Origin of the sequence: Microbulbifer sp. MKSA007 (genome assembly GCA_032615215.1) — a bacterium.
Classification (GTDB): Bacteria; Pseudomonadota; Gammaproteobacteria; order Pseudomonadales; family Cellvibrionaceae; genus Microbulbifer.
Window position 1 is genome coordinate 2,038,604 of sequence record CP128433.1, and the last position, 115,343, is coordinate 2,153,946.

General features: G+C 46.9%; 106 protein-coding genes (2 of these 106 running past the window's edge). 47 read left to right on the forward strand and 59 right to left on the reverse strand.

What is annotated here, in order from left to right:
* Positions 1-124: the 3' end of an MAPEG family protein gene (locus tag QT397_11940; GenBank protein ID WNZ58004.1), read on the forward strand. 272 nt of this gene lie to the left of the window's left edge; the window shows 124 of its 396 coding nt (coding positions 273-396); the start codon falls outside the window, past its left edge; the stop codon is at positions 122-124.
* An 84-nt stretch (positions 125-208) separates the two neighbouring features.
* Here the strand turns inward: QT397_11940 and QT397_11945 are convergent, their stop codons facing one another.
* The 3 genes from QT397_11945 to QT397_11955 all read right to left on the reverse strand — a co-directional run bounded on the left by QT397_11945 (position 209) and on the right by QT397_11955 (position 2,035).
* The gene (locus QT397_11945; protein ID WNZ58005.1) at positions 209-508 is read right to left on the reverse strand and encodes a YebG family protein; all 300 of its coding nucleotides are present in this window, start codon (positions 506-508) and stop codon (positions 209-211) included.
* A gap of 301 nt (positions 509-809) precedes the next feature.
* Positions 810-1,427, reverse strand: a complete 618-nt coding sequence (locus QT397_11950) for a LysE family translocator (protein ID WNZ58006.1) — start codon at positions 1,425-1,427, stop codon at positions 810-812.
* Positions 1,427-2,035: a DUF924 family protein gene (locus QT397_11955; GenBank protein WNZ58007.1), complete on the reverse strand. Its 609-nt coding sequence runs from the start codon at positions 2,033-2,035 to the stop codon at positions 1,427-1,429. Before QT397_11955 ends, QT397_11950 begins: the two co-directional genes overlap by 1 nt.
* A gap of 170 nt (positions 2,036-2,205) precedes the next feature.
* Between QT397_11955 and QT397_11960 the strand changes: the two genes are divergently transcribed.
* From QT397_11960 to QT397_11975, 4 genes are read left to right on the forward strand one after another with little or no spacing between them, the layout of a single operon-like run.
* Positions 2,206-2,496 (forward strand): hypothetical protein, encoded by a 291-nt coding sequence (locus QT397_11960; protein ID WNZ58008.1) that lies wholly within the window; start codon positions 2,206-2,208, stop codon positions 2,494-2,496.
* A 59-nt stretch (positions 2,497-2,555) separates the two neighbouring features.
* The gene (locus QT397_11965; GenBank protein WNZ58009.1) at positions 2,556-3,350 is read left to right on the forward strand and encodes a DUF6249 domain-containing protein; all 795 of its coding nucleotides are present in this window, start codon (positions 2,556-2,558) and stop codon (positions 3,348-3,350) included.
* An 11-nt stretch (positions 3,351-3,361) separates the two neighbouring features.
* A complete protein-coding gene (locus QT397_11970) occupies positions 3,362-3,916 on the forward strand; it encodes a sigma-70 family RNA polymerase sigma factor (GenBank protein ID WNZ58010.1) in 555 nt (184 codons plus the stop codon).
* Positions 3,909-4,283: a hypothetical protein gene (locus QT397_11975; protein WNZ58011.1), complete on the forward strand. Its 375-nt coding sequence runs from the start codon at positions 3,909-3,911 to the stop codon at positions 4,281-4,283. Before QT397_11970 ends, QT397_11975 begins: the two co-directional genes overlap by 8 nt.
* A 139-nt stretch (positions 4,284-4,422) precedes the next feature.
* On the opposite strand, the gene QT397_11980 is transcribed toward QT397_11975, so the two are convergent.
* From QT397_11980 to QT397_12080, 21 genes are all read right to left on the reverse strand, one after another.
* Positions 4,423-5,478: an alpha/beta hydrolase-fold protein gene (locus QT397_11980; GenBank protein WNZ58012.1), complete on the reverse strand. Its 1,056-nt coding sequence runs from the start codon at positions 5,476-5,478 to the stop codon at positions 4,423-4,425.
* Positions 5,479-5,816: 338 nt separating this feature from the next.
* A complete protein-coding gene (locus QT397_11985; GenBank protein WNZ58013.1) occupies positions 5,817-6,701 on the reverse strand; it encodes an alpha/beta hydrolase in 885 nt (294 codons plus the stop codon).
* A gap of 205 nt (positions 6,702-6,906) precedes the next feature.
* Complete coding sequence (locus QT397_11990; protein WNZ58014.1) at positions 6,907-8,334, reverse strand: hypothetical protein; 1,428 nt, start codon at positions 8,332-8,334, stop codon at positions 6,907-6,909.
* Positions 8,335-8,514: 180 nt separating this feature from the next.
* Entirely contained in the window at positions 8,515-9,114 is a 600-nt protein-coding gene (locus tag QT397_11995) for a glutathione S-transferase N-terminal domain-containing protein (GenBank protein ID WNZ58015.1), read from the reverse strand.
* Between the two features lie 359 nt (positions 9,115-9,473).
* Positions 9,474-9,749, reverse strand: a complete 276-nt coding sequence (locus QT397_12000; protein WNZ58016.1) for a hypothetical protein — start codon at positions 9,747-9,749, stop codon at positions 9,474-9,476.
* Between the two features lie 542 nt (positions 9,750-10,291).
* Entirely contained in the window at positions 10,292-11,443 is a 1,152-nt protein-coding gene (locus QT397_12005; protein WNZ58017.1) for a serine hydrolase domain-containing protein, read from the reverse strand.
* 563 nt (positions 11,444-12,006) lie between these two features.
* A complete protein-coding gene (locus tag QT397_12010; GenBank protein WNZ58018.1) occupies positions 12,007-12,732 on the reverse strand; it encodes a hypothetical protein in 726 nt (241 codons plus the stop codon).
* A gap of 812 nt (positions 12,733-13,544) precedes the next feature.
* Positions 13,545-14,618 (reverse strand): hypothetical protein, encoded by a 1,074-nt coding sequence (locus QT397_12015; protein ID WNZ58019.1) that lies wholly within the window; start codon positions 14,616-14,618, stop codon positions 13,545-13,547.
* The gene (locus tag QT397_12020) at positions 14,615-15,316 is read right to left on the reverse strand and encodes an OmpA family protein (GenBank protein ID WNZ58020.1); all 702 of its coding nucleotides are present in this window, start codon (positions 15,314-15,316) and stop codon (positions 14,615-14,617) included. Before QT397_12020 ends, QT397_12015 begins: the two co-directional genes overlap by 4 nt.
* A complete protein-coding gene (locus QT397_12025; protein ID WNZ58021.1) occupies positions 15,309-16,619 on the reverse strand; it encodes a MotA/TolQ/ExbB proton channel family protein in 1,311 nt (436 codons plus the stop codon). Before QT397_12025 ends, QT397_12020 begins: the two co-directional genes overlap by 8 nt.
* Positions 16,619-17,104: a hypothetical protein gene (locus QT397_12030; protein WNZ58022.1), complete on the reverse strand. Its 486-nt coding sequence runs from the start codon at positions 17,102-17,104 to the stop codon at positions 16,619-16,621. The genes QT397_12025 and QT397_12030 overlap by 1 nt, the downstream gene beginning before the upstream one ends.
* Positions 17,105-17,187: 83 nt before the next feature.
* Positions 17,188-17,850, reverse strand: coding sequence for a class I SAM-dependent methyltransferase (locus QT397_12035; protein ID WNZ58023.1), 663 nt, complete (start codon positions 17,848-17,850; stop codon positions 17,188-17,190).
* A gap of 70 nt (positions 17,851-17,920) precedes the next feature.
* Entirely contained in the window at positions 17,921-18,535 is a 615-nt protein-coding gene (locus tag QT397_12040; GenBank protein ID WNZ58024.1) for a polymer-forming cytoskeletal protein, read from the reverse strand.
* Positions 18,536-19,598: 1,063 nt separating this feature from the next.
* Positions 19,599-20,207 carry a helix-turn-helix transcriptional regulator gene (locus tag QT397_12045; GenBank protein WNZ58025.1) on the reverse strand — a complete coding sequence of 203 codons (609 nt, stop codon included), beginning with the start codon at positions 20,205-20,207 and terminating at the stop codon, positions 19,599-19,601.
* 481 nt (positions 20,208-20,688) lie between these two features.
* Complete coding sequence (locus QT397_12050; GenBank protein ID WNZ58026.1) at positions 20,689-21,474, reverse strand: PhzF family phenazine biosynthesis protein; 786 nt, start codon at positions 21,472-21,474, stop codon at positions 20,689-20,691.
* A gap of 186 nt (positions 21,475-21,660) precedes the next feature.
* Entirely contained in the window at positions 21,661-22,278 is a 618-nt protein-coding gene (locus QT397_12055) for a hypothetical protein (GenBank protein WNZ58027.1), read from the reverse strand.
* A gap of 644 nt (positions 22,279-22,922) precedes the next feature.
* On the reverse strand, positions 22,923-23,339 hold the full coding sequence (locus QT397_12060; GenBank protein ID WNZ58028.1) for a YbaN family protein: 417 nt from the start codon (positions 23,337-23,339) through the stop codon (positions 22,923-22,925).
* A gap of 239 nt (positions 23,340-23,578) precedes the next feature.
* Positions 23,579-24,415 carry an energy transducer TonB gene (locus QT397_12065; GenBank protein ID WNZ58029.1) on the reverse strand — a complete coding sequence of 279 codons (837 nt, stop codon included), beginning with the start codon at positions 24,413-24,415 and terminating at the stop codon, positions 23,579-23,581.
* Positions 24,412-24,846 (reverse strand): biopolymer transporter ExbD, encoded by a 435-nt coding sequence (locus tag QT397_12070; GenBank protein ID WNZ58030.1) that lies wholly within the window; start codon positions 24,844-24,846, stop codon positions 24,412-24,414. The genes QT397_12065 and QT397_12070 overlap by 4 nt, the downstream gene beginning before the upstream one ends.
* Positions 24,846-25,799 carry a tonB-system energizer ExbB gene (exbB, locus tag QT397_12075; protein WNZ58031.1) on the reverse strand — a complete coding sequence of 318 codons (954 nt, stop codon included), beginning with the start codon at positions 25,797-25,799 and terminating at the stop codon, positions 24,846-24,848. Before exbB ends, QT397_12070 begins: the two co-directional genes overlap by 1 nt.
* 31 nt (positions 25,800-25,830) lie before the next feature.
* Entirely contained in the window at positions 25,831-26,463 is a 633-nt protein-coding gene (locus QT397_12080) for a biliverdin-producing heme oxygenase (GenBank protein ID WNZ58032.1), read from the reverse strand.
* 227 nt (positions 26,464-26,690) lie between these two features.
* Between QT397_12080 and QT397_12085 the strand changes: the two genes are divergently transcribed.
* From QT397_12085 to QT397_12100, 4 genes are all read left to right on the forward strand, one after another.
* Positions 26,691-27,206, forward strand: coding sequence for a sigma-70 family RNA polymerase sigma factor (locus tag QT397_12085; GenBank protein ID WNZ58033.1), 516 nt, complete (start codon positions 26,691-26,693; stop codon positions 27,204-27,206).
* 29 nt (positions 27,207-27,235) lie between these two features.
* On the forward strand, positions 27,236-28,222 hold the full coding sequence (locus QT397_12090; GenBank protein ID WNZ58034.1) for a DUF4880 domain-containing protein: 987 nt from the start codon (positions 27,236-27,238) through the stop codon (positions 28,220-28,222).
* Positions 28,223-28,438: 216 nt separating this feature from the next.
* A complete protein-coding gene (locus QT397_12095; GenBank protein WNZ58035.1) occupies positions 28,439-31,156 on the forward strand; it encodes a TonB-dependent receptor in 2,718 nt (905 codons plus the stop codon).
* An 18-nt stretch (positions 31,157-31,174) separates the two neighbouring features.
* Entirely contained in the window at positions 31,175-33,601 is a 2,427-nt protein-coding gene (locus tag QT397_12100; protein WNZ58036.1) for a hypothetical protein, read from the forward strand.
* 114 nt (positions 33,602-33,715) lie between these two features.
* On the opposite strand, the gene QT397_12105 is transcribed toward QT397_12100, so the two are convergent.
* The 4 genes from QT397_12105 to QT397_12120 all read right to left on the reverse strand — a co-directional run bounded on the left by QT397_12105 (position 33,716) and on the right by QT397_12120 (position 37,577).
* On the reverse strand, positions 33,716-35,197 hold the full coding sequence (locus QT397_12105) for a ricin-type beta-trefoil lectin domain protein (GenBank protein ID WNZ58037.1): 1,482 nt from the start codon (positions 35,195-35,197) through the stop codon (positions 33,716-33,718).
* Positions 35,198-35,492: 295 nt separating this feature from the next.
* The gene (locus QT397_12110) at positions 35,493-35,774 is read right to left on the reverse strand and encodes a 2TM domain-containing protein (GenBank protein ID WNZ58038.1); all 282 of its coding nucleotides are present in this window, start codon (positions 35,772-35,774) and stop codon (positions 35,493-35,495) included.
* A 165-nt stretch (positions 35,775-35,939) separates the two neighbouring features.
* The gene (gene maiA / locus QT397_12115; GenBank protein WNZ58039.1) at positions 35,940-36,569 is read right to left on the reverse strand and encodes a maleylacetoacetate isomerase; all 630 of its coding nucleotides are present in this window, start codon (positions 36,567-36,569) and stop codon (positions 35,940-35,942) included.
* An 81-nt stretch (positions 36,570-36,650) separates the two neighbouring features.
* Complete coding sequence (locus tag QT397_12120) at positions 36,651-37,577, reverse strand: homogentisate 1,2-dioxygenase (protein ID WNZ58040.1); 927 nt, start codon at positions 37,575-37,577, stop codon at positions 36,651-36,653.
* 476 nt (positions 37,578-38,053) lie between these two features.
* On the opposite strand from QT397_12120, the gene QT397_12125 reads away from it, so the two are divergent.
* The 8 genes from QT397_12125 to QT397_12160 all read left to right on the forward strand — a co-directional run bounded on the left by QT397_12125 (position 38,054) and on the right by QT397_12160 (position 44,603).
* Positions 38,054-38,554 (forward strand): MarR family transcriptional regulator, encoded by a 501-nt coding sequence (locus QT397_12125; GenBank protein WNZ58041.1) that lies wholly within the window; start codon positions 38,054-38,056, stop codon positions 38,552-38,554.
* Between the two features lie 26 nt (positions 38,555-38,580).
* Positions 38,581-39,771 (forward strand): amino acid aminotransferase, encoded by a 1,191-nt coding sequence (locus QT397_12130; protein ID WNZ58042.1) that lies wholly within the window; start codon positions 38,581-38,583, stop codon positions 39,769-39,771.
* 69 nt (positions 39,772-39,840) lie between these two features.
* Positions 39,841-41,232, forward strand: a complete 1,392-nt coding sequence (locus tag QT397_12135; GenBank protein WNZ58043.1) for a 3-deoxy-7-phosphoheptulonate synthase class II — start codon at positions 39,841-39,843, stop codon at positions 41,230-41,232.
* Between the two features lie 221 nt (positions 41,233-41,453).
* Entirely contained in the window at positions 41,454-42,062 is a 609-nt protein-coding gene (locus tag QT397_12140; protein WNZ58044.1) for a hypothetical protein, read from the forward strand.
* An 86-nt stretch (positions 42,063-42,148) separates the two neighbouring features.
* Entirely contained in the window at positions 42,149-42,373 is a 225-nt protein-coding gene (locus QT397_12145; GenBank protein ID WNZ58045.1) for a hypothetical protein, read from the forward strand.
* A 39-nt stretch (positions 42,374-42,412) separates the two neighbouring features.
* Entirely contained in the window at positions 42,413-42,655 is a 243-nt protein-coding gene (locus tag QT397_12150; GenBank protein ID WNZ58046.1) for a hypothetical protein, read from the forward strand.
* Between the two features lie 329 nt (positions 42,656-42,984).
* Complete coding sequence (locus QT397_12155) at positions 42,985-43,692, forward strand: hypothetical protein (protein ID WNZ58047.1); 708 nt, start codon at positions 42,985-42,987, stop codon at positions 43,690-43,692.
* A 95-nt stretch (positions 43,693-43,787) separates the two neighbouring features.
* Positions 43,788-44,603: a DUF817 domain-containing protein gene (locus QT397_12160; protein ID WNZ58048.1), complete on the forward strand. Its 816-nt coding sequence runs from the start codon at positions 43,788-43,790 to the stop codon at positions 44,601-44,603.
* Positions 44,604-44,631: 28 nt separating this feature from the next.
* On the opposite strand, the gene QT397_12165 is transcribed toward QT397_12160, so the two are convergent.
* On the reverse strand, positions 44,632-45,702 hold the full coding sequence (locus tag QT397_12165; protein ID WNZ58049.1) for an alkene reductase: 1,071 nt from the start codon (positions 45,700-45,702) through the stop codon (positions 44,632-44,634).
* A gap of 95 nt (positions 45,703-45,797) precedes the next feature.
* Between QT397_12165 and QT397_12170 the strand changes: the two genes are divergently transcribed.
* The 4 genes from QT397_12170 (at position 45,798) to QT397_12185 (ending at position 47,681) form a co-directional block, all read left to right on the forward strand.
* Complete coding sequence (locus QT397_12170; protein WNZ58050.1) at positions 45,798-46,235, forward strand: LysR family transcriptional regulator; 438 nt, start codon at positions 45,798-45,800, stop codon at positions 46,233-46,235.
* Complete coding sequence (locus QT397_12175) at positions 46,121-46,768, forward strand: substrate binding domain-containing protein (protein ID WNZ58051.1); 648 nt, start codon at positions 46,121-46,123, stop codon at positions 46,766-46,768. The genes QT397_12170 and QT397_12175 overlap by 115 nt, the downstream gene beginning before the upstream one ends.
* Positions 46,769-46,915: 147 nt before the next feature.
* A complete protein-coding gene (locus tag QT397_12180; protein WNZ58052.1) occupies positions 46,916-47,266 on the forward strand; it encodes a VOC family protein in 351 nt (116 codons plus the stop codon).
* Entirely contained in the window at positions 47,253-47,681 is a 429-nt protein-coding gene (locus tag QT397_12185; GenBank protein WNZ58053.1) for a RidA family protein, read from the forward strand. The genes QT397_12180 and QT397_12185 overlap by 14 nt, the downstream gene beginning before the upstream one ends.
* A 108-nt stretch (positions 47,682-47,789) precedes the next feature.
* On the opposite strand, the gene QT397_12190 is transcribed toward QT397_12185, so the two are convergent.
* Positions 47,790-48,746 (reverse strand): right-handed parallel beta-helix repeat-containing protein, encoded by a 957-nt coding sequence (locus tag QT397_12190; protein WNZ58054.1) that lies wholly within the window; start codon positions 48,744-48,746, stop codon positions 47,790-47,792.
* Between the two features lie 646 nt (positions 48,747-49,392).
* Complete coding sequence (locus tag QT397_12195) at positions 49,393-50,343, reverse strand: right-handed parallel beta-helix repeat-containing protein (GenBank protein WNZ58055.1); 951 nt, start codon at positions 50,341-50,343, stop codon at positions 49,393-49,395.
* An 892-nt stretch (positions 50,344-51,235) separates the two neighbouring features.
* On the opposite strand from QT397_12195, the gene QT397_12200 reads away from it, so the two are divergent.
* From QT397_12200 to QT397_12210, 3 genes are all read left to right on the forward strand, one after another.
* Positions 51,236-53,452 carry a M3 family metallopeptidase gene (locus QT397_12200; protein ID WNZ58056.1) on the forward strand — a complete coding sequence of 739 codons (2,217 nt, stop codon included), beginning with the start codon at positions 51,236-51,238 and terminating at the stop codon, positions 53,450-53,452.
* Between the two features lie 509 nt (positions 53,453-53,961).
* Complete coding sequence (locus QT397_12205) at positions 53,962-56,364, forward strand: TonB-dependent receptor (protein ID WNZ58057.1); 2,403 nt, start codon at positions 53,962-53,964, stop codon at positions 56,362-56,364.
* A gap of 107 nt (positions 56,365-56,471) precedes the next feature.
* The gene (locus QT397_12210) at positions 56,472-58,481 is read left to right on the forward strand and encodes a sulfotransferase (GenBank protein WNZ58537.1); all 2,010 of its coding nucleotides are present in this window, start codon (positions 56,472-56,474) and stop codon (positions 58,479-58,481) included.
* 509 nt (positions 58,482-58,990) lie between these two features.
* On the opposite strand, the gene QT397_12215 is transcribed toward QT397_12210, so the two are convergent.
* The 3 genes from QT397_12215 to QT397_12225 all read right to left on the reverse strand — a co-directional run bounded on the left by QT397_12215 (position 58,991) and on the right by QT397_12225 (position 62,549).
* Positions 58,991-59,464: a GNAT family N-acetyltransferase gene (locus QT397_12215; GenBank protein ID WNZ58058.1), complete on the reverse strand. Its 474-nt coding sequence runs from the start codon at positions 59,462-59,464 to the stop codon at positions 58,991-58,993.
* Positions 59,465-59,662: 198 nt separating this feature from the next.
* Entirely contained in the window at positions 59,663-61,315 is a 1,653-nt protein-coding gene (locus tag QT397_12220) for an amidohydrolase (protein WNZ58059.1), read from the reverse strand.
* Between the two features lie 67 nt (positions 61,316-61,382).
* Complete coding sequence (locus QT397_12225) at positions 61,383-62,549, reverse strand: PQQ-dependent sugar dehydrogenase (protein ID WNZ58060.1); 1,167 nt, start codon at positions 62,547-62,549, stop codon at positions 61,383-61,385.
* 122 nt (positions 62,550-62,671) lie between these two features.
* On the opposite strand from QT397_12225, the gene QT397_12230 reads away from it, so the two are divergent.
* Positions 62,672-62,878, forward strand: a complete 207-nt coding sequence (locus QT397_12230) for a DUF2905 domain-containing protein (protein ID WNZ58061.1) — start codon at positions 62,672-62,674, stop codon at positions 62,876-62,878.
* Positions 62,879-62,922: 44 nt separating this feature from the next.
* Here QT397_12230 and QT397_12235 read toward each other — a convergent pair whose 3' ends face one another.
* Both QT397_12235 and QT397_12240 read right to left on the reverse strand, forming a co-directional pair.
* Positions 62,923-64,029, reverse strand: a complete 1,107-nt coding sequence (locus QT397_12235) for an L-dopachrome tautomerase-related protein (GenBank protein ID WNZ58062.1) — start codon at positions 64,027-64,029, stop codon at positions 62,923-62,925.
* A 27-nt stretch (positions 64,030-64,056) separates the two neighbouring features.
* A complete protein-coding gene (locus tag QT397_12240) occupies positions 64,057-64,791 on the reverse strand; it encodes a glycine betaine ABC transporter substrate-binding protein (GenBank protein ID WNZ58063.1) in 735 nt (244 codons plus the stop codon).
* 123 nt (positions 64,792-64,914) lie between these two features.
* Between QT397_12240 and QT397_12245 the strand changes: the two genes are divergently transcribed.
* Complete coding sequence (locus tag QT397_12245; GenBank protein ID WNZ58064.1) at positions 64,915-65,826, forward strand: LysR family transcriptional regulator; 912 nt, start codon at positions 64,915-64,917, stop codon at positions 65,824-65,826.
* A 152-nt stretch (positions 65,827-65,978) separates the two neighbouring features.
* A complete protein-coding gene (locus tag QT397_12250; GenBank protein WNZ58065.1) occupies positions 65,979-66,566 on the forward strand; it encodes an SRPBCC family protein in 588 nt (195 codons plus the stop codon).
* A 96-nt stretch (positions 66,567-66,662) separates the two neighbouring features.
* Here QT397_12250 and QT397_12255 read toward each other — a convergent pair whose 3' ends face one another.
* Positions 66,663-68,834: a TonB-dependent hemoglobin/transferrin/lactoferrin family receptor gene (locus QT397_12255; GenBank protein ID WNZ58066.1), complete on the reverse strand. Its 2,172-nt coding sequence runs from the start codon at positions 68,832-68,834 to the stop codon at positions 66,663-66,665.
* A gap of 229 nt (positions 68,835-69,063) precedes the next feature.
* Between QT397_12255 and QT397_12260 the strand changes: the two genes are divergently transcribed.
* The 6 genes from QT397_12260 to QT397_12285 all read left to right on the forward strand — a co-directional run bounded on the left by QT397_12260 (position 69,064) and on the right by QT397_12285 (position 77,414).
* Positions 69,064-69,594, forward strand: a complete 531-nt coding sequence (locus tag QT397_12260; GenBank protein ID WNZ58067.1) for a MotA/TolQ/ExbB proton channel family protein — start codon at positions 69,064-69,066, stop codon at positions 69,592-69,594.
* A complete protein-coding gene (locus QT397_12265) occupies positions 69,594-69,956 on the forward strand; it encodes a DUF2149 domain-containing protein (GenBank protein ID WNZ58068.1) in 363 nt (120 codons plus the stop codon). The genes QT397_12260 and QT397_12265 overlap by 1 nt, the downstream gene beginning before the upstream one ends.
* Positions 69,949-73,890: a cobaltochelatase subunit CobN gene (gene cobN / locus QT397_12270; GenBank protein ID WNZ58069.1), complete on the forward strand. Its 3,942-nt coding sequence runs from the start codon at positions 69,949-69,951 to the stop codon at positions 73,888-73,890. Before QT397_12265 ends, cobN begins: the two co-directional genes overlap by 8 nt.
* 283 nt (positions 73,891-74,173) lie before the next feature.
* Positions 74,174-75,121 (forward strand): hypothetical protein, encoded by a 948-nt coding sequence (locus QT397_12275; GenBank protein WNZ58070.1) that lies wholly within the window; start codon positions 74,174-74,176, stop codon positions 75,119-75,121.
* 612 nt (positions 75,122-75,733) lie between these two features.
* Entirely contained in the window at positions 75,734-76,411 is a 678-nt protein-coding gene (locus QT397_12280) for a hypothetical protein (protein ID WNZ58071.1), read from the forward strand.
* A 232-nt stretch (positions 76,412-76,643) separates the two neighbouring features.
* Positions 76,644-77,414, forward strand: coding sequence for a zinc-dependent metalloprotease family protein (locus QT397_12285; GenBank protein ID WNZ58072.1), 771 nt, complete (start codon positions 76,644-76,646; stop codon positions 77,412-77,414).
* A 101-nt stretch (positions 77,415-77,515) separates the two neighbouring features.
* Here the strand turns inward: QT397_12285 and QT397_12290 are convergent, their stop codons facing one another.
* From QT397_12290 to QT397_12300, 3 genes are all read right to left on the reverse strand, one after another.
* A complete protein-coding gene (locus QT397_12290; protein ID WNZ58073.1) occupies positions 77,516-77,872 on the reverse strand; it encodes a DUF4870 domain-containing protein in 357 nt (118 codons plus the stop codon).
* Between the two features lie 46 nt (positions 77,873-77,918).
* On the reverse strand, positions 77,919-78,665 hold the full coding sequence (locus tag QT397_12295; protein ID WNZ58074.1) for a metallophosphoesterase family protein: 747 nt from the start codon (positions 78,663-78,665) through the stop codon (positions 77,919-77,921).
* Positions 78,666-78,752: 87 nt separating this feature from the next.
* Positions 78,753-79,385 carry a LysE family translocator gene (locus QT397_12300; GenBank protein WNZ58075.1) on the reverse strand — a complete coding sequence of 211 codons (633 nt, stop codon included), beginning with the start codon at positions 79,383-79,385 and terminating at the stop codon, positions 78,753-78,755.
* Between the two features lie 126 nt (positions 79,386-79,511).
* Here QT397_12300 and QT397_12305 point away from each other — a divergent pair, with 126 nt between their 5' ends.
* Positions 79,512-80,588, forward strand: coding sequence for an FAD-dependent monooxygenase (locus QT397_12305; GenBank protein WNZ58076.1), 1,077 nt, complete (start codon positions 79,512-79,514; stop codon positions 80,586-80,588).
* 8 nt (positions 80,589-80,596) lie between these two features.
* On the opposite strand, the gene QT397_12310 is transcribed toward QT397_12305, so the two are convergent.
* The 8 genes from QT397_12310 to QT397_12345 form a co-directional block, all read right to left on the reverse strand.
* Positions 80,597-81,424 (reverse strand): phytanoyl-CoA dioxygenase family protein, encoded by an 828-nt coding sequence (locus QT397_12310; protein WNZ58077.1) that lies wholly within the window; start codon positions 81,422-81,424, stop codon positions 80,597-80,599.
* A gap of 50 nt (positions 81,425-81,474) precedes the next feature.
* A complete protein-coding gene (locus QT397_12315) occupies positions 81,475-81,813 on the reverse strand; it encodes a hypothetical protein (protein WNZ58078.1) in 339 nt (112 codons plus the stop codon).
* Positions 81,814-82,082: 269 nt separating this feature from the next.
* On the reverse strand, positions 82,083-82,343 hold the full coding sequence (locus tag QT397_12320; GenBank protein WNZ58079.1) for a hypothetical protein: 261 nt from the start codon (positions 82,341-82,343) through the stop codon (positions 82,083-82,085).
* A gap of 178 nt (positions 82,344-82,521) precedes the next feature.
* A complete protein-coding gene (locus QT397_12325; protein ID WNZ58080.1) occupies positions 82,522-83,955 on the reverse strand; it encodes a glutathione synthase in 1,434 nt (477 codons plus the stop codon).
* Between the two features lie 286 nt (positions 83,956-84,241).
* Positions 84,242-84,583, reverse strand: coding sequence for a helix-turn-helix transcriptional regulator (locus QT397_12330; protein WNZ58538.1), 342 nt, complete (start codon positions 84,581-84,583; stop codon positions 84,242-84,244).
* Between the two features lie 270 nt (positions 84,584-84,853).
* The gene (locus QT397_12335; protein ID WNZ58539.1) at positions 84,854-85,303 is read right to left on the reverse strand and encodes a phytanoyl-CoA dioxygenase family protein; all 450 of its coding nucleotides are present in this window, start codon (positions 85,301-85,303) and stop codon (positions 84,854-84,856) included.
* A 670-nt stretch (positions 85,304-85,973) separates the two neighbouring features.
* Positions 85,974-87,227 (reverse strand): phytanoyl-CoA dioxygenase family protein, encoded by a 1,254-nt coding sequence (locus QT397_12340; protein ID WNZ58081.1) that lies wholly within the window; start codon positions 87,225-87,227, stop codon positions 85,974-85,976.
* A gap of 352 nt (positions 87,228-87,579) precedes the next feature.
* Positions 87,580-87,936 (reverse strand): hypothetical protein, encoded by a 357-nt coding sequence (locus QT397_12345; GenBank protein WNZ58082.1) that lies wholly within the window; start codon positions 87,934-87,936, stop codon positions 87,580-87,582.
* Between the two features lie 386 nt (positions 87,937-88,322).
* Here QT397_12345 and QT397_12350 point away from each other — a divergent pair, with 386 nt between their 5' ends.
* The 5 genes from QT397_12350 (at position 88,323) to QT397_12370 (ending at position 96,020) form a co-directional block, all read left to right on the forward strand.
* Entirely contained in the window at positions 88,323-90,605 is a 2,283-nt protein-coding gene (locus QT397_12350; GenBank protein ID WNZ58083.1) for a TonB-dependent receptor plug domain-containing protein, read from the forward strand.
* Positions 90,606-91,073: 468 nt separating this feature from the next.
* Entirely contained in the window at positions 91,074-91,685 is a 612-nt protein-coding gene (locus tag QT397_12355; protein WNZ58084.1) for a CHAP domain-containing protein, read from the forward strand.
* 505 nt (positions 91,686-92,190) lie between these two features.
* Positions 92,191-93,114 carry a haloalkane dehalogenase gene (locus QT397_12360; GenBank protein ID WNZ58085.1) on the forward strand — a complete coding sequence of 308 codons (924 nt, stop codon included), beginning with the start codon at positions 92,191-92,193 and terminating at the stop codon, positions 93,112-93,114.
* 707 nt (positions 93,115-93,821) lie between these two features.
* Entirely contained in the window at positions 93,822-94,970 is a 1,149-nt protein-coding gene (locus QT397_12365) for an alpha/beta hydrolase-fold protein (GenBank protein ID WNZ58086.1), read from the forward strand.
* A gap of 126 nt (positions 94,971-95,096) precedes the next feature.
* Positions 95,097-96,020, forward strand: coding sequence for a DMT family transporter (locus QT397_12370; protein WNZ58087.1), 924 nt, complete (start codon positions 95,097-95,099; stop codon positions 96,018-96,020).
* A gap of 130 nt (positions 96,021-96,150) precedes the next feature.
* Here QT397_12370 and QT397_12375 read toward each other — a convergent pair whose 3' ends face one another.
* Positions 96,151-97,074: an alpha/beta hydrolase gene (locus QT397_12375; protein ID WNZ58088.1), complete on the reverse strand. Its 924-nt coding sequence runs from the start codon at positions 97,072-97,074 to the stop codon at positions 96,151-96,153.
* A 182-nt stretch (positions 97,075-97,256) separates the two neighbouring features.
* Between QT397_12375 and QT397_12380 the strand changes: the two genes are divergently transcribed.
* From QT397_12380 to QT397_12400, 5 genes are all read left to right on the forward strand, one after another.
* A complete protein-coding gene (locus tag QT397_12380) occupies positions 97,257-97,607 on the forward strand; it encodes a helix-turn-helix domain-containing protein (GenBank protein WNZ58089.1) in 351 nt (116 codons plus the stop codon).
* Between the two features lie 271 nt (positions 97,608-97,878).
* A complete protein-coding gene (locus QT397_12385; protein WNZ58090.1) occupies positions 97,879-98,448 on the forward strand; it encodes a class I SAM-dependent methyltransferase in 570 nt (189 codons plus the stop codon).
* 518 nt (positions 98,449-98,966) lie between these two features.
* Complete coding sequence (locus tag QT397_12390) at positions 98,967-99,773, forward strand: right-handed parallel beta-helix repeat-containing protein (GenBank protein WNZ58091.1); 807 nt, start codon at positions 98,967-98,969, stop codon at positions 99,771-99,773.
* A 168-nt stretch (positions 99,774-99,941) separates the two neighbouring features.
* Positions 99,942-100,397 carry a cupin domain-containing protein gene (locus QT397_12395; protein WNZ58092.1) on the forward strand — a complete coding sequence of 152 codons (456 nt, stop codon included), beginning with the start codon at positions 99,942-99,944 and terminating at the stop codon, positions 100,395-100,397.
* 513 nt (positions 100,398-100,910) lie between these two features.
* Positions 100,911-101,633: a right-handed parallel beta-helix repeat-containing protein gene (locus QT397_12400; protein WNZ58093.1), complete on the forward strand. Its 723-nt coding sequence runs from the start codon at positions 100,911-100,913 to the stop codon at positions 101,631-101,633.
* Between the two features lie 358 nt (positions 101,634-101,991).
* On the opposite strand, the gene pgmB is transcribed toward QT397_12400, so the two are convergent.
* From pgmB to QT397_12415, 3 genes are all read right to left on the reverse strand, one after another.
* Complete coding sequence (pgmB, locus tag QT397_12405) at positions 101,992-102,705, reverse strand: beta-phosphoglucomutase (GenBank protein ID WNZ58094.1); 714 nt, start codon at positions 102,703-102,705, stop codon at positions 101,992-101,994.
* Positions 102,705-105,122, reverse strand: coding sequence for a glycosyl hydrolase family 65 protein (locus tag QT397_12410; protein WNZ58095.1), 2,418 nt, complete (start codon positions 105,120-105,122; stop codon positions 102,705-102,707). The genes pgmB and QT397_12410 overlap by 1 nt, the downstream gene beginning before the upstream one ends.
* Before the next feature lie 108 nt (positions 105,123-105,230).
* Positions 105,231-105,383 carry a hypothetical protein gene (locus tag QT397_12415; GenBank protein ID WNZ58096.1) on the reverse strand — a complete coding sequence of 51 codons (153 nt, stop codon included), beginning with the start codon at positions 105,381-105,383 and terminating at the stop codon, positions 105,231-105,233.
* Between the two features lie 101 nt (positions 105,384-105,484).
* Between QT397_12415 and QT397_12420 the strand changes: the two genes are divergently transcribed.
* The 3 genes from QT397_12420 to QT397_12430 all read left to right on the forward strand — a co-directional run bounded on the left by QT397_12420 (position 105,485) and on the right by QT397_12430 (position 109,403).
* Positions 105,485-106,744 carry an MFS transporter gene (locus QT397_12420; protein WNZ58097.1) on the forward strand — a complete coding sequence of 420 codons (1,260 nt, stop codon included), beginning with the start codon at positions 105,485-105,487 and terminating at the stop codon, positions 106,742-106,744.
* Between the two features lie 71 nt (positions 106,745-106,815).
* A complete protein-coding gene (locus tag QT397_12425; protein WNZ58098.1) occupies positions 106,816-107,895 on the forward strand; it encodes a LacI family DNA-binding transcriptional regulator in 1,080 nt (359 codons plus the stop codon).
* Positions 107,896-108,005: 110 nt separating this feature from the next.
* Positions 108,006-109,403: an MFS transporter gene (locus QT397_12430; protein ID WNZ58099.1), complete on the forward strand. Its 1,398-nt coding sequence runs from the start codon at positions 108,006-108,008 to the stop codon at positions 109,401-109,403.
* A 1-nt stretch (position 109,404) separates the two neighbouring features.
* On the opposite strand, the gene QT397_12435 is transcribed toward QT397_12430, so the two are convergent.
* From QT397_12435 to QT397_12465, 7 genes are all read right to left on the reverse strand, one after another.
* A complete protein-coding gene (locus QT397_12435) occupies positions 109,405-110,061 on the reverse strand; it encodes a hypothetical protein (protein ID WNZ58100.1) in 657 nt (218 codons plus the stop codon).
* Between the two features lie 194 nt (positions 110,062-110,255).
* On the reverse strand, positions 110,256-111,017 hold the full coding sequence (locus tag QT397_12440) for an amidohydrolase family protein (GenBank protein ID WNZ58101.1): 762 nt from the start codon (positions 111,015-111,017) through the stop codon (positions 110,256-110,258).
* Positions 111,018-111,038: 21 nt separating this feature from the next.
* Complete coding sequence (locus QT397_12445) at positions 111,039-111,989, reverse strand: alpha/beta hydrolase (GenBank protein ID WNZ58102.1); 951 nt, start codon at positions 111,987-111,989, stop codon at positions 111,039-111,041.
* Between the two features lie 98 nt (positions 111,990-112,087).
* Positions 112,088-112,810, reverse strand: coding sequence for an arsenical resistance protein ArsH (gene arsH / locus QT397_12450; GenBank protein ID WNZ58103.1), 723 nt, complete (start codon positions 112,808-112,810; stop codon positions 112,088-112,090).
* 254 nt (positions 112,811-113,064) lie between these two features.
* Positions 113,065-113,565 (reverse strand): ATP-binding protein, encoded by a 501-nt coding sequence (locus QT397_12455; GenBank protein WNZ58104.1) that lies wholly within the window; start codon positions 113,563-113,565, stop codon positions 113,065-113,067.
* 338 nt (positions 113,566-113,903) lie between these two features.
* Positions 113,904-114,398 (reverse strand): hypothetical protein, encoded by a 495-nt coding sequence (locus QT397_12460; protein WNZ58105.1) that lies wholly within the window; start codon positions 114,396-114,398, stop codon positions 113,904-113,906.
* Positions 114,399-114,709: 311 nt separating this feature from the next.
* Positions 114,710-115,343, reverse strand: partial view of a hypothetical protein gene (locus QT397_12465; protein WNZ58106.1) — the 3' portion only. 50 nt of this gene lie beyond the right edge of the window; only the last 634 of its 684 coding nucleotides appear in the window; its start codon lies beyond the right edge, outside the window; the stop codon is at positions 114,710-114,712.

Below are 115,343 nucleotides of genomic sequence, written 5' to 3' on the forward strand. Positions count from 1 at the left end.
CTATGGACTGACCAAGGGCAAAGGCGGGCTGCACTTTGGGCGCTTCTGGGGAACTTTAATCAGCTGGGTCGTTATCGTTGTGTTAGCGGTCATTAACATTGTTAATGCCGTAATTAATCTTTGAAGTTTATTGGTGAGGCTCAGTATGAGCCCCACGCAAAAAAGCCCGGTAGAACCGGGCAGAGTACAGGGATGAATCTATAAGCGTTTACTGATTGGCGGCGAGCGGAGTTACGCGATCATCTTCGCTCTCCTGCACCATGCTTTCGTCTTCTTCGAGTAGTACTTCAGGCTTCCCTTTACAGGCTTTAGCCAGGGCATCGCGGCGTTTGGCCAACAGCAGGCCGATCTCTTCGCCCACTTGCTCATCAATGCTGTCGATGTGGCGCTCAATCAGCGACGTGATATTAGCTGCGAGCTCCAGCATCTTATCGTGTTCTTCAGCGTCTTTTTTGTTGTCGAACATTGCTCCGTCTCTATCGCATTTCCAAACAGCTACTACGGCCATCGTGTGCCTCCCAATCGTCTATTAGACTGTCCACTTAGTTTGTATGTCGCTACCCTAACTGTATAAATATTCAGTGTCAACGATGCGGTGAAGAAAGGGCCCTATGCGGTCAAAAGACCAGCAGGTGCGATGATTGGTCCGCCATTAAGCGTGAACACTGTCATAATGTGCCTACAGCCAGACGCATTCCCCCCGGGGCGACTGGCTGTCTTCACATCATTTAACAGGCCCGCTTGCGGGCCTGTTTTTTATTTGGGTGAGGTGAAACTGAGGTAGTGAAGGTTTCTGCAGGCCTGTGGCTTTAGATGCTAAGGATCAGCCGGGCAGCCAGTCCTATCAGTAAGATCCCGAAAACCTGTTGGATGCGATGGCCAATATGCTTGCTGACCAGCTGGCGTTTACGGCTGGCGTGAACCGCCAGGGCAACGATGCAGTACCAAATTGCATCCACTCCTGAAACCAGCGCCGCCATGCCCAGCTTGGTGCTCAGGGCTTGCTGTTCTGACACAAACTGGCTGAATAGGGCGGTGAAAAATACGGCGATCTTGGGGTTGAAGAAGGCAACACCAAAACCTTGAGCGATAGAGCGCTTCAGGCTCTGGTGTGGAGCTTGTACGGTTGCAGTACTGGTACCCGGTGCGGGCGCACTGAGGGCTTTCCAGCCCAGGTAGACCAGCATTGCTGCACCGGCCCACTGCAGGATGTTAAATAGAAGAGGAGAGCTAGTAATCAGCACCGCCAGGCCAAATGCGGTAAGAATTGCGTATATAGCGACCCCGGCTCCGTGAGCAATAGCACTGGCCAGGCCTTGCTGTAGGCCTGAGGAGGCGCTGCGTAAGACGATAAGAAGACTCGGTCCCGGAGACATAGCGCCGAGGGCACAGATCCCCGCGAGAGATAACCAACTGAGTAAATCCATTATTTAAAGCCGCCCCCTTGAGCCAGCCATTCTTTTTCTGCTTGAGTGGAAGTGCGACCCAAAGCCGCATTGCGGTGAGGGAAGCGCCCAAATCGCTCGATGACCTCTTGATGGGCAAGGGCGTATCGATAATGAGTGTCGAGATAGGGCGAGGCAATTTTGTCTTCTGCGAAGGTTTGCTGCAACTGTCGAAAGTAGTCTACCGAGTGTTGCTGGGTCACGAGGTCTTCGCTGTGCTCTAGCGGCATGCCCAGGAATACCTGCTGGTAGAGCCCAAGATTCGGGGCCTCTCCGCGCTGAATCAGTGACATCGTAATTGCCAAAGCCTGGGAGTCTGCAGCGAATGCCTGGCGGGTGCCCCGGTAAATGTTTCTGGATAATTGGTCACAAACCAGTAGCAAGGCGAGTTCGCCTTTCAAAGTTTGCTGCCAACGGTCCAGCTCTCCACGCTGCGCTGACTCGGCAATAGCTCCAAATCTTGCCTTGATGTCGGCGTCCACTTCTGGAGTAGCGGCAAACCATAAACCCTGCTTCTCCGCTGCAATAGAGTTGCCACGAATATCAGTGCTGCCAAACCAAAAAACCAGGACATCATTAGGGGTTGTCATATCGAAGTTCTCATTCCGTATTGTGTTCCGAGTTTATCCGATCGTTCCAGCCCAGTGATGACCATTAGAAGGTGGTTCCAAGTGTTGGCGTAAAAAAAATTATACAGCTGCATCCAACTGGGCTACCCGAATCGTCATAGTGGCGTACAAGGGAAAATCGGGAGATCACAATGTTTACTGCGAGATCAACTAAAAAGGTACAATTTTGCGTCGCGCTATCTCTGGTAGTTGCGGCTCTGCAAGTGGGTCAGGTTAATGCCTCCGAGCTGACGCTTTCCCAGGATGGGATTCACCGAGAGCTCACCCAGAAAATTGATCAGCAAATACTTAAAAAGCTTGGTGAGTGCACTGATAAGAGTGAGGAAGTTAACCGGCTACCTCCAGTGCGTATTGCTGAGGAAAAAGAGCCCCGAGGAGGAATGGCTTACCCCTACTCCAAGGCTCGAATGATGGTGATGTAGGTCACCCCCCCCAATGACGGTTCACACCACTGATAACGAAAATGATTAGAGAGTAAGTAATGAGAGCGAGAAACAAACAATCATTCCAGGCAGTCATCTGCTGTTGGGTGGCCATTGCGGCATCCAGCATAAGCATGGGCAGCTGGGCCCAGGAGGAGGACTCATTTGTCCCTGAGCCCCCGCCGCCGCCAGGTGTGGAGGCCTCCGAATCTGAAACCCGCGTCCGTATATTGCGTGAAGATGGTGTTCTCACGATCAAATCCGAAGGCGAGAATGGTGAGAAAAGTGAAGTTCGGGTTGACTTGGGGCAGGACTTTGGCGGCCCCCTAAGCCAGGAAATTATCGAACGGCTGAAAAGCAAGGGCATTCTGGATGTAGACGGAAAGGTTACCGAAGATACCCTGAATAGCGTACCGGACAATGTCAGAATCAGGTTATCGGAAAGTCGTGACTACCGGGGTAGGCACTGGGATCACCATGACTCACACCACTCTGGAAGTGACGACTCATCTGTAATCCCAATAGTAGCGCTGCTCTGTGTATTTGGCATGCCAGTGTTTATTGTCTGGTTGGTAACGCGCAGCAGCTATCGCAAGAAACAACTGGTTATGAGTAATATCAACCAGATGGTTGCTGATGGTCGGGATGTGCCCCCGGAGCTAATTGATCTTTTGGATGAGAGAGAGCCAAATAGCTCCAGTGATCGCGGTATCACTCTGATTGCAATAGGCGCTGCAGTATTCCTCTCCCTCTCAGCTCTTGCAGGTATTGGAGTAGGCAGTCTTGGCTTGATCCCTCTGTTTATCGGTGTGGCTCGCTATGTGAACTGGAAGCTTGATAACAAGCAGGTGTAGGAAAGGCGAGTATGGACCTCAATGACGAGGAATTAATCAGGCGGGCCGTCAAAGACGGGGACCAGCGGGCATACGCCCAGCTGGTTCGTCGCTATCAATCTCAGCTGCGATACTCGCTCCGACAGCTGTGTGATGGTGACCAGGGTCTGGCAGACGATATGGCGCAGGAGGCCTTTATTAAGGCCTATAAGGCGTTGCCGGCGTTCAGGGGGGATGCCCGCTTCAGCACTTGGCTGTACCGTATCGCCTATAATCTTGTCATGAGCCACAAGCGTAAGAATATGCCCGATGTGGATCAAGAGGCAGTGGATAGGGCTCAGGCCGATGAGACTATTGAAGAATCTCGGCAGTTAGGGATGGCTAGGGACCTCACTGCCGCGATGGATACCCTGAGTGGCCCGCAGCGGCAAGCAATCCATCTGTGTATGCACAGGGGCTTTTCTCACGAGGAGGCGGCAAGTATTATGAAATTGCCGCTTGGTACGGTAAAATCCCATGTCAACCGTGCTCGGGCCAAGCTGCGTAGCTTGCTACAGCCCTGGCGTGAGGAGGTGGTAAATGGTTAACTTTGAACAGCGCAACACGAAAGGTAACGCCTTGAGTGAAATGGCTTTAGAGGGCAACGACCGGGAGTTTGACGCCTGGCTAAGTGAACAGCTCCAGTTCAATGAGCCCCATTTGGATAACGATGGTTTTTGTGACCGCGTGATGGCCGCGCTCCCTGCGCAGCCTAATCGCTCAAAGCGTCGTTCCAGTTATTCTCAGTACATCGCGGTAGCAGCTGCCTTAGGGATCATTGCCTGGCAGTTCCCTTTCAGTGAGGTAGTTGCCGAGATGGCCAAGCAATCCATTAGCTTGTATAGCTTGGTAGGTGTTGGACTTTTATCTTCTTTAGCGGTAATGACCGCTGGCATTTTCGCCGCACGCCGCTAACGAGAGCCTGCCTTTATAGAAGCCCGCGCCTAAATCATGATAGGGCGGGCAGCTTCCTTTTTTACTTTGCAAGCTTTCCTTAAAGTTTTAGTGGGCTCGCTTCACATTAAGATTGTGTCTGGCCTTCGAGTAGATTTTGTCAGCCTTTGCAGCGAGCGTGCTCTTCAGCCTGGTTGCACATCTCTTTCAATATGGTTTTCCCCGCCTCTTCATAGCCATTGTTCAGCAGGTAGTCTGCTGTTTCGACTGTGGCATCGGCCCCGCCCGAAATTTCTTTAATGGTGTATGCGATATGGAGTTTTAATTCGCTAGCTGCGTTTTCAGAGTCGGAAATGGCATGGTGGGCCATCAAGCGCTGCAGGGTATTGGTGGGAATAACTACTTTGAAGCCAAATTTATCGGATAAATTACGGTAGTGATTAGTCAGTCCATCAAACCCACTTACTTTAAGTTCGTAAGTAGGTTCCCACCCTGTAAAGGTGTGTTGAAGGGAAAATTGCATAGAGTGATGTTTAGTCGTTCTGTGGGATTGCTCTGGGAATTTCTGGAAGGTAAAGGTTGCGCCCGGTACATTTGCGAGAGCTTGGCTCAATTCGTCAAATGGGACTTGCATATGATCCCCCTCGTTAGCGATGGTCACGGTCAGCGGGGAAAGCTCTTTGAGTTGTTTAGGTGCTAAATTGGAAACTCGCCCGGTTATATATTTATCCTCTAATGACGGGCTAAAAGCAAAGTACTGTGAAAATGGTGCTTTGTCGTTTAGCCAGTAGTCCAGTACGAAGCGGCCAGAGTTGGAGTGCCCAGACAAAATACTAAAATCTGCGGCTCGATAGTTTTTATTGACATAGGACACAACTTCGTTCGCTAGGAACTGAGAAAATGCTGTCGATTTACCTTGATCCGGGCGCAACTCCTTGCCCATTCCCTCTACACCAATCACGATAAAATTGGGCACTTGGCCTTCAAGTAAATCGACAGTAGACAAAGTAGAAAGCATGTCCCACTGAGCATGTAATACGTAGAGCACAGGATATTCTTTGTCATTATCCTTATATTGTTCGGGAAGTTTCACCAAGATGGTTCGGTTTTCACCAAGAAAATCTGATTTGATTTCCGTCTTTTGTGCGAGAATAAAATCTGAAGCATTTGCTATCAGCGAACAAACACTTATCAAGGCTAAAAATAGAACTCTCATTTTCCACTCTCCATGTAGGTATTATTTTAGGGTGTAGCACTAAAGTTCGGGTTAAATTAACCAGCTAAAACTGGCTGAAGAAAGCTGATTTTGCTTAATTATCAGGTATTTTCAGTAGAGGGTACTCGTGTCGACGTGCGCCGATGTTTGTGTCGGAAGAAGTTAACAATTTATTGTTATATGACTTAAATCTATTTATTGACCCTTTAGATGTCAAGTGCCTTGACTAGGAGATATGCCTTGTTGAGCGGGGGTAAGTCGAAGAAGTAGGGCCTGCAGACTTAAAGCTTAGGACAGGCTGAAGTCGGTCTGCCCTAAGTTTAACAAAATAGTAAAAGCTACTTAGTTTCTATATTCTCCAGAAATTGATCGACCACTGCATTGAATTCATCGGGTCTCTCCCAAAACATCATATGCTTTCCCATATAAGCGGTAGTGGCGGAAGGGGTATTAGCTTTGATCCATTTTTCAGCCACTTCCTTAACTTCATTTCGCACCACATATAGCATAGGGATCTTCCCTTCAAGGCCGATAAGGTCTTTGCTGTAGTCGAGGTAAAAACCAGTAGCGTTGGTAATTGCGGCGACGCTGCTAGAGGTTTGATTGGCGATATTAGATATCCAGGCAATATTTTCTGTAGTGGGATTCTCAAGCATCCATTTGGCGAACTCTGCAATCACATTTTCGCGGTCCTCAATAACCCCCTCAGTGAATGAGCGCGAGTATCCGTCTGAATCATCATTCAGATACCAGACCCACTCGTCCCGGCTGGCCCCAGAAATATCCGGGCCAGTGTCGATCATAATCATGGCTTTTATCTTGTCAGTGCCGAACTGGTTGAGATAGGCCAGTTGCTCGGTCACTCCGTAGGACCAACCCGCGAGAATCACGCTATTAAGCCCCAGCTTGTCAATCAGTGCAGCTAAGTCTCGAGCGTGTTGCTGATAAGTATGGCCCTCAACAGGCTTGGATGACATGCCCTGGCCGCGGGGATCATAAGCTAGTGCGCGATACTTGGTGGAGTCCTTGAAATGGGCAAGTTGATGCTCGAAAACCTTTGTAGACATCATCCAGCCGGGAATAAAGATGATTGTCGTATCGCCGTTACCCGCTTGTTCGTAGTGGATAGTGAGAGAGTTGTCGATCTTGATTCTCTCTGCTGCCACATAAGTAGAAAAAATAGACAGGATGCTAAATAAAATTACCAGATGAAGAGTCTTCATGACGCAAATTAACCCAATAAAATTTCTATAACGTTATCAGAGGAAGTTCGTAGGCGAAGTGGCTTCGGCTACCAATATTCGCTTAGGTCCACATTGTACCGTGGAATTACTGCTATTAGTTGCTGCTGCAATATTGCCGACCATATAAATTGCACAAACGTCCGTTTTATAGGATTGATTGCTTAAAGCCAAAGTAGGTGGGAGCTTAGGGTAGTTGGTTATGATTTTTCCCATTTGGATTGGTATAAAAATCTATATTGGGTGTGACTGCTCGGTATTTATCCAGAATTATCATAATGAAGAATAAAGGAATAAGTGACAGTACAGAGAAGTGTAGTGCAATGAATTTGGTCTCCTCTTGTATGGGCGCGCTGGAAAATATAATTATTTCGATAATAAGTAAGAAAATAAATAAAAAACACTTATTGAAATCTGACACTGAGTCAAATATTTTGGGACCCAATATCCAATGCTTCCAGGATTTGTGCGCAATAGCATCTAGTAAGTAATAGAGACCGCAGGTAAAGCTAACCAATGTCGTAAGCAGTAGTTCAAATACCCAGGCGGGAGGTTTGCCTGGAGCCGGAGGCCAAGCATTCGTAACTCCAAATTCTGTAAAAGAGAGAATGGCAAAGAGACCGGTCGTCAGCAGTACAACTGGAAATCGAAATACTAAAATCACCATACAAATTGCAGCAAAGGTCTCGAATATTCTCTGGATTGGCATAAAGATCTCGGCGTGGTCCGCTACCCAGGACAAGGCTCCCCGATACCAATACGGTGTATTCCCGTATTCGACATAGGAGTTAATGAGACCTCGGTACCCTTCTACAGTAAACCAATTTAATAGCCCATCCTCAAAAACCTGAAAGACTAACATTACCCCGATGGTGAGGGTAAATAGATCAATCCAGCGCCCTACTATCGGAGTTGAATCCTGCTTGGGGGGAGTATTTCGATACTTGTCTAAATACTTTGAAGCTATTGATAAAACGGCAATGGTAATACTGGATAGGGCGCTTACAGTGAATACGTAATCGCCACCATTGCGTGACATAGCAAAGACCCCAAATAAGAGAGCTGATGCTACAACAATCGAACAACTCCAGGTTAATAGGCTTACTCTCGGTGCTATCACCGCGCCTAAAAGCCGAGAACGAAAATTGTATTGAGATTCTTTATGGAGCTTGTAAATGCTAACTGCCAAGATTAAGGCAAATAGCGCAGGTGACAAAAACTCGAAGTACCAGCTGTTTTCTCCCATGTAAGTCAATCCCCACAGCAAGATAAAACCAAAAAACATGAGTGTCGCGCCCAAAACAATAAAAACACGCAATATCAAGAGGGTTCCAGCAAGCAATAGTGCCAGGTGGAGTGTATAGGTTACAAAAACTGAGTAGGGGATAAGGTAGCTGACCAGTGATTTGACAAGTGAAGGTGTGCCCTTAGTCTGTACAAGCTGATGTAACAAGCTTGCGAAGACATCCGGTGCCATTTGCCCATTAAAAAAGCGCGTGATAACTAACTGAATACAGGCTGCGCCTAAGAAGAGGCTGATAATGGCTAGCCAAGTAGTTTGAGATGTGGCGCTTCTTGCTTGCTCAGTACTCAAGTGCAGGCTGGATATAGGCATGTATCTTATCCGAGGCCCTTTAAGATTGATTTCCTTATTGGTGATTATGGCAAATTAGGTAAATAACTTACAAATTTTCGCCGTGTTGATGCTGTTGTAACTACAAGGCTGGCTACAGCCAACCTTGTAATCGATGAGTTGATAAGAAAGTTCCAAAGCGACATTTGGCGACAGCTTTAATTATGGGTTTCTCCACTCTGCAGCCAGGTCAATTGCTTGCTGTAAGATTGGCCATTCCAACAGACTTTGCTGGTATTTGGTAGCTTTCTCGCTTAATGAGATATTATAAACATATAGTCTATAAGCGAGTATTGCGTAAAATGCGTCTACAGCCCCAGCAGAGCCGAACATGAAGGGCAGTTTTGCTTTCGAGAAAATATCTTCAATCCTTTTTAACTCAGCCTGAATTCCAGGGTTCATATCCGGGGAGGAGTTGCTTTTATCTAGAGTGAAAGGGCAGTTGCTTCTTAAGGCGATGAAACCGGAGTGAAGTTCAGCACATAGGCTTCTTGATTGTGCTCGCTCAATATTTGATGAAGGGTACAAGATGCCTTTGGAGAGCTCATTAAAATACTCAGCGATTGCCAGTGAATCATGAATATAAGTATCTTCAAGCAACAACACAGGTACAAGTCCAGCTTGGGAATATTTAAGTACTTCGTTTTTGTAGTTAGGGCTGGAGAGGTCTATGGCTTTGATCTCAATGTCAAGGCCTGCGATTTGGGCGCATATCCAGACTCTTAAGGACCAGGTGGAATCAGTGCCTGTGATTAATTTCAAAATATGTACTCCTTTTTGGTGTTGCTGTAGAAAGTGGCAGGGTATTCAAGAGTATCTGAGAAGCTATATGTTGCCTCCCCTCGAGATATTTAGAAAAGAGTATACAGAATCTAGTGTTTAAACATTATGCTGAGACTTTCATGCTGACTGAAAATTTAAGGGGGAATTTAGAGGTAGCATTAGTTAGTCAGATAGCTTCTTCAGTAGTTCAATAATGTTAGGTTTTTCATCTGTTTTTCTCATAAAATACCGGGGGTATACCTTGTTTAAGTCTGGACCTCTCAGCAGAAAAACAAACTCTTCGCCTAATGATGACCCTTGGATATTACCGAGTTGATAGTGCCACATTTCCCAAAGTTCTACGTAAAATTCCGGGGGACATGATCAAGGTTGCTTTTAATTACACCATTTGGCATTAATTTAACATGGAGCCTAATCTTATTCCCTGATAAAGGACTGGTTCTCCCATCTGGATTAAAGGTGATTTCTCCGCTTGAGGTGATCATATCTACCTTTTGAACCAGAACATGTAAAACGTGATCGGTGCTTTCTAGAAGCTGTTCCAGTGTTGCAGGCTCTATAGATGTTCCATTTGCACAGCTAGAAAATAGTAGAAAGAAAATCAGTTTTTTCATGAGTATTATCTATTTTTGTAGGTTATACCAGGCAAAACATTGATTGCCTAGGGTAGAGATTATTAATAGCTGTTTTCGTCAGTAATGATAGTATTTCTGTCTGATTTCGATGGTTTTTCTATTCTAGTCAGAATATGGAGAGTCAATTCACAGGCCGCTACTTACTTGTGCCTTATTACTCAGCGGTAGTTCAATAATGGCCAATCACACCATTGCTTACAAGGAGATATCTCTATATGTTGGTGTTAAATCCTTTTTAAATCGAATTTCGATGTTTGCTAAATTTTAGCTGGCCCACTAGTTGTTAATAGGGTCTTACTATGTGTCCGTATGGGTTGATAATTATTCTGGCTTATTCTATTTAAGGATCTGAGGTGTAGTTTTTTAAAATTAATTTTCAGAAATGTTTATTTTAACATATTTAAAGGTGGGCGATTTTCTTTAATGCGGCTGCTATTTTCCACAAAATGTGGGCGTCTATAGGAGGAGAGAGTGAGAAACTGCTGCGGACCTGAACAATCAAGCCCGCTTGCTCCAGTGAATCACTCAAATGGTTTCAAACGTTTTGTAAGGTGCTTGCGAATATCTTTCATCGACTTTTCTGCAGTCTTGTGCCCCGCATTTATCGCAATTAGAAAGATTATGTCACGCTTGGGCATGATACGCACATCAGTAAACCAATATCCATTACTGCCAGTATGTGCAAGAAGCGATAACTCAGAGTCGTACACTGCGCCCCACCCGAGAGCGTAATTGCCTGTCACCGGTGAATGTAACTTGCGATAGGTTTCAGTCTTTAGCAATTTACCGCGACCATGTACGCCATTGAGCTGATCTTCTACAAAAAGATTCCAATCCTGGAGTGATATATTGATAGTTCCTGCGGGACCCATTACTTGTGGATTATCACTATTTTTGTCGGCAGGGTCTAGCGGGATGAGCTTGCCCAGCCAGGATTTTTTGTGGCCACGAGGTTGATTTAATGTGGTCGAAGAGCCGGGAGCTGCAAAACCTGCATTCTTGATACCAAGTGGAGCAAAGATCTGCTCCTTTATGAGATCTTCCCAAGTCTTGTCTGTTCGAGCTTCGGCGATAGCCCCAGCAATGATAAAGCCGAGATTGGAATATTCAGCTGAGCCAGCCTCGGAGCTGGGAGGTATAGTGAGGTAATGGCGTGCGACTGCCATGCGTTGCGCTCGAATACTGTGTTCCGGCTCGATTACTTTCATTAATGTAGGAAGCTCATACCAGCTGGATAAAGGGGGTAGGCCGGCAGTATGACTGAGCAATTGTGTGATCGTAATATTACGGTAAGCGGGGTCTATATCTTTTGCAAAAGAGGGAAATGAGTCAGCTAGTGTATCCTCAAATTGTAATATGCCCTGCTCGACTAAGCGCGCTACCATTGTTGCTGTAATCGCTTTGGTGTTAGAACCTATGTGCCAGCGGTCATTGATAGTTACTATTTCATTATGGCTCTGTGCGCGAACTCCGTCTACCGCCATAGCAGCGATTTCGCCATCGATTTGAACTAGTACACCGATTGCTGGAAGGTTGTTGCTATCTCGGGCATTAGTAAGTATTTGTTCGAGAAACTCTTGTAACGAATCTTCGGCATGTGCGATAAAGGGTGACGTTAGAAGCGTGACTGCCAGGAGAATCCTTGGTAAAGTTTTATTATATCCTATATGCATTTTAATAAGCCCGAATGAATTTTAAAGGCAAGTGCTGGATCTGTGTTTATACAGATATTTTATGTCGATTGGTATACTCTGAGGCTTCGATGCAATGAAGGGTTTTGGTACATTGTTGCCAAATGATTGTTTTAAATATTGTTCGTAATTATTTTCAGGTAAGTGCTAGAGAAGGGTGTTTTTTGAGGTCTTTCTGCTCGAAGAATTATAGGTTATAACAGCTACCTGATAATCGTATTGATCTGAACATCCTTTGTTTAATTTCAAGTCGACTTTGATATCCCTTAGTAATGATCTTTCCTTACTTTAGGGTGTTGACTGGAATATATGCTAACAGTATTTTTTCGATAATCTTTCTTTTGGAAGTTGATTCTTTAATGTATGCGACCTAGGAAGATTATACTTATAATCTATTAGAAATGGTGTCATTGTGAGAGAAGCCCGTCAGCAATTCGTGTAGGTGGTGATTGCTGACGGAAAATGAAAATTTGGATTATGGCTGAGTTTATCATCTGGGATCAGATGCATGTTAAAAATTACAAAAGCAAGAGCTTTTGGGATTTCTAGATAGCAAGATTTCGAGCTCGAAAAATTCTGTCGCGAGGAACAAACTGAATGTGTAGGTCTCGAGAAACATTCGGTGCACTGATATGGGAATAATCTCCGGTAGCTGTAAATTTATACATTTGTAAGTTCCGTCCGGCAATATACCTTCCCAACCCCCAGTAACCCTGATAGTTAATGGCTTGATCATCGGGGATTTGGTTTGAAAGAGTGCTTATAGTACGAGCAACACGTCGGTCTCCAATCATGTTTCTTCCCATTCTTAACCCTGTGACATGCGCAGAACCTATAGGGATTATTCCTCCTGGACGTCCGCCTATATTAAAGTGGTGAATAATTCTTCTTGCTATTCCCTTTTGACGTTTTTCTGAAGATTTCCACTCTCCATTTCCTCTCCATGAATCCACACAGGCTATATCCCAACTTTTCCGAGAAGCTATATTGATTAGTAGCGCTGATGTTTCAGTGTCAGTTACGCCACCCGCGAAATAGTCTTTTATCCTATTGGGGTAAGCGGAGAGAGTTCCTGCAGCTTTTATTTCATGCGGTGCTTCGACGAACAATGAGTGAGGCTGATCGCTATTATCAGCTATCGCTTCAGCTGCAAAGGAGAAACCGTGAGGTACATCATTATGCGGCTCTTGGACAATCACTAGCCCTCCGGCTTGCAATGTGGCGCGAACACGAGCCTTTGCGTCTTGCAGGGTTATATTGTTTACTGGCATTTTATATCTCCATCTTACTATAGGACGACTGGTTTAGCGTCGAATGTGCTCGGTGTATTTCTCGTCGAGTAGAACCTTTTTATTTGGCTTGGACACAACTGCAAAAGCAGGAGTTATCATATTTCAGTTTTTGTAATGCATGTATTGCTAATCAAGTTACTCTTCATGAAAGTTGGGTTCAAGAAATAAATGCAACACCTTTCCAAATTTTGTCTTAGTTTGTGAGTTATTTCTTTCGGGGTGTTTATTGCTCTGGGGTTTGTATCCTTTGTGAGGTAGGTTCCCTTTTAATATCCTGTAGTGTGGTTTTTATTAATATTGGCAATTTTAGAGATGGTCGTATCGAGTATGATTTCTAGGGTAGATTTTTTGGTCTTTTAAATCGGTTCTTCTGTGATAGATATTTTTGGCTAATTGTGTTTTTTCTGGTTTTCTATTGGTTCTTTTTTATAGGGATAGCTTTTGTGGAAAAAGTAATCTATAGTAGAAAATCTTCTACATGTGTAAAGAATGAAGGGGCAGTGTGACCAGATTACCTAATACTGCATCCCCTTACGGCACTCCGAGCTAAAAAGTTTAATTTTTTTTGTGACTTATTTGTAACCACACTTTTGGTCAAAAGTCTTGAGATTCTTGGAATGGTTTTGTTGGATCCATAAATTGAGGAGGTGCTAATTCTCGGTGGGGTAGAAGAGAATAGATTTTAATCTGGGTTGATCTAGTGATGTAGAGAGTTACAAGATGAAATAGAGTTGCCAGTTTGGCCGATAAGTAACAAAAATAAGCTGCCCGGAGGCAGCACATTAATATATCTAGTTGCAAAGTCCTAATTCCCGCTCAATCTGAGCCTTTCTCCAAACTGAGTAACTGGCTGGTATCTTTGCCTCTTTGGTGCCATCGGCAAGGATGGCGCGGCCGAGGTTTGGCCAGCATAGTACGGCCAATACCCTGGGCGCGATTACTTGGAAGACTTTGGGTGGCCCCATTAGGGATTTGAGTCTCTGTATTAATGGTAGCCAGGATGCGGGGACTACCTGTTCTGCGATCATCCATGAGGCCTGAGGATCACTACCCAGTTGCTTTGCCAGGGATTCGTAGCGCAATGTAGCGGCTCTTAGTGAGGCTTGGGGTGGTGCGAGTATAACGGCACGGGCCCTTCTCTCTGCACAGAGTAGGCAAATCTCTTTGGGGAGACCGCTACTTTCTGCAAGCTCTTGGTTGAGTGCCCATCCACCGGCTTTGATATCGCATTGGCAGATAGAGCAGTTATATTTCGGGTTTTCAGGGGTGAATACAGAACTAACTTTTTGGGGGCGTTCGCCATTTTTCCAGATGAGAGAGTGTCTTTTAAAAATATTGCTGGCAAAGTATCGGGTATAGGTCAGCCAGTCGATATTGGTTACATTGCCGAAACGGTCTTTGTGTACAACATCGGGAATATTGTGGCTGTAAAGGTGACGTAAGCAGTGAGGGCATGGCTTTAGTTGATCCTGGGGAAATGCCTTTCGCGCTTCGCTATAGTCACTGCTTATCCAAACCGGACCCTTATAGTTATTCACTATTGGGCACTTGGGGTAAATATGAACTTGACCAAAAGAGTCCGGGTTTTGTTCCAGGCCAAATAAAAAAACCGGTATACCCCGGTAGCGCCAAGCCACAGGTACGCTGTCCAGATCGCTTGAATCGAGTTGCATTCCAGTACGGATGGCTTTGGCTAAGCTGTTTCGATCAGGCATTTCAGATAAGCGCTGTGCTAACGGACGTTTGCCGGCTGAGAATGAATCCCCATCGTTAATGACATAAGGTACTGATAGTGCTCGTGTGGCGCTTGGGAATGCTGTGATAGCCTGACGGTTTTGAATGGGTTGAAATTTTGTGAGGTTCACAGAGCTTCCTCAAGGATTTGCAGGATATGGCTCTCAGAGTCTCTAACTACCCTGAATGCTACCCGGCGGGAACGATCTGGATCTTCTACCCCATTCTTATCCAAGACTGGGCGAGCTGAGGAGTAACCGACAGCTGCTACCTTGGCCCGTACCAGGACGGCTTGCTGCGAAGGCAGTAATGAATGGGCATATTGCATTACGGCTCGGGAGCGCTGTTGGGAAAGTCGCAGGTTGTGGAAATAACCAGCTTCCGGTGCGGATTGATCTCCCCATTCAGAACTTGTGTGCCCTTCGATTTGGATTGCGGCAATGGAATCCATATAGGGCGTGAGCGCTTCGATGTAGCGAGGTACAAAGGAGGACATAATCTCGCGGGCATTGTCGCTCAGGGTAAAATCACCGGTTTTAAATAAGGCATCACTGTTATTAAAGGAGATGGCCAGGGTTTGCTTATCCAGAGACGCTCCCCAACGAGTTAAGTCGTGGGCAAATTCCTGTTGCAGAGTTTGATAGATGGCCAACTGGGTGTCCCGGTAAGACTCTGCGAGTTCGCGGATCTTGGCGCGTTCGTCGATAAGAGAGCGCATTACAAAGACGGCAATACAGAGAAATACCATCATCAGGCCAGCCATCATGTCCGATAGGCTAATCCATTGACTATCGCTGGACTCACTACTGGCTTGCGTGCTTTCAAACATGCGCCTCTCCAGTGACTCTCTGAGCTTGCGCATCGACTCTCTTCATTTGCTGGATGAGCTGACGGAAGTCTCTGGAGAATTCACCGCTTAAAGTGCCAAGGGCATCGCCCATCGCTGCCATAACACTCTCTACCTCATCGCGCAGACGTTCATCCAGAAGTTCATATTGACGCTTGATACTGACATCGGCATTACTAAGATCGCGAGTAATCACTTGTGACAATTCGGTAATCATCTGGTTGTGAGTTTTGGCGATCAGCTGAGCTAGCTCGGCCATGGATTCCCGGTGACTGGTAGCCTGCTCGTGAATTGCTTTAGAGAAGTGGTTGGGGTCCATACTGGTAACCACATCGGCCAGGGCTACGACCTTACTGGTTCTTTGGTCGAATACTTCCGCCTGGGTCCTACTCAGGGAGATCAGGTTGGAAACCTGGGCCCCCAGTTGCTGTTGAGCTTGGTCAATTCCTCGGGTGAGCGCTTCAAACTTGGGCGCAATATCGGGGATCGATTGCTGTAGAACTTCAATAGAAGCTTGTTGCTCATTCAGCATGATTGATATCTGCTCTGCGTGATTGCGCTGCTGCTCTACCAGGGTCGGAATCACGTTGAAAATTTCTGGCAGCTCAGTAATACGCTGGTGTAACAGCAGAAGGTTTTCCTGAGCACCATTAATTTCATTGAGAAGAGTTGCAGTTTGGTCGCGGTAAATAGTTGCGAGTTCTGCGTGCTGCTGATGCTGATCTATTAGGGCCTGCAGGGCAGGGGATACGGCCTCTAATTGCTGGGTAAACTGCTGTAGGTTCTCACCCATCTGGGCATTCAGGCCGCTATTAAACTTTTCTACAACCGCAGTGAGTGACTGTAGGACTTCATCACTAATCTGTCGCTGGAATTTTGCCAGATCTTCGCGCTGACCGTTAATAGCCTGCAGTATGTCATCTGCTGTCGCTTTAGGGGCTTGTTCTTTAGTGAATATTTGAAAAATAGTTCGCAATATCAGGGATAGGAAGAGTCCCAAGATACTGGTCATAAAGGCGGTTTCCAGACCTTGCATCAGTTCTGAAATTGAGGTGTCAATATCGTTTAGATCAAATCCATAGATACCGATAATGATACCGATAAAAGTACCTAAAATACCGAGGGCAGTCAGTAGTGACGGCGTTTCCTTTACAAAGCGGGGAAACTTGCCTAAAGGGTAGAGGATTATGGCTATAGCACCAATGGCAAGCATGACCATAAGAAAGGTGTCGGTAACCTGTTCCGCAGACAACTTGGTTAACCAGTGATAGAAAAACTGGGTCATTATTTATCCTTTACAACTTTTTGCATTGTTATTTCGTGATAAAAAGGTCCGTTGGGTATTCGCCCGGTTCCCTGGCTGAGTACTTTCATCTCTGGTAGAGATTTCACAACATCGGTGATAGTGCGGAGCTGGGGCTGCTTACTACCCGAAGCGTGAATATAGGTTCCAACCTGGCCCGACTTTTGAATTTCAAATACACCACAGTTGACGGGAAGCTTGTTTTGTTTGAATAGCAAAAAGTGCATCACGCCACCATCACTGAGATATTGATGCAGGGCTTTAGTGATCAATTGTATTTGCTCGGTGGAAAAGAAATTGAGAAGGTCCCAGAGGAGGATGCAATTGAGATCCTTTGGTAGGGTTGCCTGTCGCAACGCGGCCTGAACGGCTTCTTCAAATGGCACTTTTCTGCTGATTTGCCAAGCGAGCGATGAGTAAAAATCAGAAATAAACAGTTCGCCCACCTCCCTTTGGAGGTGTTCCATATTTCTCCCAGCCTTTTGCCCAATATCCAGAACTTTGCTGACCGGTGAGCGCTTGACGTGAGTCAGGGCGGTGTCGAGAGCGGTTAGCGAAATATTAGTAAGGCGGTTTTTTGGAAAGCGGATACCGCTGCTGATGATCCACTGGCCATCACTGAAGTTGGCGATTTTACATTGCCATACTCAAACATTAATTCGATAAGGTCTTTACGCATCCCCTCTCTTTGTAGCAGGGAAGAGCGCAGGGAGAAGTTGCCCATAGTCTTCATTAAATTCAGGGATGAGTACCTATAGGTGGGCAGTGGTTCTTCCAGGTGGAGCGGTTCTGTATTGAAGGTAAAGCCAGAAAGGCGTTTAAAATCCGCGGGCCCCTTGGGCATAGTGCCGGTGTACAGCATTGTATGGAAAATGGTACGCGGCTTTAAGTGGGGTCGGATTTCCTCAATGAGCTTGGTAATAAGCTCAGGCTCCATAAAGTTGAATAGATCCCAGCAGAGCACCACATCAAGCTTGATTCGTTGGGGCTTTTTGGTGAGATATTCAGAAAGCTTAACGGCCCTGACTTCTTTATCGAGGGCAGAAGTATCCAATAGCAGACTGCGTAAATCTTCGATAAATGTCTGGCAGGAGCGCTCCAATAAAGGCTGTGTGGTGCCAAACGAAAGGCATCCCAAATCTAAAACTTTACTACCTGGTTGAATGACTTCATCCACCAAAGCAGCAATACCAAATGAATGATGCTGCAACATATTTCCCACACCAAAACTAAAGCCCCGGCATTAGCCGGGGCCCATATTGAGGATTAACTAAGAAGGTTTCCTAGCTTTCCTCAGCTTCTTCTTCGGTCTCTTTAGTGCCGAAGAGGTAGTCGCTGGTGTCGGACAGGCGAGAGGAATCGCTCGTGCTTGTGGTGCTGGAGGAGTAGGTAGAGCTGCCGCGAGTACGGGCTGCGGGCTTCTCTTCTGCTGCGGGCAGGTCTGGGTGTACCAGACGATCAGAGAACTCCTTGTGGCGCTCTTTCATTTCGGAATCGGTATCAACCATATCCATGGAGCCACGGAATTTACCGCCGTCGTCCAGCTTGATTCTCGGTGCAATCAGATTGCCATTAACTTGTGCGGTGTTGCGGATTTCGATCAACTCATCGGCAAGGGCATCGCCATCCAAGGTGCCTTCTACAACAATATTTTTTGCGTGGATATTGGCAGTAACTGCACCGCCAGTTCCAACAGAAAGATTGTGACCAACCATGATCACGGTACCATCAACAGTACCTTCCACGTGCAGATCTTCGGTGCCGATCAGCTCGCCACGAAAGTTAATACCTTCACCCAGCACTGACTTGGAGCCTGAGCCCGAAAGAGATGATTGCTGCTCAACAGCGCTCATGCCTGCTAAAAATGGTGTGGAGTCATTGCTTTTGTCAGTGCTCATAGAAATAAGTCTCTCTGTTTAGAAAAGTCAGCTGTTGCGTCGATTGCACCGATAACCGTGGTTACAGGGTTGTCGATACGTTGGGTTTTTGTCAAATCGGAAAATCAAAATTTTCAAAAGTGATAAGGCACTTTTTAATGGCGGGTACGGATTATTTTGATACTGAATAAAACCTATCAAAACAAACGGCCCTACATTTATGTCAAATTTTTTTCTTTGCTGTGAGTGTTTTACTAAAAAAGAAAATTAGACTATCAGTGCTTTTGGTCACCTAAAATATCCCTGTCTCTGCCTTTTCCCTATTGTGCACATACCTTAAGAACGACTTCCTTTGTCCTTTTACAGTTTTCGTCTCTCTCGTAAAGTTGCAATGCCCGTTTTCTCGTGCTTGCATCAAGGTGAAGAAGAGGCTCTTCTGACCTTAAGCTACGATCGATTTTTGCGATTGCTGTTGATATCGCTATATTCTCGCTATTTACTTCAGGCTCGACCTGTAAGTAAATATTTACTTCCTTTTGTGGAGGGCATACTTCTAATTGTCTGCTGATGGGTATCGAGCCTATTGGCACAAAACAATATATGATTGGAATACTACCTACAGCGAGCTTACCAGCGTTTTCGGTCTGGCAATCAATCAAGCTGACCTCGACTTGAATGCGCTGAATTTAGCACGGATTGCATGCTAAAAGTGTGACTTGTAGCACCTTTTGGTCGTGATGATCGTCGTTTCCTGTTTTTTAATCCGCTAATGATTTGTGGATTAAAATATTGTTGCAATATGCGATGTATTCCTATGTAAAGAATTGTTTATGTTGGCATTTGGATTAATGTCTGAGCCTCGCATTCTTGCGCTTTCAAAATTCTATCCTAAATGTAAGTGTGCACTTATTTGCAATGACTATTGGGTGTCTTCAGGAAGGCTGTTTTCACAGGGTGGAGCTGCAGGCAGTTTTTGCTAGGATATATATCACTCACTGCATACCTCTCAGTCCCACCCACAAAAAGGTAGGCCCAAGAGATATTTTTGGTGGCGTTGGCAGGGGTGCCAGCCTTGCTGGGCTGGCTAAATTTCAGGGGTAATTTGGATTTTAAACGGAGTTCCGTTTGAAGTTTTAAACTCTACCTCTGCAGCTTGGTTGAACCCTGTCACCAGAATGGGACTTGCTATCTGCTTATAACCACTAGAAGCCCCAAATTCATATATTTTTGTCTGCAATCGAATTTGGTTTTCAGAAACTTGTTCGGCAGATACCTCGAACCTAAGTGTGTTTTCAATTTGGATTTCGCTTTCATCTCCTTCGTTATTGAGGAGGCGGACGGAGGTCAGGTTCTCGTTTCTGGTGCTGGCATCTACCTTAAGCATTATTGGAGAAGCTGACGATAAGGAGGTATACAAGAGCAAAGTCGTACCCAGGGCCAATATTGCGGTGAGATATTTTCTACCCTGCTTGGCTATTGATATTTTTGGGTTTTCCTGAAGGATTATATCTATGGGCTTCAGTGAAAATGCTGAAGATATTGCTTTTATTGAATCTTGAGAGGCATTTCCACTTTTTTCTATCCGTTGAATGGTTCTAAGGCTTAATGATGCAACATCGGCTAGTTGTTGTTGACTCCAAGCCCTAGTTGTTCTCAGTTTAATAATTTTCTTTGAGTTAACTTTCACTTCCATACTTCTGTCCTCTGAAAATTGAGCTCCATTTTCAGGGGGCAGTCCTTATTGGTTACGATATTCTTGCGACACCTGTCTGACAGCTATATGACTTTGTCCAAACAATAGGCTGTCTGTGCAAATTGCGGTCAATGGTGGGCGTGTTTGAAGGTTAGGTGATTCACTGATGTACTACAAGGGGCGCACAATCTTTAACTATTGCCCTGAATTCATATTCTGGGTCGGGAAGACATCTATAGGCTCTAAGTTCTCACTTTGAGATAAGTAAAAAGCTAGGGAGTTGAGTCAGGTTGTAACTGGAGGTTCGGATAGTAGCTTTTTGGGGGGAAGGTTACCACTAAGCAAAGCCAAAGAGCTTTCAATGAGAATATGTAGCAAGATGACTTATGGAGCTTCTGAACAATTCCGTAATATCTCTGTGAGCCAGAAGCATCACGGATTTATTTAGAGGCTCCTTATATAAATTTAACGTTCCAAGCCATTAAATCTTAATACTACCGTGAAGATAATCTATAGCGCCTCCCTTGAGAGAGACTCTGTTACTATGCAGTTCGCAGTGAATTAGTCCAGTCCGCTTGGAGAGTTGCTTAGCTAAAAGTACATCCTTTTTAAATTGTTGGCTCCAATATGGTGCCAGTTGACAGTGCGCTGACCCTGTCACAGGGTCTTCGTTTACCCTTAATTTTGGATAGAAGCATCGGCTAACGAAATCAATATCGTTACTTGCCCCAGGAGCGGTAATGACAACTCCTCGTTTATCCAGCTGGGAGAGTTTTATAAAATTTGGATTTACAGATTTTAGATCGGTTTCGCTACCCAACACAGCTATATAATCATATGCACACAGAACTTCTTGCGGAGTGATGCCGAGGCCATCAATAAGAGCACCAGGTGCTTCTGTGGATACCGGAATGCTAGCCGGAAAGTCCATGCTATAGACAACTCCCGATCTCTGGACTAACAGTGGGCCGCTTTTTGTATCAAACTGGATGGTTTGGCCTGAGTATCTTAAATGAGTAAATAGAACGTGGGCAGCTGCGAGTGTGGCGTGGCCACATAAATCTACTTCTGCCTCAGGAGTAAACCATCTCAGAGAAAAGGAATCTTCATTTTTAACAAAGAATGCGGTTTCAGAGAGATTGTTTTCCTCAGCTATCTTTTGCAGCGTATCATCCGCAAGCCAGTTATCAAGAGGGCATACAGCAGCGGGATTACCTTCAAATACCTCGGAGGCAAAGGCATCTACTTGATAAATTGCTAGTTCCATTAGTTTTTTCCTTGAGTAATAGATGCTATTTTGGGGCAGTATAAAATTATTGTGATAGTTGGCTTGTTTGTGCCAGTTTGTTTTTTGGTATACAAACTATCTAACGGCTGAGGGAAGCCAGGATGCTCATACCATCAGTGCTCCATGGGGCGGGTCTTCAAAGTCTACAGAAATATAGCGAACTATTTACAGGCTCTCTAGCTGCGCAAAGCGACGTTCGTAATAAATCAAGCCGTTGGATATGCGCATAATCTCAAGAAGGTCTCCAGAAGAAAATCCAACAACAATCTTAATAGGTGCTTCGTCACTGTATTGGAGAAGTTGTTCGTTTTTGCAGAGTTCTCGCGCTAAGAGGGATGTATAGCATAAGCTGAAACCAATGTATCCGTCTCTATTTAGGTGTTTCGGCTTGTTAGCTCCTTTACACAAGGCTGCAATATTTCTCAAATATCTCGAGCCCAAATCAGATTTTGAATATATCCAATCCTGTCTGCTTTTAAATAGTTGAGGAAGTAGAGTTAAGCTGATATCTGGGAATTCCCGGCCAATACTATCTCTGAATTCACGTAGCTCGAAATATAGGATTGAAGGAGGAAGCGAGCCCCCAGCAGCTACCAGTTCTGTATCGAACCATGTTTGGGCTAGGTCAAGTTCATCCGTTCCTAGCATAGTGGGCAGCTTTAGCCATGCCAAATTGGGAGTTCGGCCATCAGCCCAAAAAGAAAGGTTTTCAAGGCCGTCTTGGATGGATTCATTTTTTTCTAGTGTATCGAAAATCACTTCATAGTATTCAGCTATAGACAAACCCCGAACTCCTGTCATATCTCATTTTTGCTTAGTATATCGATCAAGCAAGTCAGTGGGGATGTTTTTGGCTTTTCCTTCTGATTCAGCAGTATGTGCGCTGGGGCGCAATCTAAAACAACCATCCCGTTCGAAATGAAATTCCAACAAAAGCAAAGAGAACGGACAGTACTGTAACTGGGATAATATGGTATGCCAGTGCAGTGAGATTTTTTTCAGAAAGATTTGGAATGATTCGCAGCCTTGCGTCAATTGCCAGTAAGAAAGTGCATGCCAAAAGAATCAGTTTGAAGGATACCAGGCGAGAAATTGGATTGGAGAAGTTGAACCACTGCGATAAGTCAGGCAGTAGGGTATATGAGAGATATAGCCCGGAGAGTATTTGAATGAGCAGGGCGGGGATGCCAATCTTTTCGTAGCTGCTTTCAAACCGGGAAAGAAAAGCTACATCCTTATCCCGTAAAACTTTGGGTAGTATTGTGCAGGCAAGTATCAGATGCCCACCGGTCCAAATTGTTGCACCTAGAAGGTGAAAAAAAGTACTACGTTGTACATCCTGTCCCCCAGACAAATCCTTGTTGGGGGACTATAGCGCTAAAATCTACGGGTGTCTGCTGCCAAATAGGGGTAGAAAGTAGCGCTGTCTACTCCCTGGGTTCCGGCCGGGACCAAATCCAGTAGGCGCCGCAGCTGATGCCGCCAATGGTAAAGCAAAGAAGGTAAATATTACTGATATGAAGGATGGCAAAAGCTAGGGATATAGCCATTGTCAGGCTGGCCAGTAACTTGGTTCTGCGGCTTACATAACCACTGCGCCAAGTCCGCAATAGATGCCCAAAGAGATGGTGTTCTTCGATCCATTGGTGCAGGCGCTGGGAGCTGCGTGATGCGGCCCAGGCACCGAGGACAATAAATACAGCCGACGGCAGGCCGGGAAGAATGGCTCCGATAATGCCAAGGGCGATAAAAAAGCAAGCAGCGGCGCCCCACAGCCAGCGCATCCAGCCCTTTGCCAACGGCGGGGTGTAGGACATTACGCTGTCTTCAGTGGATTCTTTCATTCGGTACCTCTACCTTCTAGCTTATTGCAGTAGTTGTGCATCAAAAGTAACAATATTTGTCCGCTTGGTCTGCTTGCTCATAAGCAGTTTGCCCAGCACCTAGTCAATAGAGTCAGCAGGCCGATAGGTCGCTAGTGCAGGGTAACGGATTATGTGGATGATTTCCTCTGTCCAGGGAGGTGACTTTCTGGTTTATGTGAAGCCAGGCCTCCCAGTTCTGAGAAAGCAATTTATTTTGGTTAACGAATAAAAAATTCGACCGGAACGGCCATTGTCAGAGGATCACCGGGTACCTCTTCTGGTGGTCTAGGCAGTGGTTCTGCCCTGCGCACCAAGGCCACGACTTCTCGGTCGAGAGACGATATGCCACTGGCTCGGTGCAGCTCAACCTTTAGTACTTTGCCTTTTCTGTCCATCGTGAATTGTACCCAGGGAATACCTTGTTGACGCCGTATTTGGGCGCTACGGGGGTAGCGTTTTCTTCGCTCAAGGTGAGCCTGTAATTGGTTCTGCCAGGTTAATCTGGCTTGTGATTCCCTCTGGTTCAAGGCGCCCACTTCCGGTGCCGCAGCTTGCTCTGCTTCTGCTACATCTGCCGCGAGAGGGGCTGATGTTTCTTCAACAACAGTTTCTCCAGTAGCCTCTCCACTGGAGTCTTGTTGCTGTGCGATTTCCTTCTCTTCCACTGGCTCAGGGGTCTCTTCCTTTTCCTCCGTGGGGGGCTCCTCTTCGGGCTTCTCAATGGCAATTTCCGAGGGGGCTTCTGGCAAAATAACAGGCTCTGACTGCGCAGAGGTTTTTTGTGGCTCGTTGCTCTGCTGGTTTGCGGGAGAGGATTCCTGTTGTTGAGGACCTACCGGTAGCGACGTGGGTGGTGCCACTGGAGCGGCTACCATACTGACTTCAAATACCTGTGGTGCTGCAGCAGGCGGAAGTGCCAGTTCGGATTTGGGTTGCCATAAAAAATAGACGGCAATAAGTCCGTGAAGGGCTAGGGCACAGCAAAAGGCGCAGAGCGATAGAAAAAATCGCGGACGCTTCGCAGATTTTACCTTCGGGCCGGCCAAGAGGCTCATTGGTTTACGGTCGCCGGTTTATCCAGACCTACCAGAGCGATTTTCTGGTATCCGGCACTGGCAAGGCGGTTCATCAGGTCCATCAAATCCCCATATTCCACTTTGCTGTCGGCACGCAGCAGGATTTGCTGTTCTGTGCCAATTTCATTTGCCCGGAGTTCAGCAGCTAAGTTCTCCCGCACAATAACTTTGTCCTCACCGAGAGTCAGGGTGAGGTCCTTTTGCAGGGTGAGATATTTCGGATCTTCTGCCTGGGGTTGTTGTGGAGCTGTCGCCGAGGGTAGATTGACGGGCACGCTTACAGTGGCCAACGGAGCCGCAACCATAAAAATAATTAGCAATACCAGCATTACATCGATAAAAGGTGTGACATTGATATCGTGCTGTTCTGGCAGTTCTTCGCTATTGCTGCTGTTGAGATTGAATGCCATTAGTTGACGCCCTGAACCTGCGGTACTGCGCGCTTTTTGTTCGCGCTAACCAGTTCGGCGAGCGGGCGCGCATTTGGATGATGGCGATCCAGGTCCCGACTAATCAGTACCATTAAGGCGGTGACATTATCGGCCAATACCGCACGATAATTGCCGATAGCCCGGGAAAAGTAGTTGTAGATCACTACCGCCGGAATTGCAGCAACCAGGCCGATCGCAGTTGCCAGCAGGGCTTCGGCAATACCTGGAGCCACTACGGCCAGGTTTGTGGTTTGGGTTTTTGCGATACCGATGAAACTGTTCATGATGCCCCAAACAGTTCCAAATAAACCGACAAAGGGGGCGACGGAACCGATGGTTGCCAGAATTCCGGTGCCACGGTTCATGTCGGTAGCGAGAGAAGCTTGGACTCTTTCCAGGCGAGCCAGAACACGTTCTTTTAAGCCGTCATCTGACACTGGGCCACCTGAAGATAAGTCGAGTTCGTGGCGACTCGCTTCTACCAATAACAGGGCACCGCCGGTTTGGCCTGAAAGCTTTGATTCAGCATTGGCGAACGTCTTGCTTTGGATCAGGGTTGCCAATAATTGTTTGGCCTTGCGACGTGTTATTACCAGCTGCAAGGTTTTAAAAAGCCAAATCGCCCAGGTTAAAACCGAGGCCAACAGTAGGCCGATCATTACGCTTTTAACGACGATATCCGCGGCGTGATACATTCCCATGGGAGATAAATCGTGTGCGCTGAAAGCGGTATCTCCAATGTTGGAGGTTGCAGTCGAGGTAGAGTTGTCTTGATTTTCTTGCAACCCCACGGAGGTTTCCACATCTCCCTCGAGAACTATTTCTGTATTGCTTTGTTCGCTTGAGTTGGAATTATTTTCCTGCGCTAAAGCCGGCAATGGGCCCAATGTGCTGCCTAGCAGGCACAATAAAATTACAGTCCAGATTTTCATTACCGACTCCTGGCTTCAGGTGAAAAATAAATTAGGGTGTAGCGGGCGCTAATAATTGTTCGACATTTTGTCGTGCAAAAGCAAAGGCTTGTTTGGCCCCATTGAGGGCTACTTCTTTTTGCTCTTGGTTGAGTTCAAGAGCATCTAACGCAGTTTTGAATTGGCGCCAGTGTAACCCGCGACCGTCTTCATGTCCTGCCAAGTGGCGTGCGCCGAACTCTTCTGATAAATCCAGATGTTTGCGCGCGTACTTGAGAAGGAATGCCGCTCCTAAGTTGGAGCCTTCAACTACGTAGAGCCAGCCCAGTGCAGAGTGGAAATCAGTAATTGTGACTTCTGCTGCGGCTTGTTGATCAGCTTTTAAATCGCTCTCGGGCATTTCGAAATCAGCACAGTCCTGGAGGACTGCTTCAGAGCGGTCTCTCTCTTTCAGGCCGGGCAAAAAATTATTTAATTCGTCACTTTGAAACCAATCAGATACCGCTTGATGCAATCGCGACTGCGTGCGAACAAACAGTGCATATCGCTCGCGATTGGAAAATGGTGACAGGGACATAATGCGTTGATCTAGACTCTCGTGGGTCGTATTAGTGCCTTCTTTCAGCCAAGCGGAAAAGGTGGGCTCTGTTGGTTCAACGGATTGGCATTCTGCTGGGTTGCTCACGGGATTTTTCCAAAACAAATTAAACAATAACCGCCCGGTTATTCCGGTGGCTTTGTAATGGGTGACGGACCAAATTCAAATTAACCCATCCCGTTGATCAATATTTTTTGAAAAATTCACCGGGTTATTCCAAATTGATATAACATTCTCAGCTCAGCTACTTTAAATGAGAATAGATATCATTTACAGTCCCCGCCCTCAAAAGATTACAGCGCAAGGTCTGAGTTTTGGCCCCGGAAACCCCTTCAACCCCAGGATTTGATGAGCTTTACCAAGAGCACCACGAGTGGCTTGTCCGTTGGATTGCGCGCCGAACTTCCGGTGTTGATAATGCCCAGGATTTAGCTCAGGACACTTTTATTCGTCTGCTGGATAGGCCGAGCCTGCCTGCGGGGATTCGAAGCCCGAGGGCCTGGTTAACCAAAGTGGCCGGGAACCTGCTGATCGACCAAGCCCGTCGCCAAGTGCTGGAGAAAAATTATTTAGCGCTGCTGGAAAATTTGCCGGAACCGGAATGTCCCTCCCCGGAAGATAAGTGGGAGCTATTGGGGCTTTTGGAGCAAATTGATCAATTGCTCAGTGGTCTGCGCCCGATAGAGAAAACGGTATTTCTAATGGCGAGACTAGACGGCTTAACATACCGCCAGGTGGCTGAGCAGCAGGGGCTAAGCCTTTCCTCAGTAGAGAAATATATCGCAAAAGCCATGCTCAAGTGCTATGCCGCTGCGTACGATAACGAATAATTTTCTATGGACTTGGAACTTGCTTGCTGATGTCAAACGCCCCAGAAAAAAATAGAGAAAAAATTCCTGAAGCAGTACTGTTGCAAGCCGTTAGCTGGCGCGTTCGCCTGGGTTCCGGCGAGGCGCTTGACTCAGAGCGCGATGCTTGCAGTCAATGGCGTTCGGCGGACCCTCTGCATGAACTGGCGTGGCAGCGTTTTGAGCGGATGGAGTCACCTCTAGATACGGTGGCTCGCCGAGCGCCGCGTTTGGCCCATTCCACCCTCAATCAAACCGATGCAGAAATTCGCCGTTTAAATCGCAGGGCTGCTCTTAAAACCATGGGCGGTGGTGTCCTTGGGGCTTTTGCCGTTGGCCTGGTGGGATATGACACCGGTTTGCTGAAGTATATGTCTGCCGATTATTCCTCTGGTTCTAAGCCGGCCCAATATACTCTGGATGATAAGAGCCAAGTCTGGCTAAACACCGGTAGTGCCATTGAATGGGAATCGGGCACAGCAATCCGTTCCCTTGTTCTGACTAAAGGTGAAATGCACTTGACCAGTGCCGCTGACCCGAGGCCAATGCAGGTATCGGTGCCTCAGGGGCAGCTGATTTCCCGTGACTCGCGCTTTTTTGTCCGCAATGGCGATGACCACACGATTTTGCAGGTTGTGGAAGGTGGGGTGCAGGTTCAGCCGAGTGCGGATATAGAGCCCTTTGCAGTTAAAGCGGGTGAGGCTTATCGTCTTACTGGAGCCGGTTCACTCGCTCTGGACAGCAAGATGTTTGATTACAGCGGATGGATTGACGGGGTGCTTTCAGCTCGGAGCATGCCATTAGGGGCACTGCTTGAAGAGTTGTCTCGCTATCGTGTTGGTTTTTTACGCTGTGATCCGGCATTAAGAGATCATCAGGTTTCCGGGGTTTTCCAGCTTCACGATATCGACACCATCCTAAAAATATTGGCGCGTTCGGCGGGAGCTGAACTGAGCTATACCACGCGCTGGTGGGCAACGATTCAATTGCAGGGCTGACGGTTTTTTCGGAACGGGCAACCTTTAATTCCTGCTCTTATTGCCAGATGACCACAAAAAGTTATCAGAAGGTGTCATTTTTTATTTTTGATGACGCTTTTGATTGCTAGTTTTCCCTCCGAAGCAAAAAAAACAAAATAATTCTCATTTAGATTACGGGTTTTTGATTTTCGTTCGGCTTCCTAGTTATACACCTGAGAATAGGAAGCCGCTTAAATGCAGTCCCGCGCCCCAAAACATATTTTGCCCACCTTGTTGGCACTGTTGTTGGCCGTAGTTCCCGTATCGAGTTTTGCGCAAGCCCAGCAGGGCAATACAGCGTTGATCGAATTCAGTTTGCCTGCGGGTAATCTGGGAGATGTGCTCAACCTCTACTCGCGTCAGGCTGGGGTAACGCTCTCTTTCGACGAGAACCTGGTGGAAACTATTTCTGTTCCAGCACTATTTGGTAGCTACCGTGCAGAAGAAGCTCTGTTGAGCTTGCTGCGGGGCACCAACCTGCAAGCGGTTCCCGTTGGTAGCGGAGCCTGGTTGATCCAGTCCGCTGGCGAGCAGGATCTGATGGTGCTGGACAGCATTCAGGTTGAGACCCGTGATGGCGGTGAAAAAGACCAGGTATTTCGCGAGTCCGGTTCAGTAAATATTCTCACCCAGGAAAATATTGAGCGCTTTCGCGGTACCAGTGTTGGCGATATTTTTCAGGGCACCCCCGGTGTACTTATCAGTGAAAACCGCAATTCCGGTGGTCTGGATGTCAATATTCGCGGTATGCAAGGGCAGGGCAGGGTTCCTGTCTTAATCGATGGCAGTCGCCAGGAAACAACGATTTATCGTGGTTATGCCGGGGTTTCCAGTCGCAGTTATATTGACCCAGATCTGATTGGGTCCTTGCGTATTGATAAGGGGCCGGTAATGGGTGCCGAGGGCACTGGCGCTACCGGTGGCGTTGTCAGTGTAAATACCCTGAGAGCGGAAGATGTCGTAAAACCCGGCGAATTGTCGGGTTTCCGTGTTCGTGTCAGTGGTATTGGAAACAATAGCGAGGCTCCAGAGGCTGGTACTTACGCTGGTTACCACTTGCCGCGCCCTGTTTATCGCTCCGATTGCCGCTTTGCAAGTGATTGCACCGCTGACTATACAATGCCGGACAGCTTTGCGCCGGACCATGGAATGGATAGGCCCAGCCTGTTGGATTTTGAGGGTTACGCGGCGAGCTTTGCGGGCGCCCAGCGTTTTGAGTGGGGTGATCTGGTATTGGCTCACGCCCAGCGCGAACAGGGAAATTACTATGCGGGTACTGATGGCCCCGCGCCGGAAGTGGTTATTGGTGAGCCTCAAGAAATGGCTTGGTATACCGAGACTAAGGTTGAGCTGGAGAGTGAACTGGGAGAAAGCATCCCTTACCGCGCCGGGGAGCGGATTCCGAATACTAGTTTTTCTAGCGATTCCTGGTTGTTAAAAAGCAGTCTCCATTTGCCAAAAGACCAAAGTCTTGAGCTGGGCTATATCCGCTATAACAGTATCTTTGGTGAGATGATGCCCTCGCAAGTTCTTTCAAATTTCGGTCAGGCGCGCGAGTGGCTCGATAGTGAAGTGCTTAACCAAACCTACACTGCACGCTATCGTTGGCAGCCGGTGGAATATGATTGGGCCGACTTGCGTGTCAATTTTTGGCACACCGATGCGGTCACTGATCTGAACACACCGAATATATTCTCTATCGAGGTGGAGGATAATATTGCGCGAAATGACGATTATCAGCGCTTTGGCCTTGATATCACCAATAGTATGCGCTTCTACCCCATGGGTGAATTGCGCTGGGATTATGGTGTTTCTGCACAGTGGGAAGACTTGGATAGCGATACCCAGACCGCTGAAGGTATTTATGCGGGTTCCCGCAGTGGTGGGCGCGATGAGTACAGCTTGTTCACCGGTATTGAATGGCAACCGTGGCCGGAGTGGACGCTGGAGTCTGGAGTTCGTTATACCCATTTCTCTTCAAAAGACAATAATCCCCTCCCGTTGAGCATTGATTCCGATTTTTGTGTAGATAATGGGGAAGGGGGCTGTGAGGACGTTTACTACAGCAATAGTCGCTCCGGTACTGCACCTATTGTGGTTTTGACATGGGAGCCGATCAAGGGTTTGCAATTCTATGCCCGCCATGCGCAGGCTTTGCGTATGCCGAGCCTGTTTGAAGGTACCACTGGTTTCTCATCGAGCCCCGCACTGGATATCACCCTTAAGCCTGAGCATGCAAAAAATAATGAGGTTGGGATTAATTATCTTAACGGCCAGTTATTTGAAACTCATCATCAACTCCGAGCGAAAGTTGCTTACTTCGAAAACCATGTTGACGATTATTTGACTCGCACCGGGGTCAACGCCGATGAAGAAAAGCAAGGTAGCGGTATCTCCGATTTATTCCGTATGCGAAATATCGATAGCCTCGACCTTGAAGGTTTTGAGTTCAACCTTGGATACGATGCCCTCTGGTGGTTAGTTGAGCTGAGTGCTACCAAATACAGCCACATTGAAGTCTGTGATGTTGCCAGCTATGTGCGTACTTACTGCACGGATTGGGGTATAGAAAACAGTTATTTCAATAATATGGTCCCACCTAACTGGCATGCCAGTGCGCATATTGGCTTGCGTTTATTCCAGGAAAAATTGGAATTCGGGCTGCGCGGTACTTTTATGGGGGAGCGAAACCCTGTTCCTTATTACGGCGATCAAGCTGGATTTACTGAGCCGGTGCTGTGGCAGAGCTACGAACTGTTAGATTTTTATACCAGCTTCCAATTTAACGATAGTTTTTCGGTGGATTTCACCGTCGACAACGTAACCGATCAATATTACATCGATGCTTTGAGTCTTGGCTTGGTGCCTGCACCGGGACGTACGGCAAGACTCAGTCTCACTTATCAATATTAAACATTTGGAGTTCCACAGATGAAAAGAGCAGCAGCCCTTATCGGCATGCTATGTTTGTCTCTCGTGCTGGCCGCCTGTGGTGGCGGTGGTTCGGGCGACGGCTCAAATAATAAACCTACCGCCAGTATCAGTTTGTTGTCCCCTGTAGACACAACTTTCTCCTTGGCTGGCGGTGATGTCACTGTTCAATTGAGCGGTACTGACAGTAGCAGCTCGCGAGATGCAAGCCTGACTTATCGTTGGGAGCTGATTGAGTGGCCTGAGCTTAGCCTGGTAGAGTTGGCCAGTGCTGAGGATGCCTACACAGAGTTTACAGCTGATCTTCCAGGCGACTATGTTGTGAGCCTGATCGTGGATGACGGTACTGAAACCAGTGAAGCATCCCGTATAACGTTGACTGCAACCAGCCCGAATCCAGTGGCAATTACTGAGCCGGTGCACAGTGTTATCCTGGGTACTCAGACCCTGGGCCTTGATGGCAGCTTGAGTACTCCGCCAACGGGTGAGACTGGAGATCTGGAATATTTATGGGCCCTGGTTGAAAAGCCTCTCGACAGTGCTGCGTACCTGACTAACAGTGACTCTAGCCAAGCTACATTGCACTTGGATATCGAAGGTGACTACAAGCTTGAATTAGTTGTTACTTATAATGGAGTTGCCAGTGAACCTGCGGAAGTTCTGGTAACAGTTTCCGCCGGTGATGCTCCACCTGTTGCCGTAACAGAAGACCAGACGATTACTCTTGGAGAAGAAGTTGTACTGGATGCGAGCGAGAGTTATGACCCTGAAGGTAACTCTCTGCAATACCGCTGGAAGTGGGCTTATAGTCCAGTGGAAACTGATGGTGTTCCGGTTCCCGAGTTAGAGGGAGAGACAACCTCTACCGTTAAATTTACTCCCATTGCGGCAGATACTTACAATTTAATTTTGTTTGTTTTTGATGGCGCAAGAAAGAGTGAGGAGCGTGAAGTTACTATCGTAGTTGAAGCCGATTCCGAAGCGGAAGTCAATGATGCTCCAATTGGTGAAATCGAAGCGACTGGTTACTACCCGTCCTACAGTATTGGTGAGCAAGAGCTGGGGCTTCGCGCTGAATTTAATTTTGTTGGCTATGACCCTGAGGGTGATGCTCTGCAAATTATTGAAGCGGAGCTAATTGAAAAACCTGAAGGTAGTGTTGCCGAACTGGTTGATATTGGTTCTTGGAAACCGCTGGGTAAGAAAATCCAAGAGCTGGATGTGGTAGGTACCTATCGCGTAAGTATGACCGTATCTGACGGAACCAACCAGATAGACCTAGAAGCCACTATGGAAGCCAAGATTGGCAAGGTAAATGGTTATCCTTCTACCCGTAGTGTCGAAGCTCAGTCCAAGTCTGTGCTCGTTGGCGATGCTTTGGTGTTTGATGCCTCCAGCAGCGACCCTAATAATGATGAAATGACCTTCCACTGGGAGCTGGTTGACCGGCCCGATGGGAGTGATGCAGTGATTGAACCGGTTACCGAACCGGAGAGTGGGGAGCTTCGCCGTGCTCAGGTAGTTACCGATGTACCGGGTTCCTATACCGCTCGCCTGATCGTCAGTGATGATCGTGGTCTATATGCCAAAACCTACTCTGAAGACGATGGTCTTGCCAAAGTTTCCAACACGGCACCAGAAATCCGTTCTGTAGTTTGGGCGCGCAACTGGGGTAGCTTATCCACTGGTGAAGATTATTACCAAATCCTGCCCTGTATGTCCCTGCTGCATCGCCCTGTGGTGGTAGATGCCGACGGTGATGAAGTATTCACTTATGAAGAGCTGATCAGCGCGCCGGAAGGTGGTGAATTTACCAGCTATCCAGATAGTGAAGATTGTGAAAATACAACTGGTACCGTATTTTCGAAAGCGGGCACCTACGTATTCCGCTACTACGCTACAGATTTGATTGATGATGCGCCGGAATACGATTTTGTTGTAGAAGTTGAGCCCATGAGCGAAGCCAAGGGTGTGCGTCTGCGTAATATCAACTCCTGGGAAGAGAGCCTTTGGCTGCCCATGCCGTACGAAAATATTCCAAGCTACGGTACCCCGTCAGATTTACGGTGGGATACATCCCCTACCGAAGATGAATACCTACAATGGTCTCTGACTGCAGTTGATGCCGATTACACCATTGAGAATGTACAGGTGAAGCATATCAATGGCGATTTGGCTAGCCTTACACCATGGTTCGAGGGTGTTGCAGAGGGACAGGTTATTAGCGAGGGAGAGTCTCTGGACTTCAAGACATGGGTACCCTCTGTTCCCTGTATGCGCACAGATGAAAAAATAGAAGGCTTCCATTTCTCATTTAATATTAAAGAAATCCCGGAGTTGACCTTCACCTACGAAACCTGGGTAGCCATAGATGATGGTATCTTTAGCGAGGGCTGGAGACAGTGTGAAGCAGGGGAGTTAAATTAATCTTTCAGAGCTTACTTCTGCAATAACACATATTATTGCTGAGGTTCTATAACATTGTGACCTCTTTGAGAAAGGGCGCCTAATAGGGCGCCCTTTTTTAATCGTAATCAAACCTTAAAAGCTATTTTGTGCCCAATCATTGACTGCTTCTAAAACGAACTGTTGGCTTTTGTCATTCTTATCACACTTGTAAACCTGAAGACGCTCACCCTCTTCGGTTGAGCTACCCGGTGCGTCTATACAGTAGGTCCAGTTCTTATCGCGATTTTGGATGACCCCACTTTCCTGGATTTGCCATTTCTCCGAATTGCCGCCGTCACAATCCCACAGGTGCATTTTATCGCCGTTATCAGCAGAGCCAGTGTTGAAGTCAACACAGTATTTATTATTACCCTTAGGGCGGAGTTGGCCTTCAGCAGTATAAACAAACTGCTGTTCATTGCTGGAGCCACAGTTATTCATATTTAGGTTTGAGCCATTGCTATAGCCCTGGGAGACGGTCATGCACAAGTCAGCATTTGAGGCAGAACGGATTCTCAAATAGCCAGGAAGACTTCTCCTTACTCCGACAAAAGGAATTGCCGTGCCAGTATAATTGGGGGTGGTTGCGACTGTATCAGGATCCATCCCGATTGCAGTGGCACCATGTGCGATTGCTGTAAATATGTAGCCATAGTCGGTATTGCTAAAATCGCCAGAACTATCCCATAGGTGCATCAGCTGTTTGGTTTCAGCGGCTGCGTTGGCTGTTATCTGGTAATGATCGCCAGCCTGGACATTGCCGCAAAATATTCTTTGCGAACTACTGCTGTCTATTGAATCAATGGAGCCGGTAAATTCTTCTGGATCTGCGGTATCTATATCAGGACATAAAAATGCGCTCATCTCGTAGGAGTCTAATGCGGATTCCATTCGATTATTGACGTTGCCTGACTGTCCTCCGGTAAAAATAACGATTACTTTTTTGTCGTTATTTAATAAGTTGCCAACGCTAGGCCATCCCGTACTTGTAAGCGTGGTACGGTAATTTTCTGAGGAAGAAATTTGTTGTAAATATGCAAGCATATCCTGGTAGCTGTATTGGAGGTCGCCAAGCTCTTGTTGGATATACTGGTCAAGCAAATAAATTTCATCTGCATACCAGGCATTAAACCAATCTAAATTGGTTTTCATATCGATATACAGCATTATTGGCGCTTCAATAGTGTTAACGGAGAGCCAGGATTTTATATCGTCCAGACAGTGTTCCAGACGATCATCGTCTCCGTTGCTATTGCACATGTGATTACCGATGTCGTTTTGTCCATGAGCAACATGGGGTCCATGGCTGCTACCTTGCCAGGAACCGTGATCTACGACATCGATTTCCAGTGATCGAAAGCCTTTGTCGAGCCAGTCAGTCAGTGTTTCACCGTCTTCTAGCCGCTCATAGCTGTTATGGGGCTGTAAGTAATAAAGCTCATCAATACGATGCTCACTGGTGGCCGCTTCTGCTTGGTAATCGGGCCAGTGAAAAGTGTCAGCTTTACTGATGCTGGGTATAGATACCCAAAGTGATAGACATAGAGCGCCTGTAGAGACTTTGAGGAAGGACATTGGGGTTCCTGTTATCATTTTAATAGTATATTTATTATTTGTTATATAAAAAGTGTGTTAATACTTTGTTACCAGAACTGGATAATTTAAGCCTGTTAATTAACTGTTTTTTTTCAAACGGCATTGAGATGCGTAGATTTTTATTTAGATTACAGGTAATTGTTCGTAAGTAGGCAAGTGTTTGGAATTTTTGAGTTGACAGTGAGAGGCTAGGAGAAGAGTACTTTGGGAAAGTACTCTAACATCTAAAGCATATGCTTGTATTTGGCGATGGTCCATCGTGCACGTTTTATTGCTATTTACGTCCCATTCTCTTATCTACCTGCTTTCTCTCCCAATCTTCACCAAAGAAATTAAATAAATTGAAGGTGCTAATTGCATGGGAGGCGAGCCCTATACCCCATCCAAATGCCGCCCAGAGTGACCATAAGTATCCGGGAGCGAGTATTAAGTTGGCAATTACTAGCCCCGAGATAACTAATAAGTAGGTGATTAGGTGTTGGTAAAAGCTCTTCAGCTTCTTGACATGCTCAATGACTTTTCTTTCTTTGGCGGAGATCTGGTCTCGGGAGTTCATATTGATGACCTTGGCTGATTAGCTACAGCAGTGGGGAATATTATTATTCGAGTTATTTTCAAGTTTGGATAGAGATATTAACCACAGCCAATGAAATGTGGCAAGTAGTGAAATTTTCAAGTGTATGAAGGATGCCTGATGAGACCAAGCATCCATAAAAGAGTACTACACAATACAGTCTGGTTGTTCTGAAGGGTGGGCTTTAATAAAGGCCGGTAGTTCATTGCATGCGTCTGTGATTTTCTGGATTTTGGGATATTGGGTCATATCCAGGCCAAAGCGCTCCGCACTGTATACTTGCGGGAGTAAGCAACACTCGAACAACCCTGGATTGTCTCCAGCGGCGAAAGGCGAGGGTCTTAATTGCTTCTCCAGTGCGGAGAAGCCCAGGTGTATCCAGTGCTGAATCCATTGAATTTTTTGCTCATCACTGACTTTGAGTTCAGCCTGGAGGTACTGCAGAACCCTGAGGTTCTGTATAGGTTGAATATCGCTGGCAATACTTTGCGCGAGCGCGCGGATATGTGCGCGGGCTTCAGGAGCCTTTGGAAGTAGCGCTGGTTCTGGATGGGTTTCATCCAGCCATTCCAAAATGGCGAGGGATTGGGTGAGACTGGTTTCGCCATCATTCAGGGTTGGCAGTAGCCCGTGTGGATTCAGCGTGCGGTAGTCGTCTCCGTGCTGATCTCCCTTGAGCAGGTTTACCGGGTGATACTCGTATTCCAGGCCTTTCAAGTTGAGCCCGATACGCACTCGGTAGCTGGCGGATGAGCGAAAGTATCCGTAAAGGTCCATTCTCTTTCCTTTCCTTTTCTTTGTTTTGGCGTTTGGCTGTTTGAATGTCAGCCTTCTTGGTGTTGTCTGGATGCGCTGTATTCACTTTGGCTTCCAGGAGTTTACATAATCTGTTAGCTCCACGGCATGGGCATCCGGGAGAATATCCCAGGGGGTGCGGCTGTCGATCATTACAGCAACTTCATCGGTTTCCTTGCGTGCATGCCGGGCTCCGGTAGCAAATGCCTTGGGGTGGGGGCCGTGGGTAAATCCCATGGGGTGGAGGGTAAGCATCCCCGGATGAATATTGTCGCGGCTAAAGAAGTTACCGCGGTGATAGAAGATGAGTTCATCAAAGTCATCATTGTTGTGGAAGAAGGGGACTTTGAGTGCGCCAGGGTCACTCTCAATCGGGCGAGGTACAAAAGTCGCTACAACAAAACCTTGTGCGATAAAGGTGGTATGAGCCGAAGGGGGTAGGTGGTAGCGGTGGCTCATCAGCGGGCGTATATCGCGCCAGTTGATGCGAACGGCCAGGTTGTCCCCAGTCCAACCACAGGTGTCCAGTGGGTTGAAGGGGTAGGTAATGGTCGACAGCTGTTGCCGGGCTTTAACCACAACCCGCCACTCATCATCGCCCTGTTGATCGAGAAAGGCTTTATCTATACGAGGCACATCCAGCATCGCCTGGTCAAAAATTGCATTGGGGCCAAGGAAGCCTTTTTCGGGGAGCTGAAAATGGCTACCTATCGCCTCTACCATCAATAGTTCCAGCGGCTCATCCGCCGTCGGCGTCAGGCGCCATAAGGTGCCGCGGGGCAGCAGGATATAGTCGCCATCTCGAATAGAGAGGTGGCCAAAATCGCAGAACAAGTCGCCGCTCCCATTGTGTATAAACAGGAGTTGGTCGCCGTCAGCGTTTCGCACCAGATGATCCATAGGCTCCCGGCAGGTCCAGAGGGCGACCTGGCTATCCTGGTTTCGCAGGATCGGCTTTTGATCCCAGGGGCTTGTTCCCTTGTGCTTCATTTGCGTGGCATCAAAAGCGTGGGGACGCAGTGGACCTTCGAACTGACTCCAGCCGGTGGGGGGATGACGATGGTAGAAGTGGGTGCAGGGCCCAAAAAACCCTCTTTGCCCATTTCCCTTTCAAAGCTGTTGGGAGGGAAATCTGCATGGGCTTGGCGGCTTGTATTTCCTTCCGTTCGCGGAAAGCTGATCCACTGTTTCATGGCGTGGCCTCGCTTCTGTGCGGATGGTTCGAAGGTGTGGCGAAAAATTGAGCATCTCAGCGCCACTTACACGCAAATTTCTTGCGCCATAGATCCAATTAGTTCGCAAATATGGCGCAAAAAAACCTATACTGTCCGGCCATTTTTTCGTATGGCCCGGTAACTTTTCCAGAAAGTATTTGTGCCGATAGTGGTTACAATTGAAACCAATGTTAGTTAAATTGAGTATCAGGTACAACCGGGACACCCGAGTAGGCAGGTTTGAGGGCAGCTATGACAATCGAACAAAACACGCGACCCACCGTTGTTGAGAACGACGAGCTGCGCCTCGAAAAGTTCTTACCCTACCGCCTCTCGGTACTTTCCAACCGAGTGAGTAATGCTATTGCGCAAGCTTATGGTGCGCGCTTCCACCTCACCATTCCCGCTTGGCGGGTTATGGCAATTCTGGGTCGTTTTCCCGATTTATCCGCCGCCGAGCTGGTTGAGCAGACGGCGATGGACAAGGTCGCAATCAGTCGGGCCGTCTCTTCCCTGTTAAAGAATGACTACATTACACGCAGTGAAGATCCCGGTGACCGGCGCCGGCAAGTGCTGAACCTGTCGGAGCTGGGGCGTGATATTTATGCTCGCATAGTGCCGCTGGCCCATCAGTACGAGAATGACTTGATGGCATCCCTATCCACTGAGGAGCGGGAACAACTGGATTGCATTATTGATAAGTTAATGGTGCGCGCGAAGGAATGGTCTGAGCGCGGCCTCGTTGATGAATAAATGAGATAACTAAGAGGAGTTTTCAGATGTTTGAGCATTTAAACAGCCTTCCGCCAGATCCGATTTTGGGCCTTTTGGCCAGCTACCGCGCGGATGAAAACCCCAGCAAAATTGATCTCGGTGTGGGCGTCTACAAAGATGAGGCAGGCCATACCGCTGTCTTGCAAGCCGTCAAGGAAGCCGAAACCCGCTTATTACAGGGTGAGGAAACCAAGGCCTATATCGGCCCGGCCGGAACTCCGGGTTTCAACACCGCCATGCAGGAGCTGGTACTGGGTGCCGGGCACCCCGCGTTGGTGGGCGGTCGCGTTCGCTCAGCTCAAACTCCCGGTGGTTGTGGTGCTTTAAGAGTTCTGGCGGAATTGATTAATCGCGCCAAAGCTGGGGCAACCGTGTGGGTGAGTGACCCCACTTGGGCTAACCATGTGCCGCTTCTGGGTAATGCGGGCTTGCAAATCAAGAGCTACCCCTACTACGACCGAGCTACCAGCAGTTTGCAGTTCGACAAAATGGTCGAGACCCTGAAAGATGTGGGTGAGGGCGACGTTGTTCTTTTCCACGCCTGCTGTCATAACCCCTGTGGTGCGGATCTGTCCCGTGAGCAGTGGAAAGTGTTGGCGGAAATGGCGCAAAAGCAGGGCTTCACGCCGTTTATCGATATGGCCTATCAGGGCTTTGGCGAAAGCCTGGAAGATGATGCCTACGGCCTGCGCTTGATGGCTGAATCTGTTCCAGAAATGCTGGTTGCGGCTTCCTGCTCGAAAAATTTTGGCCTCTATCGCGAACGTGTCGGCCTGGCTATGGTGATTTATGCGAATGGTGAAGCCGCCGATAAAGGCCATAGCCAGTTGCTGAGCGCTATTCGTGGCAACTATTCCATGCCACCTTCCCACGGTGCTGCCATTGTAGAATCTATTCTTACTGATGCGGGACTGAAAGCGAACTGGGAAGCTGAGCTGACCGAAATGCGCGAGCGTATTAACGGTTTGCGTGCTGGATTGGTAGAAGGGCTCGCCGCAGCGGGTGCTGCTGGTGAGTTTGGCTTTATCCGCCAGCAGAAAGGGATGTTCTCATTCCTGGGTATCAATCCCGAACAGGTACAACAGCTGCAAAAGGACTATTCCATTTATATGGTGGACTCGAGTCGCATCAGTATTGCCGGCCTGAGTTCCAATAATATGGAATACTTCTGTAAGGCTGTTGCCAGCGTGCTGTAAATTCGGCACATTTGGGGGTGAGCAATATGCTCACCCTTAAGATTTATCCTTTAGAAGTAAGAGTGAAAGATGGAAGTTGAGCTAGGAGTCCCAGTGCCCGAATCCCCCACCCAAATTTGGACCCCCCAGAGCTGGCGAAACTTCACCGCACATCAACAGCCCCAATACACGTCTGCCGAAGATGTTGCCCAGGTGGCTAAACAGCTCTCTGGTCATCCGCCCCTGGTTTTTGCGGCAGAGGCTCGCGAGCTGCGCCGTCAGCTGGCTCAGGTTGCCGAGGGGAAAGCCTTCCTTTTGCAGGGCGGTGATTGTGCTGAATCTTTTGCCGATTTTAATGCAAACCGCATTCGCGATACTTTCAAGGTATTGTTGCAGATGGCTGTCGTGCTCACCTTTGCCGGTAACCTGCCGGTGGTGAAAGTTGCGAGAATGGCCGGCCAATATGCCAAACCCCGTTCAGCAAATACCGAGACGGTGAACGGAGTAGAACTGCCCAGCTACCGTGGCGATATTATCAACGGCATTGATTTTACCGCTGAAGCGCGCATACCTGACCCTCAGCGGATGGTAACTGCTTATAACCAATCGGCAGCCACCCTGAACCTACTGCGAGCTTTCGCCCAGGGGGGATTGGCCGATCTGCATCAGGTGCACAAATGGAATCTCAGCTTCCTGAAAAATAACCCTCAGCGGGAAAAGTATGCCCAGCTGGCGGAACGCCTTCAGGAAGCTTTAGAGTTTATGGCGGTATGTGGTGTTACCTCAGAGAACTCTCCCGCAATTCGTGAGACTTCACTCTATACCTCTCATGAGGCGCTATTACTTGAATACGAGCAAGCGCTGACAAGAACCGATAGCCTTACTGGCAAATGGTATGACTGCTCCGCACATATGCTGTGGATTGGTGAACGCACTCGGCAACTGGATGGCGCTCATGTGGAGTTTCTCTCCGGTGTTTGTAACCCGATTGGGGTGAAAGTTGGTCCAAAGATGCAACCGGATGAGCTGCTGCGTTTGATCGATAAGCTCAACCCCGAGAACGATGCAGGTCGCCTTACACTGATTACCCGTATGGGCGCCGATACTTTGGGAGAAAAATTGCCTGCATTGGTGCGCGCCATTCAAGCGGAGGGGCGCTCGGTGGTATGGAGCACTGATCCCATGCATGGCAATACCGTTAAAGCGGGTAACGGCTATAAAACTCGCGATTTTGAAAAAATCCTGCGGGAAATTCGCGACTTTTTCTCGGTACACTGGGCCGAGGGAAGCCATCCCGGCGGTATCCATCTGGAAATGACCGGGCAGCATGTCACTGAGTGCACCGGTGGAGCTTGGAAAATTTCTGAAGCAGACCTGGCCAGTTGCTACCGCACCCAATGCGATCCGCGACTAAATGCCGATCAGGTGTTAGAGCTGGCGTTTTGTGTTTCTGAATGGTTGCGCGCTGGTCGAATTGCTTAATTGACTGTTCTCTTTAATTAAGAAATTCTGAATGTAAAACCTCTTATCTTGAGCCTTTGGTTCGAATAAGGGGTTTTGCATTTTTCCTATGTTAAATTCCCGCTAAATCTGCCTTTCTTGTATGTCTTCTTTATTGTAAAGAGTCGCACAGTTTGCATTTCAAAGGTTAATGCTGATAATTCCACAGGTTAACTAAGAACGGCAACCTTTGGAGATAATATATGAAGAAGATCAATACATTTATGTTATTAAAAGCGGATAGTATTGTAAGGCAACTACTCTTACCATTCATTATGCTGATGATTGGATGCGCCTCGATAATTTTTGTTGGCGGCTACTTTGAAGTACCTTATTGGGGAGTGTTATTGTGTGTAGTTGGTTTTTGCTTTGCAACTAAACCTCTAGAAAAAACAATTCGACCTTTATTTATCCGTTTAAATCGACTGCCACAAGTTGCAGCTATTGAAGCTGTTGTCAGATATAAGGGAGGGAATATTAAGGGAGCTTTAGTTTCTGCAAGTATAGAGAGTGATAATTTGCTAATGGTGACTGAAGGACATAAAAAATCAGGGAAAATCAATCTGCCAATTAATGAGATTGGAGATAAGTTAGCTTCTTTTCTTGTTGATACTGTTAATGATTTGGAGAAAATAACTTCTCAAAACTTCGATGCTCGGATTAAAGAGGCGGGTGTGGATGTTCATAAGAAAGTTAGTCTTGAAAATGTAAGCCTTCTTCGGGTCGGTAATATGCCTCACTTTTTGACAGTTAAGCTAATTCTGATTCTTGTGGGTATTTCCTTGAATGTATGGATGTTGAGTTTTGTTTAATGCTTTCTAGTATTTAACTAAGTTAGAAAGATTGATAGCTTCACGTAAAATGTTCAATTATTGAGTTGCTAGCTAATTGGGGGGGAATGATACGAACTATAGAGTTTTTGTTGGGTTTATGTCTTGTTGGCCTTGGTATTTATCGGGGGATCACGGTAGAAATCGATGTTTACGCGATAATGCTAGTCGTATTTGGTATAGGTTTGATGGCACGATGGTTCGGTTCCTCCAGTAGCGATGAGGATAATGGTTGGTACGATAGTGATTCTGGCAGTAGTTCGAGTGGCAGTTCTTGCAGCAGCGATGACTAGTTTTTCTGTCTGACAAACTGTTATTGGAGATTGCTTACATTGGCTAGTTTACTGACTTTGATTCCTTATGCTGGATTAATTGTTGCTATTTACCTGGGAATTAAGGGGCGCGAACTCGCCTGGAAAAATAAGCAATGGGAAAGCCTTGAGCATTTTAATTCTGTCCAGAAAAAGTGGTCTGTTTGGGGTGTTTGTTTGTTGATAATTCCTATTTTGGGTATTCTTGCTGCAGTCGCACTACCTGCATATATGGACTACCAGAGTGCGGTAGGGGCTCAGTAGATCGAGTTCTTTATTGACAAAGGGTTTGGCTTCCCGCCATTCCCTTTCTGGTGAATTCCCTGACTTTTCTCCTCACTATAACTAGTATGACTATATTTTCAATATAATTGAGTCATGTTCAAATTCCGAGAAGGGCGCTACAAGCTTGTTGAAGAGTGTGGTGTTTAAGTTTTGATTGATTATGCCAGGATAGGTTTAGAAATAAGGTGTAATCGATTTCGGTCTTTAAATCTGTATCATGTACCATTTTGCGCTGGCTTGAAGCTTAAGTGACTTGTCAGCAGTGCTAGCTAACCAGCTTGACGCTGGTTGTATAGGGATAAAGCAAAATGACAGATATGGTAAAGGGACATTACTCAGTTAGTCGCAGGAAGTTTTTTGCTGCAAAAATATTGAGCGTATTGTCGGCACTAGTAGCAGTGTTATGGGCACTTACCCAGTATCTATTTCCTGAGCCCATGATTTACCTATACGGCATATGGCGCCCTGAGTATTATGTAGCCTTTATGGCTATTGTGATTGTGTGCACTTCTCTATCTCTTTGTATTTGGAGCTACTTAAAAAATCGCTACCTATTTGGTGTGGTTTTGGTTTTGGCTTATTCGATCTCTTGTTTTTCATTTTTTATTCTGGGGAAGGAGTATCACAGTCCGGATTTTGTTGCGGGTCTTCCAAAAACGACTTCTGAAGGTGGTGCTGTTTACCTGCAAGGGGTCGAGATTCATCACAATAATTGTGTAAGGCAGGGCGGTACAGTGCAGTGCCGTATGACCGTGACTAATCGGAGAAGTCGGCAAAAAGTAAGGCTTTCCTCCTGGCGCCTGATTATGAAAGATGGCGCTGTTTTCAAGGAGTATGAGGCATTTAGGGGTGGGCAGGAAGTGAGGGGAATGGTATATCTGGAGCTTCCCCGCGGTTCTGAGGCCGAGCTGGAAATCGTGTTTTTTGAAGTCCCTGAGAACTATACTGAAATCTTGAATCTCGGCTTTAAGGCCGGGAGTAAAGAGTTTGGATTTAAAAACATAAATGTCAGATAGTTTTTTCTAAAGATAGAAAGGTATTGGAATCGGTAGGCTTGAAGCCACAGAAATTTTCCACTTAGGTGTTGTTTGCAGTGTTATCAAGTGTGGATTTGAAACGATATATTCGTGAGTTCTGGTTGTTTGGCTTGAGGCAGGCTTATGCCTGTATTTTCGGTGGCTTCTTGCTGGGAGTTATGATTGTCACCAACTATTGGTATCCACTGGAATCGATTCACCGGTATGACTTTATCTTTCTGGCTGCTATAGCCTTTCAGGTCTTTCTTCTAGCTACAAAACTGGAAACATTCAGGGAGTCAATAGTTATTGTCGTATTTCATGTCGTTGCGACCGTCATGGAGATATTTAAGACCTCCGATGCTATTGGCTCATGGAGTTACCCGGAAGAGTATTTCTTTGGGATTGGTAATGTGCCACTGTGTACAGGGTTCATGTATAGCGCAGTGGGCAGTTATATTGCTCGAGTGTGGCGAATTTTTGAATTTGAATATTCTCACTATCCATCGAAATTGCTGACAGTTGTTCTGGTTGTGTTTATCTATGTCAACTTCTTTACACATCACTATATCTGGGATTTCCGCTGGGCGTTACTAGCGGGAACAGTGTTATTGTTTTATCGAACCAATATTTACTTTAAGGTCGTTGAAAAGCATCGCTCTATGCCGCTTCTTTTGGGGTGGTTGCTGGTAGCACTGTTTATTTGGTTTGCTGAAAATATTGCTACTTTTGCAAATATATGGATTTACCCTAATCAATCCCATGAATGGCAAATGGTATCTCTGGCGAAGCTCAGTTCATGGTATCTACTGATGCTGCTGAGTTTTGTACTGGTCTCACTGATTAATAACGTGAAGATCCGCTCCGAGACTGCTGGTGCTCCGAGTACGGAAAGCAGGTCGCCCGCTTAAGGCGACCTAGCTGCTTGCTCCTTAAAGGTTAGGGCATTGTGGGGTAATCGGTATATCCGTTTGCGCCACCGGTATAGAAGGTGTTTGGGTCTGCTTCATTTAAGCTCGCATCGGCTTTAAAACGCTTTAGCAGGTCCGGGTTCGCCAGGAATGGAACGCCGAAGGCAACCGCATCTACTTGCTGCTGCCCAATGGCTGTATTGGCCTCATCTCGCCCGTACCCCATATTGCCAATCAGATTGCCCTGATACAGTTCCCTTGCTGGAGTCAATACATCTCCGAGTTGCTCGCCGAGGAAGTCGGCTCGCATCAAGTGCCAGTAGGCCAAATTATATTCATTCAATTTTGATGCAAACCAGCGAGTGTGTCCCTCAGGATCGCTATCGCGCATGCTGTTGAATCCGTTTAGGGGAGAAGTTCGCAATCCAACTTTGCCGGAGCCCCAAACTTCGATAACGGCTTCCAGAACTTCAAACAGCAAGCGTGCACGATTCTCTAAAGACCCACCGTACTCGTCTGTTCTAAGGTTTGAGCCATCCCGCAAAAAACTGTCCAAGAGATAGCCGTTTGCACCATGAACCTCAACTCCATCGAAGCCAGCATCTCTAGCATTGATTGCTCCCTGTTTAAAAGCCGCGATAATTCCTGGGATCTCCACAGTTTCAAGGGGTCTTGGGGTGGTGTAAGGTTTTTTTCCGTCCGGTGTGTGAACCGTATCGTCAATGGCGATTGGGCTGGCTGCAACCGGCGTTGTGCCATTATTCAAATCGGGGTGACTGGCTCGCCCACCGTGCCAAAGTTGCAGGAATATCTTGCCGCCTCTCTCGTGAACGGCGTCAGTCACTTGTCTCCAGCCTTCGATCTGTTCCTGGGAGTAGATACCTGGCTCAGAAATAAAGGCTGAAGTTCCCTCTGCCACCATAGTTGCCTCGGCAATAATCAGGCCGGCGCCAGCCCTCTGTGCATAGTACTCAGCCATTAAAGGGGTAGGTACGTGGTTTTCAGCTCTTGCGCGGGTCAGGGGGGCCATCACCGCACGGTTGGCAAGCTTCACATCACCTAATTGAATACCTGTAAACAGATCCTGTGTCGCAGTCATCTTGTGTGCCTCAATGTTGTCACGAAAAGCAGTTGTCTATCGATGGCGCACAGACTAAGCTCACAGCTTATTGGAAACAATAAGGTGTTTGGAAATTGATTGTTCGCGATTTGGAAACTATAGACTTTCGAACTTTATCGATCTTTGTGACCACTTGCAGACTGCTGAGTCTCACCCAGTGTGCCGAGGAGCTGGGGCTGCCCAAATCTACAGTGAGCAAAGCCATTTCGAAGCTGGAAGAGCAACTGCAAGCCAAGCTGCTGGAGCGCTCTACACGGAAAATTGAGATCACTGATGCGGGTAGGGTTACCCTTCGCCGGGCCTCTTTACTGGTGGAGGAGTTTAAATCCTTGCGCGAGGATGTGCGGGAGATAGAGCAGCAAGTACAGGGGTTGCTGCGTGTATCGGCCCCCCGGCCATGGGGAGCTACCTGGCCCAGTATATTTTCCCTCCATTTCTCCAGCAGTGGCCGAAAGCCCAAATCTCGCTGGAGCTATCCAACACTTTTGATGACCTGTTTATTCAGGGTATAGACCTGGCAATTCGTGTCGGGCAGATCGCCGATGACCGTTTGGTGGCGAAAGAAATCGGGTATACGACTCAGGTTCTGGTAGCCAGTCCGGACTATTTAAGGGAATACGGAATACCTGAGTCACCCCAGGAGCTCAGGCAGCACAATTGTATTACAGCCGGGACTGCCCCTGAGTCTGCTTTTTGGACTCTGGTATCCGAAAACAAAACGGAATCTATCGAAGTGCGAAGTAACTTCTATTGTGGCAATCCAGAAACGGCAAAAAGGGCTGCTGCTGGCGGGGTGGGAATAGCTCAAATTCCGGTTAACAGCATGATCTGCGAGTTGGAGAAGCAGGAGTTAATACGAATATTTCCCGAATGGCACGCGATATTTATGCCAATTTATGTAGTCTATCGGCCCGGAGTCAATAAGCCCAAGAGAGTCTCGGCACTGTTGGAGTATTTAAATGAAATTAAAGGCCGGTTTGAGTTCGGTCCTGATCACCAGTTGTGCCAATATGAGACTTGCCCGTTGACTACTGGGAATTTGTAGATTTTAGGTAGGGGCAATTATCTGTAGGTGTCGTTCTCACTAAATAGAGACCTGATCACAGATTGAAAACTTTGAAATACAGTAGTTGCTTTAGCAGGTAGACCATAAAATCTTAGATTTTACTTTCCCAATAGGGTGCTTTACGACATGATTTCTCATATAACATTAGGTACAAATAACTTGCCCAGGGCGGGGCTGTTTTATTGCAAGATTTTTGCCCCTATTGCTGCAGAGGAAGTTTATCACTCTGATACAGTTATTTTCTGGCAGTTTAAAGGCTCCTCCACAAAACTTGCTGTTACTGCTCCCTATGATGAAAAGCCGGCGAGTATTGGAAACGGTACAATGTTAGCCCTTAATGTTGGCAGTATTGATAAAGTCGATAAGATTTTTTCTATAGCGCTTGGACTTGGAGGGACATCTGAAGGTGATCCAGGCTATAGGAATTCGGAATCTTTTTATGAGGCCTATTTTAGGGATTTGGATGGAAATAAATAGCCGTATTTACTCGTTAGAAGGAGTTAAAGTGAGAAAATTGATAAGCTCCGGTTCATACCTTGAGAATCCCATAGGGTTTTCAAGAGCCTGTAGGATCGGGGGGCAAATCGCTATATCGGGGACCGCTCCTATATCGGAGGGCAAAACTGCCTTTATCGGTGATGTTTATGGCCAGACCAAACTCTGCTTGGATATTGCTGTCGCTGCTCTTAAGGAGGCTGGTGGACATCTGCCTGACGTTATAAGAACCCGGATTATGTTAGTTGATATAAAGCGCTGGGAAGATGCGGCCAGGGCACATGGGGAACTATTTTCAGATATTCGCCCTGCCTGTACTTTTGTGGAGGTTAAGGGGTTTATTGACTCTAATTGGTTAGTGGAGATTGAGATGGATGCCGTTGTCTCTGAAAGTTAATTTGAAAAGGGGGTAATGCCGACCTGAAATAGTAGCATTGGCAGTAAGGGGGGCGGGGTTATTGCCTTAGTTTAAAGGCTAATAACCCCGGCAGACGTAACTTAGGGTTTATTCAAGGCAGCTCGGCTCAGCTGATGAGAAGGTGTTGCCTGACCAAAGGTTATTGTTAACGCTACAATCCTCACTCTCAAAAAGATCTTCAAGGTCGAATAAGCCGTTTCCTGTGGCAGTGTTAAAGACAATGTTATTGCCAATGGCGTTAACACCGGTAACTAATATACCGTAAGCTCCATTGTCACTACTGGTATTTTGACTGATGCCATTGTTGGATGCGGAAAATTCTAATGAAATTCCAGAAGATCCATTTTCTGTTGTTGTGTTATTTGAAACGGTGCATGAGCTTCCTTCAATTTCAATACCTGTATTGTCATTGTCTTGTACAATGTTTGAAACAAAGACAGAAAAATCTCCATCTAATTCGACCCCATCACTGTCGGACCCAGTAATAGTATTGCCGATTATTGTATTGGAAGTACCGTCAACTTCCATACCCTCGTCACCGGATAACTCAATAATGTTTTGGGAAATAAAATTAAGGTTACCATTGATATCGATTCCATCATCTGAGTCATTCCCGTCACCAAGTGCATAATTGCCTGTGACGATATTGCTATCACTGCTTACAACAATGGCATCGTCCAGTGGAAGCAATGCATTTATGCCATATACAGTGTGCCCACCCGCCTCTAAGAGCAAAACTGCATCATTGCAACCATTTACTGTTCCGGTGGATAATTCAGCTGATGTGCCTATAAGCACGATTCCATTGCCTGCATCTGATCCTAAGCAAGTCAAGGAATGTCCATTCATATACAGACTTCCAGTTGGCCCCTGAATTGTTAAGGCAGGAGCATCCGTAAACTCACAAACTAGATCCTCGGTTAGGGTGGCGGGTTCGGTAATGACATCTCCGCAATCTACCGCATTGACCGTTAATGATAGGGAGACTCCTAAAGTAAATAGAGTCATGGAAAGGGTTTTAGGGTATTGGATAGGGTAGAACATAGGTAACTCCTTTTAACAGCTATAAGAAGTGTAGATATTAATACGGTGATATACTTTAATGAGGCAGTATTAGCTGTCTACATCTTTTATAGCGCTACGGAGTTTTTGGTGGTTTTTGGTGGTTTCTGGTGGTTTTTGCGTGCGCCTGGGGCCTGTGTGTAATTATCAGAAAATTATATAAAGCTCCTCATTTTTCTGGTTTACATAATCAAGACAGTAGGAGTTAGATATTGTGAATATATTGTTTTCTATGATTTGTTTGAAGTGAAAACTGGATTATCTACACTGAAATATAATCCGTTAATACTGCCATTGGTTAGTTGAGCGCCCCTATTATCTCTATTTCTATACCGAGTTCGCTAGTGTTGTACATGGGGTTGTAGACATTAATATATAAATCTTATGCCAGAATAAGATCTGCGGACTCACTATGCTAGAACCTGATCGAAAGTGGTAGGTAGGGTTATCCGTTGTTGTCTGAGTTAATTAACATGTAGAGGATTGCGGTATATTTTCCTAGTTGATATTGTCGTGTGTTTAAGGGTGACCCTCTTTTTGAAATTAAAAGAGGGTCGTTTGTACATTTAAATTCTCAATTAATGATTTTTTTGCTGGCCATATGCTTATATGGTCTTAAATTATCAATTCAATCGAGGCAGCCCGGGTCAGAAGTGGTGAATGTATTGTTTATCCAGGTATTGCTGCTTATGCAAGCAAAGTTTTCTGGATCATATAAGTCGTAGGTATGGCCCTTGGAGAAGTTGCCAGAAATCGTATTGTCGGTGGGCATACTGTCCGCAATATATATCCCATAAGTGCCATTATAAATAACGTTATTATTGGCAATATTATTGAATTCGCCCTGTAGTAGCTGGATTCCCGCAAAATCATTATCTGCAATCTTATTTTGCGCGATAGTGCCGTAGCTACCAGCAACTGAAATACCTTGGTAACCATTGAAGTTGGATGTGTTGTGGGTTACACGTGAAAAAATACCGCCAGCTACAATTCCATCGGTTGCACAAAAATAGACCTCGTTAAAATAAACATGATTGTAGGCTCCTGTAATTTCGATGCCAGGATTGTCAGTATTTCCAACAAAATTGTTGTTGACGAGATTGTTGTTACCCTGGATTAGGATACCTTCATCCACAACCCCACTACCTCCAGTGATTGTCATGTTGCTGACTACATTGAAATTGCTTTTGACATAAACAGCATTATTACCAGAATCAGTGATAGTGACACCTGTAACATAATGGCCACCATCACCTCCAACAGTCACAGCGTCGCCGCAACCGATTACGCTACCCCCGCTAAGCCGCGCACCACTTTCCAGTAAAATAATACCTGTGCCAAATTTATTGGTGGAACAGGTCAAACTGTAATCTCCCATTGAAAGGCTGCCAGATGGCCCTTCAATTGCTATTGCGACAGAAAATTCATCAGCAATAGTGCACACTAAATCACTATCGAGGGTGGTTGGAGTGGTTATTACGTCACCGCAGCTAACCGCCTGAGCTTGTGAGCCTGTGGCGACACCCATTGATAAAACCGCAACAGCTGCACCAAGTGGTAAAATGGATTTCTTTTGCATGAGTCTTTCCCTACTTTTAATCAGTTAAGCGAAAGTATGAATAAAATAAAAAGCTAGGTTTTCTGGGTTGATATTTGTGCCTAAAAAAGAGCGCCTGCTTTTTGTTTAAATATTGCCCAATTTGTCTTGAGTAGATAAATATTGTTTTGAAGTTTTAATAGTGTTTTTTAATGGAGATAATTATGAAAAGTCGCATAAGTTAAGCGCGGTTGCTTGGCGTCTATAGCTTTATTTTCGAAGTGCATTGATACGTATGGCAAATATTCTGATATTTTTACCGGTTGTCGCTCATTACACTTCTCTGCAGGGGAATATTTCCGGTAGTCAAGGGTTTTATATTGAGGTGACTATTTTCAATAGAGAAAAATTTATCTAATTATAAATGGGAGCAGGTTTCCCTAAATATATTTAAATGTGTTTGTTTGTGTTTAGTTTGGGGGCGGTTTTATTGGTCGCTAATTGTCTTAAATGAAACTTGGTTTCCTGCTGGGGGCTCCTCTGATTTAAAGCATCAGTTTTAGGTGCGAGGTAATACTCTTTAGTTTTTAAAAAGGCAAACAAGGATGTGGAGCTGCAATAGCTTGTTGCCGAAGGCTTTGTTTGTGTTGGGGTTTAAGTGAGCTGCTGATGGTGATGGAAGTAAACTGACTATGACCGAGTAGGCGATATGGGCCGAATTTTTTGATTTGGTTCCTTCAGAAGGGACCATTGAATAGGAGAGGTGTGGGCAGCCTAGACCGTATGGTCAAAGTCGAAGGAGGTCGTCGTGTATTTCTTTCACTCTGCCGCAGCCTTGGCTGAGAATGGCGGTAGTATTGGCGGGCAGAGGCCAACTGGGGTTAAACTCCCGCTCTTAAAACTATTACAAAGCTCTATCCTAGAGGAGATACCGATGCGTCAAACAATGATCGCACTATCCGTTGCCGCAGCTCTTGCGGTAGTGGGCGGTTGTGGTGAAAAGACACAACAGGCTGAGGTGGTCAAAGATACCGTGAATGCCGAGAAGTCCATGGCTGTAAGTCCTGAGCACGCCAGCAACATGCTATTGGCGGAGTGGACAGGTCCTTTTGGTGGTGTTCCTGCGTTTGACAAGATGAATCTTGAAGATCTCAAGCCCGCAATTGAGAAGGGTATTGAGATGAATTTGGCGGAGCTGGACGCCATCGCCGCCGATCCTGCCAAGCCTACCTTCGCCAATACTTTTGTTCCGATGGAGCGCAGTGGTGCGGAGTTGGGGCGTGCATCTTCTTATTATGGAATCTGGGCCGGCAATATGTCCTCCCCGGAATTCCGTAAGGTCCAGCGTGAACTGGCACCTCTGTGGGCTGACTACGAGTCCAAAATTTACCAGAACAAGGCCCTCTTTAAGCGCATCAAGTCTATCTATGATCAGCGTGAATCGATGGATCTGGACGCTGAGCAGAAGCGCGTAGTTGAGTTGGTATACACCCAGTTTGCAACCAATGGCGCCACCCTGGAAGGGGAAAAGAAAGAGCGCTATGCAGAAATCAACAAGCGCTTGGCGGAGCTCTATACAAAGTTCTCCAACAATGTACTGGCTGATGAGGAAGGTTACGATATCTTCCTGACAAAAGATCAGCTGGGCGGCCTACCGGATTCCTTTGTCGCCGCAGCGGCAGCAATGGCGGAAGAGAAGGGCGAAAAAGGTAAGTACGCGATTACCAATACCCGTTCCTCCATGGATCCCTTCCTGACTTACTCTGACAATCGCGAGTTGCGTAAACAGATTTGGACCAATTACTACAGCCGTGGTGATAATGGTGATGAGCGCGATAACAACGCCATTATCGCTGAAATCCTGAAGCTGCGCGATGAGCGTGTCGGCCTGCAAGGCTTTGACAACTACGCTCAGTGGCGCTTGCGTGATCGTATGGCCAAATCACCTGAGCGTGCCATGGAGCTGATGGAAGCGGTATGGCCGGCTGCAGTTGGTCGCGTGAAAGAAGAAGTGGCTGATATGCAGGCTGTGGCTGATGCCGAGAAAGCCAATATCACTATTGAGCCCTGGGACTACCGCTACTACGCAGAAAAAGTTCGCAAGGCCAAGTACGACCTGAACTCCGATGAAGTTAAACAGTACTTGCAGCTGGATAACCTGCGTGAAGCTATGTTCTATGTGGCTGGAGAGCTGTTCAATTTTGAGTTCACTCCAGTGAAGGAAGGCTCAGTACCGGTATTCCATGAAGATGTTAAGGTCTGGGAAGTTACCGATAAGACGAGCGGCGACCATATCGGCCTCTGGTACCTGGACCCATTTGCTCGCGCGGGTAAGCGTTCTGGAGCCTGGGCAACCATGTACCGCGACCACTCCACTTTCGATGGTAAGAAGAACGTTCTCTCTTCCAACAACTCCAACTTTATCAAGGGCGCTCCCGGTGAGCCTGTACTGGTAAGCTGGGATGATGCAGAGACTTTCTTCCACGAGTTTGGCCATGCGCTGCACTTCCTTGCGTCCAACGTCACTTACCCGACCTTAAATGGCGGTGTGCGTGACTACACTGAGTTCCAGTCTCAGCTGCTGGAGCGCTGGTTGTCTACCGATGCGGTAATCGATAACTATCTGGTGCACTACAAAACTGGTGAGCCGATCCCTGCGGATCTGGTGAAAAAGATCAAGAAAGCAGCCAAGTTCAACTCAGGCTTTAGCACTACTGAGTACCTGGCATCTGCATTGGTGGATATGAAGTTCCACACTGCTGACCCTGAAGGTATCGATCCAGACAAGTTTGAGCGTGAAACTTTGAAGAAGCTGGGTATGCCGGATGAACTGGTGATGCGTCACCGCTCTCCTCATTTTGGTCATATCTTCTCCGGTGAAGGCTACGCGGCCAGCTACTACGGCTACATGTGGGCCGACGTACTGACCTCCGATGCCTCTGAGGCTTTCGCCGAGTCCAAAGGCGGCTTCTACGATAAGGAAGTGGCGGCGAGACTGGTTAAATACTTGTTCGCTCCTCGCAATGCGTTGGACCCGGCAGACGCTTACCGCTCTTTCCGCGGTCGCGATGCCAATATCGAAGCGTTAATGCGCGATCGTGGCTTCCCGATCCCTGAAAAGAAAAAGACTACTGTTGCTGTTAAAGACTAACAGGGAGTCCTTAACAGTAGCCCCAAAAAGGCCGCATCAATTGATGCGGCCTTTTTTGTTTCTCTCCCCGGCAACCTCTCCAGTATTTGCATTGATCCCCTTCGCCTATGCGGTTATGCCTGCTTAGCTCGCCATCCAGGCAACAGGTTTATTAATTCTTTGTAGCCTAATTTTTTGATCTCAAAATATTACATCCCTAAAAAATACCAAAAAGTCACCAATTTCTCACAGAAAAATAACCATATTTCCGGGTGAAAATTGTACAAACTTTCACTTTTGAAGAATTTTGTATAGAATTCCGCCCAAAATTTGTACCGGCGGCCTTATTTTTCTGCATTTTTGCCTTTCTACATTAGTTAGATCAGTTCATTTTGGCGCTGAATCAGCGCTGTATCTTCTGGCAAATTATTACAGTACTAAGCAAATGTACGGCTGGAGCAGGGGCATCGAGCCCCTGGCCTTGGGGTATTGGGCGGAACAAAAATCAAAATGAACGCAAGGAGAAGTCTGTGTTTGAGAAAAGCAAATTGCACTGCGCCATACTGGCGACAGGCGCAGCAGTATTGAGCAGCCAGTCGACACTCGCTGAGCCGAGACAAATCGAGGAGGTGACGGTTACTGCGACCAAGCGAGCCGAAAGCGCACAGGATATTCCGGTGACGGTTCAAGCTTTGGGGGAGGAGAGCCTGGACAATCTGAACGTCTCCAACTTTGATGATTACATCCGTTTTATGCCCAATGTCACTGCCGGTGGTCGTGGTCCCGGGCAGTCTTCCATTTACATTCGTGGTATGGCCACTGAGACCATCGCCACCCAGCTGTCCCAAGCTAATGGCACCGCGCCCAATGTCGCTCTCTATCTGGATGAGTCACCGGTGAGTATTGGTGGCAGAAACCTGGATGTTTACGTGACCGATATTGAACGGGTCGAAGTCTTGAAAGGTCCCCAGGGCACTCTATTTGGCGCCAGTTCCCAGGCCGGCACTGTACGCTTGATTACCAATAAGCCGCAGCTGGATGAATTCGATCTCAGCATCGAAGCAGGATTGGCAACCACCAAAGGTGGCGAGTTGTCCGATAGCTTGGAAACCATGATCAACCTGCCCTTGATTGAGGACAGGCTGGCCCTGCGCATGGCAGCCTATCAGTCCAATGAGGGGGGGTATATTGATAATGTGGCCGGCACCTACACCCCGGATGCCTCTATAAATCCGGCCTGGGAGGGACTGCCGGTTGCCAGTGCCAACAACGAAGATTTGGTAGAGGAAGATTTTAACGATTCCAGCTACAAAGGTGTTCGCGTTGGCGTAAATTATGTGATCAACGATGATTGGTCACTACTGGTGCAGCACACGCACCAGGACCTGGAAGCCGACGGTGTTTTCGATCACGATCCGGAAGAGGTAGGTGATCTGGAAGTGCGCCGTTATTTCGAAGATTCCCTGGAAGACAGCTTCGACCTGACAAGCTGGACGCTGGAAGGCCGCATTGCCGCTTTGGATGTGGTTTATACCGGTGCCTACCTCGATCGCGAGGTGGAGCAGTCTATGGACTACACCGGTTACAACGATGTGGGCAACTACGTGGCCTACTACACCTGTAACTACGTGGATACTTGCTATGACCCCACCAAAGGCTACGTTGGCACTGTGGAAAATACACGCAGCAGCCACGAGCTGCGTTTCTCCACACCGCAGGATAATCCGCTGCGCCTGACCATTGGTGCCTTCTACGAGGATATTGAAATCCTTGATCAGGGTAACTTTGTCTACTCCTCAATCATCGATCTCGGCTTCCCAGAAAACTATCCGCGTGGCTGGTCGCCTGATACTACCGACCCGGTGCAGTCCACCGCGATCGATACTAGTGCGCGGCCGGCGGGCGTGGCGTTTTTCAATGATATTACCCGTCAGGAAGAGCAGTTGGCCTTTTTTGGTGAGCTGACATATGACATCAATGATCAGCTCAGCGCTACAGTTGGCCTGCGCCACTACGATATTGATGTGAAGCTGCTGGGCTCCGCCAATTCCTCATTTGGCAATGCCGGTGGGGTCGACGTGGATATGTATGGCGATAACCTCGATTCCAAGTGGGATGAGATGGGGATTGATGTGCCAATGAATGAGAGCGGTGTTATCAGTAAATTCACCCTCAGTTACACACCTACTGACGACATGCTGCTGTATGCCACTTATTCAGAAGGCTTCCGTCCTCCCGCTTACAATCGTGGTGGAGGTAATGGCAACGAAACCACAACCGTTCCCTACACCATTACTACCGATACCGTCGACAACTACGAAGCGGGCTGGAAAACGACACTGCTGGATCACAGCTTGCAGTTTAATGGCAGTATCTACTATGTAGAGTGGAGTGATATCCAGACAGCGGTATTTGATCCAGATGTCTATTTCCTGTTCTATCTGGATAATGCCCTGGATGCAGAGATTCGCGGTATCGAGGCAGATGTAACCTGGTTGCCCACGGATAACCTGCAACTTATCGGTGCTGTTTCTTACAACGATACCGAGATTACCCATGTGCCGGAAAGCGCAGCTAATGTGGCCCCAGAAGGTAGTGAACTGGCTCTTTCACCTCCTCTGCAATTTAATCTGCGGGCTCGCTACGAGTGGGAGCTTGCCGGGTTTGATGCCTACTGGCAGGCCGGAGTTGCCTATAGCGATGAAGCCTGGAGTTCTATAGTGATCGACCCGAATGATCGCTATAAGCAGGACGCCTACACAACTGCGGATGCATCCTTCGGTCTACGTGAATCCCACTGGGGTACGGAGCTCTATGTCGAGAATCTCACTGATGAGCGCGCAGAGTTGTTTATTAATACTCTGGATAATTCCAAGCGAATTACCACCAACCGCCCTCGTACAGTGGGCTTGCGTGTATCTTACGATTTCTAACTGGCAGCCCCTCTGGTAATTCAATGTTGAGGGGCGTAGTTTGAGTGGGGTGTGCCCAGTGCGCGCCCCCTATGTAATTACAAACTAATGAGATATTGCCCTTGTCAGTGCAGTCCCACAACTCCCAATCTGATGCCCTCCAGGCTGAACTCACCCAAAAAATCCGAGTCGCGCTGAAGGGGCGGAGTTTTTCCAGCGCTGCTGAACAGGCTCAACAGCTGGTGGACAAGTTTCCGGGTGACCCGGAAAGCTATTATTTATTGGCGGTGAGCCTGAGATATTTGGGGAGTACTGATCGGGCCCAGGCGGTAATTGACATGTTGCTGAAACTGGATAGCTCACATGCCCGTGCCTATCAGGAACAGGGGCATAACTTTGCCAAGTTGGGCGGGCTTTCGGAGCAGGTGGAGGCGTATCGGCAGGCGCTGGAATTGAATCCGGCCCTACATGCCAGTTGGAAGGGGCTCGCTGTGGGGTTGCGGGCACAAGGCAAAGAGCCCGATGCCCTAAAGGCCCTGCGCCAATTCCAGCATCTGCAAAGCCTGCCTCCAGCACTACTGAGTGCCACCAGCCTATTGTATGAGAAGAAACTATATAAGGCGGAGCAACTTTGCCGCAGTTTTCTGCAAAAGAATAAGCATCATCCAGAAGCAATGCGCTTGCTGGCATTAATTGGCGCCGAGCTGGGGGTGCTCGATGATGCAGCTTTCCTGCTGGAAAGCTGTCTCGAAATGAACCCCCACTTCCATCAGGCGCGTTTCGATTATATCGGTGTATTGCGCAAGAGGCAGAAGTTTGCCGCCGCCTTGGCGCAGGCCCGCATGTTGCGGGATGGCCAGGGTGGGCAGCAGAGTGACATTCTTTTCGCCACGCAGTGCGCCATGGTTGGAGATTATCAGACTGCATTGCAGATCTATGATCAGGTCCTGGCTGAATCTCCCCGATTGCATGGCGTCCTACTGCAGCGGGGGCACGCTCTTAAAACGATAGGCGAAGCTGACCAGGCCATTAATGCCTATCGGGCTTCTTACGAGTCCAGGCCGGATTTTGGTGATGCCTATTGGAGCCTGGCGAATATGAAAACTTACCGCTTTGATGATGCTGAAATTGAGCAGATGCAAGAGTTACAAGGGGGGCCAGCCACTGAGCGGGAAGATCGTTACCACCTTTGCTTCTCTTTGGGTAAGGCTCTGGAGGATCGCGGACAATATACAGAATCTTTTTCCTGGTATGAGCTGGGGAATGGGCTAAAGCAGCAAGAGTGCCAGTACAGCATTGAACAAAACCGCAGGGATACAGATTTACAAATTGCTCACTGCACGCCGGAACTGTTTAGCAAAAACCTGAATTCCGGCTTTAATTCGCCAGACCCGATTTTTATAGTGGGATTGCCTCGCGCCGGTTCTACCCTGCTGGAGCAGATTCTCGCTTCCCACCCGCAAGTGGATGGTACTTTTGAGTTGCACAATATTCTGGCTTCCGCCCGCCGCTTGGATGGCCGTCGACGGACCAGTGACGAACCCCGTTATCCGGGGGTGCTGCAAGCGCTGAGTGCCGACCAGCTCGCACAGATCGGCCAGCGCTATATCGAAGAAACTGCAATACATCGTGGTAAGGCTGCCTTCTTTATCGATAAGATGCCGAATAATTTTCGCCATATCGGTTTAATTCAATTGGCGCTCCCCAATGCAAAAATTATCGATGCCCGCCGCCATCCTATGGCTTGTTGCTTTAGTGGATTTAAGCAGTTGTTTGCGGAGGGGCAGGAGTTTACCTATGGTCTGGAGCAGATTGGTGAATATTATCACGACTATGTTCGTTTGATGGATCACTGGGACCAAGTGCTACCGGGTAAAGTCCTGCGAGTGCATTATGAAAACGTGGTGAATGACCTGGAAGGGCAGGTGCGTCGTTTACTGGACTACTGCGGCCTGCCATTTGCTGAAGAATGCCTGGAGTTCCACCGTACCGAACGCGCCGTGCGTACACCTAGTGCAGAGCAGGTTCGCCAGCCCATATACCGAAGCGGTACGGATCAGTGGAAGCATTTTGAATCTGAGCTGGAGCCTTTAAAGGAAATATTGTCTGAGGAGTTAGAGGCATATCTGGCGTCCTGACTGGAATGTGACCTAGCGGCAGTTAGTTCTTTAGTTCCATTCAGGAAGATGATGCATTGGGTCGATAAGGCAAAGATTGATGCCTACTCGCCTTCAAATTTCAGCTTAGCCTCCTCAACAAGTCTTTCATGCTAAGGCCGAGTCATGTCTGAGCGCGATTTGCGTACTTTAGTTGTATTCAATTTCATCCAATAGTCACACTCAATGGCGGCTAAAATGTATCCAGGCTTTCCTTCTATAAACAAACCCTGGTGAATTTTTTTGAGCGAATTTTTTCTGTGAATTTTCATTTGGTCGGAGCGGATTTACTAGGTGTTGGCAAGTTAGCAGTTTTACACTGCTATAAATTAACCTCTTAATTATTTACTGGCATCTATGATGATATTAGCTTATCTGGGGGGTCAATATGAGAAGGTCAATCTTGTTCGGGGGGTGCCGAAAATATCTTGTAGCAAGTAAGTTTGTACAAACTTGTTTGATAAATCTAACCTGAAAGAATTATTAATTTTTTAGCTTGGCTGTTTGCTAATATTTTTGGTTAGTTCTAATAGTAATCTTAAGGCATCTTTATGCCGGACTCCATCCTCAACAATGGGTTGATCATAGTTGTGTAAGAAATAATCTTTAACAACAGATTCAACCCTGAATCCATGGCGTTGATAAAAGGTCAGCTGGTAACCAAATGTACCGGTACTCAATTCAACTCTATGAACTCCCCTGGTGATGAGCTCTGATATGGAGAACTTTAACAGTTTTGATCCAATCCCTTGCTGCCGCATCTCAGGAGAAACTGAGATATTGAAAATCTCAGCGATTGCGGTATCAATTTCTTTTACTACGCATATACCTTCCACAGCGCCAGCATCAATTGCTGCGAAGCACCAGGATTCAGGTAAATAGCTGTCTATTTTCTTCTTAGAGGGATCTGCTTCGAGTAGAAGATATAAAGGTGCATCGCTTACGGGTATTTGGATGTATTTCATAGCGCGGTCTACTTGGTTTCTCTTTGAGGCATTAACCTATATGCGCTTTATCAATAAAATTTTCTCGTATCCACAAAAAGTAGTATAGCAATACAAGGTTGTTGGTGAATTGTGGGGCAGTCGTTATTTCTGCGAATACCGGCTTTCGCCGGTATTCGCAGATTTGAAGTGCGGGAAAAAATGAAGGTAAGTGACTGGCTACAGGGGTTTACGGTAGACCTGTTCTCCTTCAACCCAGGTCTCCAGAACTTGTACCTTCCAGATCTCCTGGGGAGCTATCGTAAAAATATCCTTATCCAGCAAAATAAAATCGGCGAACTTCCCGGCTTCAAGGTTGCCGATGACTTTCTCTTGATGGCTGGCATAGGCTGCATCCAGGGTAAAGGCGCGCAGGGCTTGCTCCAGAGTCATAGCTTCTTCAGTGCGCCAGCCTTTACTAGGGTCTCCCTGGCGGTCGCGGCGGGTAACTGCGGCGTGTAGACCGAAAAGCGGGTTTGCGGGTTCTACTGGGAAGTCGGAACCTGCGGCGATGGGAGTGCCTTGCTCCAGCAGTGTCTGCCATGCGTAGGCGCCGATCAGGCGCTCATTCCCCAGACGGTCGCCGGCCATGTTCTTATCGCTGGTAGCGTGAGTGGGCTGCATAGAGGCAATCAGGTTGAGCCGGGCGAAGCGCGGAATATCTTCCACCTCAATAACCTGGGCGTGCTCCACGCGATGACGATAGCTAGCTTGGCTCTCTGCCTTGTTTAGGGTTTCCAAATGGTTCAGTACGATATGGTTAGCCCTGTCGCCGATCGCATGTACGTTAACCTGGAAGTTATTGTCGGTAGCCAGCTTGAGCAAAGCCAACATTTTGTCTTCCGGGTAGAGCAGTAGCCCCTTTTCCTGAGGACGGTCGTGATAGGGCTCCAGCAGGGCAGCGCCTCGGCTTCCCAAGGCGCCATCGGCGGAAAGTTTGATGCTGCGCATATACAGCCGGTCCGAAGGCTCTCCAATATGCCCCGCCTGAAGTAACTGGGCATAGTTGTGGCTATCTACTGAAAGCATGGGGTAAATACGCAACGGGATGGCTTTCTTATTTGCCAGGTCTCGGTAGGCGTTCAGGGTCTGTTCGCTGATACCCGCATCATGCACACTGGTTAATCCCAGGGAGAGAGCGGTGGTAAATGCATTTTGTAGGTTCTTTTTCTCCTGGGCTAAAGTAGGTGCGGGTATCGCCTTGTACATCAGGCTCATGGCGTTATCGATCAGGATGCCTGTCGGGTTGCCGTTTTCATCCCGTAGAATCTCACCGCCATCGGGTGATTGGGTTTCCTTGTCGATCCCCGCTAACTCTAGGGCCCTGGAATTGGCCCAACCTGCGTGGCCATCGACCCTGCGCAACCAAATTGGCTGCTTGATTTCCAATTTATCTAGTTGTTTATGGGTTGGGAAAGCTTTGTTGGGCCAGGTAACCTGGTTCCAGCCACGGCCCGATAGCCATTCGTCGGGCCCCAGATCCCGGGCGTACTTCTTGATGGCTGAGAGTGCTTGTGCAAGGGAGTGATCGCGTAAGTCCAATTCCCCGGTGAGTTGGCCCAGGCCCAGCATATGGCCGTGGGCATCAATTAGGCCTGGGAGTAGGGTTTTACCTTGCGCGTCAATTCTGTCGGCTGTAGGGAACTGCTTTTCCAGCTGTTGATAGCTTCCAGTTGCCAGTACCTTACCTTGATCAAAGGCTAAAGCATCGAACGTGAGTAGTTGATCATCAGTAGTTTGGTAGCCGGAAACATTGTGAATCAGCGTGGCGGACTGAACACACAGTGAGGTGGCCATAAGTAGAGTGGCGGTAAGGGGGCGGAAAAAACGCATAGATAGCTTGCCTTATAGGGCGACTTTTGAACCTCGCCCCAACTAGTCGAATATCTTAAAATTCGAGTTATTGTTTTGCTGGATCTATGCGCAGTAAACGGCCTTTGGGGCCATCGGTCAATATGTAAAGACTGCCATCCTGGCCAACTTCTGCGTCGCGTACGCGCTCCCCAATAGGTATCCTTAGCTCGCCAATGGCAGCGCCATCTTTTATCTGAATGATCCTTAAATCTTCGCTAACTAATCCGGCGGAAATAAGCCGTCCTTTCCATTCGGGGAAGGCATTGCCGGTGTAGAAGGCCAGTCCTCCAGGGGCATGGGTATCGAGCCAGGCCAGTGCGGGCGAGGTAAATTCTGGATCCTCGATTTTAAAGGCTATATTGGAACCATCCCGGTAGTCCCGACCAAAAGTGACCCTTGGCCAGCCATAGTTACTGCCAGCTTTGAGGCGGTTCAATTCATCGCCTCCAGCGGGGCCGTGTTCGGAGGACCAGATCTCTCCACTTTGTTGATCGATCACCAATCCTTGGGGGTTGCGGTGGCCAAAGCTCCAGGTTTGCGGCAGGGCATCTGCTTGGTTTTTGAAAGGGTTGTCGTCGGGAATAGAACCGTCCCCATTAATACGAATAATAGAGCCGAAGTGGGTTTGTAGGTTTTGCGCCTGTTCCCTGGCAAAAATATCGAGGAATTCTTGTGGGGGATTACCGCCATCGCCAATGGTAGCCAGCAACGTTTTATCGGGTAGGAAGGCGAGCCGGGAACCGAAGTGTGCGCCGTTATTTTTACCCTGCGCGGACTTGAATATCTCTTCAAAGTTTTCCAACTTGCCGTTATTCCATTTAGCCCGACCAATGGCAAGTCGGTTGTTGTCCATATTGCCAATGGCATAGCTGAAGTAGAGCATCTGGTCTTGAGGGAAGGTGGGGCTCACAGCGATATCCAGTAGGCCCCCTTGGCCAAGAAACAAGATTTCTGCTGGAAACCCGATAGGTTCTGCCAATAATTTTCCATCTTTTACAATTCTGAGTTGTCCGCTGCGCTGGGTGATAAGAAAGCTTCCATCGGGCAGGTTGGTTATACCCCAAGGGTATTCAAGTGGGCCGGCGACTGAAGTAAGGGTAACCTCTTCGGCGAGCGGGATAGTGCCTCGGGAAATCAAAGGATTACCCTGGCTATTGGCAGCAGTGCTAAAAAAGATGCAGGTTGTGACAACTACACTAAGGAGGTATTTCACCACATGGCCTCTATCGATTTGTCTCGGGATTGAGCATAGATAGAGTAGTCACTGGGGAATGTCCAGGCAGTACGCCAGGGTAATTGTCAGGGTGTTAAATCATTCTGTAGGGAGGTGAATAGATGTCCCGCTGGTTGATTATCGCAGGAATAATTTTAGTGTTGGTTGGGGTGCTATTGCACTTTTCCCCAGGGTTATTCAGCTGGTTCGGGCGCTTGCCGGGAGATATTCGTGTGGAGTCGGGGCGCACCCGTTTTTACTTTCCAATTGTATCGATGATTATCGTTAGTTTGGTATTGAGTTTACTGGTGAATTTATTTCGACGTTAATAAAAAACCGCCAGGGTAACTATCTCCTGGCGGTGAGAGGGAGTTTATGGAGTGTAGCGGAAGCGCATCAGCTTGTAGGGTGGCTTGGCATTACCAAGGCCAGAACTGAAAGCAGGATGCTGGTGAAGCTGATCCTGGGTGATATATACCCAGCCATTGCTAATAGCGAGGCTGTCAGGCCAAGAGAGTTGTTTGTCCTGTAGCAGGATTTGGTAATTGCCCTGGGTGGTCAGTCCAATGGCGTTATTCTGCAGGTCGGTAACCAGCACGCCACCTTCCGGTGCCATTGCAATGCCATCACTGGGGTTTTTGGGGCCAAACTCTTCAATTTGTGCGGTTAGTTTACTCTCGGAAATATCGGCGTCCGCCAACTGCGCAGCAGGAAGGCGGAAGATTTTATCGCCGCTGAGGCTGCCAAAGTAGAGCCATTCAGACTTGTCGTCCAGGGCAATGGGATTGAGACCAAAGTGCAGGCTTTTATTCGTATCACCTTCAGTTTTAGCCGCTAGCAAAACTCCACCGATGATGAGATCCTGCTTTGGCGGCATAAATTCATTAGCGCTTTCCAGTACACGCCGAGAGCGTCCGGTTTTCAGGTCGACGACAATAATTGCCGGTTTGGTCGCGCCGTTAAAATTACCGAAGGACATATCGGCGATGTAGATTTTTTGGCGCTTTTCATCCAGGGCAAAATCCTGCGGAAATGAATTTTCTACTAATGCTGACTTGGAAATTTCAATCTGTTGGTGCAGTTTATTATTGACGCTGTCCCAGGCGACAAGTTGGACGGGTGTATTTTCAGCGCCCATATCCAAGATCCAGACGATGCCTTTGCTGTCAGAGTGAATGCCAATTACTGATCCAAAGCCCACTTCACCCTGTTCAGGCCCATCCGCCCAATCTCGATTGGGAAAGGGTTGCTTGGAGCCGTTGGCCATTACCTCGAGTACTTTTAGTTTTGGCGCATCCAGTGGGTGCATGCTGACCAGTACCCGGCCATTGGGGGTGATAGTGACACCGGCAGCGCGGGATTCGCTGAATTCAGTGACTGTTTGCAGGGACTCCGCTTCAGCTGCGTGAGTGACACTGGTGGCTAAGCTGCCAACACCTGCAAGAGCCAGAGCGGCAAATAGTATTTTTGGGGACTTCATTGCGACTTCCTTAAATTTTACTGTGTCTCAGTTTTTGGCTTGTTTGCGCAGCGCATCTTCCAAGGCGCTGAGCTTTTTGTTGCCGATATAAAGCTGGGACAGGGCAGCCAGGGCGGCGCTGCCAATTTTCTGTTTGGCATCTTTGCGCACGATGAGCGTTGCTTCATCTTGAGTGCCGAGAAGCCCTTTGGGCTCTTTTAGTGCGCGGATGGTGTAGCGGTTGTGGAGAAATTGCGGGTGCCACAAGGGAATCACTACCCAGCGCTCCTGCGCTACGGCGTCTTCAAAACGGTTGAAGCAGTCTGCTTCTGTTCCCGGTCGGAATTCGTAACCTGCCTTATCAAGACCATAGGCATGAATCATTTCAGTGGAAAAGCGGCTAATACCGGCACCGGGATTAATTCCCTGGATCAGGCGATCCATACGGGTGAGAGCAGGTTCGCTGAGTAGGTCATCAACACTGGCAATTGCTTTTTCGGGCACATAATCCGGCACACCCCAGATACAGTAGGGCTCATACAGCACGGTCACTTTTTCGACCTGGTCCAGCAGGGGATTCAGGTAGACCTCGTGGCTGGAGGGCAGCCAGGCCGAAGTTAAAAGGTCGATTTCCCCGTTTTTTAACAGCTCGAAGGCCGCCTCATGGGGGGCGGACTTGAAGCTGGTTTGGTGGCCGTGAGCCTCAAGAACCTTGGCGACTTCCCGGGCGCTGGCCTCGTGGAAAGAGAGCGCAATGTGTCCGATGCGAATACTGTTATCCATACCGAAACTCCCTGGTGTAAGTTTGTGACTGTGCAGTAGTGGCTGCGATAGGGGTATTGTGGTTGCTTTGATTTACCGGATAAACTGCAATTAATAGAAGTTAATATTCGATATTTCCGATCAATGCTGATAGATAATCTCAAGTTGTTCCTGCAAATTGTTGATAAAGGTAGTCTGGTCGCCGCAGCGCGGGACTCGGGCCTATCTTCCAGCAGGGTTTCCGAGCGCCTTGCGGCATTGGAGTCGCACTTCGGTGTGGTGTTATTGAATCGAACAACCCGGGCAATTAGCCTGACAGAGGAAGGGCGTACCCTGATTGAGGGTGCTAAACAGATTCTGGGTGAAGTGGATGACCTTGAAAGCCGTATTCGATTAGGAGCACAGACCCTGTCCGGTGGTATTCGCGTAAGTGCCCCCTGCGACTTGGGGCGTGCGATTGTGGCCCCGGAAATTGACCGCTTCTTACTGGATCACCCGACTATTTCTATTGAATTGCTGTTATCGGATGGTTATGTGGACATTGTCGGTCAGGGTATTGATATTGCCTTGCGTTTCGGCGCAATCACCGACAGTTCACTTCGGGTCAGGACCTTGAGCCAAAAGCAGCGCATCCTCTGCGCTTCTCCCAGATATTTACAAGAGCGAGGTACTCCACAAAAGCCCGGGGACCTGAAGGGTCACAACTGTCTGGTAATGCGTTTCGGTGAAAATCTGGATAACCACTGGCGCTTTCTCGGCGGCTGCGATGGATCGGGAAGTGAGCAAACTGTGGTGGTGCGCGGTGACCGGGTGACCAATGACGGGGAACTGGCTCGTCAGTGGTGCCTGAAGGGAAGTGGCATTATTTTAAAATCGGAACTGGATGTAGGGCCGGATATTCAGGCGGGCAGGCTGGTTCGCCTGTTAGAAAAGTACACTCCACCGCCAGTACCACTTCAAATGTTGTTCCCCCCAAGCCGGGCCCAGCCGCGCCGGGTGACGGTATTTGCAGACCGATTGGCCATGAAGTTTATGTCCAATTCTGCGAGGATTTAATCGCCCCTCTCAAGTTGATTGTTATCTTTATTTATTTTGAATTCAGGCCGTAAAGCTATGGCATTTTTTTATTCTTCTATAATTAGGCTTGTGACTTTCTAGTTCATTTATATCAGTGCCGGTATTAAGTTTTTTAGTGGTGGAGGCAGTTGATGATACTAGACATCATGTATGCGGTAATTATTCTGTATGTGTTGATTTGCCTGGTGCTGTATTTTAAAGACAAGTCCTACTTCTACAAAAATGCGGCCATTATACAATCTCCACCCGAAGCCTTGTTTGATTATGTGGTAGACCTGCGAAATTGGGAAAGCAAATATCCGAACACTTTATTTGCGGAATACAATCTGGGGGGCGATAAGTCCACTTTAGGTAGCGTGGCGATCGAAAAATATTGGGGGATTACTGGCTACCACGTAATGAAACATCAATTAATAAATTATGAGCGGCCCAATAAAATTTCCTGGGAGGGGAAGACGATTTACGGTGGTGCGCTGGTTCTATTATTTTTACCAATTACTAAACACATCACGGGCCATTTCAGTTACACCATTACCGAAATGAAGGGTGGGGCAAGTCACTGGGAGAGACAGTGTTATTTCAAAATGCACTCTGCGAACCCAATTTATCAGCTAGTGTACTTGCTTTATATGCCGCTGTTCAGGCTTGAGCTGTTAAAGGCGTTGCGGCTATACCAGGCGGAAGTGAAAGAAATGATGGAGAAGATTTACACGGATTAATTGTATTTTTTGATGCTGCAAAATAAAAAAAGGCCGCATGGGAGTACGGCCATCAAGGGACTTATTTGCGAGATAGGAGAGTGTAAAACTCGTTAATTAAAAATCGTATCTGATTGACGCAGAGAAAGTACGCCCCGGCGCCGCATTGACAGAAAGATCGCTATCTTCATCCCAGCCTGCAACATTCAGGTAGGGAACGTAGTATTTATCCATCAGGTTGTTAATCGCCAAGTTCACAGACATGGAGTCCATTAACTGATAACCCAGGGTCCAGTCTACAGTGCCATAACCGGCAGTTTCAGTAGCGCCGTCGTTCACTTTTTCCATACGGTCTGCCCAGCGAACCAGTACCTGGCTGGAGAGTTTGGCTCCGCTGTAGCTTGCACCGACCACGCCAGAAAGTGGGCTGATGCTGGTAAGGTATTCACCGGTGGTGTCGTTTTCGCCGCGCTGGTAGCTGGCATTTGCAAACAACTCGATTGTTGGAGATAGGTACCAGCTGGCGCTCGCCTCTATACCTTTGATGGTGACAGATTCGATGTTCTGGTACTGGTACTGTTCAAATACATGGGAGAAACTGCCGTCATCACCATTTACAAATTCTTGGTGAATTAAAGTGGTTTCCAGGAAATCATCGTATTCGGTATAAAACGCTGCAGTACTGAAAGCTACCGGGCCCAGGTGCCCGCGCAGGCCGAGTTCGAAGGTGTCACTGGTTTCTGGTGACAGATCGTCGGCGGGCAGAACCTCGTAGATGTAACTGGAGGTCGGCTGCAGGTAGTGCTCGATATAGGCTAAATCGTAGGCCGGCACTTTAAAGCCCTGTCCGTATTGGGCAAAGGCGGACAGTTTCGGATTGATTCGGTACAGCGCGCCCAGGTTGAAGGAAACATTGCTTTCTTCAATGGTGGCAAATGGAGTGTCATCAGACTTCAATGCACCGTTGGGGTCCATTTCGTACCAGTCGTAGCGCAGGCCCGGGGTAACGGTCAGCTGGCCATTGGCGAATGACATTTCGTCATTGATAAACAGGCCGGCGCGAGCCACTTCATTTTCTGGGAATTTCTCGGTGGTGGAGTCCAGGGTGGAGCTACCTGCAACTTCACGGTATTGGTGAACGGTACGCTCGCTCTCAGTTTGCTCCAGGTCCAGACCGTAACCCAGGGTGTGGGTCTCATTCAGGGTTTTGCTGGCGTTGGACAGCAGGCCGATAGTGTCCTGGCGGTAGAGGCCGGTTTCCCACATATCGCGGATTTCGATCACACCGAACATGGGGGCGTTGATGTCCAGTTGGCCGTATTGCTCGTCTTCCTGTTCAGACTTGTTGTTGTACAAGCTGATATTTACCTGATCGTAAATCGCAGTTGGGGTCTCGCTGTGGTAGCGGAGTTGGTATGCAGTGGTCTCTTTGTCGGAAACAGATTGTTCAGCGACGATGTTGTAGCCGTAGTCGGCCAGTCCGCGGAAGTAATACAGCAGGCCATCGGCACTGTCACCGACAGTTTCCTGGTTCCAGTGGTCGATGCTGAAGCTGATGAAGTCTTCGCCACCCAGGTTGTATTTACCTTTGTACAGGATGCTCTTCGATTCAATCTCGAAGGGGTCCTGGGTTTCGTCGTAGTTCTGTTGTTCTTCACCATCGCGGAAGGTGGTGTGCAGCAGTTGCTCAAAATTGCCGGTGCGCAGGGCAAGGGTAGGGGAAACATTGTGCTGGCTGGTGATGCCGTTGTAGCCTGTCTTGATAGATCCGCCAAACTGCTCGCCATCTTCCAGGTAGTCGGAAGCATCTTTGGTGGTGAATACTACGATACCGGCAAGGGCGTCTGAACCGTACAGGGAGGAGGCTGCGCCTTTGGCAACTTCAACCTGCTTTAGGGTGTCCACTTCAATAAAGCCGCGACCAATAATGTCGTTTTGGCCATTGGCGCCATAACCCTCGTTCACCCGCATACCGTCTTTGATAATCAGTACACGGTCACCGCCCATGCCGCGCACCAGAATATTCTGCGCGCCGCCAGCCTCACCGGTTACTTCAACACCGGGCTCGTATTGGAACAACTGGTTCATGTCATTGAGCTGAAGCTGCTCAATTTCTTCATTGGTCACCACGGAAACGCTGCCCGCAACGTCTTTCAGGGGTTTTTCTGCGCGCCCGCTGACGACGATCAGCTCGAGTTCATTACTGGACGGAGAGGTCGGGGTCTCTGCGTACAGGTTTGAGGCGGAGGCTAAGCCCAAAATGGCCGCTGCTAGTGGGCGACGTTTCATGGTGAATTCCTTGATGTCGTTGATTCGGTCTGCTCGTAAGGGTCTCTGTGGTGCCCTTTCGCTTGGTCTTGTCGACCAGTTCGGAGCGAGATTATATGGATACTTATAAAAATGTAAAGCTAAATGCGAATCAATATCAATTAGATTAAATTTGACCTTAAAAGTTTCTTTGGGTACTTTCCGCTCAAATTTGTGAACGGCATCAATAGCGGGGCTTGGGAGGATTACAGTGAATATTCAATCAGTTGAGACCTTAATGGCGGATGTGGCCGACCTGTTTATGGCCCCAGTATTACTGGCGATCCTGGTACTTTTTATCTACTCGCTTTATGCCGCAGGGCGCTTTATTTCACTGTGGATGCTTCGCCGCAAAAATGCCGGAGCCTATCGGTTGGCATTGAAGCAAGGTCGGGTTGAGCGCCTGCCGGGCTACCAAGTACACAACTTTTACGTGAACAACCCTTTGGCATGTGACGACGAATTGGAAGTTTTTGCGTTGAGAAAACTGGAACTGTTGCGCATGGCTACCCGGATCGCGCCCATGTTGGGTTTGATTGCCACCATGATTCCCATGGGGCCGGCACTTCGCGCCCTGGCCGATGGCAATATCCAGGGAATCAGTGAAAACCTGATTATTGCTTTCGCCGCTGTGATCTGGGGCTTGGTGATCTCCACGATTACCTTCTGGCCTGCCTCAGTGAAAAAACGCTGGTTCGCCTCTGAGCTGATCAATATCCGCAAGCTGAAGGAGGCCGACTGATGCGCTTCCTCGACGAAGATGAAGAACTGAATCCTATTCTGAGCGCGGTGAACCTGATCGATGTGTTTCTGGTCATTATCGCCGCGCTGCTGATTGCCATTGCGCAAAATCCGTTGAACGTTTTTTCCAATGAAAAGGTCACGGTGATTAAAAATGCCGGCGAACCCAATATGGAAGTGATCGTCAAGGACGGTAAGGAAATCAAACAATACAAATCCACCGGGGAAATTGGCTCAGGGGAGGGCACCCGTGCGGGAGTGGCTTACCAGATGGCCGATGGCAGCCTGGTTTATGTACCGGAAGGGGAAGGTAAAGATGCTCCCGCCGGTGAAAAAGCTTCGGGGGGAATTAGTGGTGCGTAATAAACTATGGACACGTTTTGTGTGTCTGTTGATGAGCTTGGCTTTTGCAACCTTTGCCCAGGCCAGCGATAAACCCAAAGTACTCTTGATGATGTCGAGCCACACGGCCAAGGCAAAAGGTACATTGCTGACTGATCTCTCTGCAGACCAACCCTTTGAGCTGGAGATCTTTAACAGCAAAGGTAAGAGCGATGAGGAAATCGATCTAGCTTGGTCTTCCGCTGAACTGATAATGCTGGATGGCATCAATCCAGCGCTTTCTGCCTTTATGTTTGGCAAGTTCCAGCCAATGCTGGCCAAGCATCCGCAAGTTCCGGTGATTTCCCTGGGGGATGCAGATAATAAGTCCATGAACCAGGGGTTGGCAGAGTCCGAGCATCGGGCGATAGCCGCTTATTTTAATAATGCGGGCCGCAATAACTACCGGCATATGATGCAGTTTTTGTCGGCAGAGGTATTTGACCTTTCCAGTGGCTCAGTACCGGCACCGATAATCGTACCCAAGGTGGGTTTTTATCATCCCCGCCTGGAGCAGCTTGTCACCGACAAAGAGGAATTTTTCTTTGACTGGTTAAAGCCCGCTGAGCAGCAACCAGTGATTGCCGTGGCTATCCATCGCTCCGTGGTGGATTATGAACAGCAACAGGTTGTCGATACCCTGTTGGATGGTCTTGAGTCTAAAGGTGCCAAAGCTTTTGCCTTCTTCTTTGAAGGTGAAGACTTGCCGCTTTCCTATCCGGACTTATTGCAAACTGATAGCGGCAATACCCGTGTCGACTTGATGATTAATTACCGCTCCCTGCACTATGTCAGCAAACGTCGCGCTGAATTTGAGAAGTTGGGAGTGCCGGTTATTCACGCGCTTAATTACACCGAGGGCAGTGAAGAAGAATATTTTGCTGATAATAGCGGTGTATCTCCATCCCTGACTCCATTCTTCCTGGTAATGCCTGAAGATACTGGCAGCATCGATCCGGTGATTATCGCTGCTAATAAAGACGGCAATAAAGTAGTGATGGATGTACAGATGCAGGCCTTGATAGAGCGCGCCTGGAATCACGCCTCCCTCGCTTATCAAAGCAACACCAATAAAAAGGTGGCAACGTTTATTTGGAACTACCCGCCCGGGGAAAAAAATATCGGTGCGGCTTTCCTGGATGTACCCAGCTCGATTGAGTCGATTGCCCAGGCAATGCGCGAAAGAGGCTATGAGGTACATATCAGGGATTCAAAAACCCTTATCGATTGGGCCGGGCAGTTGTTGCGCCCCTATTATCGTCGCGAAGACAGCGTAGCCTTGATCGATAAAGGGCTGGCTGATTGGATGCCGCTGTCCACCTATCAAGCCTGGTTTGACCAACTGCCTGCAACTGTGCGGGATCCTATTGTAGAGCGTTGGGGCAAGCCGGAAGACAATGCCATGTTGGCCGAACATAACGGCGAGCCTGCATTTGTTATTCCCCGGATGACCCTCGGCAATTTGATTGTGTTGCCGCAAGGCGTTCGCGCGGACAATGCCAAGGATCACTCTTCCCTCTACCACGATATGAAAACCCCGGTGAACCACGCCTACCTGGCGGTTTACCTCTATGCGCGGGAAACCTTTGGTGCCGATGCCTATATTCACCTGGGAACCCATGGCTCCCAGGAGTGGCTCAGTGGCAAAGAGCGGGGTCTGTCGGTTTACGATGCACCTAGTTTGGCCCTGGGAAATATCCCGGTGTTCTACCCCTACATTATCGATAACGTGGGAGAGGCCATGCAGGCCAAGCGCCGTGGCCGTGCCACCATGATCAGCCACTTGACCCCAGGCTTTGCGAAAGCAGGCCTATATGCGGAAGTGGCTGAGTTGTCCGAGTTAATTGGCAATTACCTGGTATTGTCTGAGGGGCAGACCCGGGCTAATACCCAAGAGCGTATTATCGGTCTGGCCGAAGAGCTCAATATGCTCAAGGATCTGGAAATCAGTGCTGAAGCCTTAAGTGCGGATTTTGATGGCCAACTGAGCCGCTTGCAGGATCATTTGGGTCAATTGGCAGAGATGAGCCAGCCGCTGGGCATCCATCGTTTTGGTCAGTTGCCAAAGACCGAACACCTCACCAGTACCATGCTTCAAATGTTGGGTGAAGGGTTTATCACCGCAGCGGATGAATATGAGGCGGAGCACGGGTTGCGTTTGCCGGAAGAGCAAACCCGGGACGAGCGCAATGTTGTGGCTTTGGAAGCGCAGGCGGGGTTCCAGTTGCTGGATACCTTCCTGGAGGGCGGTGAGCTGGAGCAGGTTCCTGAGCCCTTGCAGGCCCAGTTGGATCAGGCCCGGGAATACTCCGATAACTTTGCCAAAATTGCCGAGCTGGAAAACCTGATGTCGGCACTCGATGGTAACTATATTCCTGTAAGCCATGGGGGTGACCCGATTCGCAACCCGCAGGCGGTGCCCACCGGCCGCAACCTGATTGGCTTTAACCCGGCTAAGGTGCCGTCGAAGGAAGCCTATGAAGCTGGTGTACAGCTGATGGACCAGACCATTGCTGACTACCATGCAAAGCACGGCCGCTTCCCGGACAAGTTGGCATTCTCCCTGTGGTCCCTTGAAACCATGCGCCACCAGGGAGCCCTGGAAGCCCAGATCCTGCACGCCCTGGGCCTAAAACCAAAGTGGAACCAGCAGGGCAATGTTACCGGTACAGAAGTTATTCCCTATTCGGAATTAAAGCGCCCGCGTATTGATGTCGTAATCTCTGCGACAGGCCTTTATCGGGATGCTTTCCCCAACGTGATGCTGTGGTTGGCAGAAGCCATTGATAAAGTGGCGCAGATGAAAGAAGACAATAACTTTGTCTACCGCCACAGCCAGGCATTGCAACAGCAGCTGCTGGAAGACGGCAACAGTGAAGAGGATGCTCGCTATTTGTCATCGGTGCGTATCTTCTCCAATGAAAGCGGCAACTATGGAACGGGCCTTGCCGCCGCCAGTCTGGCCTCTGACAGTTGGGAGGGGGATGACAAGCTCGCTGACCTCTATATGCGCCGTATGGGCTTTGCCTATGGTAAAGATGAATCCCGCTGGAGCGAGGATCAGCGCAGTGTTGAGCTGTACGGCAAAGTGCTGTCTGGCACTGATGGGGTGATTTTTTCCCGCTCCACCAACCTCTACGCCATGATGACCAATGACGATCCCTTCCAATACTTTGGCGGTATCGGTCTGGCGGTTCGCAATCTGGATGGCGCCACGCCGGAAATGTATGTTTCCAATTTGCGTCGCAAAGATAACGTAAAAGCGCAAACCCTTGCGGAGTTCGTCAACCAGGAAATGCGCAGCCGTTACTTCCACCCCCGCTGGATTGAGGCGATGCAGGATTCCGGCTACGCAGGCGCTACCGCTATCCTGGATCGCGTCAACAATATGTGGGGCTGGGAAGTAATGACCCCGGAAACCATTCGCGACGACCAATGGCAGGAAATGTTTGAAGTCTACGTGGATGACAAATATGAAATGGACATGCGCGAATTCTTCGAAGAGCACAATGCCGAGGCCCTGGCCCAGATGTTGGAGCGAATGCTGGAAGCGGTGCGCAAGGGATATTGGGATGCGAAGCCTGAAACCCTGGAGAAAATGGTAGAGACCTACACCGAGCTGGCAAATCAGTTTGATGTGGCTACCGACAATGACAAGTTCAAGGAATTCGTCAATCAGCAGGCACTAGGGTTCGGCCTTGCGGCCCTGGCCAATGCCCAGGTATTGGATAACCCTCAGGTTAGCAGCGCCAATGCTGCGCAACAGGTCAGTGGCCAGAAGCTGGAGCAGGTTGCAGAGCCGACTCCCAGTGATAAGCCGGAAAAGCTGATATGGCTACTGTTGATGGCTATAGTGTTGGCTGGCTTTGTCAGCGGTTTCTTTGATCATAAGTGGGTGCGAACCAAGCCCGCTTAATGCCCTTCTTTAACGGCACCCGATCTGCTTAAGGCCGGGTGCCGTTAACCCCCTCTGTTTTACCCCTTTCGTGTAAATAATCTTAAAGCTGCCTCGGCTACTGGGTTAAGAATTGTTGACCCCGGCAACTATTACTCTCTTACTGTGTTAGCTTTCTATATAGAAGGTGAAAAGTGCATTTTGATTACTTTGTAAATCATTAAGCTTGCAGCTTGTCAGATTAATAGGGCTACAGCTTGGTGAGCTTCTGACTAAAGCTGTCTCTTGAAAGGAGGTTGGAACGATGGGAAAACGATATCAGGCGGCCTTCCTGGGCCTTATATCGATTACGGCAAATGCCTGGTCTCTGGAAAACCCTTACTCGAGCAATGGGGTGGTGGCTGGGGGTTCTGCCAAAGTAGAAACGGAGAACCTGTTTTCCTGTGCTTCCGGTCGCTCCCGGTTGTCGCCAATGGGGGTGAAGCAGGTAGAGGGCAAAGCCTTTACCGTTCCGGCTGAAGTGAATTACAGCAAGCGGTACTTTGCTGCGGATCTCTATAACCAGTGCTCTGGGGTCACTCCATCCTCATTGGATGATATTGATCTTACAAAGGTACCGGTGGTCGATATCGACAAAGAAGGTGAGGTGGTTACCGGTTATATCTTTGCCGACAATTATTTTGAGCTATATATCAATGGCAAGTTAGTTGCTGTTGATCCGGTTCCATTTACGCCGTTTAACTCCAGTGTGGTTAAGTTCAGGGTGAAGAGACCCTACGATATCGCTGTAAAAGCGGTTGACTGGGAGGAGAACTTAGGGGAAGGCACAGAGAGTAACAGAGGTGTCCGCACCCATGCCGGTGACGGTGGCTTTATTGCAAGCTTTTCAGATGGTACCAAGACGAATTCAAAGTGGCATGCACAAACTTTTTATACAGCACCTATTTATGATTTGGGGTGCTTGAAAGAGCGGGGAGAAGAGCGAACCTCCTCGGACTGTGCTGAGAGGCCCCCAAAACCAGGTGCACAAGTCTATTCTCTGCACTGGGATATTCCGAAAAATTGGAAAGTCGACGATCGCTATCTTTCTTGGCCTTATGCGACAGAGTACTCGGAGCAGCAGATAGGTGTGGACAATAAAAACGCGTATATGAATTTTCGGGAACAGTTTTATGGCAGTGGAGCTAAATTTATCTGGTCAAAAAACATAGTCCTGGATAATTTGGTGTTGTTGCGCTATCGAGTTGAGTAACAGTGTCGTCATTGGCCAATTAATTGCTGTGCGTTGAAGTCACTGCGCACAGCTTTATCTCTACCCAGCCAAGAATAAATAGATTGTCTGAATTGCCTGCCTAGTTACGATTTTCCAGTTTGTCCTTATATTCACTTTTTCTCACAGAAAATTCCATTCCAAAATGGAATAGAAATTTGAGCTTCAACTTTTTTCTTCTATTGCCTTTCGTACACTGAAATTATTAATTCTGCTTAAAAATCTACCAAATTTGTTTCTTGTGAAACTTATTTTTTGGTTTTTTGTAGGTGACTCCTGATCGTATTTGGGGGAATCTCGCCACTGGTATTTGGCTTGAACTAATTTGGTGTAAAAAGGGTTTTCGTGAAATATGTCTGCTTTAATTCCGACGTTCCCCACAGTTTTGAAAAATAATTTAGATTCTGTTCAATTTTTATGAAAATTATGTGAAAAATTTCCCAAAAAAAAGCTGCGTGATAATTAGGATCGATCGTCTCAACTAAATATCGAATGTTAAGAATCGTAAAGATGCCAACATGAGGTAGGGCTGGTTAAGCTGTCGATAGGACGTGCTTTGCCGTTGCACGTAGCATTATTTTGAGAGAAAAGCTTGTGAGAAAAATAATTCCTCTCGTCGCCATTGCAGTGGCAGCAGGGTATTTCGTTTGGGCCAAAAGCCAATCTGAAGGTCAAAAACCAGTCGCTGAGCTAGAAAAGCCCAAGCCAGCTATCAGTAAATCTGCTCAAAAAGCAGAGCCGCTTAAACCTGAGGAGGTTCAGGTGGGTGAAGAGGAGCTCCTCGAAAGTGATGAAGAAAAAGCACTTTGGGTTGAGTCAGAGCTGGCCAGGGAAGCTCTTCATGAAAATGGTCGCCTACCCGTAGATCTCAATGGTGAAACCTATCTCGAGCTGGATATTGATATGCTCCGGAATCTCACTGTTGGTGATTACGTCGACATTGACTTGCCAGGTATTGAAGGTGATTACGATGCTCAGGTTGGCAGTATCGAAGAGCATGCCAGCGGCAACAAAAGCCTACAATTAAATTTTCCGGGGATGACTCGCCTGCATGGCGCAACTTTTACGCTCGGAGCAAATTCTGTTTATGCACAACTAAACTTACCTTCCGGATCATATACTATGGAAGCTCAGGGTAGTTATGCGTGGATAGCGCCTAATGGTGCATTAATTAAAAACCACGTAGAGAAACACGATAAGGATATGTCCTCGGAAGCACCTCGTGAAAAGACCTGGTCGGATGACGATGTTCCGCTAAACGACTTCAAATAAGAAGAAATTGATTCAAGGTAATTATGCTTTGAGTTAATAGTCAGGCAAAGGAAGGCCCAAGAAAATCCTGCAGATACCGGGGGCTCGTCTCCTCAGGCGGTTAAAAGGCTAGGGATAGCTTTTTGATCGAGTCAGGGTATTAAAAGCGTATTGTTACTCCTTTGGGCAGCAATTTTATTTAATTGCTGGGGGAGGAGTGTGCACTACTTATTATAATAAAAGGAGTCTTATAATGAACCTGAAGAAAAGCCTGGCTGCTGCTATTGCAGCACTGACCGTTTCTGGCGCTGCGAGTGCCGATACTGTCGATATCGCTATTATGTACACTGCACCAGCTGCGGAGTATACCGGTGATATCTCAGCCAAAATCGATAACTATATCAGCTATGCCAACAATTCCTTTTCAAGGAATGGTATTGATATCCAGTTGAACCTGGTAGACACCTGGCAAGCTTCCAGTTCAGATTTTCGTGTAAACGAAGAGACCCTGGACCTGATTACCTTCCACAACACTGTGAATAACTGGCGATCCTCTGAAAAGGCGGATATGGTGGTTTTCCTGGGTAAAGCTGAAGAAACCGTAATCGACGGCAATACTTACATTACCTGTGGTATTGCCTGGGTTGGACAGGGTAGCAATGGCACCATGTACTCCAGCGCAAAAGAGCGTGCTTACAGCGTAACTGGCGTTGACTGTGGTTATAACACCTTCGTTCACGAGCTGGGCCACAATATGGGTCTGGTTCACTCAACCAAGCAGGGTGATACCTCTGGTGGCGTTTACTCTTACGGTATGGGTCACGGTGTAGACAACAAGTTCTCTACCATCATGGCTTACCCTTGGAGATACGGCGAAAACGTTACCCAGTACGATTGGTTCTCTGATCCTGACTGGTACGAGTGTGGTGGCTTGGCCTGTGGTGAGCGCTCAAACGGCGTAGACGTTTCAAACGCTTACCGTGCTCTCGGTCCTATCACTGATGATCTCTCTGGTTACTACTAATCGGCACTAATTTGCTGAAAGTAATTGTAGAGATTACTGGCTTATAGCCAAGGGAAATCGGGAGGTGCTCTCCCGATTTTCCATCTGAAAAGAACGGTTAATTAACCAAAAAACCGAATACTGAGTGGGTAGCGCCAGAATAGGCCTTCATTGGCCCGGATTGCACCAATCACAATAAATATAACATTGATTATTGCTAATGCAATCAGCCCCAAAATACCGATAACAAAAAATATCATTATGACGGAAATTATAGAATAGATAAGCAGGCTTAACATCCAGTTAAATATCATCTTGCCGTGTTTATCGATTTCTTGAGAGCGGTCCCTTGTTGTTGCCCACATAATAATGGGTAAAACAAAACCAGCACCAGGAATTACGATCCAAGCCAATTGACTTAGATGAAGCAGCATTATGAAGGTATTTAGTTCCATATCCCAAGGGCGATAATCTTCCATTTAGCGACTTTCCTTTTGATCCAATGTCCTGTGTAAGCTGACTTACCTAGCTGGCTCTTCCGGTTGACAGATAAAAACCCCAGTCATCTCTCCCTTGCGCAATAGCAGCTCGGGCAGCTTTATCTGTGTCATAACTTACCTTAAAAAATTCTGCGCTCCAGGCTCCATTTTTGCTTCTCTCTATCAGGGCGTAACTCGCATGGGGGCTAAAGGTTTCCATAATATGGGGTTGCGGTTCACTGTCAGTATAAGCAGGTAGCCCAGCGCTGCCTGGATTTAAGACCAGCTGGCCACTACTGACAGAGATACAGCGTGGTTGATGTGTATGCCCACATAGAATGACTTTTGAGGGAATCTTTCCAAGGAGGTTGAGGATTTCATGGTTGGAACGTATCTGGGGGCGGCCGCTGCTGGTATCTTCTAGCAGATATATGAGGTCACTACTGGGTGTTCCATGGCAAAGAAAGACTTCATCGGTGATTTGTAAGCTGGGTGGTAACTGCTTCATCCATAATAGTGGTTCAACACCAAGGTCTTTCAGAATAAATTGCAGGGTTGGGTTGCTTTCTATTTCGGTAGGTGTGGCTTCATATATTTGCCGGTCCTGATTACCGCGAATAGTCGTGTAACCTTGCTCCATTAAGCGTTCATAGGTGAGTCGTGGCGCAATAGGGCCATATAAAATATCACCCAGGTTCACCGTTAGATCGGCGCCTCTCTTTTTTAGATCAGCAACAATGGCATCGAGGGCATAAATATTGCTATGGATGTCAGACAGGACCGCTATTCGCATTGAGCTCTCCGCTGGACTGCTGAAAGTACTTTGACTGCCGCTATATTTTCACAGAAAGCTTCCTGTCGTCCATAAAACTATAAAAAATCAGCGGTCAAAAGCCAGGCGAGAGGCCAAGCCGAGGAAAATAACTCCAAGAAAACCATCCAGGTGCCGCTGAATATTGGCCTGTGTAGCAAGAGATTTTCCCAGCTTGCTAAACGATAGAGATACCAGGGTGTTAAAAGCCAGCGCTGTAATGCTTAAGAGTACGCCCAATACAAGGATTTGGGTCGTGATTGCTTGGGATGGCACGGTAAATTGAGGCAGGAAAAGGCTAAAGAAAAGTAGGGCTTTGGGGTTCATTAGGTTGTTGAGTAAGCCCCGGGCGATCAGCTGTGTTGCCGACAGAACCACGGTATCTGGTTGGTTATTTTTTGTCACTTTATTTGAACGCCAATTGCGAAGGAGTGACAATCCAAGCCAAGCTAAATATACGGCGCCTACCAGTTTTACTACCAGTGCTACCAGAGGCATCGTCTGCATAATATGTCCGAGTCCGAGAGCAACTAGCGCCGTTTGCACCATCCCGGCAGTAAAAATGCCCAATGAGATCATTGCTCCTGCAGTAAATCCGCGAGCCGAAGAGTAAGCAGATATTAACAGTAGGTCAGGACCAGGGGAGGCCGCTAGAACAATCGCTGCGATCAAGAAGGCGGGTAAAATACTGAGGTCGATCATATGAGGGGTGCCCTGAAATTGCGATTTTATCACAGCAGGTGAGCTTACTTCTATGATGGCCGTGCCTTGCTTTTTCCCTGGCTTCTACAATAGAAGTGAGTTCTACGACAGGGTGCAATGGTACCAGTGAGCCATATAGACCGGGTGTTAGTGGTTGGTGCGGGTCCAACGGGGTTGGCGGCAGCTTGTGCTTTGTCTTTCTATGGAATCAAATGCCGAATAGTTGAACGCCGTAGCAAGCCCAGTGAACTCTCTCGGGCAGTCGGTATTTTTCCCTGCACCATCAGGCGCCTTCTTAAGGTTGGTGTTTCAGATAATTTGGTCTCTGAGGCGATGCGACTCTGCAAAGTTCAATATCTTCAAGCGGGTAGGCCGCTGTTATTTTTGGACAACCGGGGCGATGCATATAAAGAGTATGTGGGCTTTGGGTTACCGCAAAATCGCACTGAGGAGATCTTGAAGGACGCTCTGCTCACGCAGGGTGTTGTAGTTGAATACGGTATTGCCGCTACTGAGGTGGGCTCTAGTGAGCACAGAGTGGAAGTCACCCTGTCTGACGGCAGTGTCGAATGCTTTGACTGGTTAATTGCTGCTGACGGAGTTCATTCAACAATTCGTGAAAAGCTGGGCATTCCCTTTCCGGGTATAGATTTGCCACAACCCTGGGGGGTTGCTGATGTGGACACAGAGGAGAAGTGTGACCCTGACTTGATTAGTGTAGATATTCAGAAGCCCGGCAATCAATTTACGATTGTTTTGCCCATGGGGAAGCAGCGATTAAGAGTAGTTGCTACCCAGCCAGATGCATTAGCAGCCTTACATCAACCGTTAAACATCAGTAATATCCGCCGTTCCGGTAGTTTTCAAATTTCCATTCGCCAGGCGAAAAGTTATCGCTCCCAGCGCGTACTTTTAGTGGGAGATGCCGCTCACTGCCATTCTCCGGTAGGTGGTAAAGGTATGAACCTGGGTATTGCCGATGCGATAGCTGCGGTTGATGCCATTATAAACGGCACAGTAGATAGTTATTCTGATGAGAGGCATAAAATAGGCGCGGCGACTATCCGGAAGACAGAAATTATTAGACGAATTATTAGTTCAAATGCCTGGGTGAATATAGAGTTGGTTCGTATTCTGGCAAAGCTTATTGTAACTTTCCCTGTAGTGCGACATGCCTATATCCAAAACCTGACAAAGCTCTAAGAGGTTGGTTATTCCTTAAGGATTTTGTTGTAGCCATAGGTATCATTGCCGTAGACCTGGAAAGTGCTGACGTCGGGAATATCATATTCAATTAAACCCTCGTCAGTTGAATACATGTCCTTGCCATAAGGGGCTACTTTTACGTGGTTAGCAGTGCATCTTGCTACAAAGGAAAATCGCCCTTGAGTCTTACTGCTGTTTGGGTATGAGGCATGCATGTTTAATGATGAGAAAATCAAGCACTCTCCAGCCTTCATCTTAATATCCTTTACTTCGAACTGGTCAAAGAAATCTTCTCCAATCAACTTGAGAGCAGTAAATAGGACAAGAGCACTTTTGTTAAACGTCCTTCCATAAAAAGCGACCTTTACTGCGTGGTATAGATAAACTGGCGACAGGGGTAGTAAGGATAAGTAGAATATCTTGTTATTGGGCGTAAAATTATAAAGATAGTCGATCCTGGCGTCGGTAAAGGAGCCTGCCAGTATCCGCAAACATCCATTTTCGGGGGTGGAATCTGTGAGAGCAACCCAAGCATTTAGTTGGATTATTGCTGGAGAAGTTTCTTGAGTAGGTTGTAACTTCGCATATTTCCCGGCCTCTCTAAAAGTTGCATTTTGGTGCCAAGGGGTTTCGTCGGTTCCTGGTAATTTATGAAAGAACTGGCTGCGCCAACACAAAACTTCATGTCCGAGAAGGCTGGCGAGACGTTGGGATATTTGGGGCTTTCGGATCAACTCCCGAAATGGCTTAAGTCGCAGTGCTTGGTACAATCCCGCATAGTCTATTGACCAGCGTCCATGTTTCTTCTCTATTTGGGGAATATGCTGCCCCAAATAACAAGTACCCTGGAAATCACTGTCGTACTCCTCTAGGGCCAGTACCTTCAGTTGTTCGGCCCCCTTTTTGTCAATTGCTTGGAAAGGGGGAGATATCCATTCTGCTCAAAAAACGAGAGGTCTCCATCGCTGAGAAAAAAGTTGTCATCTCCCCCTGCATTTGACCATTTTCTTGGTAGGTTTATCTTTAAGTCTTTTAGCTGATCAAGTGTTTCTAATAGCTTTTGTTTTTTAGTTTTCTGCCAGGGTAGGATGAATACTCGATAAAGTAGTATTGTTGTGACTCCAGCTAATATTTTGAGGTGCTGAATATTTGAGATTGGAAAATTAGCAGTGTCCGCCAGGTTGCTCATTCCTCTGAACATTTTTTTTAGTGTATCGCTCACCGATTTATTCCTGCGATTAAGAGGTTGTCAGGCAAAATTTGGGGTCAATATTGAATCTGTCATGAACCTGTTTTAGGTGTCATTATTCGTTCATTAATACTAGGCAATTACTGAACCGCCTGTTGGCGCAATAGTTTGGAGTGTATCCTAGGTCGAGGAAGACGACATGATCTATGGGAGAAAGGGGGTATTATTGGCCCAGGTCTTGGTAATCAATTGCTAGGATTATTGATTGCCAAATTTAGGACCTGTTGGGGCATTCTGTGTTACTAGCAGCAGTTTGATGCTGCTGATTCTTTAGCGCAAACACGGTTTTCATTTTTCTGGCAGATACTGGTGTCATCCCCAAGAAAATTCAACTCCAGCCTGCGAGCAGCTTGATAATTTCCTGCCAGCTCATCTGCAATAGAGCGAACCTGCTCATATCCCGTCAGCATTAGGAAAGTAGGTGCCCGACCATAGGATTTAATACCAGCAATATAAAATCCCTTATTATGATGGGATAGTTCCTCAGCGCCATGTGCTTTCATCGAGCTACATGAGTGGTGGTTTGGTTCTATCATTGGAGCAAGGACCTTAGGCGCCTCTACAATATGATCTATATCATGTAACGAATAGCCATAATAGGTTTTGTTAATGTATTTTCATCCGCTTTGAAGTGTGATTTATGGTGCCAAGAGATCCTTTTACGGAATGCTTGTGATGTTGTCATGCGATATTGAATATCAGTGAATCTAAAACGCCCTTGCCACTATGCACGCCACCCTCCATTTCCTGAGAGGATTTACTTCGAACTAAGTAGCCGGCAAAACCTTGTTCTGAAGTAGCTGGTTGACCATTGAAATGAACCGTAAACATACCTATTTCACTGATTAAATCGCCTACTAAATATAATTCAGAGTCTCTGACTACCAGGGCGGGGTTGCTTCTAGGGGGCGGGCTCAAGCGTGGCATTAGTGCCCAGGCAGGGTATTCGTCTACTGAGAGCTGTTTGAGTTTCAGCTTGATATCCTGGCCAAAGACACAGTGCCCGCCGCCTTCTCCCTGATTTTTGAGCACCCACTTAGAGGCGTTCTGCTGACCGAACCATTCTATCGTTTCTGATGAAATTGGTTGCATGTCGCCAAGTAATGACTTGATTAAAACCGCTTCATCCTGGGATACATTGAATCCGGTTAGCATTTCTACTGACATGGACGAAAGGATCATTTGTACACGCTTGCTGGTAGCCAGTTGTTGGCTTACGGTTGCATTAATTGCGATCCGATGGCTCTCAAGCAAAATTCGCGATTGCATCAGTGTTTCACAGCAGCGCTCGCTATCCAGGTCTTTGGCGACATAATCACAGTAGTTGTAGCCGGCTCGTAAATACACGCAATCTACAGGGCCTACTCCTTGCAGCAAGAGCCTATTGTTGGGGCCTGTTACCAGGCCCGCTTTGAGTTCACAAAAGGTCTTTCGTACCGTACGAATGCCTTTTTCAGCTAAGGCATATTCAAGAAGGTGTTGGTCGAAGACATTGTCTTCATGCTCCTGTATCACCATTAGAAATGTTGGGCTGCCACCATCTCCAAACTCGCTTTTGATGGCTCTTGTCGCATCGGCAAGGCCTTGGGAGAGTCGCTCAATTGCTGGGTTCTCTATAGGTTGGCCGTTCGAAGTATTGGGCCAATCGGAATAGGTCTCAGGACTTTGCGAGCGGATGAATTGGTGCAACTCGTAAATACGCTGCCCAAAGGGCCCCATTCCTGCTGCGATTCCATTGAACTCAATGAGCTTTGGTCCCTGGCTTTCATCGTCCATAAAGTCACTTCTCATAATCAGGAGGGGGAGGCGGGGCGCATTTTTTATTTGACCATGCATGGCGAGTAAGGCACCGAAAAACGGGTCTCCATGTGCAACAGGCCTGATAGCTTCGTGAAGAAATTGGTGATCTTCTGAGACTTGATGGATCAGCTTTCCCAATAGGGGTACTGCTTTCTTTAACGTCTCAAACCGTTCCAGGGCGATAGTACTTGGGGTAAGGCTAAAAGGAACATGGCTCGCTGAGCCACGACTAGATTTGAAAGCCAGGCCATGGGCAAGCCCCCACTCTACCGCTTCATTGGCTGCCTGAATGGCGTTTGGATGGCTCTTTTTCATGGTTTCCACTGGCCTTTGTATGCTGGGGGGCACAACTCAGATTATATGATATTTCTAGAATAATGGAAATATAAATGTTAAGTAAAGGTGTGTGTTCGAGTTATTTCCGAGGTATCCAAGAAAGGTATCAAGGGAAGGGAGCCAACTAAAGCTGGCTATTTCTGTAAATGGTCATTCTAGCGGTGCTTGAAGCAGAATTTAGGGCCTAAATGTATCCATCGGGGTGAAGAGAAGAAAGTTCGGACGCTCCATCGATAGGGGGCGCCCGAAGCAAGAGCGACATTGTTCAGTGCTGATCCGGTACCGCACACTTGATATCAGGACACTTTATCGGTGTATTGAAATCATCGTGGCAGCATTCATCTTGTAAAAACTGAATAACCTCAGTCAAGTGCTGATATTCGGCTACGCAGTAGAGGGTGCGGCTCTCGCGTCGCTGGAAAATTAATCCTGCCGAAATCAGACTGGAAATATGGTGGGAGAGGGTTGATCCGGGGATATCTAATTGCTCCTGGATGTTGCCTACAGGAATACCCGGTAGTCCGGCTTTGACTACTTTTTTGTAGATCAACAAGCGGGTTGGGTGTCCCAGCTCTTTGAGCGATTTGGCTACTTCTTCGATTTCCATCATGATTTGGTCATAAGTTCTATATTTGTCGAAATATATACAGTTTAGTGCTAAAGATAAAGTGTCGTGTGGACGACTGCTCAAGCTAGTGCTGCTACTAGTTGTTTAGGGTATTGAGAGGAAGCTGCATTACTTATATTTCTTTAAACTATATTACCAAACTTACCGAAATAACGCTTTTACTGCTAATTGCCCACACCAGGAGGGGGTAATATCTATTCTGAAGTAGACGCATCATCATCCCGGATTTCATTGTAGCCATAAGAATCTTTACCAAACACCTGAAAATTGCAATGTGAATTCCAGCAGGCCCTCAATGGTTGAAATGTTGTCTTTGCCATAAGGAGCAACTTTTACGTGATTAGCTGTATACCTCATGGCAAACGAAAATCGAGATTTATCTTTTGATGTGTTTGCAAAGGATGTGTGCATAATTAGGGGTGAGAAAATAAGGCATTCGCCGGCTTTCACTTCCAGGTCTTTTACTTCCAGGTCGCCAAAGAGATCTTCTTCAATAATTTCCCTTGTACTGAGCAAAAGGAATAGCTTGGCAAGTCTGTATAAGGAGCGGGGTGATGCAGGGACTAGTGATAAGTATATTAATTTGTTGTCTTGTATATAATTATAGAGGTAGCTAGTTCTTGTATCGGTGTGTGACTTTGGAAGCATGCTAAGCCAACTGGTATCTTTCGTACTTTCGGTGAGCACAACCCAAACGATGTGTTGAATTAGGGTGGGAGAAGTTTATATGGTCGGTCGTAATTTTGTATATTTACCGACCTCTCGAAAGGTTGCATTCTGATACCAAGACATCCCCTCAATGTCGGGGCTTTTATCAAAAAATTGACTGCGCCAGCATATAACTTCATATCCTAGTAGAGTTGCCAATCGCTCTGAAATTTTTGGGGGTCGTAGGAGGTTCCTAAAGGGTTTTATCCGCAATGCCTGGTATAATTCAGCGTATCCAATTGTCCAGCGTTCCTCTCTTTTACCAATCGCCTTCACCTTGTCGCCAAGGTGCCTCACTACAATTGGAAATTGTTTTTAAAATCATCCAGTGCTATTCCCTTAAGCTTTTCGCCAGTTCAGAAGAGATACACGGAAGGTAGGAAGGAGTTCATTTTTTTAAAGAGTGGCCCGATCATCTTCGTTTAATTTTCAAATAATGGTGGTAGTTGTGCGCCAGATAGATGCTGAGCTTTCCAAGCCGATCTAGATTAGAAAATAATTTTTATTTTTTGCTCTTCTGTCATGGGGGTATTATGAATTTGTATGCAATTATTGTCATAACTAAGTCTGCGGCCTTTAGGTGCTTTCCTAAGGGTAGGGAGGTTACCTAAGTTTTTTTTCGTCACTACCAGAGAGTATATTGATCATGACGGATTGTGGATTACTCTTCTGTTTTGTCCTCATCGTCTAATATTCCATTGTAGCCATAGGTGTCTTTGCCATAAATCTGAAAGCTGATAACCTTTGGGAGTGTATATTCTATTAGTCCGCCTAAAGTTGAGTAATTATCCTTTCCGTAAGGGGCAACCTTTACGTGATTGGCTGTGCAGCGACCTACAAATGAAAATCGAGTTTTGTCTTTTGATGTGTTTGGGTAGGAGGCGTGGATGTTCAGGGATGAGAATATTAGGCACTCTCCGGCTTTCATTTCTAGATCTTTGATGTCAAAGCCGTCAAAAATATGATCACCTAGCAATTTTGCGGCACTAAAAAATACTACTGCACCTTTGTGAAAAATCCTTCCATACATAAAAGATTTGCATAAATGGTATAGGTACAGTGGGGAAGCTGGTAGAAGCGATAAGTAAAACATCCTGTTGTCTTGTAGAAATTCGTAAAGGTAATTTACTCTCGCGTCAGCATAAGATCCGGGTAGAATTCTAAGGCACCCGGTTTCTTTTGTGGTGTCAGTTAAGGCAACCCACGCATTTACTTGAATGAGCGCAGGTGGTGTTTCTCTTGTGGGCTGGAGCTTTGCATATTTCCCCATTTCCCTGAAAGTTGCATTTTGGTGCCAGGGTGTCCCATCGGAGCCTGGTTTTTTTTCAAAAAACTGATTGCGCCAGCAAATAACCTCATCACCTAAAATGCTTGCAATCTTTTCCGAAATTTCAGGCTTTCTCATTAAGTCCCTGAAAGGCTTTAACTCTAGCGCTTGATATAGACTGGCATATTCGATATTCCAGCGGCCCTCTTTCTTAGCAATTTCTTTAATTTTATCTCCCATATAGGAAACGCCGTTAAAGTCATTGTCATACTCCTCCTGTACTAGAGTCATTAAGCCCTGTGCTTCTTCCGCGGATAGAACTCTATAGGGAGGCAGATAACCATTTTCTTCAAAGAAGTGGCGATCTTTGTCACTTAAAAAACAACTTCCTGTGGCGGCACTTTGGGGAGGATTGGGTAATTTTGCTGTCAGGTTTTTAAGCTTGTCGAGTTCGGAAAACAAATGATGACGCCTATTCCTTTGCCAGGGGAGAATAAACACCTTATAAGCTGTTATTAAGATTACAGTCCCAATAACTTTACACTTTTGGCTAAATGAAATATCGAAGTCAGCCAGACTACGTTCATTGTCTGCGCCTGAAAACATTTTAGAGAGCGTACTGCCACCTTGATTTTTCATGTCATGCATAAGTTACTTCGGGGTAAAGTTAGCTTTTATTAAGACTAGCTTCAGCTCGCACAAAGGTGTTCTGAACAGTACCCATGGCAATACTTCACGGCATGTGACGGGAATTTTTTCGGGGTGGCTAATGAAGGAAGTAGAGCGGTGCCAGGCCAGAATATAACCTGGAGTATCGAGCTTTATTGAACTGACGCCCATTGGCTGCAGGGGTCGGTTGGAGAGTACCCTTGAGGGGAGCCTGGCATGTTTCTTGAATTTCTCAGCTCTATGGGCACCCCTATCCCTTTTAAGTGCCTTAGGCCGATACAGTTCGACATTTCCCAAATCAGCAACAGCCAATCAAGTAAAGTGGAAAGTTTTAGTTACCTTTCACCAAGTCGACAGATCCGTGATCATCACAGTGATCACCATGAACATGGTGAAGTCGCCCGTTAACCAGATAGTCAACATGATCTCCGTGGGGAACCTGCTCATGGCCACAGTTTTTGCCGTGGATATGGGAGCTGTCATAGCCCCCTGTAACAGGGTGGCAACCCTCCGGGTTTTGGGTGCTTACTTCCAAGACGTGCTCGTCGTAGTGGTCTTTGTGGGGATGGTGTAGGTGGCCATCATGGAGGTAGCAGATATGGTCCCCATGGCGAATGGCTGTGTGGCCACAGTGGCTATTATGGGTATGTGAATGATGCTCCGCCTGTTGGCACTTGCCTTTTTCCATGATAACTCTCCTGGCCGCTTGGCACTTACATGGAACCACTCGTCGTCGAATGCTTCTAGAGTCAATAATTTGGCGCCACATTTGGACAGCCCTACATACTAAATCTAAGAACATCCGGGTGTAGTTTCCAAATATGAACTTCTACCAATGGCAGAAAACCTGCCCCTACCCCTCAAATCTTGATCTGCGAAGGTCTAACGGATGACTAGTCACTCAAATCTAGCCATTAATTCAATTTGCAATCGATTGCATTTGCGCATTATAGTTAAAGCACGGTGCATCAAGTAGCGTTTAGCAACTCTTTATGCAATCGATTGCATAAAGCTTTATAAAAATAGCACCGAAGTATCAGAACAGATAAGAATGACGACGAGAGGGAAGAGTTGATGAGCAAGAAACCATTGGCGCAGGCCGTATCCATGGCCGCGCTCTCCGTTGGTCTTTGCGGCTATGCCGCAGCCCAAGAAATTAGCCCTGAAAACGATATGGTGATGGAGGAAGTCATCACAACGGGCACCCCAGGCGGTGCGGGCATGCGTAAGCTGGATGCCAGCTTTTCTATCACAACTTTAAGTGATGATGAGATTAGCAAAGCCTCTCCTTCAAGTACTGCAGACCTGTTGAAGTCCGTTCCTGGCCTGTGGGTTGAGAGCTCTGGCGGTGTTTCTGGGGCAAATATCGATGTTCGCGGTTTCCCCGGCGGTAGTGATGCACCCTTTGTCACGGTATCCATGAATGGATTACCTCTGTATCCAGCGCCAACACTCTCATTTTTAGAAAACTCTTCTCTATTTCGTGTCGATGAAACTATTCAGCGAGTGGAAGCTCTGCGCGGTGGACCCAATCCAGTTTTCTCCAATGGCCAGCCAGGTCTGACTACCAACTTTATCTTAAAAGAAGGTACTGAAGAGACTGAGGGGCGCTTTAAGTACACTTTATCTGACTATGATCTGCAGCGAACAGATGCCCTAATGACTGGTAAGCTCGCAGATGATGTTTATTACATGATCGGGGGCTACGTATCTTCCTCCCCGGGTATTCGCGATGCGGGTTTTGATGCGGAAGAAGGGCATCAATTTACCCTGCACATCACCAAAGAGATGGATAACGGCAAAGCGGGTTTTTACATCCGGGATACAAAAGATACTGGTACCTGGTATTTGCCCAATGCTGCATTCCTGGAAACAGATTACACCCAGGTAGGCCCCAGTAATCGCAAGGTTTCTGTACCTATCACTCAGGCTGACGGTAATGGCGGCTCAGAAACTACCTGGGAAACTTTCGATATGGGCGAAGGGCGCGGGTGGAATGGTAATGTAGCCGGTGCTTATCTGGAGCTAGACCTAGGCGATGGCTGGAGTCTCACCGAACGCTTTGGACTTACCGCAGGTAACGCTGATACTTTGGGTTTTGTTCCTAATGGTGCGCCCGTATCGCTAAATTCTCTTACTGACCAAGCAGTAGTAACCGCCTCTGGAAACGAACTTAGTGGCGATACTGTGGTACAACAGTTTGGTGCCTGGGTAGTACGCAAAGATATCGAGGCTACGACAAATGACATTAGCCTGGCAAAAGAGTGGGATAACTTTAAGGTAACTGCCGGTTATTACACCTCTAGCTGGGAAGTTGATGAATGGTGGTCCCTGGGTAACCAGAAATACTATGTATTGGGTCAAGATGGGGAGCTGATCACAGGAGCTGCAGATGGCTCTGAGCTCACAGGAGACCTTGCCTGTAATACATCCGCCGATATCTCAACTTGTGACTGGAAATATGATGTGGATGCTGTGGGTGATGCCCGTGAAAACGCGCTTTACCTTGCCGGCGAGTTTTACTTAGGAGATTTCACTTTCGATCTGGGAGTGCGTTCCGCAAACCGGAAAACCAATTACTCCGTGGATCATGGCGAACGTGACGGTAATTTTACCACCTATAAAGCAGACGAAAATGGTACTGCCTACACTGCGGCAGTGGACTGGGCATTTGCCGAAAATATGGGCACATTCTTCCGTATAAACTCCGGTTATAAATTCGCAGACTTTGACAACTATCGAGAGTTTGGTGACAGCTTCATTGCTGGGTCTGATCTTGTGATCGACATTGAGCAATACGAACTGGGTTATAAATTACAGGAGCAAGATTACTCCCTCTTTGCGACGCTGTTCTACAACGAAACCCAGGGTATGCCTGACTGTATCATCGGCAGCAGTACCTGTACTCGTTTGGAGACAGAGGCGCTTGGTCTCGAATTGGACGGTAAAGTTCACTGGGGAGATTTCACCTTTGGGTTAAATACTACCCTGCAAAAGCCAGAAATCACGAGTGGTGAATATGAAGGCAACCAGGTTATGCGTCAGCCTGAATACCAGGTGCGCCTGAGCCAGAATTATGATTTCACACTGAATGACATTGATATGGCTGTGTATACCGATATCAGTCGGGTGGGTGATCGCTTTAATGGAAGCAACAATGAAGTAACTTTGCCAGCCTATACAAAAGTTGACCTGGGTGCGGTGGCTTATATCAATGATATTACTGTCCAGTTGGCTGTGGACAACTTAACTGATGAAGATGGTATCACCGAAGGTGATCCCCGCGATCCGCTAGCGTCTAATGTCCGCTATATCTTACCGCGCAATATCAAGCTTAGCTTCGCGTACGATTTTTAACCTCATGCCTCTCCCATAGGCTTCCAAGCTTTGCCGCACACTTCTCCAGTGTGCGGCTTTTTTATTGCCTGAAAAATTTAACTACAATCTATTTTCAAATCCATACAAATAATGGAGCTTCGATCTTTGTGGTCTAACCCAAATCCTTCCGGAGGCTCCCCAATAAAGTATGTGGTTAAACTGCTTTCATGAAGCGAAATTAGAGTCGAGGTTGAGAGCCCTAAGGTCATTGCAGGTGTGAAACCTTAATGTTCATATACAAATTTAATTTGGCAGTGGGAGATAGTTCTATTAAGTTATGAGCAGTTACCCCAATTCCTATTGCTAGCTGTATGTTGACGTTCTGACTAAAAAGTGGCATTAAGGTGGCGTAAGGGTTTGTTAGCTGTACTCTTTTCCCCCACCTATTATTAGTTTAGTAATGTTTCATATGTATTAGTGATTTTGGGTTGGTACATTTTTGGTAATATGAAAAAATTTATTGGCTTTCTTGTTGTTGTTTTGGCAATACCACTGCTCGTCTATTTTTCTACCTATAAGGGGGAAAGAAGTTTTACCAATCATCATGGCCTTCCAAATGTTAATCTGGTTGTCGATAATGCGTATTCTCTTTGGTTTACGCCTTATGATCCACTGATGGGGATGTATAATAATATAGGAGGGAAACTTGGATTTATTGTCTGTAGTGATGTACCTAATATCGCTTACGGAATGGCTGGATATTCATTTCAGGTCTTATTGAGAGATAGTTTTGTAAAAAATCCAAATTTTTATGATACTCGAAATGGTAATAATCCAGAGAATCCATTTTTCCATCGCCGAGCAAGAAATCTATATTCCTATTTCCAGTCAATTCAATCTTTGAAACCAGCATCTTATAAGCCGCAGTTGGGGGATTTGGTTTTTTATAGAAAGATTGAAAAAGGATATATTGCCCATGTTGCTATAGTTACTTATGTTGATAATAGGGGGTTTAAAATCATGGAGTCAGCACCCAAAACCCTGTTCGCCAGGGAAGTAGAAATGGATTCTCCAGTGAAAAGGGGCTGGATCTTGGCGGGCTTTGGTAAAGTGTATTGAGGTGTTGTCCATGATTCGTAGTCATGAGAGATATTGTTCTTACAGTGATATATGCATCCCAGTGATTTTTGTAGCCTAATTTCTCCTAGGCTCAATTCCTGTTCACTGATAATTGAGATATATTGCTGGTAGACAGCTTACATCCAGATGGGTATTTCAATACATCTAACATGTTTTTAATGGTAAGAGGTTTGATTAATCGGCTTTGACAGGGTCGGTTGTACTTAGCCCAATGGTTTCAGACTTGCCAAATTGGCATTATGAGGTAATTTAAGTGATCTGGCGCCTAATAAGGTTTCTAAATGTAAAAATTAGAGATCATGCCATGTTTTAGGAGCATATTTATCCTTATTATCTAGTAGGATAATAGGTATTTTTCTACAGTTACCTTTTCAGATTTGAAGCACCGATAAAAGCGCCACAATGGATGATCTCTGGATTCCCACTGATCTAGCTTTTCAGAAGCAAGGCGTTAACTTAACTTTCAACTAAAAGAGGGTTGCCGATGTCTATTGAACGATTGAGAACTCCTGAGGAGCGCTTTTCTTTACTACCGGGTTTTCCGTATACTCCCCACTATATTGATAGCCTGGAAGGCTATGATTCTATGCGTATGGCATATATCGATGAGGGGGAGCAGGACTCGGATACCACCTTTCTTTGTCTCCATGGGGAGCCCAGTTGGGGTTACTTATATCGAAAAATGATCCCAGTTTTTGTTGAGGCAGGACACCGGGTAATTGCTCCAGATTTGTTTGGGTTTGGTCGCTCAGATAAGCCCGTCAATGAAGATGTGTACACTTTTAACTTCCATCGTAACAGCCTGATGCGTTTGATTGAGCATTTGGACCTTAAGAATATTACGCTGGTTTGTCAGGATTGGGGTGGACTTCTGGGATTGACACTTCCAATGGATATGCCGGATAGATTTACCCGATTACTGGTAATGAATACGGCTATCGCAGCAGGGGATGGTGCATCTGAGGGGTTCTACCACTGGCGGAACTTCTCTGTCAATGTACCTGAAATCCCTGTGGGAGGACTCATTGCCAATGATGCTCAATCTGAGGTCAATTTATTCGATATAGTAGCCTATGATGCGCCTTTTCCAGACAATCGCTATAAGGCTGGCGTTCGTCGATTCCCGTCAATTGTACCGGTTGATCCTGATATGGAGGGAGCAGAGCTAGGGGTAAGGGCTCGAGAATTCTGGTCTAGGAGCTGGGGTGGTGAGAGCTTTATGGCGATTGGAATGAGGGACTTTGTGCTTGGTGAGAAAGTGATGGAGTTGCTGAGGGGAACCATCAAAAACTGCCCCGAGCCTCTCAAACTAGCGGAGGCGGGCCACTTTGTGCAGGAATATGGTAAAGAAATTGCTGAAAAGGCTCTCAACCACTTCAAGCTTTCCTCTACAGTAACTGAAAATTAAGAGCGTACTAGTGCCGGGATAAGTTAGATCCCGGCGCTTTACTCCTGTGCAGCCTAAGAGGTTTAGGTTGCTCTCATCTTTCATAGCTAATTTACTACTGGGGCTCTGTTTACCGTAGTCTTGTTATCAAACTTCAGTGTGCTCAAAATGGGGCTTTTATCGATAACTATTACCTTTTATAAGGTTAATGGTAATCTGCACAGCTCGAATAGATACCTTAAGCCATTATTTTGAGTTGGGGTTTAATATGATCAATGGTAGTTGCCACTGTAAAAGTGTTCAATTTGTAGTTAATGAGAAATCACTGGATGTTCGCAAGTGTTATTGTGAAACATGTAGAAAGCTAAGTGGGGCTGATTATTCAGTGGTAGCATTGGTGAATAAGAGTCAGTTTAAGATTATTAGTTCTCCCCAGAAGCTTTTGCAATATATTTCTAAACCAGGAAAAACTCGGCACTATTGTCCCACTTGTTTTGCCCCGGTTTTTGTTGAGGTAGAATCCCAATCTAATCTTTGCCGGATTCGTCTGGGATTACTTGATGATAATCCTGAAGTTAATATATCTGGTCACATGTGGGTTAGTGAGATGCCCTCTTGGTGTAGTATTAGCGATAATCTTCCGGTATTCACTCACGATTACTCTGAATGATAAGACAGAGTTAGAAACTGTGGGCCGGTAAGTTGAGTTGTAATGAAAGGGTATTTGAATGAGAAGTATATTTGTTTTATTTTTGTTCTTTTCGGTTAATGTCCTAGGGGAGGTAGCACATTTCCGTATAGATTCAGAGATCCTGGGAGAGGAGGTTACAGCTCGGGTATCTTTACCGGATACCTATCACCATTCTAAGAGTTTTTCTTATCCTCTACTAGTGATATTGGATGGCTCAACGCAATTTAATCATATGGCGTCTAGTGTTCATTTTTATAGTACCTATGCCGTTATACCTGAAATGATAGTGGTCGGTATCAGCACTCAGGATCGGCTCGCATATTTTACTCCCACTGAGCCCGAAGCCTACGCGGGGCGCTCAGGCAAGGCTGACAAACTAACAAAATTCTTGGAAGACGAATTCTCAGGAATCTTGAGTAAGAAATATCGAATTTCTCCATATTCTATTATCTCAGGTCACTCACTTTCTGGGCTATATACTAGTTACTTGGCAATTAATAATGAATCTATGTTTGATGCAGCAATTTCAATTAGTCCCAGTTTATGGTGGGACGATTCATCTCTTATAGATGAGTATAAGGGTAGCCATGCAAGAAAGGAGAATAAGCCTTTTAGATGGTTTCTGAGCATGGCAAATGAGCCAAATGAAATGCCAGCGGCTTTTGACGGTATGCTTCAAGCATTAAACGATATGCCAAGATCAGGATTGCATTTCTCTTATGCGCGATTCCCCAATGAAACACATGACAGTACACCCTTAGTAGGCAATGCAAAAGGGTTGCAAGCAGTTTTCTCCGATTGGAATGCTGTGCCTGAAATTGATGTTATGTCTTTAAATGAATTAAAAGAGTTTTATAGTTCTAAAGTTGATGAGTATGGCTATTTATTTCAACTTTCTGCACATCAATATAATGTCTATGGGCTTAAAGCGGCCTATGAAGGTAAGACTGATTGGGGGATTGAGATCCTAGAGCAGGGAGCTAGGGAATTCCCCGATTCTGAGATTTTGTGGGATAGTTTGGCAACTGCCTATAAGTTGGGCGGAAAACTAAAGAGTGCAATGGGGGCTTCAGATCGAGCCGTTAAGTTAGCAGAAGAGACCAACTCAGTCTTTCTCAGCGAAATGAATACTCAAAATACTCAGCTTAGAGCTGTGCAGGTAGAAGGTTCTTTGGGGGATATATAAGAGGGAGGGGGTAATAGGGTAGTACCAGCATAAAATTACAGTAGGGTATTGGGACGATAAACTTGGTATGCATATTAGAAATGTCACACTTCAATAGAATCTGTAGTCTTTATTAGAGAGTTTAAAGTGAAGTTTAAAGACAGTCGTGGAATTATTCTGACTATTTTGGCAATGCTCTGTTTGGCTGGTATGGATGCAACAGGTAAGCTACTCATCCAGAACTATTCTATTGTTCAAATAATGGCGATTCGTTTCGCGATATTTTTCTTCATCGTTATAAGCTTGGCAAGACTCAAAGGGAGCTTGGATATAGTACGAAGTGAAATATTTGGCACTCAATTAGCTCGCTCTATTGTTCTCGCTCTTGAGGTGTCAGTATTTATTTTTGCTTTTAGTATGATGTCTTTGGCTGATGTGCATGCTATAGCTGCGACCGCTCCATTATTCGCAATATTAATGGCTGGATGGTTTTTAGGGGAGAGGATAGATACAAGGAGCTGGGTAAGTGTTGCGGCTGGATTTATAGGTGCCCTTATTATCATTAGGCCTGGAATGGGAATGATGGGTTGGCAAACCTTGATCCCCATCTTGGGAGCTATCCTATGGGCCGCATATCAAGTGCTTTCACGCCGTGTTTCACACTTTGATAGTGCCGATACAACCGTTTTCTATACCGCGACCATGGGTCTTATTATTTTTGGAAGCTTAGCACCATTTTATTGGGTAGAGCCGACAGTATCAGGGTGGCAATTGTTGATTTTAAATGGGCTCTTAGGTGCAATGGGCCACTATTTACTGATTAAGGCACTGGCACTTACTCCAGCTTCTATTTTGCAGCCCTTTAGTTACGCTTTACTATTTTGGGCTATTGTTATTGGCTTTGTAATCTTCGGAGATCTGCCTGATGGAAATACATTATTTGGCGCCTTCGTAATATTGGCTGCGGGATTTTATGCTTCAGACCTAGGCCGCGCATTGATTGGTGATTCACAGATTAAGGCCAAAAAGGGGAAGGATGATGCTGAATCAGAGTCAAAGTTAATGAGTTAAAAAACCAATTTGATAAAGGGCGCTCTAATGATGGTAGTTGAGCCCCATTAATATATCGGTGGCGAAATTGTTTAACGCCACCTTGAATTCAGTTAGTGATTAGGTATCTGTTCTTAGAATATTTAAAAACTCATGCGTCACGATGCTCAAGGAAGCCGCCATCTACCCAATTGATTATCAAGTCAACATACTCTTGTCCAGCATCTTCCGATGAGAAGTGAGATGCGTTATCAAATATAACTAGCTTACTATTGGGGATATGCTTGGATAAGGCAGTCGCATTATCCACTAAAACAAATGGATCTCTCTTGCCCCAAGTGATCAATGTCGGAACATTAATACCATTTAGTTTTCTCTCAATCCATGGAAGCTCTTTCGAATAGCTTCCAAAGAAACTGATGGCGCACTTGTGACTGTCATTATCAAAGGCTATGTCATAGTACTCTTGGATAGCTCGTTTGCTGGGTTTGTAGTTGTGATAGCCGTCTTTGACGGCAGTCAGGAAGTTGGTTTTCATTACTGACTTCTTGTTTAAGCCTTTTGCTATCCAGCGAACCATTCGGGATCTGACAACGGCCATAAGAATAGGAGAGAGTTTTGGAGGGAAGGTGCCTGGGCCGTCAAAGATATTGAGACTCAAGAATCGTTGAGGGTGGTTAATAACGGCCGCTAAAGCAATAGGCACACCCACATCCGGCCCTACCAGGTGGGCCTGCTTGATGCCAAAATGGTTCATTATTTGAACAAGGGCTTCGCTCAGGCTGCTCGGAGACATATCTCCTTCCTCCGCTTTTGATAAGCCAAATCCTGGGATATCAAAGGCTAGCACATCAAACTTTTCACTAAATGCTTCAATGGATGACTCCCACATGCGAATACTTTGGGGTAGACCATTCAGCAGTAGTAGGCTGGGAGCCTGAGGTTTTTCCTTGCGTAGAAAGCGAATGTTAAATTTCCCTACAGAGACAAACTGCGGTGTAAATATATCGTCAGCGGTTGAGGGTCTATTGGAGGCGTATTGGGTTAGGGCCTTGTCTAAGAGAGCTTGGGTCATAACAGGGTATATATCTATATGGGTCTATAGGTGATTTCGGGTTAAGTTACTTATTTATACTAGGTTACTCACTTGAGAGTTGGTTGCCAATAAGGCACTATTAAGTGGTTAAGTTACTTTTTGATAACCTATGGAGTGGAAGGGTGGGGACGCAGAATAAAAATAGTGAGAGGCGCGTGTTTGTGAATGATGATGAATGTCCCGTTCGTAATGTAGTAGCTCAAATTGGTGACAAGTGGTCCATCCTGATATTGTTTGCCCTTGTTGATGGTCCAGATCGCTTCAACTCCCTAAAGTCGCGTATTGAAGGGATTTCACAGCGAATGTTGACGCAAACCCTGCGTGACTTAGAGCGCGATGGTTTTGTACTCCGTTCTGTCTTTGCGCAGGTTCCAGTTAAAGTGGAGTATGAATTAACTGACCTGGGAAGGGGGTTATCTGCAGCTGTGTGGAAGTTAGTCTCTTGGGCAGATGAACATCATCCCGAGATTCGTAAAGCGCGCCTAAGATATGATGAGGATAATCAATCGTAGATTAAGGATTCTACCTTCTATTGTCCCCATTTAGGGCTTCTCTCAAAAATTATCAGTCTGCTTTGTAGTAAAGCATGATCTGTACTTGCAATTGAGTTCAATAGAGCCTTTTGTAGCTGAAGCATTACTGTAAATATATAGTTAGAATGATTGGCAATCTTAGTTTTCTTGAACTTGAGGCATAACGGAATAGGACTTACAAGTAAATTTAAATTTCTTACCCTTGATAATTAAATAGAATCGATAAATATAAGTAATTAGAAGGTGAGCCATGGATTTTTTTGAAATTAACCGACACTCCTGGGATAGCCGCACCCGTATTCATGTGAAGTCTGAATTTTATAATATTGATGGATTTCTAAGCGGAAAATCTACTTTAAATGAATTTGAGCTTTCAGATATAGGTAATGTGTCTGGAAAAAGTTTACTTCACTTACAGTGTCACTTTGGCTTGGATACCTTATCTTGGGCTCGATTGGGGGCGAAGGTGACGGGAGTTGATATTTCTTCTGTAGCCATTACTGAAGCACAGGCTCTTTCTGACCGTTCAGGTTTACATGGAGAGTTTATCTGCAATGATATCTACAGTTTTGGAGAGTCAAATAATAAAGAATTTGATATCGTCTTTACTTCCTACGGTGCACTCTGTTGGTTGCCGGATATCGAGCGGTGGGCATCAGTTGTTGCTCAATGCTTAAAGCCGGGGGGACTTTCTACATCGCAGAATTTCATCCATTTTATGATATTTTCTCTGGTTACACATACTTTCATCGAGCCGATCCAGATATTGAAGAGCAGGGTACCTATACAGAGAATGATCGGGGTGGCAAGTCTACCCTAGCCACCTGGTCACATCCGATTAGCGATGTTGTGAGTGCATTATTAAAATATGGTATTCAAATCACTCAACTAAAAGAATACCCGTATAGCCCTTACAACTGTTTTGATGGCATGGAGGAGCGTGAGAAGGGGAAATACTACCTGTTTTTTAAAGGACATGAGATTCCGCTAATTTATACTATTAAAGGTGTCAAAGTTACTTGAGATAAAGAGCAATAACAGTAATCAGGCTAGCGGTAGATTTGTGCAGAGCCTTTTTTAAGGGAGGGAAAAGGAGGGTAATGAGTACCGCCCCCTTAAACTTCCCATGTAAAGGCCCACTGGCTTCATATCCAACACTGCTTTCTTGCGTTTTGTCTAATTGGCGTAGATAGCCACTATTTACCATTCACAGATGTTTAGATTCCGTACTTAGTTGCCATTTCTTTAAGAGAAATTTCTTATAGCCCTTTTAGCAAGCTGGATCACACTCTGTTCAGGAGAAGGTCATTATTAACTGATTTTATAGAGGGTAGTAAGATGGCTATATGGCAATTACAAGGTATGAAGTGTGCTTTATCTATATTTGCAGGTGCTTTTTGCTTGCTGATATCCGGGCTTGCATCGGCGGTTGATTGTGGTGATACCATTAACACCCGAGAAGTTTTGGATGATGATTTGGTATGTACAGATAATATCGCGATAACCATTGTTGGCCCAACTGGTGGCCTGGATATGAATGGTCATACCATTACTTGTGACAATAATTCTGCAATAGGCATAGATGTTGTCGGTCTTGTGGGGTATTTGGAGGGCGCAGGTACTATATCATTCTGCCAGACGGGCGTTAGATTGGCTGGTGATGGATTTCATAATGTAACCAATATTTCTGCTAACAATAATGACTTTGTAGGGTTGGCGGTATCGAGCGACTTCAATCTAATTACTAATTCAAGTGCTAATGGTAATGGTAATACTGGCATATTAGTTACGGGGCTAAGAAATACCTTGATCTCAAATATTATCGAAAGTAACTTACTAGATGGGATTCAGTTGGATGGTGATGCTCCAAGTTTAGCCCAAAATTATATATATGATAATAATCGATATGGGATCTATATTGCTGATTCCAACTTTGGGAATTATAGCCAGAACACCTCTGAGATGAATGGTTCAGTGGGTATCTATATGGAAGCAGCTAATCAGTTTTTTAACTTTATTCTCAACAACACATCCAAGGGAAATACTGATTTTGACTTGGAGGATCTAAATGCAAATGCATGTAGTAATATTAATGTCTGGCGTGGAAACACTTTTACTACTGCTAATCCCAGTTGTTTAAATTAAGGCTTTTTGCAAGGCTCACCTTAAAGTAAACTGGGTGAGCCTGTGTTCAATTCGTATCCGCTCAACTATTTGCTTGTTGTCTATAAGGATTAAATTTCACTGATACATTATGTGGTAATGTAGTATCAGACATGTTTCTAACTCTGATTACAAGGTGCTGATTAATCCATGAAGCCTGATAACTTAATTGATCATCCTGAAGGCGGGAAATTTCTTCAGGTGTTTAAGTCGAGCTCAATAGTAACAAGGGAGGATGGGCAGAAGCGAAGCGCATTGACGCATATTTACTTTTCCTTACAGAAAGATGAAGTATCTAGGTTTCACCGGGTCGAATCTGATGAGGTTTGGAATTTATATAGGGGGGAAGGCTTATATCTCTATATTTGGACTGAGGGGGATAGCTGTTTGCAAAGGACTGAGATTTCCGCAAAGAATAATATATTTTGTCATGTTGTTCCTGCTGGTGCCTGGCAGGCTGCTGAGCCAATTGGGAGTTCTGTTTTGGTCGGATGTTCGGTAGGCCCGGGGTTTGAATTTTCGGATTTCAATTTAATCAAGGTTGATGATCCTGTAGCAAAACAACTGTGTGAGATAGATAGTTGTTTGAGTCGCTTCATTCGTTAAGCCTAAAGTTTAAGCTGTAGTTACGCTTTACTATTGATGGATATTTTGGCGTAAATTTTATGGAGTCTATTTTAAGCTTTTCACTTCACGTCTATGCACGAGTTTTGATTATTTTACTTGCCCAAGCTTCTCTATGCCATTACCTTTTACATGCCAGAGCTATTGAGAATATTTTCCTATGGATATTTCACTCTTTGGGCTCAAAATGTATCCCAATATTCTTTTTTCTGATTTCAAGGATTTTTATTACCTGGGCATAATGGTTATGACTAAAAATTGTTATTGGGTTTACTTCAGCTCTTTCGCATAATGTAAATGCCGATGATGTGTACGCTGATACCATTGCGAGTACAGAAATAATAAGTAAGGATCTCAATTGTAATTTGATTGGGTTAACAGTTGCTGGGCTGACCGGTAGCTCGGATTTAAGTGGCAATTGGCTGTGGTGGTGAGTAGTAATCAATAGCTAAACAGTTTTATTAGGGGGGTACAATACTATTTTAGGAGTTCATTATGAATATTTGGCAGGAAGGAACGCAGTCTAAACTATATTCTTATCTATTTTTCGGTAGTGCGTTAGTAATCTCTGGAAGTGTAAATGCAGATATAGTGTGTGGCGGTAATATTACAACTCCAGAGGTGTTAACTGAGAACTTTTCTTGTAATTCCGGTGTAATAGTAACTGGCCCTACAGGAAGCCTGAACTTGAATGGATTTACGTTTGATTGTGAAGGAGGGGCAGGTGTCATTCTTGAAGGTACAGGAGCTGTATTATCTGGAGGTGCATCAGGAGGTACATTGGATGAATGTGGTACAGGAGTCATTGCAGCAGGTTCCGGTAGCCACACAATTACGGGTATAACATTTAGTGAGGTTTTTGGAGAAGGGGTTTTCCTCGACTCGGACAACAATACGCTGTCTGGTTCGATTATTGATGTACCAATTGGTGGTGAAGGTGTGTTTATTAGAGGCAGTAACTCAACGGTGATAAATAACGAGATTGTTAGTTCAGATGGATTCGGGGAAAGTGGTATCTTTTTTGATCTCGGGGCAGATAATTCGACCGTAATATCTAATAAGATAACCGGTTTTAGTGATTATGGTATGGAAATATGTAGCAATGGTAATTTCATTGCTCAAAATACGGTTGAACTCACTGGTTTTACAGATCCTATTCCCGGCACTGCGGTAGGTATATCGTTGGCTAAGTTCGCCATTCCCATCTGCTTTTTTTGATCCGGATAGCCAATTCGGAAATGTAATTATTGGCAATATAGCAACTGATAACAACTCTACCGATCTTGAGGATACTAATCCCTTCCCCTGCCTTAATACCTGGTTTGGCAATACGGCTGATAATATAGAAGGGGCCTGTATTGATCAATGAGCCGTAAAATTATTCCCTAGAAGGCCAGCGAAATCTTATTCTTTTGACTGATGTTTGGTGAAAGGGTGCGCGGATATTAATATAAGCCTTGGCCGATTGCTAAAATATCACACCGGGATTATCCGGTGTGATATAGACGTGATTAGCTCATTTAGAGGTTCGTTATATATTGGAGTCTTGCTGCTTGCATGGTAGAGCCATAGGGTTCTAATCTATTTTTTCGTTGGGTCGTTTATCGATATTCATATTTTGACGAATGCCGGACTCTGCTAGTACAGATAAGAAAAAGTCATTTGGTGTAAATTCCAATAGGGTTGCCAGGGTGTAGTCAGCATCTTTAAGGACATCTGGGCTGCCTATGCCTACAGCCGTCATACCATCAGCGGACTTAATTGCACTGACTCCTGCGAGCGCATCCTCAAAAGCAATGCAAAACTCTGGATCAATTCCTAGACCTTTGGCGGCGGCTAGGAATATATCTGGTGCAGGTTTAGGTGCAGATTTTTCTGGGTCTGCAATAACAGAAAAGTAACGGGATATTCCCAGGGCTTCCAATACCGCCGGCGCGTTTTTACTCGCTGAGGCGAGGCCAACCGGAATATGCTGAGAATTTAACCATGCGAGCAGTTTACCGGCGCCCGGTAACAAGTCTGCGGGAGAGAGGCTGCGAATTAATTCCTGGTAGCGGCTGTTTTTTCTAGCAGCCAGTGCGATTTTTGCTTCTTCAGTGTAATTGCTGCTTTTTTCCCCGAGAATCACCTCAAGAGAAGCCATTCTTTCCAGGCCCTTTAAGCGCTCTTCAGTATCCGCTGTCCAGGGAAGGTTGAGCCCTTCAGCCAGCTGTTGCCATGCGATCAGGTGGAGACGTGCGGTGTCTGCAATAACGCCGTCGAGATCAAAAATTGCTGCACGATAGATCATCAGGATACCTCCTCCATCGGTGCTATTTGAATGGTTTCTGTTTGCCCTGGTGTCTCCAGGAATAGAATTTGCTTGCCGTGATGAAGACTGAGCGCTTCACCTTTCACCAAGGTGTACCTGGCGCTGTAAGAATCGACATCGACTGCGATCGTGCGGCCACGGAATTGCAACCGGAAACGATAGCCGTCCATTCCATTGGGCAGATATGGATTGAAGTTGAGTTCATTGCCGTGCAGCCGCATGCCAGCAAATCCCTGGACCATACACATCCAGGTGCCCCCCATACAGGCAGTGTGTATACCGTGCTGGGTATTGTTGTGGTGGTTATCCAGATCCATTCGCGCAACTTGCTGGAAGTAGTTCAGCGCTTTATCCGGATACCCAACTTCACTGGCAATAATGCTGTGAATACAAGCGGATAAAGTGGAATCGTGCGTGGTGAGCGGTTCATAGAAGTCGAAATCCCGACGCTTCTGCTCAATTGAAAACTCTGAACTTTCCAGTAACAGGCCAAGAACGACATCCGCCTGCTTACAAACTTGGTGTCGATAGATCACCAGGGGATGATAGTGAAGTAACAGCGGGAATTGATCGGCTGGCGTTTCGGCAATATTCCAGCGGGGTTTGTTTAGAAAACTATCGTCCTGAGAATGTATACCCTGCTTTTCATCGTAGGGCAGATACATGCTTTCTGCGGCCTTGGCCCAGTTATCAATTTCCTGTTTGCCGAGTTGAATACGCTGGGTTAACTCATCGCACGCTGCAGGATCGAATGATTTTAACCACTGTAATACTTCAACAGCATATTCAAGATGGGCCTTGGCCATCAGGTTTGTGTAGAAATTATTGTCAACCAGGGCGGTGTATTCGTCTGGTCCGGTAACCTCATTGATACAGAACTGGTTGTCGCGAAGTGCGTTGAAGTGGCCAATCTCCAACCACATACGAGCGCCTTCTATCACGACTTCTGCGCCCTTGTTGCGCAGAAAATCGACATCACCGGTAACCCGGCAGTAATGTCGTACGGCGTAGGCAATATCCGCATTGATATGGTATTGCGCAGTGCCTGCCGGGTAATAGGCTGAGCACTCCTCACCGCCGATGGTGCGCCAGGGAAACAGTGCTCCCTTTTGAATCGACATCTCCCTCGCTCTTTTTCGTGCGGCATCGAGGATTGAGTAGCGGTATTCCAGTAGGCCGCGCGCTAATTCGGGTTGGGTGTAGAGGAAAAACGGTAGTACATAGATTTCTGTATCCCAGAAATAGTGGCCGTCATAGCCGTCACCGGAAAGTCCTTTGGCTGCAATATTGGTATTGCCATCCCGACCTAGGGATTGGAACAAGTGGTACTGGTTGAAACGTATTCCCTGCTGCAGGGCATCATTTCCACTGACCTGAATATCGGACTCAAGCCAGAAATTGTCCATTTGTATACGCTGGGTTTCGATATGGTCCGCAAAACTTTTAGCCGCACAGCGCTCCAGGTAATGATGCAATTCGCCTGCTGATATCGGCTCAGCATTTTGCTGTGCAAAGTAAGCGACGTACTTGGTTAGGCGAATAGGGGTGTTGCGGCGGGCAGCAAAGCGATAGTCAACCGAGACGCAGTCTTCACTGCGGAGGTTATTGGACGTGTAATCGCTGTCACTCTCACAAAGGTGCAGGGCTGCGCATCGTATAGAGAAGCCACTGCTCTTAACGGATAGAGGCAGGGCTAAATAACCATCTTCAGCTGTATTTTCCAGCCATTCGATATCTCCCCGGTCAATAGGGGAGGCTAGGCGTGGGTCCTCACTGCGTTCTGCTTGGGCAAGGTCACCATCAAGGCAGGATTGCAGGTGTACCTCTCCGTCAAAATTGATGGGTGTGAGTTCCAGTTGCAGAGCTAACAGGTTTTTCTCACTGAGGGAAACCAGGCGCTGCACTTTGAGTTCAATGGTTTTTCCTTTTGGGGAGCGCCAAGTGAGTTTTCTCTCGCTGATCCCCGCGGCCATGTCCAGGCGACGCTCGTAGTTGAGCAGCTCGCCTTGGGCGAGACTAAAGCGTTCTCCATCCAAGCTGATATAAATGGTCTTGCCGTCGGGAACCGTCAACATCCTCTGGTTGTTGCGCGCGTAGCCATAAGCAGACTCACCATAGGTGATAGGTTCGCTGGCGTAGACTCCATTCAGGTAACAACCATCCGTGAAGGGTTCTGGATCGAAACCCTCCTCAAAGGTACCGCGTAAGCCGATATAGCCATTACCGAGGGAGAATAGGGTGGCATTGAGGCTGTAATCTTCGGGCTGGAAGGTGTCCTCCACCAAGTCCCAGGGGTGGATCTTGTGTTTGATTTGTTGTTTTTGCTTCATACCACTTTCACTGGATTGGAGATTGGGTCCTAGGGCCGGGCCTGCTGGGCCTTCGGCAACTGGCATTCAGTCTATCCGTAGTTGATGTCTTTTTGCAATCGATTGCAAGTCTGGGGTTAAGCCTGACTGATACTAGAAGATAGACCTGATTTTCATCTCCGAAAAGTCTGTAAGCTACTGAAAAATAATGGTTATTTTCTTTTCCTGGGTCAATTGCCAGTTGTTTTGTGACTGATCGGCATAAGGCATTCCCAAATTTTTATTGGTTTTTATGCAAACGATTGCAAATTTTTGTCTGACTGATACATACTGGGTATCTTCAGGCATCTGGGAGAAGTCGCCTTTCTCCACAAAGTCTGGGTAAAAAATGTACAATAACAGGTTGGTACGGCTGACTGCCTAAACCACAGAGCCAGATAGAATCCACTATGAAGAATCAGCGCATACTCCTATCTCTATTCACTATCTACTTTGTCTTTGCCATTTTGTTGAACAGCGTGGGTACTGTGATCCTGCAGGTAATCAATACCTATGGGGTGAGTAAATCTGCTGCGAGTGTGCTGGAGGGGTTCAAGGATATCCCCATCGGTATAGTGTCTTTCCTGATTGCTTCCCAGCTTCCCCGATTGGGGTTTAAGCGGGCGATGCTGGCGGGGTTGGCAATCGTCACCCTGGCTTGTACAGCTATGCCCCTGTTACCCGGGTTTTGGACGGCGAAGTTACTGTTCTTGTCCGTGGGTGTTGCGTTCGCATTGGTAAAGGTTGCCGCATACTCCACCGTGGGATTGTTAGCGCAGGGCCGCAGCGCACATGCGAGCCTTCTAAACACCCTGGAGGGGGTGTTTATGGTGGGAGTTCTCAGTGGCTACTGGCTGTTTAGCGCTTTTATTGATTCATCGAACCAAGGGTCGACTGCCTGGCTCAATGTGTATTGGGTGCTGGCGGTGGTCTGTGTGATTGCATTTGTATTGCTCTGGTGCACAGAGCTTGATGAATCCGGGGCGCGAATCGAAGAGGCTAGCCCGAAACAGGACTTTATCGCGATGATAAAGTTGATGGCCAAACCTCTGGTATACATCTACGTGATCTCCGTATTTTTCTATGTATTGATTGAGCAGGGGATAGGAAGTTGGTTGCCGACCTTTAATAATGAAATTCTTAAGCTGCCGGCTGCAATGAGTGTTCAGGCTGCAAGTATCTTTGCCGCAGGGCTGGCGTTGGGGCGACTTGGTGCCGGTGTGATGATGCGCAAAGTACACTGGTACCCGATGCTGAATGTGTGCTTAGTTGCGATGGGATTACTGGTGGTCGTTAGCCTGCCCCTGGCGAGTAATATTGTGGCGAATCCCGATGTAAACTGGCTCAGTGCTCCAGTGGCGGCTTTTGTTTTACCGCTGATTGGCTTGTTTATGGCACCTGTGTATCCAGCTATCAATTCTGTGATGCTCAGTTCCTTGCCCACCCACCAGCACTCTGCAATGACAGGTTTACTGGTGATTTTTTCTGCGCTGGGCGGTACAACTGGCTCACTGATTACCGGGTCGGTTTTCGAGGCCTTTGATGGCCAGGTGGCTTTCTACTTATCCTTGGTACCCATCACAGTGATTCTGATTACCCTGTTCTTTTTCCGTCGCGCCGTAGAGCGGGGGGATGAGACGCTTGAGGCCTCAGCCCCCCTGGCTGGGTAGCAGGGTGGTTTTACAAACTTGGGCGACGGGCCTAAGATGGCATTTTTCCCGCGAACAAGGTGAAGTACGCCATGCCCAAGGGGTCCTCCTCTCCCGTTTCCATGTCCGATATTGCTCGGTTGGCGGGAGTTTCTGAATCTACTGTTTCGCGAGCGCTGAACGATAATCCATTGATTAACGAAAAGACTCGCGAGCGTATTCAAAAAATCGCGAGCTCCATGAATTACAAAATCAATGAGAGCGCGCGAAACTTACGCCTGCAACGCAGCCATACAATTTCGGTTGTGATTAATACGGGGCGCAGTGGCGGCCAGACATTTTCTGATCCATTTATGATCGATATGATCGGTTCAATTGCTGATCGCCTTGCGGTGCATAAATACGATTTACTGTTTTCCAGCAGTATCGCCAGCCGCTCGGATTGGCATTCTTATCTGATGAGTTCCAGGCGGGCTGATGGCGTTATTGTGATTGGCCAGGGGGTGGATGATACCCCACTTCGTGATCTGCAGCAGCAGGGGGACCCTCTTGTTGTCTGGGGAGGGACCTCAACGCAGGGGGCCGAATATTGCATCGTTAGTAGTGACAATCAAATGGGCGGGCGTCAGGCCACAGAGCACTTAATGAGCTTGGGGCGGCGGCGAATACTCTTTCTCGGCGACACAGCTCACCCGGAGGTCAATGGGCGCTTTGAAGGTTACTGTGCCGCGCTCAATGAAGCTGATCTGTCTGGCACTACCAGGCAGTTGACCGCCGGTTTCTCCAGTGAAAGTGGTTATCAATCCATTATCGACCTGGTTGCGCAGGAAGGGCTTAGTTTTGATGGCATTTTCGCCGCCAGTGACAGTATCGCTATGGGGGCGATAAAAGCGCTACAGGCCCGTGGCTATAAGGTGCCGGAAGATGTCGGCATAGTGGGTTTTGACGATATCCCAATCGCGCCGTTTTTTACCCCTCCCCTGACAACCGTTCGCCAGAACATCCACCGAGGTGGTGAATTGATGGTGGAGAAAATGATGGAACTCCTCTCTGGAAAATCGGCGATGCCAGATGTACTACCTACCGAGTTGGTAGTGCGGGGTTCTTGTGGTGCCAATCCGGATTACCAGCCTGTAGAGGAGTTCTTTCAAGACACTTCAGGTGAGCGTTAGTCGCAGGCTCTCACCATTTTGTTTGCCAGCAGGGGCGTAGTTAGTGTCCCTGCCGTTTCCCGAGTTTGAGCCACACTTGTAACACCGAACTCTGTGGCTGGACTCGAAACATGGTAGATGAGAAAACTAAACTGACCAGAATTCAGGTACTGGGACTGTTTGCCCTAAGCTTGGCAATTTTTCTGATCGGAAATGATCTCACTGCGTTTTCCGTAGCAATCCCAGCCATCGAAAAAGACTTCAACTCCAATATCACCACCACCCAATGGATTATCAACGGCTATACATTGGCTTTTGGGATACTGCTGATCTCGGGCGGGCGTTTGGCGGATATGTTTGGCCGGCGCAAAATCTTTTTCATCGGCATGACCTCCTTTGCATTTTTCTCCCTCCTCGGTGGCATAGCTACCAATATTCCAATGCTGCTGGCGGCGCGGGGATTGATGGGGATCGGCAGTGCCCTTATGTGGCCGGCAATCCTGGGGCTGATCTACGGGATGTTACCGGAGGACCGCTCGGGCTTTGCCGGGGGCTTGGTGATGGGCATGTGTGCCGCTGCGAATGCAATTGGTCCGGTATTGGGGGGCATTCTTACAGACTTATTGAGCTGGCGCTGGATTTTCTTTATCAACTTGCCGGTGGCTGCATTGGCATTTTGGGTCTGCTGGAAGGTTATCCCGGATGACACACCGGAAAATGTCACCGAGCGCATTGATTACGGTGGTGTAATCACCCTGACTACATCGCTATTTTGCCTTCTGCTGGCGCTGGATTTAGTCGTGGATATCGGCTTTAAGAGCCCGGTGATTATTGTCTTGGCACTAGCCACCTTGCTGTTTATGGGGGCGTTTATCCTGGTTGAGCGCCATGTGGGCAGAGATGCGTTAATTCCCGTAGATGTAGCAACGAATCACGGTTTCTTTGCCGCAGGTATAGCTACCTTGTTGCTGTCTGTGGTGTTCTTTGCTGCCCTTGTATACGTTCCCCAATACTTGAGTAAGGTCCATAATCACTCGGCGATGTATTCGGGAATGGGGCTACTTCCTATGATGGTCTCATTTGGCTTGGTGTCTTTTATTGCCGGTGGGCTCTACGAAACGCTCGGTGCAAAAACGATTGTCTCGGCGGGCACCATTGCCATGTGTATCGGTATGTTTATGCTTTCTCATTTGCATAAAGAAACAACTTTTTTGCAAATGGTACCGGGACTGGTGGTTCTTGGGGCGGGTATTGGCCTGTTTTATTCTGCTATTACTACTGCCGCAATTACGGTTGTAGCGCCGGAGCGAGCAAGCTTGGCGGGAGCAATTCTCTATATGTTCCAGATTGGTGGGGGAGCAATAGGCTTGGGTATGAATACCACAATTGTCGCAATGGCTCCCGATATTTCTACGGGGATCGATCGCGCTTTCACGGTTAATGCCTATCTGGCGATGATGGGACTGGTGGTGTGCCTTTTGTTTGTTTCAGGGAAGCCAGCGGGTAAAGCTCCCCTGTCTGAGAAATGATTTATTGCTCGCTTAAATTTCTATTGCCTAATTCTGCAAAATTCACGTTCGTGATGATGCCATCAGTATTGTAACTGAGAATCAATACTTTTTGATAAGAGGCCGGTTGGAAAATAGCCTTATTGGTTTGGCTATACATATACACTTTGGCTTTCTCGGATTTATTGCTAATCAGTGGGTACTGATATTCGCCGGAGGGTTTGCCCAATAAATCCAGAGCTTCGAGAATACTGGTTTGGCCTTCGCTGATAAGTGGTACTTTTGACTCATCAAAATCGGTGGAATCTTCAGCGAGAGAGCTGACAAAATCCTGCCCAACCAATTTATCGTCATAAAAGTAGAAACCCTGGTTACGGGTGCCGCTAATATTTTCGTTAACCGCCTTTTTGCCAGTAGTGGGATACGCATAAGCGAGTGTTAAAATTTGTTGGTTGTTTTTTACAAACATGCCTTTTTCATAAGGCTTACCGAGTTTCTCTTTAATGGATTGCTCAGTATCTACGCCTAACGCTACCTCTTTTTCTCCCAGGGGTTTTGTGCCAATGCCGGTACATCCGGATAGCACAAATAGGGAAAAAATAACCGTTACCAGTCCTTTCACTACAACCTCCTGCACTGTATCTTCCAGGTTCCCTGTGGCCTGAAATATTCGGCGCATCCTACAATTCGCATGTTTTAATTGCCAGTGATTTATAAAGATGATCGATGACCCGAGATTACACTGCTGTAGCATGAATTGAGTGGGTATAGAGAAGTGCACGAATTTAGGCATATCGTGCGCTTTTAGAAAATACAGCGTAGTGAATGACAGCAGAAGAAGAACTCAGTTCCTGATACTGCCCCCTCATTCCATTATTTTTTTAAATAAAATTGATAGGCATTTTTTACCAGGACATTTTCTGCTTGTGCTTCATCAAGGGTGTCGCGAATTAACAAAATATCTTCAGGTTTGAAGGGACGCGGTGCCCTGGTAGAGGGAAGATCGGAGCCAAACATCAGGCAATGTGGGTTGGCCTGATAGAGGTCGACAATTGCCGCTGCGGGGTCGAAATCCAGGCGGCCAAAGCCGCTCGCTTTTACCTTTACCCCTTTTTCTGCCAGTTTGAGCAAGATGGGAAAACCCTGCTTGGTGATTCCCATGTGATCGATAGAGGCGGCTGGTAACGCGATCAATTTATTATAGAGAGGGGTCAATGCAGAGGCTTCAACGTATAGTTCGACATGCCAGCCTGCCAAGTCAAAAACTCGCCGGGCAAGGGTATCGATAAAACCGATCTGTTCCGAGCCACCCCGTACCAAATTAAAGCGTAGGGCTCTGACTCCATGTTTGTGGAGTGACAAAATGGTGTTGTCGGGAGTGTCGGCGGATAGCTGTGTGACCCCAACATAGTTTTTGCCCAGCTTTTCCAGGGCATCAATAAGGTAGGTTTGATCCAGCTTCTGGAATGAGCCGGAAACTACAGCGCCCCCCACTAGCTGGTAGTTTTGTAACTTGAGTTGATAGTCGTCCACGGTAAATGTTGGCGGCAAATAGCCGTGATTTGGGAATAGGGGGAACTTGGGATTTATGATGTGGAAGTGACTATCAAATAGTCTCTGTTTTTGCTGTTCCATAGTCGGGTGCACCGTGCTCGCTTAGATTTCCTGGATGACTCTCACTCGATCTGCAAGAGCGCGCTGTGAAACGGGAATGTCCGGGGCGAATAGCTCCCAAGAGTGAATCACGCCAGGTCGAACGTGGAGCTCCGTGCTAACACCGGCATCGGTGAGTAATTGGGCGTATTGCATATCCTCATCGCGAAAAATATCTAGTTCGCCAACATCGATAAATGCTGGCGGTAGACCCTTGGCATCTTGCAGGCGGGCAGGGGCAGCATGAGGACTGACTGCAGGGCTGCCCACTTGGTTGCCCAGGTAAGCGGTCCAGCCGGTGAGATTGTCTTCATAGGTCCAGATAATAAATGGCAATAATTCGGGATCGGGAGTAACCGTCCTGTCGTCCAGCATTGGGTATAACAATATCTGCCGTGCCAGGGACGGGCCTTTTTTGTCGCGAGCGACAATTGTCAGGGCTGCAGCCAGACCCCCTCCGGCACTATCTCCCATGATGCCAATTCGCGTGGGGTCAATGGAGAGTTCCTGTGAGTGTTGTACCAGCCAAACAAATGCCCGATAGCAATCATCAATCGGTATAGGGTAGGGGAACTCCGGAGCCTTTCGGTAATTTACTGCTAAAAATGGCACGCCGCTGGCAGCTACATATTTGGCGATGACCAAGTCGTACCGTGAGATATCGTGGCAGATGAGCCCACCGCCATGAATGTAGAGAATGGCGGAGCCTGGTTTGCTATTCTCCTTTTGGTACCAGCGTAACTGGATCTCCTCTTGGTCTGAACTCTTTAGGGTAAAGTCCCGAAAGGAAACATCTGATGGAAAACTGCGACCCTGAAATAGTGCTTGGGTGACCACGGCTCCATTCTTACGGCGAGTATTCACGTCCCCAATAGGCGCTTCTGCCAAGGTATCCAGCAAGTCGCCAAACTTGCCAAGGGCGCTTGAAAAGTCCGGGTCCAGGGAAAAGCTCATTGACGAGATCCTTATCGGAGTTCCTATCAGCTAGTGGTCCATAGCTAGATATGGACCTTTGCTAAATGTGGACCTTCGGCAGCGAAATGCCAGTACTTTTAGCTGGGTTCTGCGACACCGCTTTCAGCCACCAAGGTCTGAATAGATGTTGTCGAAGCTGACTGCACCTCTGATTTGTTCTCGCTGTACCGCTCGGTCAGATAGTTACCCTGGCCACGCAACAAAATGGTGGTTTTTACCAGCTCTTCCAGAACGTCAATCACCCGGTCCCGGAATGGGGAATCTTTGAGGTGCCCTTGTTCATCGAATTCCTGCCAGGCCTTGGCAATAGAGGATTGGTTGGGAATCGTAAACATACGCATCCAGCGGCCGAGAACCCTCAAATTGTTGACGGTATTGAATGACTGTGAGCCACCGGAAATCTGCATGACCGCCAGGGTTTTTCCCTGGGTTGCCCGGCTTGCAGATTGGTCCAGTGGTAGCCAGTCGATCTGATTCTTGAAAACGGCCGAGACATTTCCATGTATTTCCGGGCTAATCCACACTTGACCCTGGCTCCAGGCAGACCACTCGCGCAATTGCTGCACCTTGGGGTGATCCTGGCTGGTGCCGTCGTAAATAGGGAGCTCGACAGGGTCAAACAAGCGAACCTCGGCACCAAAATGCTGCAATATTTCAACAACCTGGTTGGCCAATAGACGCGAAAAGGAGTTGGGTCTCAGGGATCCGTACAACACTAGAATCCTGGTAGGGTCACCACTGGGAGGGGAGTCCACTAGGCGATTAAGAATATTGATGGGGGTGTGGTTCGGTAGCATCATGAGTTACCTCCAAATTTCTATATTTCTATAATAATCGAAATATAAGGCAAAGCAAAGGTACAGCAGCCTGAGTCGGGCCTTTCTGAATCCGCTTGGAACCGGCTAGTCGAATAACGGGTGCACAGGGACTCAAAATACTGGGCCAGCATCGAGACTTAGGCTTCCTTTAGTTTCTCCAACACTGGAGGAGATAGCGCAAACGGAAAGAGAGTCCAGCAGAGGTTGCTCCCAATTGTTAGGGGGAGTGGGTACGTTTAAATGCCTCCCTGATGGACTACTTCAATATTGAATCCCTCTGATTGGTTAGGTTCTTCAAAGTACTTATTAACTTGTTTGAAGGTCTCAGGGGTGTCAAAGGCGGCTCGTTCGGGGTGTGATTTTTGCCTTTGGGCGATTTGCCGTAAACATAATTTATCATCGGCTTTAAGATAGATTAATTGATGGGGAAAGAGGTTATCCAGAAATATCTCTTTGAACCAAGATCTTTGTTTTCTTGTATTGCCGGGAAAATCCAGTACTACCGAGATGCCACTCCTTAAAATATCCTGAGTATGTGACTTGATCATTGGTTTTAATCTTGCAGAATACTCTATGTAAGTGGAGAGTGAACAGATCTCATGGGGATATAAATTAGACAGCCACTCATCTTCGGAAATAAGGATTGCTCCTGTAGTTTGTGCTATCTCCGCAGCTTTTGTACTTTTTCCTGCGCCCATCTTTCCACAAAATAAAAAGAGCATTCCGTTTTCTTTCACAGTTCTTCCCGTTAATCCGATTAGAGAAAATTTCGACTATGGGAAAATCATGCCTGAAACTTTACGCTTGGTAAATAGTGGCAAAGGGAACTCATGAAATGGCGATTTAGCTAAGCATCAGGGAAATACCAGACTTGCGGTGGCCGAATATACTTGAAGCCATCTAGATGGCTAGTATTTACGTCGTGGGAATCTTTACTGCCTTAGATGCTTATATTCAGCCCAAAGGTGAGCCTGATATAGGTATTTCGTCTCTATTCAACAAGATACCGATTAACTGCGGCATTTGACAAACACCATTGAGTTTAACCAGCTTTGATCCGCATCAAAGTCTTTTATCAGGGGGCTTCAGTAACACCTGTAAACTTTCTTAACCCATGGGAAATCATATAGCTTGGTACATAGGATGGCGGCTTTGAGGCTATCAAGTAATTACACACTTCCAGCTTTCTTGCTCCTCCCTGATCAAGAGAGTTAATACTGGCGAATAGCTTATTTCGATCTCCCTCTGACATCGAATTAAATTTTTTATTGAAAATCACTCTTAATACATTGTGCCCGGTTTTGTCGCTAACCCTCTGTGTGTCGAAATAAGCAAAGGCACTGGCAACCATTAACAGCTCAGCTGCCTCATCAAATTTGGATTGTTCGGTACATGTTTTGGCGGCAGAAGTAATATCTGTCGGTGAATGGGTAGATTGTACTGATGTGGCACTGATACATCCGAGAGACGAAGTGGCTTGACTATCCTTACTGACATAGTTGTTGGCTTGCGCGCCTAAAACAAATGTGGCGAGCAGAAGAGCAAGAATTGGAGGCAGGATTTTGCTCATGATTCGAATTTCCTTTCCTTAGTGCCTCCTTAATCATAGACGCCGAAGTGCCAGTATTATCTCAACCACCTGAGAAATTTATTAGCCAGTTAGTGTAGATTTTAGTGGGATTTGTTTAAAAATCTGAATTGGAGATGTCTAGGGCTAAATTCCTGCCAATGGGGAAAGGAGTGTGCTTTCATGCCATTGAAGTACAGGAGGCTTCAGCTAAAGCGTGCCGCTCGCAATTCTCTGGTGCTAAGCGGCACCTAGTAGCCATCAGCTCTGACAGAGTTGGATTTGTCGCAATTGCTATTAAGTTAGTTGAGAAATTATTCGGTGTTGGGTTGTGATTCTTGAGAAGCTTGGAATAGTGATTTTATCAGATTCTTGGTGATTTCTTTTTGGTGTTCAGCTCTCAGGTTCTTCATGTACGCAGACTCGTCGGGAACAACTATTTCAGGCAGTATTTCTTTCACTGCTGAATCGCCATTCCATTCTACGGTCGCTCTGCTGTCGAAGCTGGTTCTGAACTTTATATATTTATCCTTATCGATAAACACATAGCTATTTGAGAAGTATTCAGCATCGTTTCTGTTGGTAAGTGTGAAAGATGACTTTTTTCCAGAATATAGCTTTTCACCGATTTTAAAACTGAAGTTTTCAATAGTCTCTGGTGATCTTGACTTGTAATGCCCTTGCTCTATAGCAAAGTCAACTTCATCTATAATATCGCCCATTTCAATGGAGATAATTTCATCTGTATTTTCCCATGTGATGCTATCGATAGGGTATACATAGACATTGATAATATCGGTAGGATACTGCTTATTATCGTACTTTAGGGCAATTCCCAGCATGGGTTCATCGAAGGTGCTGCTTTCGGTGAGTACAAAGTTATCTGTTTCTTCTGGAGTGATCAGGTCTTGCTGATAATTGCTTGCATTTTGCGGTCGCATAGATCCA

Bases quoted from the DNA above. Each gene is read 5' to 3' on its own strand.
- QT397_12295 (WNZ58074.1), bottom strand. From the start codon at position 78,665: ATGCGAATAGCGGTCCTGTCTGACATCCATAGCAATATTTATGCCCTC.
- QT397_11990 (WNZ58014.1), bottom strand. From the start codon at position 8,334: ATGCCTATATCCAGCCTGCACTTGAGTACTGAGCAAGCAAGAAGCGCC.
- QT397_12360 (WNZ58085.1), top strand. From the start codon at position 92,191: ATGTCTATTGAACGATTGAGAACTCCTGAGGAGCGCTTTTCTTTACTA.
- QT397_12145 (WNZ58045.1), top strand. From the start codon at position 42,149: ATGATACGAACTATAGAGTTTTTGTTGGGTTTATGTCTTGTTGGCCTT.
- QT397_12090 (WNZ58034.1), top strand. From the start codon at position 27,236: ATGTCAAACGCCCCAGAAAAAAATAGAGAAAAAATTCCTGAAGCAGTA.
- QT397_12130 (WNZ58042.1), top strand. From the start codon at position 38,581: ATGTTTGAGCATTTAAACAGCCTTCCGCCAGATCCGATTTTGGGCCTT.
- QT397_12025 (WNZ58021.1), bottom strand. From the start codon at position 16,619: ATGACCCAGTTTTTCTATCACTGGTTAACCAAGTTGTCTGCGGAACAG.
- QT397_12345 (WNZ58082.1), bottom strand. From the start codon at position 87,936: ATGGAAAAAGGCAAGTGCCAACAGGCGGAGCATCATTCACATACCCAT.
- QT397_12230 (WNZ58061.1), top strand. From the start codon at position 62,672: ATGTCCCGCTGGTTGATTATCGCAGGAATAATTTTAGTGTTGGTTGGG.
- QT397_11955 (WNZ58007.1), bottom strand. From the start codon at position 2,035: ATGACAACCCCTAATGATGTCCTGGTTTTTTGGTTTGGCAGCACTGAT.
- QT397_12245 (WNZ58064.1), top strand. From the start codon at position 64,915: ATGCTGATAGATAATCTCAAGTTGTTCCTGCAAATTGTTGATAAAGGT.
- QT397_12395 (WNZ58092.1), top strand. From the start codon at position 99,942: ATGAAGCCTGATAACTTAATTGATCATCCTGAAGGCGGGAAATTTCTT.
- QT397_12185 (WNZ58053.1), top strand. From the start codon at position 47,253: ATGGAAATAAATAGCCGTATTTACTCGTTAGAAGGAGTTAAAGTGAGA.
- QT397_12250 (WNZ58065.1), top strand. From the start codon at position 65,979: ATGATACTAGACATCATGTATGCGGTAATTATTCTGTATGTGTTGATT.
- QT397_12005 (WNZ58017.1), bottom strand. From the start codon at position 11,443: ATGCATATAGGATATAATAAAACTTTACCAAGGATTCTCCTGGCAGTC.
- QT397_12200 (WNZ58056.1), top strand. From the start codon at position 51,236: ATGCGTCAAACAATGATCGCACTATCCGTTGCCGCAGCTCTTGCGGTA.
- QT397_12125 (WNZ58041.1), top strand. From the start codon at position 38,054: ATGACAATCGAACAAAACACGCGACCCACCGTTGTTGAGAACGACGAG.
- QT397_12445 (WNZ58102.1), bottom strand. From the start codon at position 111,989: ATGAGCTTTTCCCTGGACCCGGACTTTTCAAGCGCCCTTGGCAAGTTT.
- QT397_12190 (WNZ58054.1), bottom strand. From the start codon at position 48,746: ATGTTCTACCCTATCCAATACCCTAAAACCCTTTCCATGACTCTATTT.
- QT397_12365 (WNZ58086.1), top strand. From the start codon at position 93,822: ATGAGAAGTATATTTGTTTTATTTTTGTTCTTTTCGGTTAATGTCCTA.
- QT397_12060 (WNZ58028.1), bottom strand. From the start codon at position 23,339: ATGAAAGAATCCACTGAAGACAGCGTAATGTCCTACACCCCGCCGTTG.
- maiA (WNZ58039.1), bottom strand. From the start codon at position 36,569: ATGGACCTTTACGGATACTTTCGCTCATCCGCCAGCTACCGAGTGCGT.
- QT397_12350 (WNZ58083.1), top strand. From the start codon at position 88,323: ATGAGCAAGAAACCATTGGCGCAGGCCGTATCCATGGCCGCGCTCTCC.
- QT397_12235 (WNZ58062.1), bottom strand. From the start codon at position 64,029: ATGAAGTCCCCAAAAATACTATTTGCCGCTCTGGCTCTTGCAGGTGTT.
- QT397_12355 (WNZ58084.1), top strand. From the start codon at position 91,074: ATGAAAAAATTTATTGGCTTTCTTGTTGTTGTTTTGGCAATACCACTG.
- QT397_12390 (WNZ58091.1), top strand. From the start codon at position 98,967: ATGGCTATATGGCAATTACAAGGTATGAAGTGTGCTTTATCTATATTT.
- QT397_12140 (WNZ58044.1), top strand. From the start codon at position 41,454: ATGAAGAAGATCAATACATTTATGTTATTAAAAGCGGATAGTATTGTA.
- QT397_12320 (WNZ58079.1), bottom strand. From the start codon at position 82,343: ATGAAAGCACATGGCGCTGAGGAACTATCCCATCATAATAAGGGATTT.
- QT397_12165 (WNZ58049.1), bottom strand. From the start codon at position 45,702: ATGACTGCGACACAGGATCTGTTTACAGGTATTCAATTAGGTGATGTG.
- QT397_12195 (WNZ58055.1), bottom strand. From the start codon at position 50,343: ATGCAAAAGAAATCCATTTTACCACTTGGTGCAGCTGTTGCGGTTTTA.
- QT397_12410 (WNZ58095.1), bottom strand. From the start codon at position 105,122: ATGCCAGTTGCCGAAGGCCCAGCAGGCCCGGCCCTAGGACCCAATCTC.
- QT397_12220 (WNZ58059.1), bottom strand. From the start codon at position 61,315: ATGCGTTTTTTCCGCCCCCTTACCGCCACTCTACTTATGGCCACCTCA.
- QT397_12425 (WNZ58098.1), top strand. From the start codon at position 106,816: ATGCCCAAGGGGTCCTCCTCTCCCGTTTCCATGTCCGATATTGCTCGG.
- QT397_12255 (WNZ58066.1), bottom strand. From the start codon at position 68,834: ATGAAACGTCGCCCACTAGCAGCGGCCATTTTGGGCTTAGCCTCCGCC.
- QT397_12435 (WNZ58100.1), bottom strand. From the start codon at position 110,061: ATGCGCCGAATATTTCAGGCCACAGGGAACCTGGAAGATACAGTGCAG.
- QT397_12385 (WNZ58090.1), top strand. From the start codon at position 97,879: ATGGATTTTTTTGAAATTAACCGACACTCCTGGGATAGCCGCACCCGT.
- QT397_12325 (WNZ58080.1), bottom strand. From the start codon at position 83,955: ATGAAAAAGAGCCATCCAAACGCCATTCAGGCAGCCAATGAAGCGGTA.
- QT397_11980 (WNZ58012.1), bottom strand. From the start codon at position 5,478: ATGAGAGTTCTATTTTTAGCCTTGATAAGTGTTTGTTCGCTGATAGCA.
- QT397_12400 (WNZ58093.1), top strand. From the start codon at position 100,911: ATGAATATTTGGCAGGAAGGAACGCAGTCTAAACTATATTCTTATCTA.
- QT397_12300 (WNZ58075.1), bottom strand. From the start codon at position 79,385: ATGATCGACCTCAGTATTTTACCCGCCTTCTTGATCGCAGCGATTGTT.
- QT397_11945 (WNZ58005.1), bottom strand. From the start codon at position 508: ATGGCCGTAGTAGCTGTTTGGAAATGCGATAGAGACGGAGCAATGTTC.
- QT397_12065 (WNZ58029.1), bottom strand. From the start codon at position 24,415: ATGAGCCTCTTGGCCGGCCCGAAGGTAAAATCTGCGAAGCGTCCGCGA.
- QT397_12180 (WNZ58052.1), top strand. From the start codon at position 46,916: ATGATTTCTCATATAACATTAGGTACAAATAACTTGCCCAGGGCGGGG.
- QT397_12120 (WNZ58040.1), bottom strand. From the start codon at position 37,577: ATGAAGCACAAGGGAACAAGCCCCTGGGATCAAAAGCCGATCCTGCGA.
- QT397_12020 (WNZ58020.1), bottom strand. From the start codon at position 15,316: ATGTTTGAAAGCACGCAAGCCAGTAGTGAGTCCAGCGATAGTCAATGG.
- QT397_12420 (WNZ58097.1), top strand. From the start codon at position 105,485: ATGAAGAATCAGCGCATACTCCTATCTCTATTCACTATCTACTTTGTC.
- QT397_12050 (WNZ58026.1), bottom strand. From the start codon at position 21,474: ATGGAACTAGCAATTTATCAAGTAGATGCCTTTGCCTCCGAGGTATTT.
- exbB (WNZ58031.1), bottom strand. From the start codon at position 25,799: ATGAAAATCTGGACTGTAATTTTATTGTGCCTGCTAGGCAGCACATTG.
- QT397_12135 (WNZ58043.1), top strand. From the start codon at position 39,841: ATGGAAGTTGAGCTAGGAGTCCCAGTGCCCGAATCCCCCACCCAAATT.
- QT397_12460 (WNZ58105.1), bottom strand. From the start codon at position 114,398: ATGAGCAAAATCCTGCCTCCAATTCTTGCTCTTCTGCTCGCCACATTT.
- QT397_12100 (WNZ58036.1), top strand. From the start codon at position 31,175: ATGAAAAGAGCAGCAGCCCTTATCGGCATGCTATGTTTGTCTCTCGTG.
- QT397_12030 (WNZ58022.1), bottom strand. From the start codon at position 17,104: ATGGAACACCTCCAAAGGGAGGTGGGCGAACTGTTTATTTCTGATTTT.
- QT397_12240 (WNZ58063.1), bottom strand. From the start codon at position 64,791: ATGGATAACAGTATTCGCATCGGACACATTGCGCTCTCTTTCCACGAG.
- QT397_12040 (WNZ58024.1), bottom strand. From the start codon at position 18,535: ATGAGCACTGACAAAAGCAATGACTCCACACCATTTTTAGCAGGCATG.
- QT397_12095 (WNZ58035.1), top strand. From the start codon at position 28,439: ATGCAGTCCCGCGCCCCAAAACATATTTTGCCCACCTTGTTGGCACTG.
- pgmB (WNZ58094.1), bottom strand. From the start codon at position 102,705: ATGATCTATCGTGCAGCAATTTTTGATCTCGACGGCGTTATTGCAGAC.
- QT397_12330 (WNZ58538.1), bottom strand. From the start codon at position 84,583: ATGGAAATCGAAGAAGTAGCCAAATCGCTCAAAGAGCTGGGACACCCA.
- QT397_11970 (WNZ58010.1), top strand. From the start codon at position 3,362: ATGGACCTCAATGACGAGGAATTAATCAGGCGGGCCGTCAAAGACGGG.
- QT397_12070 (WNZ58030.1), bottom strand. From the start codon at position 24,846: ATGGCATTCAATCTCAACAGCAGCAATAGCGAAGAACTGCCAGAACAG.
- QT397_12285 (WNZ58072.1), top strand. From the start codon at position 76,644: ATGAACCTGAAGAAAAGCCTGGCTGCTGCTATTGCAGCACTGACCGTT.
- QT397_11965 (WNZ58009.1), top strand. From the start codon at position 2,556: ATGAGAGCGAGAAACAAACAATCATTCCAGGCAGTCATCTGCTGTTGG.
- QT397_12105 (WNZ58037.1), bottom strand. From the start codon at position 35,197: ATGTCCTTCCTCAAAGTCTCTACAGGCGCTCTATGTCTATCACTTTGG.
- QT397_12215 (WNZ58058.1), bottom strand. From the start codon at position 59,464: ATGAAATACATCCAAATACCCGTAAGCGATGCACCTTTATATCTTCTA.
- QT397_12375 (WNZ58088.1), bottom strand. From the start codon at position 97,074: ATGACCCAAGCTCTCTTAGACAAGGCCCTAACCCAATACGCCTCCAAT.
- QT397_12155 (WNZ58047.1), top strand. From the start codon at position 42,985: ATGACAGATATGGTAAAGGGACATTACTCAGTTAGTCGCAGGAAGTTT.
- QT397_12000 (WNZ58016.1), bottom strand. From the start codon at position 9,749: ATGAAAAAACTGATTTTCTTTCTACTATTTTCTAGCTGTGCAAATGGA.
- QT397_12275 (WNZ58070.1), top strand. From the start codon at position 74,174: ATGGGAAAACGATATCAGGCGGCCTTCCTGGGCCTTATATCGATTACG.
- QT397_12430 (WNZ58099.1), top strand. From the start codon at position 108,006: ATGGTAGATGAGAAAACTAAACTGACCAGAATTCAGGTACTGGGACTG.
- QT397_11975 (WNZ58011.1), top strand. From the start codon at position 3,909: ATGGTTAACTTTGAACAGCGCAACACGAAAGGTAACGCCTTGAGTGAA.
- QT397_12045 (WNZ58025.1), bottom strand. From the start codon at position 20,207: ATGGAAGTGAAAGTTAACTCAAAGAAAATTATTAAACTGAGAACAACT.
- QT397_11960 (WNZ58008.1), top strand. From the start codon at position 2,206: ATGTTTACTGCGAGATCAACTAAAAAGGTACAATTTTGCGTCGCGCTA.
- QT397_11950 (WNZ58006.1), bottom strand. From the start codon at position 1,427: ATGGATTTACTCAGTTGGTTATCTCTCGCGGGGATCTGTGCCCTCGGC.
- QT397_12265 (WNZ58068.1), top strand. From the start codon at position 69,594: ATGCGCTTCCTCGACGAAGATGAAGAACTGAATCCTATTCTGAGCGCG.
- QT397_12035 (WNZ58023.1), bottom strand. From the start codon at position 17,850: ATGTTGCAGCATCATTCATTTGGTATTGCTGCTTTGGTGGATGAAGTC.
- arsH (WNZ58103.1), bottom strand. From the start codon at position 112,810: ATGATGCTACCGAACCACACCCCCATCAATATTCTTAATCGCCTAGTG.
- QT397_12175 (WNZ58051.1), top strand. From the start codon at position 46,121: ATGGGGAGCTACCTGGCCCAGTATATTTTCCCTCCATTTCTCCAGCAG.
- QT397_12010 (WNZ58018.1), bottom strand. From the start codon at position 12,732: ATGCCAGTAAACAATATAACCCTGCAAGACGCAAAGGCTCGTGTTCGC.
- QT397_12440 (WNZ58101.1), bottom strand. From the start codon at position 111,017: ATGGAACAGCAAAAACAGAGACTATTTGATAGTCACTTCCACATCATA.
- QT397_12290 (WNZ58073.1), bottom strand. From the start codon at position 77,872: ATGGAAGATTATCGCCCTTGGGATATGGAACTAAATACCTTCATAATG.
- QT397_12415 (WNZ58096.1), bottom strand. From the start codon at position 105,383: ATGCCTGAAGATACCCAGTATGTATCAGTCAGACAAAAATTTGCAATC.
- QT397_11985 (WNZ58013.1), bottom strand. From the start codon at position 6,701: ATGAAGACTCTTCATCTGGTAATTTTATTTAGCATCCTGTCTATTTTT.
- QT397_12340 (WNZ58081.1), bottom strand. From the start codon at position 87,227: ATGCATGACATGAAAAATCAAGGTGGCAGTACGCTCTCTAAAATGTTT.
- QT397_12110 (WNZ58038.1), bottom strand. From the start codon at position 35,774: ATGAACTCCCGAGACCAGATCTCCGCCAAAGAAAGAAAAGTCATTGAG.